Below are 115343 nucleotides of genomic sequence, written 5' to 3' on the forward strand. Positions count from 1 at the left end.
TAAACTTGCACTTTCCAAATTTGTGGCAACTGAAAGTGGAACTTCGCCAAAGCGTCGTTGTAATACTCGTATTAATTGCCGTCGCGCACCTTGTTCCAAGCCTTGTTCTAAGCCTTGTTCCAAGCCTTGTTCTAAGCCTTGTTCCAAGCCTTGCTGAAGACCCAATTCTTTACCTTCAGTCAGAATTTCTTGATACCAAGGTGATTCTCTTAATACTGTCATATCCCACCTCATAATTTGCTGTACTAAAGGTGTCTCTAACACAAAACTAGCAAAAAAAGCCAGCAATGATTCTAACTGATTTAACTGGTCATCTGCTCGTAGTACCTGTAGTGCGCGTTGTACAACAGATGTCTCTCCTCCGCCTCGCAATATCGGCACAAATGGTAATAAAGATGGAATTGGTTGTTGAAACACTATCTCAGCATCCACTTCCCACAAATTAATTACACGATAGTCTTGGATAGCGCGTAATCCTAAAAATTCTTGCTCGTAACTCCTGATAACTGTTACTGTCGTTGGCGGTGGCAAAATATTGATTAAGACTGGATAAGTTGGCAGTTGATAACGTTCCTGTGCCAGAGCCGCATAAGCTCTCATTCGTAAAGGCATTTTTGTGGTGTACCGTAACTGCAATTCGTTGAGTATCAAAAAATCTCCATGAGTGTCGCTGTATGCTTTTACTAACACATCTGTTTCGCGGCTAATCCACTGAAACTCAGAACCCAAAATTTCTTTTGCTACAACTTCTGGGCGTTGAGTTACCCATTTGACCCAGGCATCGGGAGCGAGACTAATTAATCGTTTGCCACCTGTATCTGCTGCTTTCGGCACAGAATTTTTTGTAACAGTACTAATATCTAATAATACATCAATCGCAAATTTTCAGGGCAGTCAATTTGATAAAATCCAAGCAATATTTTTATTGACTAGATGTTATTGAAAATACAATCCAGGGCTAAAAATTCATGATGACAGAAACAAAATCAATCATTATTGCTGAAAATGTTCATAAGTGGTATGGAAAATTTCATGTTCTCCAAGGTGTAAGTCTAAGTGTTAATCGGGGAGAAGTTGTTGTGATTATGGGGCCTTCCGGTTCAGGCAAATCCACATTTATCCGCACATTTAATGCTTTAGAAGAATATCAAAAAGGGTCAATTATTATTGACGGTATTACTCTCAGCCATGACTTGCGGAATATTGATGCAATTCGGCAAGAAGTTGGGATGGTTTTTCAACAATTTAATTTGTTTCCCCATCTCACAGTACTGCAAAATATTACGTTAGCGCCAATTTGGGTACGTCGTTGGTCAAAAGCAAAAGCTGAAGAATTGGCAATGCAACTGTTAGAAAGAGTAGGAATTTTAGAACAGGCTCAGAAATATCCTGGACAGTTATCTGGTGGACAACAACAACGGGTGGCGATCGCCCGTGCATTGGCTATGCAGCCTAAAATTATGCTATTCGACGAACCTACATCAGCTTTAGACCCAGAAATGGTACGCGAAGTGTTAGATGTGATGCGCAGTCTGGCACGTGATGGTATGACAATGGTTGTAGTTACTCACGAAGTCGGATTTGCTCGTGAGGTTGCTGACCGAGTAATTCTCATGGATAGTGGTTCTCTCGTAGAGTCAGCAACACCTGATATATTTTTTACCAACCCTCAAGAAGACAGAACTCGCCAATTTTTATCTCAAATTCTCTAGCCTAGAATTCTTATCTATTGTTTATTTTCTTTGCGTTCGCTGTTTATCCAAAATCAGAAAGTAACGACTAACTACGCAGCTGCACAGGCATGGCTAAATAAGTCATCTTCAAGCCACCAAGGGGGGTAAAAATTACTGGCGTGAGGTTTTGATTAATGTGCATTTGAATTTCTGAAGATGGCAAAGCTTTTAAGCCTTCCATTAAATATTTCACATTAAAGGCAATTTCGATATCTTCGCCGGATATTTCCGCAGGCATTGATTCTCTACCACTGCCCATTTCTTGAGCTTCACAAGATAATGTCAATTCTTGGGAGGCATGATCAATAGTGAGTTTAACTATATTATTTTTCTGATCTGCTAATACCGCAATACGTTCGAGAGTGCTTAAAAATTGTTTGCGGTCAACAGTAATTTGTCGCTCAAATTGTCGGGGAATGAGTTGTCGATATGCGGGATATTGCCCTTCTAAAGTGCGGCTAGTCAAGCGTTGATTTTGCCACTCGAAGATAACTTGACCTTGATCTAAATATAAGGCGATCGCATCATCAGCAGCATGATGCGCCAACATCCGTTCCAGTTCTCGTAGGGCTTTGCTGGGTACTGTCACCTCCAATTCACCACTTCCACCCAAAGGACTCTCGTTGGTAGTTTCTACCACTGCAAGCCGATGTCCGTCAGTCGCACCAAATTCTAGGGTGTCTTGTTTTACACTCAAATGTACGCCTGTGAGAACTTGCTTAGTTTCATCAGCACTAGTAGCAAATAATGAACCTCGCAATCCTTCAATTAAGGCGGCGGCGGTTAAATGAATTGGTTCTGCATCTTCAATGATTGGGAGTTCGGGAAAGTCTTCCGCACTCATAGCGCGTAATTGGTAACATCCGCTTTTGGGTGTAAGAGTGACAATTAAACCTTCCCCTGTAGATGCAACTGATGCTTCATCATCTAAGGTGATTTCGCCTTCTGGCAAACGCGATGTAATATCTACCAAGAGTTTAGCAGGTAGGGCGATCGCTCCTCCTTGCCAAACTTCTGCACTAAAGCTAGTACGAATACCTAAACTCAAATCAAAGGCGGTTAAACTGACTTGGTTAGTTTCTGCATCCGCTTGTAAAAGTATATTTGCCAACACCGGATGATTTGGTCGTGAAGGTACAGCACGACTAACAAGGGAGAGGTTAGTACTGAGGTCGCTTTGAGAGCAAAGTAATTTCATAAGTTAGGAAATAGAAGCTAGGGGTTAGGGTTAGAGATTAAAGGTAGGGATTAGTATTTTTTACTTTAGTCAATACTCACATTTTCCAGCTATTCCCCCACAGGGAATAATGCCCAGAATAAGACTCTGAAAATTTCTTTAGCTCTTAACCTCTTAATTAACAGTGTTAATACCTGTGGAAAACTTGTGGAAAACATCATGGGTTTTTCCACAAGGTAATTATACTTGATGAAGTTTTCCACAGATTTGTGGGTTTTTTTCCACAGAGAGATTTAATTTTAATCATTTTTTATACTTAACTTAATATTTTAAATTGATTTCTGAAGCATTTATATCAATGATTAGTTTGCAGGCTGTGGAAAACTCCAGATTAATTCCTTAATGATTTTTGAGAACGGCTAGTCATGTTAATGCGATCGCTCAGTTGGCGGAGGGTATTTCCTAAATTGCGATCGCTTTCTTTGAGTTGAGTAATTTTCTCACAACTATACATCACAGTTGTATGGTCTTTGCCACCAAACTCTTCCCCAATTCTCGGCAGACTCAAATCAGTGTGTTGACGCATTAAATACATGGCGATTTGACGCGCCCAGCTAATTTCCCGCCGTCGTGAGTTACTTTTGAGGTCTTCAATTGAGACATCAAAATTCTCAGCAATAGTCGCTAAAATTACCTCTGGAGTAGCAGCTAATTTTTCGCTAGGTGTTTCTAAAACAGGGGCAATATTTTCTACCGTCATTGGCAAACCCCAAATTGAAATATAGGCTAAAGCCCTGATCAATGCTCCTTCCAATTCCCGAATATTCGATTTGTAGTTAGTTGCTATATACTCAATCACATCCCTAGGCAAGCAGATATTTTCATACTCAGCTTTTTTTTGTAAAATTGCCATTCTCGTTTCTAAATCAGGTGATTGAATATCAGCAATTAACCCCATAGAAAACCGGGAAGACAACCTCTCTTGCAGTTGAGGAATTTGGTTGGGTGGACGGTCAGAAGCAATGACAACTTGCTTGCCAGCTTCATGTAATGTATTAAAAGTATGGAAAAACTCTTCTTGAGTGTATTCTTTACCTTCAAGAAACTGAATATCATCAACTAACAGCACATCAGCCGCCCGATAATGTTCTCGGAAGCTTTGCATACTATCATTACGGATGGCTGTAATTAAGTCATTTGTAAATTGCTCTGTCGAAACGTAAAATATTTTAGAATTTGGGCAAATTTCCCAGCGATAATGACCGATCGCCTGCATCAGGTGAGTTTTTCCTAAACCAACACCACCACACAAAAATAAAGGATTAAACTCCTTACCTGGGGATTCTGCAACGGCTAAGGATGCTGCGTGCGCCATTCGGTTATTTGCGCCCACCACAAACCGCGAAAACACGTATTTTGAGTTTAATTCTGCATTCATCTGAGTTTTTTGCGTCTGGCTTTCAGACACAAAACTGGAATTAGGGAATTTTTCAGCAGTTTCGCGCTTGTCTATTGGCGTAACTTCACCACCTTGAGCAACGGTAATATAAATCTCAACCGGATAACCCAAAATATTCTGTACGACATTGGCAATAGTATTAATGTAATACTTCTGCAACCAATTGCGGGCAAAGGGGTTCGGCGTAATAATGACTAAACAATTATTTTCTAATCGCTCCGCATTAGCAGTTTTAATCCAAGTTTCAAAGGTTGGACGGGATAATTCTAGCTGTAGGCGCTCTAGCACCTGAGACCACAGACTGTCAAGGGAAACTTCCATCACATATCACCTTTGCTGCTAATCGCCAAAATAGAAGATATGAGCAAGCACCAATTTAGCATTCAGATGATCTAGACCTAAGCTAAACTTTGAGTTCTAATCATTTTGGGACTACCCAGTAGGCTATATCCTACCACCCACTGACCAACACGGAGAAGCAAAGACACATGAAGACAACAGTGCAGAATATTGATGGCTGGAGTTCGCTCTTGAACAAGAGAGCTAACATTGTGAAGTTAACGCTGCTAAGTGGGATGGCCATTGTGTCTTTAGGCGGTTGTGGTTTTTTACCTGCTAAAACTTTTGAAAATTCGACAGATAAGCCTTTTGTTTCCGAACCCAAAACATCTAACCCCGAATCAGCGATCGCACTTCCACCTATTATCTCCGCATCTGGCGATCCCAACTTTGTTGTAGGTGTGGTGAAAAATGTTGGTGGTGCAGTGGTGCGAATCGACTCATCTAGAACAATTACATCTCGTGTCCCCGAACAATTTAATGATCCCTTTTTTCGACGGTATTTTCGGGATACCCAACCTAGACAACGAGTTGAACGGGGTAGTGGTTCAGGATTTATCATTAGTTCCTCTGGACAAATTTTAACCAATTCTCATGTCGTCGATGGTGCGGATACTGTAACAGTGACTCTCAAGGATGGGAGAACCTTTGATGGCAAAGTATTGGGGGAAGATCCTGTAACAGACGTAGCTGTGATTAAAATAGATGCCAATAACTTGCCAACTATATCTTTAGGCAATTCTGAAGTTTTACAACCAGGGGAAGCGGTAATTGCTATTGGTAATCCCTTGGGTTTGAATAATACTGTGACATCGGGGATTATTAGTGCTACTGGTCGATCTAGTAGTGATATTGGTGCTAGTGACAAGCGTGTTGATTATCTGCAAACAGATGCAGCCATTAACCCTGGTAATTCTGGTGGGCCATTGCTCAATGCACGAGGTCAAGTTATTGGGATGAACACAGCTATTCTGCGGAATGCTCAAGGTTTGGGATTTGCCATTCCCATCAACACTGTACAGAAAATTGCTCAAGAATTAATTACTAAAGGTCGAGTTGATCATCCTTATTTGGGTGTGCAGATGGTGACGCTGACACCAGAGATTAAAGAAAGGATAAATCAGAGATTTGGCGATCGCATTAATCTGACGACAGATAAAGGTGTGCTATTGGTAAGTATTGTCCCACGCTCTCCAGCTGCGGCAGCAGGATTGAGACCAGGGGATGTAATTCAAAAAATTAATAACCAGTCTGTTACTAAGGTAGAAGAAGTACAAAGGCTCCTAGAAAGTAGCCAAATTGGCAATCCTTTACCAGTACAAGTAGAGCGCAACGGACAAACTACGCAAATTACCGTTCGTCCCGCACCTCTACCAGTGCAAGGAGAAAGCTAATGAAAGTATGAAGTGTGAAGTGGGTATACGCTTTTAGCACCTGGCCGCTGGCTTGTATAAAGGGTTAAACCAATATCTGAGTATTTGAGGTTAAAAAATTGTATGTAAATCATTAAAAAATATTATGTTTGCAAAAGTTGACAATTGTACATTGTCAACTTTTATTTAAAATCGCTTTATTTTTATTTATTATCTATTACTCACCAAAGGAGTTTTTGTATGGCTGACTTACTACCAATTGTGCAGTTAGGCGACCCGGTAATTCGCCAAAAAGCAACTTGGGTTGACAACATTCATGATGAGAAAATTCAAAAATTAATTGATGATTTAATTGCCACAGTTTCCGAAGCTAATGGAGTGGGGATTGCTGCACCACAAGTTGCCGAACAACAGCGTTTATTTATTGTCGCTTCCCGCCCAAACCCCAGGTATCCCAACGCTCCTACAATGGAACCTACCGCCATGATCAACCCCAGGATAGTGTCACATTCTCCAGAAATTGTTAAGGGATGGGAAGGTTGTTTATGTATTCCTGGTATTAGAGGATTTGTTCCTAGATATCAGACTATTGAAGTTGAATATTATGACCGATACGGGCAATTACAAAAGCAAGAATTCTCTGACTTTGTAGCACGGATTTTTCAGCATGAGTACGATCATCTCGATGGGATTGTATTTATAGATCGCGTCGAAAGTACTCACGATATAATCACTGAGCAAGAATACCAAAAACGGGTAATTAACATTACTTAATCTAAAATAAATCTTGAGGACGATTTCACATACGGAAATAATAGGTTATATTTAACCTATTGTTAACCTTTGAGCCTTGGTGCAACTATCGAGTAAATGACAAATACTCTCAGTAGTCGCGGATTAAGTCCGAAAGAGGCTTTGTCTCCTGACTTAATTTCTGTTCAGCGTCACAGTAATCCAGTAAAAGTGCATAGACATCCCAGTTTAGCAACTGCTAACTTAGAAACGCATTTGCCAGCTGGTGGTCTAGAAATTGTCCATGCAACCCACGATCGCATCCGTATCCGCGCTACTGATGGTAGTTTAAACTCAAAACTAGAATTACTATCCCAATATTTAAAGCAGTACAAAGGAGTCAAGGAAGTTACCGTCAACGAGCAGTTGGGTAGTTTGGTTGTTAACTTTGACAAAAATTATTTGACATTACATCAGATATTGGGAATACTGAAAAAACTAAATATTCACCCTTACCCAATTTCGCCGCAATCAATGACCAGTAAAGATCCCTTTGCGGTGTGGAAATCTCCTGACTTTTGGATGGAGCAAACTATTTCCTTTATTCCCTTAGTGACTGGTTTAGCAGTCACAGGAGGTTTAGGCATTAGTGGATTAGCATCGATCCCGGTCTATATGATTACCGCAGATGCAACTCGTCGGGTAATTGACTATTTAGAACCGCAAATTGCCAAATCAGACAGCAATAGCCAATCTGCAAAACCAAATAACACAACTAATCAACCGAAATTGCCACAAGCATTAACTAAACCTGTTGTTGCACCAGTGAGGCAAGACGTAAAACCGTCAGCAAATATTGCCTATACTGTAGTTCATCATATTCCGGGTAGGATTAGGTTCCATGTACCCCACATTGCCCAAGATAAAGCATACACAAGACGGCTGGAAAGGTTATTGAAAACAGACGCTCATGTAACTAGCGTGCGGATGAATTGTGATGCAGCATCAATAGCGATCGCATTTCATCCAGGTGATGTAACTGTCAACCATTGGGTAAAACTGATGGAATTGGCATTGGAGATAAATCCGCCTACACCTAGCGTCCAAATCGTAGAGCCACAACAGCCTGTAGAACAAATTACTCAGCCTGTTGTATCGGTTGATACAACAAAAGCATCAGCAGAAAGTAACAATCTAAACATATCCAGCTTATGGGCTGATATGAAGCCCGCAGCTATGTCTTTTTCTTTAGCCTACATGGCGAACTTTCCGTTGTAGATCGTTCCGTTAAGGAACACAGGAGGATGAAAATGGAGGGTTCTGTATCCTCATCGGCATCGCAGCCTCCTGGGGAAAGCCCCTGGAAAATAGCAGCCAGTCATAAGCAGCAGAGGAGACAAGGATCAGGGAGCAGAGGGGAGAGGGCTTTCCCCATATCCCCTTTCCCCTGTACTGTTTCCTCTTCCAACTCAAAACTCAGCAACAGCAAATATGTGCAATGCTTAGAGAACTTGCTCAAAGCAGATCCAGTGGTGAACAAAGAGCAAATCAAGATCACCGATAAAGCTGGGACACTGCGAGACTCTCAAGAGCGAATGCACTGCGTTGATGCAGCAGCAATCACAAATTTAATTAGTTTGACTCGATCTGCCAACGAAGCAACGGCAGGTATCGCCGCCAACCCAATTAGCAGAATTTAACAAAATATCAGCAAATCTTGTTTGCAGTTGCTCACCAGTCTTGCATGATTGGGGGAATAATTTGCTCTCGAAAATTGAGAGGTTGCTGCGAGATCAATTTAAGTTTTTAGTACTTTCAGCGAGATCAGGAATGACACCATTGACAGCACAACTAGTATCGCCAGCAGTTAAAAAATCTTCGGAGACTGAGGCAAAAGAAGAAGTACCTCTAGGTGCGAAGGTTTACGAAACCGTAAGTACAGTGGTTTTAGCTCCACAAAGTTATCAGAGTGAGAATGGCAAAGCGTCTCTTGCTAAAAACTATAAACGCTCTCATCAGCCAATTTCTCAAGTTGTTTACAGCGTTGTTCATACAGTTCCCGGCAGAATGCGGTTGCGTATACCCAAGTTGCGTGATAACAACGCATATATGCAGCGCCTACAAACTTTGTTGGAAGTTGATCCCCTCGTTACCAGCGTCAGAATTAAACCGACGGCGGCCTCATTAGTTGTTACTTATAAATCTAGTCAAGTTAGCGATGCCAAAATGCGATCGCGTCTTAGTTGTCTGATTATGACGGCTAATGATGGCAATGTTGTGCTGTTGGATCAGAAAAAGTCTATTGATATCAAACCTAAAGAAGATGCAGCAGAAAGCGCTTGGCCAGGATTGCAACTTTCGGCTGTAGCCACTGGGTTAGCGGTGTTAGGTGGGCCGTTAGGATTTGCTGTTCCACCAATTATGGTAGCGGGAACCATTGCTTTAGCCACATTGCCAGTCTTCCAAAGAGCGATCGCGGGGATCGTCATACAGCGTAAACTGACTATTGATGTGTTGGATTTGTTGGCAATTGTGATTACCACAGTCCAAGGTCAGTTTCTCACACCAGCATTGATGCTGAGTTTAATTGAAATTGGGGAAAATATCCGCGATCGCACTGCCCGTTCTTCCAAAATGCAGACATTAGATCTGCTCAATTCTCTAGGACAATTTGTTTGGGTAGAACGTGATGGTGAGAAGGTACAAATCTCGATCAAAGAAGTCAGCAGTGGCGATACAGTCATTGTCTATCCCGGCGAACAAGTCCCAGTCGATGGCAGTATTATCCGCGGTAAAGCCTTACTAGATGAGCAGAAACTCACAGGTGAATCAGTCCCCGTCTTAAAGTCCAAAGGACAACCTGTGTTTGCTTCCACATTGGTACGGGAAGGCAGCATCTACATCTTGGCGGAACGCATAGGTAACGACACCCGCGCCGGACAGAGTATCAAGCTGATGGAAGAAGCTCCAGTCCATGATACGCGAATGGAAAACTGCGCCATCAAAATCGCCGAAAAAGCAGTTATACCCACCTTGTTGTTAGGCGCAGGCGTGTTTGCTGTCACTCGCAACGCCGCTAGAGCCGCCAGCGTTCTTACCCTCGACTTTGCCACGGGGATCAGGGTATCAGTCCCGACAACAGTTTTAGCAGCTTTGACTTATGCCGCCCGCCACGGTATTCTCATCCGCAGTGGTCGCGCCTTAGAACAATTGGCAGAAGTTGACACTATCGTTTTTGATAAGACTGGTACTTTAACTAAGGGTGAGGTTGCCGTCATTGGTGTTGATAGTTTCCATCCAGAAGTCTCCAGCGATAAAGTATTAGCTATAGCCGCCGCCGCCGAACAGCGTCTCACCCACCCAGTCGCCGAGGCTGTCATCCGTTATGCCGAAGCACAACAAACCGTGATTCCTAGCCGCAGCAAGTGGAACTATAAACTTGGTTTGGGTGTGGAAGCAGAGATTTATGGCGAACCTGTTTATGTCGGTAGCGAGCGCTTCTTGCGTCAGCAAGGCGTAGATATGGAAGTTCTCAACGATAGCAATCGGATAAATTCTGTTATTTATGTCGCCAGTAATGGGCAACTTCTCGGTAGAATAAGATATAGTGATGTTCTACGTCCAGAAACGCGGGAAGTAATTAACCATCTATTGACGGTCGAAGGTGTAGAAGTTCATATCCTCACCGGCGACAACCAACGCACAGCCAAAGCTGTAGCGGCAGAACTGGGAATTACCCCAGCCAATACCCACGCAGAAGCATTCCCCGAACAAAAAGCCGCAGTTGTCCGCGAACTGCACGAACAAGGTAAGACAGTTGCCTTTGTAGGAGATGGAATCAACGACTCCCCAGCCTTAGCCTACGCTGATGTTTCGGTATCCTTCGCTCACGGTTCAGAAATTGCTCGTGAGACCGCAGATGTCGTGCTGATGGAAAATGACTTACATGGAATTTTAGAGGCGATCGCCCTGGCACGCAACGCCAAAAAATTGATTCGTCAAAATACAAGTATTGTTGCTATTCCTAATATTGCAGCAATGGCGATCGCTGTGCTATTTGGGCTAAACCCCCTAGGCGCAACGGTAGTTAACAATGGTTCAACAATCGTTGCAGGTGTTAACGGTTTACGTCCAATTCTTAAAAATTCCCCCAAAAAAGCTCTATCATCAGCAAGATGAGGTCAGACCTTGGGTAGATTAAGCTGGATAGCTTTCTGACAATTTTTCAATTCAACTGGAGATACTTGATTATGCCGAAAATTACTGATTTTGTTGAAGATGCTGGCGCTCCTGGGATTATCGCTGGTATCGGTGCAGTTTTACTTGCACCCGTCCTGATTCCTGTTGTGGCGGGAATTGGTAAACCCATTGCTAAGTCCATCATCAAAGGCGGAATTGTCGCTTATGAAAAAAGCAAAGGAGCTTTTGCAGAACTAGGCGAAACCTGGGAAGACATCGTAGCTGAAGCCAAAGCCGAACTCGCAGAAGACAGAGAAACCCCATTATTTGAAGCTGCTACTCCGGTAGAAAGTTCATCAGATAATGGTGTGTAAGTTTTAGACTGTTGTTGGGAAAGGATGAAATATCAAGTTTCATACTGAATACTTCAAACTTTCCTATTACCCATATATGAGACTTGTGGTTAAGCCAGCAAATGAAGAGATGGGTATTATTTTACCCGTCTCTGTCAGTTGTGGTGATTCAAATTAACTAAAAAATACCAGCAAAAATTTATCGCTGAAAAACAAAATTAGCAGACTGGTAGGTCAACAAAACTCAAAAGCATTCAAAGATTATTCAGGAGGGTGGATGTGTTTACAAATAATCATGGTAATGTCACTATGATGCCTAAAGTTGTGGAGGCAGATACCTTGAACACGCCATCCCAGCCTATCTCTACAAAAATTATTAGCGATACTCCAGGCAGACTACGCTTAAGAATTGCACCATCTCATCGTCAAACTTGGGAAATCCAACGCATTGTCAAAATGTTGGATGCTCAACCCAATATTATCCAGGTAAATACTAACATCCAAAATGGCAGTATTGTGATTCACCACGATCGCAATGATGAAAGCTGGCAAAATGTACTAGCTACACTCAAAGATATCGGCATAATTTTCGCCGACGTTACTAACGAAAGCCACTCTGATACAGCAGCTACTATCGCTAATGCTGTTTATGACTTAAACGACAGAGTAGAAAGAGCCACAAATAATGTAGTTGATTTACGCTTGATATTTCCCTTAGCACTGGGATGTTTATCTGTACGACAGTTGCTAGTAAGAGGTTTGCAATTAGAAATCATTCCTTGGTATGTTTTGGCATGGTATGCCTTTGATAGTTTTATCAAACTGCATGGAACTACCAAACCGCAGCCTAGTAGTGCGGCTGAGAAATAGTCACAAGATGATCTTTTGACTAAATACTAATTTGGCGTGTAAAGGACTTAAATCAACATAACCTTTACACCTATCTCAATCACTAACCTTTAATTAAGGTTATCTATTCCTACGTGCTGCTTGCAGAGCATCAATAGCTAAACTGACACTTCCTTTTTCATTATTATAAAAATGGTTTTGTGGGTTTTGGAAAATTCTTTGAATCGTTTGTAATTCATCTATAGCATTAATATCAGATGCAGTGATAAAATTTCCCCTAGCTTTTTCTTGCAGATTAGTAACTATTCTCACAATTGCTCTAGCTGCTTTGCTACGCACCGTCCAATCTGGATCTTGCAAACCTTGAATTAAATAAGGCATAGTTGCACTAGTATCTGTGCCAATGCTACCAATAGTTTCTAAAGCGAGTCCTCGCACTGATGGTTCGGTGTGTTTTAGAGCTTTACCAATATTTGGCAAAATAGGTGTAGCTTCATTACTAATTGTTTTCAGGTTTTCCGCATTAGCCAGGCGAGTTTGTGGATCGTCAGTATTACTAAGGTTGGAAATTAAGCGAGATACAATAAATGACGATTTAGTATTTAACTTGACTAAAGCTGTAGCCGCACTAAAACGTACCGAAAAGTCAGAATCTTGCAGTGCATTAACCAAGTAACTAGAAAACTTAGCAGCTTCAATCACAGTATTTGCGCCATTGGCATCACCAGTATCTTCAGCAATAATATTGCCAATAGCTCTAGCTGCACTACTGCGAACAAACCAATTCTCGTCTTGAAGATTTTTAACTAATGCAGGTAAAGCATTTTTAACTATTACACCACCTTTTTGCGACAAAACTAAGGCTGCACCACTACGCACGCGCCAATCTGGGTTGACTAATGCTTGTTGGAGTTTATCTAATGCTTCGCTACTAAACTCTCTATCATTGAGGTTGCCTAAAGTTGTTGCTGTATTAAGTTGTTCTAATAAATCTTCGTTGCTGAAACTTTTGATTAACTGATCAACTCTCTGTCCATTGGGAGTTTGTGCCAAAGTTTTATAACTGATACCGCTAACTACAAAAGGTGATACAAAAGTCAACACAGTTACAGCCATACGATGTGCTAATAACCAATTAGGAACTCTAGCCCAGAAGCTGACGTAAATGTGTTTTGCCATAAGATGTACTTCTGTATATAAGAATGCTATTTTGTATCCTCAGTGCTTTATATTACCATTCAAAATCTTTATGTACAAATACATTTAGGATTTACGCACCAAGTTTGTTTGTGGTGAATGGGTGTATGGGTGGGTGTGCAAAAACTATAAACCCTTCTCCAGTCCTAAACATTGATGGGATTTCACCTATAACCTGTAACCTATCACCTGCTCTCACTTTTGTGCGGAAGACCTAAAATAGTTATCACAACTGCTTTGAGTCATACCTACCAGTGAAAGCCTCTACTAACAATTTTGCACAAACTCAGTCGCGTAAAGCAGATCATATCCGTATCTGTTTAGAAGAAGACGTTCAGTGCCGTGAAATAACCAGTGGGTTAGAAGGTTATCGTTTTAGCCATTGTTGTTTACCAGAAATAGACCGCAACGATATTAATATCAGCACAAATTTTTTAGGTAAATACCTAGCAGCACCATTATTAATTTCTTCGATGACTGGAGGAACTGAAGAAGCCGGAACTATTAATCGCCGTTTAGCTGAAGTTGCTCAACAATATAAACTAGCGATGGGTGTCGGTTCTCAACGGGTGGCGGTAGAAAAACCCCAGGTAGTTGACACTTTCGCTATCCGCAAGTATGCACCGGATGTATTGTTATTTGCCAATGTGGGTGCTGTGCAACTTAACTATAAATATGGTCTAGATGAATGTCTGCGGATCATCGATATGCTAGAAGCTGATGCGTTGATTCTGCACATCAACCCTCTGCAAGAGTGTATTCAACCTAGAGGCGATGTGAATTTCCGTGGATTGCTTGATAATATCACTAATTTATGCAGTAAGTTGAGTGTGCCTGTGATTGCCAAGGAAGTAGGCAATGGGATTTCTGGTGCAATGGCGGAAAAACTACTTGCGGCTGGGGTGTCAGCCATTGATGTTGCAGGTGCGGGGGGAACTTCTTGGGCGAAAGTGGAAGGTGAACGGGCAGAAAATGCTTTGCAACGTAGGTTAGGCGCAACATTTGCAGATTGGGGTATCCCAACGGCAGAGTGTATTACAAGTGTGCGGGCGATCGCACCGAATATTCCTTTAATTGCCTCTGGTGGCTTGCGTCACGGCTTAGATGTAGCCAAAGCGATCACTTTAGGTGCAGATATCGTCGGTTTAGCCATGCCTTTTCTGCAAGCAGCCGTAGTCTCAGAAGCCGCCATTGCTGAGTTAGTTGAAGTTTTAATTGCAGAAATCATCACAGTGTTATTTTGTACTGGTAACGCAAACTTACAGCAGTTACAACATTCTGGAAGTTTACACCGCATACAATAAAACAGTAGTAACTTGTCTTTGTAGCAAATTACTCATAACCACTCATTATTGACTAATGAATAATTTTCTTAAACAAACTGTTGCCAGTTTAATCGGCAGCTTACTAGGTCTATTTATTTTCTGTGGAATTAGTACTACTGGACTATTACTACTACTGTTTGCGATCGCAGCTTCTCAAGATGTTAGTCCAATAGTCAAAGATAAGTCTGTAGTAGTGTTTGACTTATCCTTAAATATTACCGATCGAGAACCCAGTGCAGGGGAAGAGTTACAAAAAACATTATCAGGTAATCCAGAAGACCGGATCACACTCCGCAAAGTTCTAGATGCTATAGAGAAAGCCCGAAAAGATCCGAAAATTGTCGGCATATATTTAGATGGAACACATGGAGCAGGTAGCAACCTGGGCTTCGCTTCCCTCAAAGAAATTCGCAAAGCCTTAGAAGAATTTCGCGCCGCAGGGAAAAAAGTAGTTGCGTATGGACAAGATTGGGGCAAAAAAGAATATTACCTCAGTTCCGTAGCTGATACCTTAGTTCTGAATCCCTTGGGAGCAATCGAAGTCAATGGTTTGAGCAGCCAACAGATGTTCTTAGCAGGAGCATTACAGAAATTTGGTATTGGAGTTCAGGTTGTCAGGGTTGGTAAATTTAAAGGTGCTGTCGAACCCTTAATTCTCAACAAACTGAGTCCCGAAAATCGTGAACAAACACAGAAATTACTAGACGATGTGTGGAGTGAGTGGCGGACTACAGTTGGTGCAAGTCGGAAAATCACCCCGCAAAAATTGCAGGCGATCGCCGATAATCAAGCCATAGTCGAAGCACCTGTAGCTAAAACTAATGGTTTGGTTGATAAAGTGGCATACCATGATCAAGTAGTTGCCGATTTAAAACAACTCACAGGTAGTGATCAAAACGATAAAACTTTCCGTCAAGTAGACCTTTCAGAATACGCTCAATTTATTCATAAATCCCAAAGTGTCGAAAGAGAATCTAACAATAAAATTGCCGTAGTTTATGCCGAAGGCGAAATTGTTGATGGTAAAGGTGATGATGAACAAGTAGGAGGCGATCGCTTTGCTAAAATATTCAACAAAATCCGCCAAGATAAAAATATCAAAGCCGTTGTCTTAAGAATTAACAGTCCCGGCGGTAGTGCAACAGCAGCCGAAGTTATGCAGCGAGAAATCCGGTTAACCCATGAAATCAAACCTGTAGTAGTATCAATGGGTGATGTTGCTGCCTCTGGAGGTTACTGGATAGCCAGTGATTCTAGCCGCATTTTTGCCGAACCAAATACAATCACTGGTTCAATAGGTGTATTTGGTATCCTGTTCAACGGAGAAAAATTGGCGAATGATAACGGCATCACTTGGGATGTTGTCAAAACAGCACGCTATGCTGATAATCAAACTGTCTCTCGTCCAAAATCCCCCCAAGAACTAGCACTTTATCAGCGCAGTGTGAACCGTATTTACAGTCTATTTCTCAATAAAGTTTCCCAAGGGCGCAAACTACCAGCACAAAAAGTCGCAGAAATTGCCCAAGGACGGATTTGGTCTGGTGTAGCAGCTAAACAAATTGGTTTAGTAGACGAAATCGGTGGACTGAATGCAGCTTTACAATACGCCGCCAAAAAAGCAAATTTAGGTAACAATTGGCAGTTAAAAGAATACCCCAGAGAAAGCAGTTTAAACGAAATTTTGTTTGGCAAAGCCGTTGAAGAGGCTAGTGCAAAGTTCAAAATTCAGGGACAACAAATCAAAGCATCTGCGCCTCTGACTGCGGAATTTCAAAAGCTGCAACAAGAATTAGAGTCATTCCAAAGTATGAATGACCCTAATGGAATTTATGCGCGTTTGCCGTTTAATTTAAAAATCGAGTAAGTAATTACTATACGGATAAACTAAGTATCTTTGATGTTAAACTGCCCTTGGTTGAAGATTCCAATATCAATTAACCTAGAAAGTTTTTGATGTCTAGCCACAAGCTTTTCGGGTGAAATATCTGCGTCATTCTCAACGAAGCTATACAAAAAGCTTCTGCATTCGCCAGGAAATGACTCATTCTTTCGCAGCGCGGCTTTACAGCTACGCATCTACCCCCAACTATACTCTATGAAAAATCTAGCTCTACTATCTACTACAGCTTTGACAGTTGCATCGGGATTGATTTTTGGAACGATGCAAGCAGTCTCTGCTGCTAGTTTAAATTGGCAATGGAGTTATTTTGGTTCTGGTATTACAGCAAGCGGTAATCTCATTACTAATGACACTCCTGACAATTCTGGTTTGTACCAGATTTTGGGAATTAGTGGCACACGTAATAATGAAACAATTACTGGTTTGCAACCTACGGGGACTCCAATTCCTGGTAACGAACCTTTTAACGTGGACAATTTAATTAGTCTGAATAGCCAGCAGTTAACAGGTGACGGTTTTGGTTATTCCACATCATCAGGAAGCTATGCTAGTCCGTTTTTCGCTAGTTTTCTGGCGACACCAGGTTATTTAGAGGTTTTTTCAGCACCGCCAATTTTGTCAGGGTTTGGAAATTTAGGGACAGAAGATAGTGAATTACCCATTGTTTTTTCAGCCAGGATTATCTCTATTCCCGAACCTACATCCATCTTGAGCTTACTGGCTGTCTGCACTCTTGGCTTCGTGTCAGCACTTAAACGCCAGCAATCACTACAATTGACTAAACAGAAACACACACAAGCTTCGTAATATCGAAATAGGGACGTGGCATGGCAACGTCTCTCAAAAGATTTATGGTGATGGAAGCTAGTTATTGCTCCTATGAGGTTCGTAGCAAAATGCCGTGGTTTGTCAAGATCGAGTCAGGTGTAGTCAATAAAACCATCTTTGACCAGTATGTACCTGCCCACAAAGCCTTCGTACAAGATTTAATTGCCAAAGGGCATCAAGCCAAAACAGGCTATTGGGCAAAAATGGGAGGCGGAATGTTGCTGTTTGAAGCGGATTCTATGGAAGAAGCACAAGTCATAATTGCACTTGACCCCTTGGTAAAAAACGGTTGTGTCAACTACCAGCTTTACGAATGGAAAATTGTAGTTGAGTAGATCACACTTATGGACTTTTACTGTAAGATTTAACTAGACCTGGATCTATGCAGCTGCAACACCTAAATCTTGTCAGAACGTGAAAGTAGCAGCAATACAGAATGCTTGTGGTAGGCGTAGTCTCCGGGTCGCCCTATTTTTAGATAGAAACCATCAATAGTAGCAATCTCTGGTTTTCGATATCCGGCTGGAAAATTGTAGTTGAGTAGATCACACTTACGAGTTTTCGTGTTATTATTTTATTAGACCTGGATCTATGCGACTGCAACGCCTAAACCTTGTCAGAACCGGAAGGTGGCAGCAACACGGGATGCTTGTAGTAGGCGTAGTCTCCGGGTTCCCCTATTTTTAGGAGCGATCAGCAGCAATGCCTGGTTTTGGAGATATTGTACAAAAGGCTTTTTACCTCGGTGTTGGGTTAGCTTCTTACGCAGGTGAGAAAGCGGGAGGTAAATTATCCGAACTGCGATCGCAAGTCCAAAAACTGGCAGATGAAATGGTAGCGCGGGGAGAAATGAACACAGAAGAAGCCCGCCGCTTCGTGGAAGATATGATGACGCAAGCGCAACAGCCACCAACTCCTGCTGATAATGCTGAAAAAACAACACCTTCTGAACCTCGTCGCATCGAAATCCTAGAGGAAGATGAAGCGCCAACCGTAAAAGAGACCTCAACTGAAAATGTGGATGACTTGCGTGACCAAGTGCTAAAACTCCAAGAAGAGTTAAAAAAACTGCAACGCGATTGATAAATAGTAGTTTTGGCCTTCAGCATCAGCAGTAAATAGTACAATAACTCGCTGCCCCACCCAGGAAGTTGACAACATACATTGCCTAGAATGTATTTATATACTTCAAGTTGGGTGGTTATTAGCATCCTAATTTTATAGCCAGCAGAGCGTCAAATTTATGGAACAATGGCAAAAAGATTTAATGGGAATCGTTGAAACAGTGGCAGAGGAAGTAGAACGCTTCTTTCAAGGAATGAATGATATGGTTGATAGCTTTTTTGACCTCACAGAAGAATTAACTGAGGAAGTACAAAATAATATTGCCGCTGAAGTAGAACAATACTTACAGGAAATATCTGCACCCTTCCTAGAAATGTATTGGGAACTGGAAGATATAGTTACAGATGCAGATCCAGGTTTTCCCTACTCAGTGGAAGCTACACCAGAACAAAATTCTGCCTGCGTAGGTTGTACAAACTACCACGGTCAAGTTTATGGTGGTAACTTATTAGTCTGTGCTATGCACCCCCACGGTTGGGATGATCAGAACTGTCCCGATTGGGAACAAGAGTAGTACAACAAGGCAAAAGGTCAAAGAATTTTTATCTTAATCAGCTTTTCGCCTATTATGGCTGAGGTAACAAATGAAAGAAGACTAAGGACAAATGACTAATGACCAATGACACATCAGAAGTTAAGTATGGCGAACGCAACATTGCGGAAGGTAATTTAATTACCTTTCCCAATCCGCGAGTAGGTAGGCGATATGATATCAACATTACTTTGCCGGAATTTACCTGTAAATGTCCGTTTTCCGGCTATCCTGACTTTGCCACCATTTATATTACATACATACCAGATGAACGGGTAGTAGAATTAAAAGCCCTCAAGCTTTACATTAACAGTTACCGCGATCGCTATATCTCCCACGAAGAATCTGCCAATCAAATTTTAGATGACATAGTAGCAGCTTGTGATCCGCTAGAAATTACTGTAAAAGCAGATTTTTCTCCGCGTGGTAACGTACATACAGTTATTGAAGTACGCCATCAAAAAGCATCAGCGAATTAACCGCTAATGCTTAAATAACAAAATTAGCACTTACCCAGTGAGACGAAAAATCAAGGGTTGAGGGGTAGGGTAAAGAGGTATAAGCATTCAAAACCTCTACACCCTTAAACCCATTCTCTACAGACAACCTTTATGCGTAATTCCTGAACTATTAACGACGACGGCGACGCAGCTTCAGCATTCCTAAAGCACCTAAACCTAAAATTGGGAGTGTAGCGGAAGGTTCTGGTACAGCAGAGGCTTTGAGATTATCTTTACCAAAGTCAACAACAAACATTGTATCGTTGTAGTCTTTATCGCCACCGTTGCGTAAATCTTCAAAACCCATCATCAGATAATTGCCAATCTTCCAACCCATTAAGTGTTGTAATCCATCAGGGTTAAGAGTTGGATCTGCACCATAAATATCGCCATTTTGTGGTTTCGCGCTATAACCATCAGCTTTGAGTAAGAAATTCAGCTGTGTACCAGATTTAAAACTACCCAAATCTACAAAATCACCGATATCTAAAACACCATCTTTCTCGCCTTTTTCGCACTTATTCTTGGTGCTGTTGCAAGAGACATTTTCAAATATCATACCGTTACCGTATTTGTCACCCCGAATGGATTCATAGGCTAACTGGTTTTTATAAGCAGCGCCTTCATTCAGGAACCAAACACGTACATTGTGCTTTTGCGCCAAAAATAAGTGAGAGAAGTCTACTTTCTGTGCTTTGACTTGATCTGCGGGAATCGCCACACCTTCTTTCTGTACTAAAGCTTGAAACTGGGGCAGTATAGATAAGAAATTTTTGTCTTCTGATCTATCTTTGACAGTGGGTCGCTTCATTGTACTCCAGTCACTAGCCTTTTTGGCGGCTTCTTGTGCCTCTACGGAATACTTAGCTGCATTGTCTGCTTCTAATTTGGCTTGATTTCTCGCATCTTCAGCATCTTTAACTGATTTGTCCGCATTTGCAGTGACAGTTTGCGCTTGTTGACTAGCTTGATTTCTTGCTTGTTCAGCTGTAGTGCGCTTACTTGTGGCATCATTCAACTTACCAGTTGCAGTGTTACATTTATTTGTTGCATCATTCAGCTTGGTAGTTGCAGTACTAAACTGAGTTTTTGCATCATTCAACTTGGTATTTGCAGTATTAAAGACTGTAGTAGCGTTAGTAACAGTTTGTTGTGCTGCACTTTTTTGCGCTTGAGTTTTAGCCGCTGCGAGGGCAGCTTTCGCATCAATCAAGGTTTTATTAGCCGCATCATAGACTGTTTTGGTATCAGTCAAGGTTTTATTAGCCGCATCATAGACTGTTTTGGTATCAGTTAAAGTTTTATTGGCCGCATCATACGCTGCTTTAGCTGCAATAAAATCTGCATCTGTTTTTTGAAATGTCTGTTCAGCAGAATTTAAAACCTTGATGGCATCTTGTTTAGCTTTGGTTGCCGTTTGGGTAGTTTTTGTCAGTGTATCTTCTGTTTTTTTCAGTGTATCTACGCTTTCTTTCGCCTTTTTGGCAGCTATTGAAGCTTCCTTAATGGTTTCTTGAATGGTAGTTACTTTTGTAGATGTAGTGTTGGTAGTTGTTGCACCTGCTGAACCCATACCAGAAAGTGAATAAGTCAAAGTAGCAGCAGCAATCAGTACAAAGCGGATTCTGTTCATGTCTGTCATAGATATTGATACGCAATTAACTAAGTTTTGATTTCTTTTAATTAACTAGTGAAGATTCAATCATTTACTTGATTGCCGTTGGAAAACACTGGTTGTATTAGAGCTACTTTTTTTCGGGTAACTACTTTGTATCCCATTAAGATTTTTAATGTCTATAGTTAAAAGTTGTTTTTGCCAAGTCTTTATAACGAAATACCAACCGAGCGAACAGATATGAGAATTTGGGGCTGATTGTTATCTAGCAACAAATTTTAGTTATCGAAAACTGGTAAAAATACAGATAATATGAGAGGACAGTCTTGAGGAAAGTATCTGCATCTCAGTAGTGATAAAATACTATATTAATTAATCGATATCATAATAAATAAAAGTCTATAAATCTAATTGCTGCAATACTGTATTTATAAAGTAGACTTAAAGTTCATACCTAACTTAGTTTCTCTAACAATGATTTTTGAAAAGATTCTAGAGTAAAAATCTCTAATAATTTAGATGATAAAACTAATTACAATATATTTTGATTATATGAAAGTCTGAAAAAAACAGCATTATCTAGATTTCTCAGTAGAGAATATATTTATCTGCACACTAAAAAATATAAAAGCTGAATAATTACAGTGAAGATACAGAGAAAATCACTATGTTTATTCAGCCTTCATAATTTATGTACGTGTTGATTTTAGTGGAGAGATAATGAAGAGGCTAAAGATTTCAAATCTATCCCACTGCTGCTGTTGACTGTGTATTTAGTCCATTCAAAATCTCTAAGACTTCTTTTTCAAAAGCCACTTGAGCGCGATTGGTTTTACCACCTACATACAAGCGATCGCCTTTTTGTAATGCCCAAATTTGCGAATGGGAGAAGTAACTCATGACTACACCCGCCATCAAAATGGCAAAACCACCATAAACTATTGGTATCCCAGGATCAGATTTGATTTGTAAGCCAGTACTACCAATAATTTCTAATATTTTCAAGTTTGTACCGTTGATTTCGGTAGCCATACCAGCACGCACGGTATTAATTAACTGACCTTTGGAGTCATAAATTAATATCATGCCTTGCAAATCTTTGACAATCAAAGACACGCCCTCACTCAAATCTGGTTTAGTAGGAAGCCAAGTTCCCCAGAGTCTTCCTTGTTGAGGGCCTGTATTCAAGGCCGCCATCGGTAGTTGAAACACAGGACTGTTATTAAATTGAAACCGGACACCGGAGATGCCCCAATCTGCTTGATAGAAAGTTACGCCTCGATAACGCAGAGGTTGGTTCACAAAAATCGTCTTACGGTCAATCTCTTTACCGTCATGATCTAAAACCGACATATCCGAATAAAATTGATCAATACTCCCAGAGGGTGTGTAGTCAATCCAAAAACGATTAACATGCAATGACCAATCTTTTAAGTGTTTGGTGTTTGCCCAAGGGCCAGCATTAATAATGTTTTCTACCTGAAATCTATCGCCACTAGCAATTTTTTCTTGGGCGGTAAATCCAGTCATAGACCCCCAAATTCCCCCCACCAGAATCGTGACTATGCCAATATGCACGATAATCGGGCCAATACGTCCGACTATACCTTTACGGGCGTAGAGGATATTATCTTTGTCTTGAAAAATTTTATAACGACGATTTTGTAATAATGGAGTCAGAGAATTTAAAGCAACTGTATCTAATTCTGCACTTAAAGCTAATTTTTGAAATTGTCGGGGTTCTTCATAATATTTCCAGCGTTGAGCAGCTTTTAAGGCTGGTAATTGACGTGTGAATGTACAAGCGCTCAAACTACTACCAAACAAGATAAGTAATGCGGTAAACCACCAAGTATGATATACGCGGTTTAAGCCAATTATTAAGATGACCTTCCACGTCAGAAAACCAAATAAAGCCGGATGTTCTGGGTAGTTAGTGCGATAGAAACTGACTGACTGGTCTTGTTCAATCACAGTACCGCTAATACTAAACAGGGCGATGATTAAGAATAAGGCGATCGCCAATCGTAAGTCTGTCAGTACAGGCAAAACCTCCTTTCGCATAAAGCGCCAAGGTGCTGACAACCAACTTGATTCTGTAGACGCTGAATTATCTAAAGTCATGGGTTACAAACTGCCAAAGGGAATGCGAGAAATCAAAGAAAAAACACCAAATCCTACCAATAGCGCCCCGCTGACTGGGTTAATCCAACCAGACCAACGACGCAACTCCAGCAGTTTTTTGATCGCAGCGGTAAAAGTACCTGCCAAAATTAATGGTGCAACATACCCTGCTGTATAAGAAAGTAACAAAACTGCGCCTAAAATTAAGTCTTGTGTGCTGGCTACCCAAGTTAGTAAACTCGCTAAAACAGGTGTGCTGCAAGGAGAAGCCACTAAGCCAAAAGTTAAGCCGATAAAATAAGAACGCACTCCCGGAGGTAAATCTGGGGAAATCCAGTTCGTCTCGCCCAAAGAAGGAAATTGTATGGGTAATGCCTCAAGTAAGTTCAACCCCATAATAATGGCGATGACACTCACAATAATTGGTAAACCAACTCCGATTTGTCCGTAGACTTTGCCTACTACACCAGCTATGATGCCCATACCAGCCAGGGTAGTTGCTAACCCTAATGCAAACCAAGTTGACTGGGCTGCTGCTTGTAAGCGGCTTTTTGCTTCATAGCCCCCGATATACCCGATGGTAATGGGTAGCATCGACAACATACAGGGAGTTAGGCTAGTGAGTAAGCCAGCCATAAAAATTATGCCAACACTCAATAAACTCAGGTGTGTGAGTTGGTTAGCAACTAGGTTGTTGGCAAATTGTTCGAGTTCATAAATTCGAGTTTGTAAAGTCTCCAACATAAGGTGTTTTAATGGGGAAATGCTTGATATGCTTGAATTTTAGCTTACTTCCCTTTTAAAGATATTGTTTATGTAGAAATTGCCCGTACTAAAATTACTGTCTGTTGACTATGACGGGAAATAGTTGCAGGAATATTACCGTGTACCACCTGCTGCAACAAGCCTTCACGAGAAGCACCTAAAACAATCACATCACTTTGGTTGTGCTTGGCATACTCTAGCACCGCGTCTGGAACCGAAGTAGCATGAACTGGAGTTGTTATCACTGCGCCATGCAGGTGTTGTTGGAGAAAGTTAGCCGCTTTTGTTAAAGATGTGGTGTCTGGTTTGGTGGCTTCTAGCTCAAATACCTGACATAAGTTGACTGTTGGTGTTTTACTGAGAGAAGTTAATGCTGGTATTAGGGCGATCGCCTGCTGGGAATTAGGGCCACCAGCCATCGGCACAAGCCAGCGCTCAAAATGACTTTGGTCGTTAAGCTTAACTAAAACTACTTCACAAGCCGCTTGCCGAATCATTGTATCAACAACACGGCTAAAAACCCTTCCTGGTGTGGTTGTGCCACCTTTCCAACCCATCAATACCATATTGATATGACGGTCTTGAATAGTTTGCAAAATGGCTGACGACAAATTATGCGCTATTCGGATTTGAGTATGTACAGGTACATCCCAAGCTTGTCCTAGACGCATTGCCTGACGTAGTAAGCGTTGACCAACTCTCATACTTACTTTAGCTTCAGTAAGCGGTTGGTGACGGGGTACAACAATGACATGCAGACATTCAATTTCATAATGGCGATCGCGGGCAATTGCTATAGCCATCTGCAACAGTTTGTCTGCTGTTTTAGGATTGCACAAAGGGACAAGTAATCTTCCTTGTCCTGTTTCTGGCACACGGATACAGTAAATGATTTGCGATGGTTCTGCGTTTGGAACTGCCAAGTCTTCTTGGGTGTTGAGATAGGCTGCTTCTGTGCGAATAATATCACTGCGGGTAATAATCCCTACCAAACGCCGTCCTTCAACAACTGGTAAACTGCTCAAGTTGTAGTGATTTAGCAAATGTAAAACATGCGCCAGAGTATCTTTTGAATAAGTAGTGATCGGCGCTGGGGTCATTACTTCTGCTACCAAGCGATCGCCATTCAAGCCTCTCTGAGAAAGATTAGCTACATCTTTTTGCGTCAAAATACCCACTAGTTTACCATCTGCCAATACCGGAAAGCCCCGGTGAGAAGATTGGGAAAACGCCTGCAATGCTTCATCCAATCTCATCCGGCTAGACAGAGTTTCTACATGACGCTGCATTACATCAGCAGCTTTTAGCTCTAGCCAAGGCCCTTGGTTTGTGCCTTGTTTAGCCAGATGAATGCCTTTAAATTCCAGTAATTTATCGTATAGTGACCCCGCATCAAACAGTTCTGCTACTAGATAAGCCGTGACGGAGACAATCATTAGTGGCAACACCAAATTAAAATCAGTAGTCATCTCAAAGACAATGATGACTGCTGTAATCGGTACTCTGGCAACTCCAGAGAAAAATGCCCCCATTCCCACCCGCGCGTACGTTGTCGCCAAACTCAATCCCAGCCAGTGATGTTCCCAAATTCCTACTAAATAACCTAATGCTGCTCCCAAGGCTAAAGTCGGTACTAGCAAGCCTGCCGGCGCACCAGAACCATAAGTGAAAAGGATCAGCAAAAATTGAATACAGAATACCAGCGCTACCATTTGCCAGTTAGCATCACCCGCTAACAACAGTTCTCGCAATCCAGCGTTGTCCCGAAAAACAGGTGGAAGTGCGACCAAGGCAAAACCCGTGACCAGCCCAGCTAGGCCAATGCGCCAAGATAAGCTAATTTGCCCAAACCGACTATAAAAACCCAGGCTGGCAAGCACACCACGATTAAATAATATGCCTCCCAACCCAGCTAAAATCCCCAAGAGTAAATAGAAAGGAATCTCCGGGGCAAAAAAACTGGTGTTAGGCGTAATTAAATGCAAGTCTAAATCTAGACTATGAGTACCTAGAATTCGAGAAACTACAGCGGCGATAAATGAAGCGAGAATTGCTGTTCCTAATGTGATGCCAGAGACATCTTGCAGTAGTTCTTCGACTACAAACAACACCCCGGCGATCGGGGCATCAAAAGCTGCGGCTAATCCGGCACCGGCTCCGGCAGCAATCAACTGACGGCGGTGATCAGGTGAAGTCGGAAACCAGCGACTGAACTGATTGGCTATGGCCGCTCCAATTTGCACTGTCGGGCCTTCCCTCCCCAAGGGTATGCCTGTAGCCAAAACTAATGTTGCACCGAGCAATTTCACCACAGCAATTCGCAGGTTGAGGGGCATGGGTACTCTTGCCAACACTGCCTTCACTTCTGACATCCCACTACCAGCCGCCGCGGGGGCGATATGTTCTACTAACCAACCTGCTGTGAATCCACCCACCAACCCAATGATTGGTAGCACATAAAAGGCTGGAAACAAATTAGATATGTGCTGTCGCCATCCGCCCAGCCATCCCACGCCTTGCCCTAATAAAACAGCTGCTAGTCCAGAAACCAGACCAATCAGGCAAGCTTCAAAAATAGCAAGGCGTTTTGGTCTGAACAACTTGTGAGATAAGCGGTTCCAAAGACTTTTGCCGAGGCTTACCATTGTCAGTTGCAACCTGAAAACTAATTAGTGATTCTATTAAACCACGGTCAACCACGGACAAAAGTTAGAGTTAGTATTTGATGGATGATGCGGGCAACTGAATGTTTAGGGTGTTGTGTCTTCAAAGTTTTATTATTAACACCCCACAATGACTAAATTACAGAACTGTGCCGCGTGTGGTTTCTGTATCAATTGGTTTGATGAGATATAGCTGCAACATATTCCAAGCAATGGCGAGAATGGGCGGGATTTTTTGGAAGAATTTAACCAAACTTGGCTGATTACTTTTGTTAATTGCAACGATTTTCAAGTTGTTCTCAGAACACTGTTCTAAGCGCCAGAAAAATTCCGGGTGATTTGTATTGAGGATGAGGGGAAATGCTCGTGCAGAAGTATTGTTTGTTTCTTGAATAACTCGGTTGTTGTATTTACGGGGATGAATACCAATTGCTTCGTAGAATGAGGCGCGTTCAAATACTGTCATTGTATGGGTAGCAAACACAGTCAGGAGAAAGAACCGCACCCACAATTTTGCTTGCCAACTTTTCCAGAGTTTGGTTTGCGATCGCAGCAATGCTTTAAAGAAATCCCCATGTCGATTTTCGTCTTGACACCAACTCTCAAATTTGCGAAACAGTGGATAAAATTGGTATTCTGGATGCTCCTGCATGTGCTGATTAACCAAGATATAACGCCAGTAACCAATCTTCTCCGATAGGTAAACTGTGTAAATAATCCACTCTGGCGGGAAGAAAGTATATGTGCGGGACTTAGTTAAAAAGTTTAAGTCTAGAGATAGTTTTAAGTCTGCCATTGATTTGTTGAGAAATCCTGCATGGCGAGCTTCATCTCTAGCCATATATTCAAAGGCTTCTGATAACAGCGGGTTATTCTTTTTCAGGCGGCGAGATAATTCTTTAAATAACAGAAAGCCAGAAAACTCTGAGGTACAAGAGCGTTCTAAAAAATCAATAAAGGCGCGGCGTTTTTCCCCTGTAATGTGATCCCATGATTGTTTAAATTCATCATCACGCACAAAGTGATGGCGGTTATAGTCAGCACGCAGTTCATCAACGATCGCCCGGATTTCTGCCTCATTAGCCGATATGTCCAATTTCGCCACTGCATCAAAGTCAGTGGTGTAAAACCTAGGTGTTAATAATGTTTCTGCAACAGGTGCTTTAACACCCGGCTTCAGCAATTGAGGCTCTGGAGTTGCCACTGAATCGACCATGAGACTCCTTTACTTGTTTTATCTTTTAATAGTTATATAAGCATAAAATGTTGTTATTCCACATCAGTTAAATTATTGAAAAGCAGATTTCACGAGATAACCTTAATGCTTCGGTTTCTCAGGGTTTTAGCATCTATTTTTTAGCTAATTTTGCCGCTTTCTAGAGATGTAGCAATGCAGCATCTCCATTTTGTCCAAACATATAGGAATATAAAGAAATATTAATAGCTGTATAGTTATACAAGTATTGATAGTTAAATGATTTTGGGAGAACAAAAATCCCTAAGAACAGTATCGGCAGTGGTATTTGCTGGTTGAAGTGATGCCGATGCTTTTCCCCTCTACATCTAGAATAACAATTCTCTATCTCTGACGTAAATTCTTGTAAAAGTGCTGTTAGCGGTAGCGAGGCGTTCAGCCTGTGCTGAGTAAGAATACTAGCGCCTAGCCTCTTAATTAATGTAAGTCGGTGATGAAGGAACCAAAAATGAGTAGCAATCTAGCCATAAAACTGCGTTCTGGTACGCAAAAAGCTCATACAGCAGCAGAAAATGTCGGATTCATGAAATGTTTTCTCAAAGGTGTTGTAGATAAAGACTGCTTTGCGAAGTTTCTTGGCAACTTGTATTTTGTGTACACCGAACTAGAAACAGCCTTAGCCAGTCACCAAAACAATCCTGTGATTGGTGGGATGTACTTTCCTGAACTGAATCGCCGGGCAGCTTTAGAAACAGACATGGTATTTTACTATGGCAACGACTGGCGAAATTTAATCACACCTTCCAACAATGCCAAAAAGTACATCGCCCGTATTCAAGAATTATCTGCATCTGCACCTGCTTTATTAATCGGTCATGCCTACACCCGCTACATGGGCGACCTTTCTGGTGGTCAGATGTTACAAAAAATTGCCCAGTCAACCCTCAAGCTGTCTAGCTACGAAGGTACATCTTTTTATAACTTTGACCAAATTCCCGACAAAAAAGCCTTTAAAGACAAATACCGGGATGCTTTAAACGCTGTACCTGTTGATGATGCCACAGCCGAAAGCATTGTAGCTGAAGCCAATTATGCCTTTAGTTTGAATATGCAAATGGCGGAGGAACTAGAAGGAAGTTTAATTAGAGCGATCGGTCAAGTACTATTTAATAACCTGACTGGTTCTCATAACCCAGGTAGCACTGAAGCCGCCGCCACTAATTAATTTTCGAGAAATTAGCTGTTTGGTTGGAGTCAACACATCATGCACTGCAACTGATATCTAAACTAGACAGCAGCTAGACGGAAAAGCTAGAAGAGTAGAGGCGCAGGGTGAGAATATCTGACTCAGTATGAATATTTCTGCTGCTTTGCATTAGCAAATAGAAAATCTATGGGCAATTTGTTGGCTGTGAACAAAATCAACAAGTTGCCACTTCTCATCACGATACAAGATTGCTATTTGATTTTTGCAAAGCTGAGGTAGATTCTTCTTTCTTCTTGCTGTTTCCCGTTCCCCATCTCTACAAGTAATTCAGCAATTAAATCAGATTGCTATACAACCAACTACTCAGACTGGTTTTCAGCCTCGTTGTGATTTGAGAGTTTGAAAATACAGCCTACCCAATACATTGGAGGTTTTGATGGTATTCATATCACCTGGTGTCAAATTTGATTTGGATTTGGTCAAAAAATATGACACAGCAGCACCAAGATACACCAGTTATCCACCTGCGACAGAGTTAAATGAAGCATTTACGACAGCTGATTTTCATGCGGCGATCGCCGCTTCCAATCAAAGAAAATCTCCGCTATCATTTTATTTCCACATCCCTTTTTGCCAAAGTGCTTGTTATTTCTGTGGCTGTAATACAGTAATTTCCAACAACAAGAATATTGCCAAACCTTATCTAGAACATTTAGCTCAAGAAATCAGGAATATGTCTACCTTGATTTCTCCAGATAGAAAAGTATTGCAAATGCACTGGGGTGGTGGTACACCCAATTACTTAGACCTTGACCAAGTAGAATTTCTCTGGAAAAAGATTACACAACATTTTGAGTTTGACCCCCAAGCAGAAATTTCCATTGAAATTAGTCCCCGCTATGTGGATAAAGAATATATTTTCTTTCTGCGGGAACTAGGATTTAATCGTGTTAGTTTTGGCATTCAAGACTTTAATAACGAAGTACAAGTAGCAGTCAATCGCATCCAGCCAGAAGAATTATTATTCAATGTCATGGACTGGATTAAAGCAGCCAAGTTTGACAGCGTAAATGTCGATTTAATTTATGGTTTACCTTATCAAACTCTCCAGACATTTCGAGAGACAATCAAAAAGACAGTTGCTCTAGATCCTGATCGAATTGTGGTGTTTAACTTTGCTTATGTGCCTTGGTTAAAACCAGCGCAAAAAAATATCCCGCAAGAGGCTTTACCTAAACCCCAAGAAAAGTTAGAAATTTTGGAAATGACCATTGAAGAATTAACCAATAGCGAGTATTTATTTATTGGTATGGATCATTTTGCCAAACCTAACGATGAATTAGCGATCGCCCAACGAAATCGCACCCTCCAGCGCAACTTTCAAGGCTACACTACCCACGCAGGTACAGATTTATTTGGGTTTGGTGCAACATCAATTAGTATGTTAAACGATGCCTATGTCCAAAACCACAAACAATTGAAAGATTATTATCAGGCAGTTGCTAACAATGTTTTACCTGTTAGTAAAGGTATCAAACTAACTCAAGATGATATTATCCGCCGAGATGTGATCATGTGCATTATGTCGCACTTTCAGTTGTATAAACAAGATATTGCCGAGAAATATCACATCAATTTTGATCAATATTTCTCTCAAGAACTAGAAGCATTGCAACCATTAGCAGCAGATGGACTGATTAAATTATCTGCCCATTACATTCAAATTACAGATATAGGCAGATTATTAGTGAGAAACATTGCTGTTGTTTTTGATGCTCATAATCAAAAGCAAGACAAGCAATTCTCCCGGACAATTTAACAAATAATTGTAATGATTTCAGCAAAAGTTTAGGAGTCAGGGTGTCAAGGTTGGGCTGAATATTATCCCAGACCCATCTATATAGCTTCAGCCTAATATATTAGGAAATTGTTGATTGCTCAAAGCCATAATAACGGCTAGATTTATACTCAGCATTCAGCACTTTGCTAAAATTTTAGTTTTGGTATCCTGTGTAAGTCCTAAGAATAAAACAGTACTATCTTATATTCTCTGCATATAGCTAAGATTTAAAAACTAAAATTTATCTAAAATATATGAATACTCAATTAGATTTAATCAAAATACTGATGTTGCATATATCAGGATATTTTTATCTATAAATCGGTAGATCAACTCCTATCTATCTTTTGACTTTACAAGTTACCTCATCTGGGAGAAACGCCAAGAAATCAATGTTGTTAATCTGGTTACAGATGAGATTTTGAGGTCGTTATGAATATTATTGCTTGGATAATATTAGGTCTTTTAGCTGGTGCGATCGCCAAAGCCATTTACCCAGGTTATCAAGGTGGTGGAATTCTTTCCACAATGATTTTAGGTATTGTTGGTGCTTTCCTTGGTGGAAGTTTATATACTTTGTTACAAACGGGTACTTTGCAGTTGACAGCCACAAGTTTTAGTCTACCCGGTTTATTTATTGCAGTCATTGGTGCAATCATTGCTATTTACTTGTGGGGACTGCTGCGAAGAAGCAGTAATGCGTAAATTACTGTGCATATCCCATTATTAAATATAGAGTGTATTTGGTAATTATGCCAATAACACTCTTTACAAATATGAAGCACGGTTACTCATTAGTTGAAACCATAATGTACCTACTGTAGAAAGCTAGTTTTCCGTAAACGCCACACTAATCATATTATTGGCAGTACCAGAAATTATCTAGAAGAGCAGTGCAGAACTATAAACTGCCACGGCAATAGATGTATTTATTGTCCACTATTTTTTGTTGAAAATAATCAAAGAGGCATTGCATGTTTTTTCATAAAAAAGAGCCAATTCATTCTGTCAATATTAGTGAACCCAATCCTCGATTTGCTCAGTTGCTTCTTGAGCAATTTGGTGGTGCAACTGGAGAACTAACTGCTGCTCTCCAATATTGGGTGCAATCTTTTCATGTGGAAAATGCTGGAATTAAAGATATGTTGCAAGATATTGCCATTGAAGAATTCGGGCATTTAGAGATGGTTGGTAAACTTATCGAGTCTCATACTAAAAATACAGATCAAACAGAGGTTTATAAAAGTACTCTGTTTGCTATTCGTGGTATTGGGCCTCACTTTTTAGATAGCCAAGGAAATTCTTGGACAGCCAGCTATATCAATGAAGGTGGCGATGTAGTTCGTGATTTGAGAGCTAATATTGCAGCTGAAGCTGGCGCTCGCCAAACTTACGAAGAGCTAATTAAATTAGCAACAGATCAAGGTACAAAAAATACTTTGGTACATCTATTAACGCGAGAAATTTCGCATACCCAGATGTTTATGAAAGCTCTCGATTCACTGGGTAAATTGACAGATCCATTTTTTGGTAATATACAACCCGATGAAACGGTGAATATTTACTACAATCTGTCAAGTAATGGCAATGGTCACGATGAGCGCGGCCCTTGGAATTCTGAACCTGCTTTCAAATACATTGCTAACCCTTTAGAAAGCAAAACTAACTAACTTTTCTCTCCTCTTAATTCCTAATTAAACCTCAATGATCATAACTTGAGTCAGTTGGAGTTGCTTCCCTGGCTCAATTTATTGTCAAAAGAAATAAGTTATTATTTCTGCTTTTGTAACTCAGTACTATTCAAGGAAGATTAATTTGTGATTGTTAAGTCTACACAAAATGGTTGGGAAGTGATTTATCACCGCGCCCATGCTTTACTTGCAGCACAACTAGCAGGACAATGGCGACGGAAGAATGCACCACCGCGATTATATGAAACACTCGCCGCAATTTCTCATCATGATGACTTAGAAAAAGAGTGGGAAGAAGATAATCTTACCGCAGCGGGCGCACCAATGGATTTTATGTTGAATCCAGAAATTAATGTTGATAAGTTGGCGAATCTGATTAAAAATGCTCACTATCGCGGACGCTGGGTAACTCTACTAATTTCTAAACATCTGTGTCGGATAAATGAGTCTAAACGAGGTAAATCTCCAGAATTAGACAAATTTTTAGACGAACAAGTAAAAAACCAGAAACATTGGCGGAAAGATTTGGGGATTGAAGAAGATGAAGTGGATGCAGCTTACGCATTTATGCAATGGTGCGATCGCTTATCATTAATTCTCTGTCAGCAAGAACTCCCGGCTGATGAACGATTTTTAGAAATTAGCCAGGGGCCTGATGGTCAACGTTATGACATTATGCAACGCAGTGATTCTTTAGTGACTGTCCAACCTTGGCCATTTGAAGATGAAAAATTTACAGTCAATATCGAAGCTTGTGACTTGTCCCAAGTCACATTTGAAAGTCCATCTCAATTAATTCAAGCACTGCAAAAAGCTCCTATTAAGGTGCTGGAGTGGACTTTTGTGACCGATTAAAACATCCATAAAAATGAAAAAGCGCCTGGGAGTGTTGCCGTGTTTCCACCCCATGCGCTCTTTCTTTTCAACTTGCTCCTCACACACAACTATAAAATAGCATTTGTTTTTTGAATTAGTAAATCTGTTGTGTGACAGTTTTACTTATTGCACAAAGTATGGTATAGTTTTATCCCAAATTAAAAAGCACCTAAGAGTGTTGCCGTGTTTCCACTCTCGGTGCTTTTTAGTTTCAACTTGCTCCTCACACACAACTAGAAGTTATCACTTGTTTTTTCAAATGGCAAGTATATTATGTAACACTTTATGAAGTCTTGATATTAAGACCTACTTTATTGGGCTGCAAAGCATTCAAATTAGATATTTAGATAAGATATAACTCAGGGTGGTTACCCACCATAACCAAAATTCTATGTCTTTAAGACATATTACTGCCAAGGATTAATGCAGTATGTCAAAAATCCAGCGCTCCTATTTGCTGCGTTACTGTGTTTCTGTTTTGTCCGTGTTAATTGCGCTGCTACTAGGCTTAACGCTGGATAGCCTGTTTAAACTAGAAGTCTCGCCACTTTTTTTTGGGGCTGTAGTTTTGAGTAGCTGGTATGGGGGATTAAAGCCTGGTTTATTGGCTACAGTCTTGGCGGTTTTAGTCAATAATTACTTCTTCATTCCGCCCATCTACTCTCTTATACCCAACACCTGGACTAATGTACTCCAGCTAATTGTTTTTAGCTTGATATCGCTATTAATTAGTTCTTTAAATTCAGAATTGCATATTGCTAAACAAAAGTCCCAGGCCAAGCTGGCAAAGCTCACAGTGAGCTATCGCAGTCTATTGGAGACAGCCTACGAAGGTATCTGGATATTTGACCAAGACGGACAAACAGAATATGTGAATTCTCAGTTAGCCCAAATGCTTGGTTATAGTGTAGAGCAGATGCGCGATCGCTCGATTTTTGACTTTCTCGAAAATGATGCTCAAAGCGAAATTCAGCAATGGGTAGAGCAAAATCAGCAACATCATCAGGAGGCTAAACGGCAGTTTGAAGTGCGTTTACACCGCCAAGACGCATCTGAACTATGGGTAATTGTTTCTATTAGCTCCATTCTGAATGAGCAAGGCAAATTTTCTGGGATGGTGGCTATGCTGACTGATATTAGTGAGCGTCAGCATTCCGAGACAATTCTGGCTCAAGAACAAGCAAAGCGCGATCGCGAAAGTCAACTGCTGCGTGCCATGCTAGATATTCTGCCTGTAGGAGTAGTCATCTCTGATGCTAAGGGCAAATTTATCGAAATTAATCCCGCCGTTAAAGCAATATGGGGCGAAAACGCACCATTTTTGGACGATCCCAGTCAATACCATGAATATAAAGGATGGTGGGCAGATACAGGTAAACCGATTGCAGCAGAAGAATGGACACTCGCCAGGGTTTTAGCTACAGGTGAGACAATTATTGGTGAAGAAATTGATATTGAAAGCTTTGATGGTCAGCGCAAAACCATTCTCAATTCTGTTGTACCGATCCGAGATGAAACCGGAGCCATTATTAATGCAGTAGCTGTCAATGTAGATATTACAGAACGCAAGCAGGCTGAAGCAAAATTGCGTCAAAGTGAAGCAACGGCCAAAGCGCGGGCTGAAGAACTTGAAACCATCATGGAAACTGTACCCGCCGCAGTTTGGATTGCTCACGATCCCCAATGTCATCAGATGACAGTCAACCGTAGTGCTTATAAATTGATGCGCCTACAACCAGGCTCAATCATGACAGCAACTCCCGCTAGTGGAGAATATACTTTCCCATTTAAAATTCAAAAAAATGGTCAAGATGTTCCCCTCAACGAATTACCAATGCAGCAAGCTGGTTTGACTGGTCAGGAGATGGAGGGAGAATTTGAATTTGTTTTTGATGAAGGTGATGTGCAATATATTTACGGTAAAGCCGCACCTTTGCGCGATCAGTCTGGGACTATCAGGGGTGTACTTGGAGCCTTCCTAGATATAACTGAGCGCAAGCAAGCCGAAGAAGTATTACGACAAAAGCAAGAATGGTTAGATTTAGCCCAAGCAGTTGGTAAAATTGGCAGCTTTGAGTGGAACATTCCCACTAACGATAATATTTGGTCAAAGGAATTAGAAGCAATCTATGGTTTACAGCCCGGTGAGTTTGGTGGAACTTACGAAGATTGGAAAAAATGGGTTCATCCCGATGATTTAGCTAAAGCACATACAGATATTGTCAATTCCTTAAAATCAGGCGAGTTTTTCACCGACTTTCGCGTAATTTGGCGAGATGGTAGCATTCATTGGCTTCATGCTAGAGCCAAAGTTTACTACGATCGCGAAGGTAAACCTTTACGTATGGTGGGCGTGAATGTTGATATTAGCGATCGCAAACAAGCTGAAGAAGCATTACGGCAAAGTGAGTCGAGGCTGCGACAGTTATTAGAGTCAAGTATCATCGGCATTATTGAAGCCGAGCCAGACAAAATTACCTTTGCCAATGATGCCTTTTTACAGATGCTCGGTTACACCCAAGCAGATTTATTAGCAGGTAACTTGGGTTGGCAAGATATGACTCCACCAGAATATAGTGAATTGGATCAAGCTAAAGTAGAAGAAGTATTTGTATCTGGTGTCTGTACTCCATTTGAGAAAGAATATATCCGCAAAGATGGCTCCCGTGTACCAATTTTATTAGGTGCAACTTTATTAACGCGCAATCCATTTAAATGGGTTTGCTTTGTGCTGGATTTAAGCCAACGTAAGCAAGCAGAAACAGCGTTGCAAGAAAGTCAGAATCGTCTGAATTTGGCTTTAGAAGCCGCTGATATGGGTACTTGGGACTGGAACATCGTTACTGGAGAAATTCACTGGTCTACTAATTTAGAACGCATCTTTGGCATAATGCCTAGGACTTTTGATGGCAGATATGAAACATTTGCTGCCATGCTTCATCCAGATGATGTGACTTTAGTAGAACAGGCAATTCATCGTGCTATTTACGAAAGAGAAGAATACAATCTTGAATGTCGATTTATTAAACCTGATGGTCAAATTCGGTGGGCAATTGTCAGAGGTTGTGTATTTTATGACCAAACAGGCAAGCCAATCCGCATGGTGGGTGTTGATTTAGATATTACCAATCGTAAACAAGCCGAAGCCGCATTACGGCAAAGCGAATTGATGTTTCGTACCTTAGCGGACACAATGGCACAAATGTTTTGGATTACCAAACCAGATGGCTACCATGAATATTTTAATCGCCGCTGGTATGACTACACAGGTAAAACCCTCAAACAAGCCCAAGGAGAAGGCTGGTTGGATATTTTACATCCCGATGATGTGCAGAATACGATCAACACCTGGCAAGATTGCTTGCAGACTGGGAAAAAGTATGAAATTGAATTTCGTCTGCGTCGTGCTGTTGATGGCGAATATCGCTGGCATTTAGGATTAGCATTTCCATTACGAAATCAAGATGGGCAGATCATCAAATGGTTTGGTTCATGTACGGATATTCATGAACAGAAGTTGGTGGTTGAAGAACGGGCGCAAGCATTAGAAAGAGAGCGTACAGCCCGAATAGAACTCGAAAGAGCTAATCGGATGAAAGACGACTTTTTAGCAATTGTCTCCCATGAATTGCGATCGCCCCTTAATCCCATTCTCGGTTGGGCAAAACTACTCAAGAGTCGCAGATTAGATGCAGCCAAGACAACCCAAGCTCTAGAAACTATTGAGCGCAATGCCAAATTACAAGCGCGGTTAATCGAAGATTTACTGGATGTGTCGCGGATTCTGCGGGGTAAGCTCAGTTTAAATCTCTGTACAGTTGACTTAGTAACTACGATTGAATCTGCATTAGAAACTGTACGTCTAGCCGCTGAAACCAAATCAATTCACCTGCACACTGAGTTTGCTGTTGGTGAAGTGAAAGTTGAAGGCGACCCCAACCGCTTACAGCAAATTATTTGGAACTTACTCACAAATGCCGTCAAGTTTACACCAGAAGGCGGACGGGTACAACTACAACTAGAAAAAGTTGGCAATTTTGCCCAAATTCAAGTTACTGATACAGGTAAAGGTATTAGTGCAGAGTTTCTCCCATTCGTTTTTGACCGCTTCCGCCAAGCCGATGAGGTTACAACTAGGAAGTTTGGTGGACTAGGACTAGGATTAGCAATTGTGCGTCATCTTGTAGAACTCCACGGTGGTTCTGTGCAAGTCACCAGTCCCGGAGAGAATTTAGGTGCAACCTTTACCGTAAAGTTACCTTTGATGGCTGCGACTACGGAAATATTGACAGAATATCCTTTAATTGAAAATACACCTAATCTTCAAGGTGTCCAAATAGTTATTGTTGATGATGATGTTGATACTTTAAATTTACTAACTTTTATTTTGGAACAGTATGGTGCTAGAGTCCAAGCGGTAAACTCAGCCCAAGAAGCACTGCAAGCGATCGCTCAAACCCAACCAAATTTACTACTAAGCGATATTGGTATGCCCACAATGGATGGCTATATGCTAATTGAGCAGGTGAGAAGTACAACTTCAGCTAGTACTTTACCTGCGATCGCTTTAACTGCTTTTGCTGGTGAAGCTAACTCCCAAAAGATTATTTCCGCAGGCTTTCAGCAACATCTTACCAAGCCTATCGAACCCGCAGAATTAGCAGCAGTAATTGCTAATATCATTCGCATAAGCAAGAATGATAAATAATAAAAAACGCCTGGGAGTGTTGCCGTGTTTCCACCCCAGACGCTTTTTAGTTTCAACTTGCTCCTCACACAACTAGAGAATAACACTATAGTTAAAGAAGGGCAAGTGTTATTAGTGACAGTTTTACAACTGCACTATCTAGATTCAATTAGCACCCAAAATTTTGGGTTGTGGCTGGGTGTGGCGCTATATTCCAAAACTCTTACATCCAATCTCCACCCTTGTACGTCAATCCCAATTAGTGTAAAAAGTGACGTACTCCTGTCAACACCATCACCAAACCTAATTCGTTAGCAGCTTTGATGGAATCTTGATCACGCAAACTACCACCCGGTTGGACAATGGCGGTTATCCCGGCGGCGGCGGCGGCTCTGATAGTATCATCAAAGGGGAAAAATCCATCACTGGCGAGTATTGCGCCTTGAGCTTTATCACCAGCTTGTTCTAGAGCGATTTTCGCGGAACCAACACGGTTCATTTGCCCAGCACCAACACCTAGAGTAGTGCGATCGCTTGTGACTACAATGGCATTAGATTTAACATGTTTGCAGACTTTCCACGCAAACAGTAATTCTGCTAACTCATCAGCAGTAGGTTGGCGTTCTGTCACCACTTGCCATTTACTCGTATCAGCCACAATATCATCCGCAGCTTGCACTAAGAAACCACCTGCAATTTGTTTGACTAAAGTTTTCGGGCCACTACTTAGATCGGCTAATGTCAAAACTCGCACGTTAGTTTTCTTCGAGAGAATTTTTTGCGCTTCTGCATCACAGTCAGGCGCAACCACACATTCTAAGAAAGTTTTAGTTAATTCGCTGGCTGTCGCTGCATCAATGGGACGGTTTAAAGCCACAATTCCCCCAAAAGCCGAAGTCGAATCGGCATTAAAAGCTTTTTGGTAAGCTTCAACAATGGTATTTCCCAAAGCTGTACCGCAGGGATTGGTATGTTTAATAATTGTCGCGGCTGGCGTGTCGGTAAACTCGGCAATAATGCGGCGGGCGGCTTCTAAGTCAACTAAGTTATTGTAACTGAGTTCCTTACCTTGCAATTTCTTGGCGGCTGCCCATCCTGTGGGTGTAGCGCCAGTTTGATACCAAGCGGCGGGTTGATGGGGATTCTCGCCATAACGCAGAGATTGTAACTCAGTACCGCTGACTGTATGCTGTTGTGTACCTGCGAGGTAAGAGGCGATCGCGCTATCATAACTCGCTGTGTGTAAAAATCCTTTCAAGGCTGCTTGTTGGCGAAATTCTAAGGAAGCTACTCCGTTATTGTGCCGTAACTCTTGCAGATATTCATCATACTGCGCTGGGTCACATAATACCGTCAAATGAGCGAAATTTTTCGATGATGCCCTTAACATAGCCGGGCCACCAATATCAATTTGTTCCACAGCTTCCGCTAAAGTCACCCCTGGTTTAGCAATAGTCTCCTCAAACGGATAAAGATTCACCACTACCAAATCAATCGGGCGAATTTGGTTATTTTCTAAATCTGTAATATCTTGAGGTACATCCCGCCGTGCCAAAATTCCACCATGAATGCGTGGATGTAGCGTTTTCACCCGTCCACCTAAAATCTCCGGTGAACCTGTGTAATCAGAAACCTTAGTCACGGGTATTCCTGCATCCTTGAGGGCTTTGGCTGTTCCGCCACTGCTGATGATATCAAAGCCAAATTCTTCTACCAAGCTACGGGCTAGGTCAATTAAACCAGTTTTATTAGATACACTCAGCAGTGCTAGACGCGCCATGTCTCAATTCCTCAGATGCGGATGCCAAAGACCCCAATTTTTGCATAACCCTTGGTTCACTTCAAGACCATGAGGAAGAATTCAATATCCTTTGTGCGACTCTAGCAATAATGCCTAGCAAGATGATATCTAGGAGTTACGCATTGACAAAGTGGCAAAAGAGTGGATTGATCAAAAGTATCATCCACTGACTAGGTATCGGACAATCAGAGAAATCAGCAAACCCTCCACAGCACAATGCAATCTGGAACATTACACGCTGTTTTTGCTATCATATCTAGCAGATGAAGAATCTCTACAGAAAATAACTAGAAGCGAATTTGTGGCAATTCATGATACCCATTGGGGAATTGAAAGTTTTCACAGAGCTATCAAACAAGTATGCGGGATTTGTCGATTCATGGTGAGAGATAGCCAAGCGATTAAAACACACATATTCTGTTCACTTCAAGCATTTGTTCGTTTAGAAAAAATGCGCTCTGAAAACATAATTTCTCATTGGTATGAACTGCAAAGGAACTTATTCACTTTAGTTTTGCGTGATTACATTGTAGAAAATCTTACGAATAATTGTGTTGCTTATTACACATGAATGAGATTTTTTGTCAATGCGTAACTCCTAATATCTATCTCCTGCTACTCTTTTATGGGATATCCAAAATACTAAACCTTTTTGAGATAGCTAATTCTCTATTTATTCATGACTAGTTTAAGCGATAGCGCTGATTTCGATAGCCCGTGGAAAGAAATTCTCGCAGCATACTTTCCCCAAGCTATGCAGTTCTTTTTTCCAGAAACGGCTGCATTAATTGACTGGGAACGCCCCTATGAATTTCTTAATAAAGAATTTCAACAAATTACCCGTGAAGCCGAACAAGGCAAACGTTTCGCTGATCAATTAGTGAAAGTTTGGCAACTTCAAGGTGAAGAACTATGGTTATTAATTCATGTAGAAATTCAAGCACAAAAAGAAGATAACTTTAGTAAGCGGATGTTTACTTACAATTTTCGCATATTTGATCGCTTTGATAAACCAGCCATCAGCTTGGCAATTCTATGTGATCCCAATTACGAATGGCGACCGAGTAACTACAGTTACGATTATCCCAATACTCGCTTAAATTTTGAATTTGGCATGGTTAAACTTTTAGATTATGAAAATAGTTGGTACGAGTTAGAAAATAACAGTAATCCATTTGCGACAGTAGTCATGGCGCATTTGAAAACTCAGCAGACTCGCTCATCACCCACAGAACGCAAAGTTTGGAAATTTAACTTGATTCGGAGGTTATACGATTTAGGTTTAGAACAGCAAGATATTCGCAACCTATATCGATTCATAGATTGGGTTATGATTTTACCAAAACCATTGGAAAATCAGTTTTGGGAAGAGTTTAAACAATTTGAGCAGGAACGGACTATGAGATACATAACTACAGGTGAGCGCATCGGTTATGAACGAGGAGTAATAGAAGGAGAACAAGCCATTATTTTGAAAATGCTCAAAAGAAAAGTAGGTGAGTTATCATCAGATATTCAACAGCGCATCCACTCTCTTTCGGTCAATCAATTAGAATCTCTTAGCGAAGCTTTGTTAGATTTCGATACTATAGCAGATTTATTGAACTGGTTAGAAACAAACTAAGTAGCTTTATAAACTGCTAACACCAATGTGGGATATCATACCCGTTTGAATACTTAATATAACTCTAGGTGTTGTTAATAGGTAATTGTGTTGTACCCATTACCTATTAGTGCTGACCTTCAACCTCTTTTCTAACATTTCCTGTTCACGTTTTGCTTCTTCTTCAGCCTTTCTGACCTCATAGGCATCATCAGAAATATTTAGTTGTTTATTAACTTCCAACCAAAATCCGATATCTTTCGCATATATACCTTTTTTCGTCAGGCTATCAATAAATTCTTGACCACAAACTTGAATAGCACTTTTCTTCAATGCTAGTAAGTTAGTTGAGGCTTCAAAATTTCTTTTGTGCATTTTAGTTTATATAAAAATTAAAACCCAAATTAACGGATAACTAACAAGGATTAATTTCCTTGAATACAGAACTTCATATTTTGCTTAATAGTTCTTAAATAAAGTATTATAAACGTAAAATTTTAATGACTTGACAGATAAGACACATATAAGATATTAAAAATATTGAGTCCATTTGCTGAAACTGTAAGTTTCTAGCAGATGAAGCAGTTGTAAGACTGATAATTACAAAGGAAATAATTATGCCTTCACAAGGTACTGGCGCTCACGTTGAACCGCGTTCACTTAAGCCTTCTATTGACCTCGCTACAGTCATAGAGTTACTGGCTCAGGCTATTTCTCCCAGCAGTAATCAGGCAAATACTAACCAGCTAAGTCCTAAAGGGATGCAGTTGTTTGAATTTGATGACAAACAAAATACACGCCTGAGAATACGTACTTCAGCCGTAATGTATCGCTTATTTACACAAGCTAAGTTTAAAGAGGCTTTTAACCCTGCTAACGGTGGAGGGTTTATTCAAAATTTATCGATGCCTGCAAATGGTAATAGGTCGCGTGTTGGCGGGTGTTTGAGTGATGGCAATGCTACAAAGTTACCGGGTGCAATAGACAGATTAATGGCTGCCATTGATGAGGCACTAAATCATGCCGTAACTTCTGACAGCTTATTATCAACATTGCTGTTAGATGAACCTGATAAGCAACTCAAAAAACTGGCTGAAAAAGCAGGTACGTCTTTCCAGAATATGCCTAACGCTGGCAACCTCGTCCACATAGCATTTAAAGCAGGAGACACTAAAGATAGCAAGTCTGTGGCGACAGTTATTTCTGCACGCGAAAGAGTTGAAAATACTGATTATTTTGAGCAAATGTGCAGTGCTGCCGCACAATCTTTGAAAGATGAACGCGACAATGATGAAGATGATGTTGATTCATCGATCGCAACTTTAGAAGAGGAGAAAAATCGATACGATAGCCAAATTCAGCGTTTTTTAAACTTTATAGACGATGAAGCATTGTCACGAGTCCGATTAACGATTAGTTTTCGGATTATGGAGGCGATCGCAGAAAATTCCCAATCAATCAATCAACTAGATTACCAACTTTTAGCAGAATATGTCAATCGAATACTCATTTTAGTGACATCTGCTCAAGAAGAAGACTATACGTTTGATTTAACGGCTCATTTTGGTAGTGCGGCTGAATTCGACTTGGCTGATGAACTCAGTAAAGCAACCTTTTATTATTGTCTAGCTGTTTGGCCTGAGTGGAAAACTCAAATTTTTGAGAAAAAGACTGACAATCAAGTTGAGCGTGAAGTATGTTACCGTTTCCGGGTCAATGGAGACAACCCAGAATCAGGTAAACCAGCTTTTGAAGTACGAATTGAGAAAATCAAAGAATATTTATTTAGTGATGATGAATCTTCCTTACAGAAGCCTTGGGAACTTCGTCGTCGTTTAGCTCAACTCATTTTTTTGGCAGTCGTTATTCCTAAAAAAGATGAACTCTCGCTAACTAAAGAATCACTAATCAATGTAGTGAATGAACTCCGAGTAAATTTTCAATCGCAGGGTAAAGACGCTATTCGCCAGACTTTAGAAGAATTACAAGAACGCTCAGAGTCAATGAAGTTGATTGCTAAAGCACTGACGAAAGTATTGCGAGACAAAAGCCAAAAAGTCATATCCCAAGTTAAAAATCGCTCCTCACAACAATTCATCTGTGTTAAAAACAGCATTATTAATTGGGATCGGCTAGAAGGAGCAACACCAGGTGTGAGAAAGTTGCTTGTCGAGCCACAACAAAATTCCAGCGAACAGGTTGAATGGTTTAAACACATTCAAATTTGTGAGCAACCAGCACAATCTCTATTTTCGGTTAAGGTTACTACCGAGCTTTCGGAATATGACTTAATAGCTAAAGGCGAACACAGTCAAATACGAGCCAAGCGTTTATTGTCGCAGAAACTCCTCCAAGTTTGTTGGGTTCCTCGTTCTTGGCAGAAGGGACAAGATGGGAAACTAACCTATGAGCTTTCTACAAATGCTTCTCAATTTGCTGGGTGGGCATTACCAGCAGCAATCATAGTGGAATACGATGTTGAAACTGTGAAGCGGCGAGCAAATACAAAAAACGCTGAGGAAAATAAGCAGTATCATGCAGCCGCAGTCACCGCCTTTGCTGTGCTAGTTTACTGCTGTTTATGGCAGATCATTACACGATTGCAAAAACGTGGTCAGAAGGAAAAGTTGGTTGACTTTACAACCTTAATGCTGCGGTTGCAAGAAACAGGAAAACAATTAGATGAAGATAAGGACAAGAGCGGTGATGCTTATGTTTATGCAGCCGCCCAAACCTTGGAAGCCATATTAGGCGAAGATACCCCTATCCGAATGCAGGGGCTTATTCTAGAAAATCTGGCGAAACAATCCAAAAAAAACCAAGATTTTATTAAATCAGGGACTTTTAAAGCCTTATTAAGTGCATTTCCACTTTGTATTAGTTGCCCAAATTCCCATTCTGTCCCCAAGATTGGTTTAATTTCTTACGCGAGTCGTCCTTGTAATGAGGGTAATTTTCCCAATGATGAAGAAAAGGCATATCTTTTTCTGACTCAGAGTTATATTGCTACATCAGTTAATGAACCGTTTATAGGTTATGAACTCAAAAGAGAACGGATGCAGTCTGATGTGCTAGATTCTCCAGAACAACTGAAAACACAACGCCTAGTTCAAGAAGAAATTCGTCACCTCAAAACCCAAGGATGTCAGCACATTATTTTATTAGCTCATGCCTATGGCGATCGCCGCATTAATCGAGCCGCAGATTATAATTCTTCTTTAATCCCTACAGAGTTTTTAGAAGAAGTCTTTCAAACATTTCCTAATCTCAACATTTACCCAATGGTAAGGGATGTATTTCCTGCTACACGTCTGCGCGATCGCCTGCCCAATGAAGCAGCATTTGAAATTTTGCAAGCTGAAGACCATACAAGTTTCTGGAGTTCTGTTGCGACTTCTGAAGATTTTCGTGATTTTATTCCGGTTTATACCTTTGCGACACTTTATGCTATTCAAGCAGATGAGCGCATACAATCTGGTTTCTGCATTTATTTTCTGGTTTCGGATACAAAAGTTCGCAGCCTTAACTCGATTCAACGCGCTCGTCAGCATTTGATCGATCCTGATTTAGACTCTCCTATTCATCCCTGCTTACTAAGTGTATTGCGGGGTTTGCATTTTATTGAAGCTGAACGAGGTGCGAACAAAAAAGGTCAACTTATCCCAGTTCTAGACCCATTTAGTTGGATATCGCCTAATACAGTTGAAGAGGCTGGTGAAGTCAAAGTTCTTCATACCCGCCGCAAAGGACAGGTATTACTTAATTATCGCGCTGTACTCACCCACGTTTCTCAAGTTCTGCACAGAAAATAATGGAATTATCTTTTTTAGAACAAGCCTCTATTTGGGGGCAGGTATTTGAAATCGCTGTCAAACGCGGTGTTTTACAACAGTTAATTCACCAAAAATTACTCTTGCAAGATAATAAGGTTTTCCAGCTTTGGCAATCTCACAAAAATAAAGATATCTCCCAACAATTGGTAAAAGCATTCAAACTGACAGATGCTAATACTAAAGAATGGGTAGAGACAATGCTGCGTCATCTGCTGGTACTCGGCTATGGTTTAGGTTGGACAGCAATGCGTGAGTGTCTCAACCACAGTCAAATTAGAAAACCTGAACTCAAAGCAATTTGGTGTCCGTTGACATTTCCAGGACAGCAGATGCAACGGGATGAAGAAAAAGAAGCGACAGCAAAAGCATTTCAAGAAACTTTCAACATACCAGGAAAACCAGATGAGAATTTAGTTAATCGAGGACAACCAGCCAGAGCCGATTTTATTTTATGGTTGTCTAATGAATATATCCCCCAAAGAAATACCGAGCAAGAGAAAGTAATATCCTCTAAAGACTTTAAAACTGATTTCTCTCAGCCAAAAGATTTAAAACGCAAAAAAATTGAGAACTTAATTATCTGCTTGGAATTTTCGTATAACGCACCCATCAAATTTGCAGATTTTCAACATGAAACGCCTCACAGCGAAGAAATGAGTCGCTATGCACGTTACATGGAATCACGAGGGGTTTTCTCTAGAGTTTGTGCAGAGGTTAAGGGTGAAGAATTTTCGCTTTCTAAACGGTTGGAAAGTTTTCTTTCTGCATTTAGTGGTCAAGATAAACCATTATTTAAGCTTTGTCAGGCATCATCTTATACAGATCGTCTGATTCATGAGTTACGCAAGCATCAACTATTAGAAGGAAGTTGTCATGCTAGAGCAATGGCTGTTACATCCAATGGTATTGAAAGTCTTGCTGCTCATTTCTGGGGTGTAGAACCAGATACTAGAGCCGAGTTAATGAAATCATTGGGACAAGCATATCGTCAGGCTAAACATTCAAAAGATGATGTGCCACTCGATCTATATGCAGAAATTGGTTTAGTGTTCAGAAAGCTAGTGCGATCGCTACCGTCTGCTTTTAAAGAACAAGCACAACATCTAGCTGAAAACCAAACTCTAGGTCAATACTCTCACTTTCTATTTCAGGAGAATGTGACAGACTTCTACAACCCAATGGATGAAATTAGCAAGGCTGAGGCGATCGCATCTATTGAAGACCACGACGCATTACATGAGTTTTTTGGCAGCAACCCAATTACACAAATTGCTAATTTTGTCAATGAAATCAATCCTGACCAGGAAACAATTCGTCTACGAGAAGTACATGAGGCAGCAGTTTTTGCTGGTATCACTGCTGCTCAAGTTGGTAAGATTAACGTTCTAGCTTTGGAAGGAAATCCCGGTATTGGTAAAACTACTGCTGTGATGAAATTTCTCAAACAGCAAAAGCAGCAGGATCGAGGTTTCTTGTTTTTGTATCTCAGTCCGCGAGTTGTCATTAATCGAGATGTCACCGACAAACTTGCTAGAGAAAACAAGCAACCCACTGGGATATTAACCATCACTAGTAATAAAAATTTGATTGATGCAGCTCCCGAATGGTATAAGAAACAGGTTCAGCAAAACAATTTTCCACCTCACAATATTGATAGTGCTGTTGTTGTTGATGGTATTGAAAACCTCATACCTCCTCCTAGCAATATCTTCTTCCTCACTCCAGAACAAGAACTTGATATTGATTGCAATATAGTCGGTTCGACTCGGTTTAAACGCCGTCTCAACGAAAGAGATTACAGCATAGAATCTCTTTACAGTCCTGGTGTATTGGGTACGATAGCAAAGTCAGCCCAAGTATTGCTCAAAGCTAACTCCCAATTGAATCAGCTGGTAATGACTGCCGCCATTCAAGGTTATCGAACACTCAACGATCAATCAACCACAGTTAATGCCTTCAACAATTTGTTTGTACACAAAGATATCAGTAAGAAGCTTGCAAAGAAGGAACGTTCAGATTTTGCAGCCCGGATTCCTACCATAGTTGTCATGGTGGATGAACTCGCTGGTGATGGTGCAGGAGCGCCCTTTGTCCGTAAGTTAGCAGAATGGTTGGAACAGCAATTTATTAAACCGTTTGATACAAATTCATCTCCATTTAAAATTGTGCTGATTCTGGCTGATGCTTCACTCAGCAATGAAGTTGTGTTGGATAGCTTTTTGAACTCAGGCGATCGCGCTCCTGATAAAGTTTTAATTAGTCAAAGTCGAAGGGAAGCACCTTTTCGGGTGACAGGGAGTGATAGAAGAACTGGCTTAAAATACCCAACGCTACACGTTATGACAAATAGCTACCCCGCCAGTAAACTCAGCATTGATTACAGTATTAGACTTTCTCCCATTAAACCAGGTCAAAATAGCGACGGTACAGAGCAGACAATTAGACAAGCAATTCGAGAAAAATCAGAAGAAGAAACGCTAACAAATGCCTACTTAGAAATTAAGGATGGGTTACACAAGGGAGCAGAGCAGTTGATTTTCTTTGCTCAGGATAAAGCTTTTCTACGTCAATTGCTGGAAAAATTGACCAGTGGTAAAGAAGCTCTCCTAAACAGGGAAGATGTGGAGGTTTTGGATCAAAGTGTATCACCTGATCAACGATTGAAATTAGTCAAGCCGCCACGACGCGATGAAGTCCGAGTTTTATTGATGACTTCTTCAGGTGCAAGAGGTGTTTCTTTCCCGAAAACAGATTGCATTATAGCTGCAATTCCCCGATTTAATATCGAAGCCGCTTTGATGGAAGTCGCGCAATTAATTTATCGAGGTCGAGGAATGTATACACACCCAGAAACCGGAATGCCAGTTTCTGGAGATAACAAAGCAAGACGCTTAGTTATGCTCATCAATGATTTCATCATTGAAAGAGAGGATATTGACCCTAAAAGACTATGGTTGCGTCAGTCAAGTGATTTATTAACTTTGCTGGTAATGTTACGCTCTACAATTCATACTCGCATTAAAGGCGATGCAGGACTTAATAAAAATAGAATTGCATTTGTACCTGTTGGCTCTGTTGGGGATGAAGAATTGTTGCGCTTAATGTCTGATGATTTATTAGATTTCTTGCGTGAAGCTAAAGTTTTTATCAGCGATAGTCATCCTCAAGAAGCAAAAGCAATTGTTAAAAGGGCGGAACAGTTATCTACAAGCATCTTTAAACATTTTGATTTGAGAGGTCAATCATCAGAAAAAAATGCTAAGTCCTATGCAAATTATCAAACTTTACAAGCTTTAGTTAAATCTGTCTCTAGGCCTCAGAGTTCTTTATTGCCATCTTTAGATAATGATGCCCTAGAGATACCTGATAGTCTAACTTGTATAGGCCCTTTTTGGATAGAAGATTGGAGCGATCGCAAAACTGAAGAAATATTTAGTTTTGAAGCGTGGAAATCTGACATTAAACACAATAGCAGTCGTCTTTTAGGCTCACTAAAAGAAATTGCTGAAAGTAAAAAAATCAAATTTCCCTCAAAACTCAAACGTCCTGCTAACGAATTATATAAACTGTTGAGTCGGGAACAAGAAGGATTTGTGATTGAATCTTCCACAATTCAAGCGTTGAAAACCAGAAATATAGTTATTGGCTTACCTCTAGACTATCCCCATTTCTGGAATGAACAATCAGAAGATGACATCCGCCAACAAGTATTACAAGATCCGCAAGCTTGGAGAAGTGCGCTAGGACGTTCTCTAACTCCTCAAGGCTTAGTCATACCCGTCATACCTTACTATCGAACATTTCCTTGGGTAGCTGTGGCAGGTAGACGGATTTTTACACAATTAGAAACAGTTTTTAGTGATCGCTATTTTATGGCATCCAATGAATTAAATCTTCTTAATACAATCTTGCTAGAAGATGAAGCAGAGTAAAATTTTTAGAAAAATGGGGAATTTGCTAGGACGTGTCATCAATTAAGCCAAATAACAGAAGCAGCAAGATAAATTGCCCCAAGAAAATTGTGAGCGCGTTTATCGTAACGAGTGGCAATGCCTCGATATTGCTTGAGTTTGGCAAAAAAGTTTTCAATGAGATGACGGGCTTTGTACAAGTGCTGATCATAGTCACGAGGACAATGACGGTTGCGTCTGGGAGGAATGACTGCGGTTTTGCCCAAGGTCTGGAGCCGTTCAACTACTCGTTGGTCAGCATCGTAGCCTTTATCGGCTATAACTGTATCAGCCAGAATATCAGGTAGCAATTGGTCGGCTCCATCAAGGTCGCAAGCTTGACCTGGTGTCAGATGAAATGCAAGTGGGTTTCCTAAAGCATCAACTACAGCATGGATCTTGGTACTGAGTCCGCCTTTGCTGCGACCGATGGCTTCAGTCGTTGCCTCCCCCCTTTTGCGCCCGCACTGTGCTGATGGGCGCGGACAATTGTCGAGTCTATCATCGCATATTCGTTGTCGGCATCATCTGCCAAATGCTGAAACACTTTCTCCCACACACCTGTTTTTGACCATCTACTAAAGCGAGTGTGAATCACCCGACAATCTCTAAATCTTCCTGGTAAGTCACGCCAGGGTATGCCGGCTCGGTAGCGATATAACACTGCTTCGACAAACAATCGATTATCTTTAGCTGTTACTCCCACATACCCCTCTCGTCCTGGTAGTAGGTCTTTGATTCTTTCCCACTGGTCATCCCGCAGTGCATATCGGCGCGTCATCGTTTTTTAGAGTGTTTATTCTTTCAGCAGTTCTCATTCCACTTTACCTAATTGATGACACGCCCTAGTGTTTATTTAATAATTAATTTGACTAGCTGATCAACCAGGCGATCGCGTTCCATTGGGACAATATCGCCACTGTGCAGAACATCTCGCAGGATGACAAAATGAATGAGGGTTCCCATAAAGGCTCGTGCTGCAACTTCCGGATCTGGTAGTTCTAGTTCAGGGTGAGAAGCTAGATATTGTGTCATTGCTTCCAGTATCGGTTTTTCAATATTTTGCACAAATGCGCGTGCTAATTCTGGAAAACGCCCTGACTCACCAATAATAATCCGCAAAAATGTCAGAACTTGTGGATCATCGGCAACATTATTCAGCATCTTGTTTGCCAAGGATTTTAAGAAAGCAGTGACATCGCCTTGTGCAGATTGAAGTTGAGTTGAATTAAAAAGCTCTTTTTTGCAAGCTAATTGCTGCATGAGTCCTGTAAATAAGCTTTCTTTATCAGGAAAGCGCCGATAAATTGTCGCTTTAGAAACGCCCGCCGCTACAGCAATTTTATCGATTCTGGCAGCCGCATAGCCGTGTTCTAAAAACTCTTGCATTGCTCCATCTAAAATAGCTTCCGTCTTTTCTGGAGATAAATCGCGCTCAACACTTTTGGATTTCATTGCTTAATGGCTGCAAACAGACTAGCGAATACCTGATAAGACTCACGCAGCGAGAAAAATCTAGGGGTTTGTAGATGGGCAAAACTTATACACCCTTATACCAATTCATAATTCATAATTTGTAATTAAGAAAGTCAGATATGGCATGGTTTTCGGCGTTTGAATGTGTTGCCTCATTTTAGAGAATTGGTATTATACCCCTACACTCAGTCTTAACAGAGTGTTTTTCTGCGTGAGTTTTTTTAGTAATTCACCTAATTTCCAGTATACCCTTGACAAGACGAAACTGTTTCGTTTAATTTCAAATAGACGAAACAAAACAGTTTAGTTTTACAAGTTAATATCAAGAGATTAGGGGCTTGCGAAATGCTGCAAAACTTACCAGCCAAAGCTTCTTCAGCTACAGTTCGTCAATGGATGGGGTTAGGTGCAACGGCGTTGATTGTTGCGGGTGGGGTTTCTGCCTATCTACTATCCCAATCGCCATCAAAGCCACAGATAGAGAATCAAAACGCCGTCATCATTTCACCGCAAATTACCACAGTGACAGCCTTGGGGCGGTTAGAACCTCAAGGAGAAATTATTAAGTTGTCAGCGCCGACAGCAAATAACGGCAATCGGGTAGACCAATTGCTAGTGAAACAAGGCGATCGCGTCAAGATAGGACAAGTAATTGCAATTTTGGATAGCCGCGATCGCCTGTTTGCAGCCTATCAGCAAGCTCAGGAAGATGTGAAAGTTGCCCAAGCCAAAATGGCAATTACCAAAGCCGGAGCGAAAACTGGAGAAATCAATGCTCAACGTGCAGAAATAGCGCGTCTGGAAGCACAGCGCTTAGGTGATATTGATGCTCAAGCTGCAACCGTCGCGCGGTTAACCTCAGAGCAAACAAATGCCTTGAGACAGTACAACCGCTATCAATCTTTGTATGAACAGGGCGCACTTTCAGCGTCAGATCGAGACAGCAGACAATTAGCTTTAGATACCGCACAAAAAAGTTTGCAAGAAGCACAAGCCGTACTAGAACGGATTCAATCAACTAGTCCCGCGCAACTCAATCAAGCCAGAGCGAATTTAGAGCGAATAGCAGAAGTCCGTCCGGTGGATGTGAAACAAAACCAAGCCGAAATTGATCGGGCGATCGCGGCGATGAAGCAAGCCAAAGCCGAACTCGATCAAGCTTATGTGCGATCGCCCATGAATGGGGAGATTTTAGAAATTCATACCCATGCAGGCGAAGTAGTTGGCAATGATGGCATTGTGGAAATTGGGCAGACTCAGCAGATGTATGCAGTTGCCGAAGTTTATCAAAGCGACATTAGTAAAGTTAAAGTCGGGCAAAAAGTGCGCATCAGTAGTGATTCTATCTCCGGTGAACTACTCGGAAAAGTAGAACGTATTGATTCTCAAGTCAAACGGCAAAATGTTGTCAACACCGACCCCAGCACCAATATTGATGGCCGGGTAGTAGAAGTGCATATCGCCTTAGATGGTGCATCCAGTAAAAAAGCCGCTAAATTTACCAACTTGCAAATTACAGCCGAAATCGAACAATGATTGCATTTATCGAGCAATTTCAACGGCGGACACCCCTAGGATGGCTACAACTCAGCAAAGAAACAGGCCGTCTTCTCGTGGCATTATCAGGCATTGCTTTTGCTGATGTGTTGATGTTTATGCAGATGGGTTTTCAAAGCGCTTTGTATGATAGCAACACAAAACTCAGCCGCAGCTTGAATGCAGATATTATATTAGTTAGTCCCCAAGCGCGAAATACTCAAAATTTGGGTACATTTTCCCGCCGACGTTTGTATCAAGCCAAAGATATTCCCGGAGTCAAAATCACACAAGCGTTTTATTCCAACACAATTACTTGGAAACATCCAGAAACGCGCAAAGATACATCCATGCAAGTGATCGGTTTTTCTCCCGAACAACCTGCATTAAACTTGCCAGAAGTGAATGAGCAATTAAATAAAGTTAAGCTCCCAGATAGAGTTTTATTCGATCGCAATTCTAGAGGAAATTATCAACAGGCGATCGCGCAAGTTGAGCAAGGAAAAACTGTCACCACGGAAATTGAGCGTCGGACAGTGACCATTAGTGGATTATTTACATTAGGCGCATCTTTTGGCGCTGATGGAATTTTAATTGGTAGTGACCAAACCTTCTTGCATTTTTTCCCCCGCAGAGAAGCAGCCAGCGTCAACTTAGGATTAATCAAGCTCAAACCTGGATATGATTCCCAGCAGGTAGCTAAGGAATTAGCCGCTTATCTTCCCAATGATGTGAGAGTTTTCACACATCAAGAATATATCACCTTTGAAGAAAGTTATTGGCAAAAAGAAAGTCCTATTGGATTTATTTTTGGCTTGGGAACAGGGATGGCATTTGTCGTAGGTGTGGTGATTGTTTATCAAGTTCTTTCTACTGATGTTAACAGTCACTTAAAAGAATATGCCACCTTCAAAGCAATGGGATATCGTAATCAATATTTACTCACGGTAGTTTTTGAAGAAGCAATTATTTTGGCATTTTTAGGCTTTATCCCCGGTTTTATTTTACCCATTGGACTTTATCAATTAGCAGCCAATGCCACTGCTTTACCCATTGCCATGAACCTTTCTAGAGCAACAATGGTGTTGATTTTAACGATTATTATGTGTGGCATTTCTGGAGCGATCGCAACTCGTAAACTCCAATCTGCTGACCCTGCTGATATGTTTTAAGCAAACAAACTGCTGAGTAAAAATATTACTTTCTATCCAGCCTCATTTTTATCAATCTTTGTGTAACCAATTCTTGACCGCTATTTAATATGATGACTAAAGAAGCTGTCATTTCTATTCAGAATCTCAACCATTACTTTGGTAAAGGTCAATTACAAAAACAAGTTTTGTTTGATGTTAACTTAGAAATAAATACTGGCGAAATTGTGATTATGACAGGGCCTTCTGGTTCTGGTAAAACTACCTTACTCACCTTAATTGGGGGACTGCGTTCTGCTCAAGTTGGTGGAAGTTTGAAAGTTTTACAACAAGAACTTTGTGGTGCTAATGCAGCAGAATTGACTTTAGCCCGTAGACACAACGGCTATATATTTCAAGCACATAATTTGCATAATAGTTTGACAGCTATCCAAAACGTCAGGATGGCTTTAGAATTACATAATAATTTGTCAGTGAAGCAGATGCTAGAGCGTTCAGCACAAATGCTGGACTTAGTTGGCTTAGGTCATCGTCTGAACTATTATCCTGATGATTTGTCTGGAGGACAAAAACAAAGAGTAGCGATCGCGCGGGCTTTAGTCAACAATCCACAAATCGTTCTGGCTGACGAACCAACCGCCGCCTTAGATAGTAAATCTGGACGAGATGTTGTCAACTTGATGCAGACATTAGCCAAAGAACAAGGCTGCACTATCTTACTGGTAACTCACGATAATCGAATTCTGGATATTGCCGATCGCATTGTCTATATGGAAGATGGCAAATTAACTAATAATTCTGTTATGAGTTTAGCTTCGTGAATTAATTGTTTCATGCAGAGTCGCTCCAGGTGCAGAGAGGATCAGAAGTTTGAGATTTCCATCAATCAAATGACAAAGCTTTTATTTCTACCGACATACTTAAATCTCTCTCTATATTGAAGATTTTTATATAAATAGTGAATTACTCTTCTTGAAGAGATACAAACCTCAAGGATTTTTCCTATGTCTAAAGATGTATTTGAGTTATCAGCACCGCCAGTTAATTCTATTGTTGGTCATCTCCAGCAACTGGGGCAAGATCCGTTAGGATTTCTCAGCCGTTGTCGTGATTATGGTGATATTGTGCCTTTGCAGTTGGGGTTAACATCTGCTTGTTTAGTCACTAACCCCGACTACATAGAAGAAGTTCTCAAAAATCGCACTGATTTTATTAAAAGTCGAGGCTTACGTAGTTTAAAAACTCTCTTAGGAGAAGGTTTATTAACAGCAGAAGGCGAATCTTGGTTTTGGCAGCGTCGCCTTGCTCAACCAGTATTTCATCAAAAGCGAATTAATGCCTATAGCCAAATCATGGTGGATTACACCAACCAAATGTTGCAACGTTGGGGCGATGGGGAAACTCATGATATTCATGCAGATATGATGCGGTTGACTTTAGAAATTGTCATGAAGTGCATATTTAGCGCTGAGGTGGATGGAGGCGAAGCCAAGGTAGTTGCTCATGCACTGGATGTAGCAATGAACTGGTTTGAAAGTAAGCGCAAGCAAAATTTTCTGGTGTGGGAGTGGTTCCCTAGACCAGAAAACATCAGTTATCGTCAGGCTATTGCTCAAATGAATGAAGCTATCTACAAACTGATTCAACAACGTCGCAATAGCAAAGAAAAAAATAATGATTTGTTGACGATGTTAATGGAAGCGAAAGACGAACAAACAGGTCAGCAGATGGATGATAAATTGCTGCGGGATGAAGTCGCTACCTTAATGTTGGCAGGTCATGAAACTACTGCCAATACTTTATCTTGGACGTGGATGCTTTTATCACAAAATCCCGAAGTGCGGGAGAAATTACAATCCGAACTTTGTCAAGTCCTGCAAGGAAAGTTACCAACTCTAGAAGACCTAGGAAAGTTGGTGTATACACAGCGAGTAATCAAAGAATCAATGCGCTTATATCCTCCCGTATCTCTGATGGGACGAGAAGCCGCAGTAGATACACAAATTGGCGATTACGAAATTCCCCAAGGTACATCAATCATGATTAGCCAATGGGTAATGCATCGTCATCCCAAATATTTTGAGAACCCCGAAGTTTTTCAGCCAGAACGCTGGACAGAAGAGTTAGAAAAACAACTACCTAAAGGAGTATATATTCCTTTTGGTGATGGGCCAAGAATTTGCATAGGTAAAGGTTTCGCTCAGATGGAAGCGGCTTTATTACTAGCGACGATTGCTCAAAGCTTCCAAATAGATTTAGTGCCAGGATATCCAATTGTACCGCAGCCTTCAATTACGTTACGTCCAGAAAATGGGCTGAAAGTGGAAATCAAGCGAATCCAGTTGAACGCTGCTGAAGATGAGAAAAAACCAGTATCTGGTGCAAACATTGTCTAGTACAGGCAAAAACATTTTTGCCTATTTCCTCTGGACATAAGTAATTTAGCATGGCTCAACTACAACGAATTGCGATCGCACTTTCTCAATTTCAACAAGACCAAATTTTACTTACACCCCAACAAATACATTATCTCGGACGTGTCTTGCGTTTGCGTGAGGACGATCGCTTTATTGCGATGGATGGTATGGGTAAATGGTGGTTGGCGCAGCTAACAGGGGAACAAGCTCAGGTTTTAGAAACACTTTCCGTAGAGACAGAATTACCTGTATCAATTACCTTGATAATAGCCTTACCCAAAGGCAATGGCTTTGATGAAGTTGTCCGCATCTGTACGGAAATTGGTGTAACTTGTATTGCTCCGGTGATGAGCGATCGCACTCTCCTTCATCCTAGTCCCCAAAAACTCGAACGTTGGCGACGCATCGCCGCGGAAGCCGCTGAACAATCGGAACGAGCGTTTGTCCCGACAATTTTAGAACCAGTGGCTTTTATGTCAAGGGTCAATAGTCAAGAGTCAATAGTCAAGAGTAAGTATATCTGTGAGGCGCGTGGTAATTATCCTCACTTACTTAATTGCTTACCCAAGAACGGAAAAAGGACAAATGACCAAGAACTAATTATTGCTACAGGCCCCGAAGGTGGATGGACGGAACCAGAAATTGAAAATGCGATCGCATCTGGCTTTCAAGCCGTATCCCTCGGTCGTCGTGTCCTCCGCGCTGTTACTGCACCTATTGTGGCTTTATCCATAGTTACCGCAGCTTATGAAGTATAAATGATATATCTCGCGTCAATCCAAGCAAACGCGGGGATGCAGGGAAATAAACTATGATTGAGCGTGTTGCGATCGCTTTTGACCGTAAAGATTATCACACAGCTGCGAAATTACTCCAACAACTGTTAAAAGAATCACCTGATAATCCTTGGGTGCAATTTTATCTTGGCAGACTTTACGAAGTATCTCATAAACGACAGGATGCCGAGAAAATTTATCGCCAGTTGTTGCGGAGTACCACCAATACCAAAATCGTTACCCAAACACGTCAAGGTTTACAACGTCTCCAAGAAGTTGAACAAGAAGAAAGACAACGTGCTATTGCTAAAGCTACAGCCGAGCCTAACAGTAGTGAACCAGGAGTACTCGTACTAGAACCTTTGAATCAGGAGCAAAAGTCTACAGTTATCGCTAAATTTGCTCAAATTATGCAGCTAGACGCTTATACAGCGAGGCTCGTTATACCCAGTCGGAGTTGGAAAGTCTATCGCTCTGGACAAGTGGGAGTGTTGAAATTTTATGGTGAACAGCTAAAAGCAGCGGGAATTCCTTGTTTTTGGACAACAATCGCCGCAGTTCAACAAATACAAGTTTATCAAGTCGAATATTTTTCGGAATCTGCTCAACAAGCTACTGTTGCTTGTCGCAACCAAACTAATCAACTTGGTTCTTTAACTTTTAATTGGTCAGAAGTACAAGCTAGAGTAGTTGGACTATTACCGATTTTTGAGGAAGTTGTCGATATTGATGCGCGTCACAAGTTAGAACGGAAAACTCAAACTCAAGACTATGCTCAGTTTTGTGACTTACACATACCTGGGCGGCGCTGCATTCTGCGATTGTCTGATCATAGTTATGATTTCCAACAAGGTGTAGAAATTGCTGCCCAACCTAGTCAAAATACTATCAGAATTAACTGGAATCAAGTACTCAAATGGTTAGAGCAGCATTTACCACAAGTGAAGCTTTGGTCAGATTTCACACCTTTTGCGGAGACGATTTTAGATCAAACAGAAATGTTAAACAATATCACACCCCATATACATCTGTTTCGCCGAGAACCGACAAATTGGGATGCTGCTTTTCAGTTGTACAGCGGATTAGTATTTCATAAATGCTCGGCGATCGCTCACAATGAAAATTGAATCACTAAGCTTGGTTAGGAGTTTTAACTTGACTGGCCATGTCTAAGAAAGAACTCATATTAGCGCCTGGACGGCGGCGACCATTGGTAGCAGTAGGCGTTAAATATTTGGGTGCAAATGTTGTTTCGGTTGGTTCTTTCTTCACAGCTACCGCCGCGGGAGCCTTTGCTGGTTCAGCTGGTGCAGCTTTGCCATTTTTAGATGCTTCTACTTTGGCTGCTTTTGGAGCAGCGGCGGGTTTTTTCGCTGGCTCAGGCGCTTTTGCTGTAGCTTTTGTACCATTAGAGGTTGTTGCTGGTGCAGCTTTAGGTGCTGGTGCGGCTTTAGGTGCTGGTGCTGGAGTTACTTCTGCACCACTCTCATCTAATTGTAAGTAGTAGCCCCCATTTTTTTTCTTTTTGCCACCTAACAACCCTGTGAAGAAGCCTAAAATCCCAGCAATTAAATTTTTGATAAAACCGAACATTAGAATTTCTCCTGCCTTCTATAATTCTGTAAATCTGACCGTAATGTTAAAAATTGCAGCTTAATGCTACATTTTTTTGCGCTGTACTATTACTTTGACTAGCTTTATAGTTTAGTGTTTGAGCAACACTGGAGTAAGACTACAGAGCAAATGTCTTTGATTTTTTAGGCACTTGCCGCCCGTATATATCAAGACTCATTATTAAATTTTACTGTAACTATAAGCAAGATTATGAAAGTTAGCTTAATAAAAATTAACATTTCAGCTTGAGTAAATATATAAATAACTGTGAAGCAAATATCAGATCAAACCAGTGATGTGAGTGTCATAGCTCATTCACAGATAGCAAGATAACTCAGCTAGATTTTTGACAGACTCATGCAAGTGAATCAGGCAATGAACAAAATTAATCAAACGCACAACCCAGTCTTATTAATACACGGTATTGGGGATACAGAAGCAGTATTCCGCAAAATGCAAAATTATTTACAAGATAAGGGTTGGTCTGTGTATGCTCTAAATTTAGTACCTAATAACGGTGATGTGGGTCTGGATGTGTTAGCGCAGCAAGTAGCTGATTATATTAATGTGACCTTTGAACCAGAACAAAAACTAGATATAGTTGGTTTCAGTATGGGCGGAATTGTCAGTCGTTATTATGTCCAACGACTGCAAGGAATTGAGCGCGTACAGCGGTTTATCACCATTTCATCCCCTCATTATGGAACTGTAATGGCTTATGGTTCTTGGCGGCCAGGTTGTGAACAAATGCGTCCTCACAGTAACTTCCTCAAGGATTTAAACTCTGACGCTGTAATGCTCAAGCAATTGAACTTTACCTCAATTTGGACACCTTATGATTTGATGATTGTGCCAGCAAAAAGTTCGCAAATGCCCATAGGTACAGAAGTAATTATCCCCGCAGCATCGCACCCTTGGATGTTAACCGACTCTAGGAGTTTAGCCGCAGTCGCCACAGCCTTAGCCGAACCAATGCGGAATATTAACCGGAATGACGCACAAAGATTGTCGATGGAGACTGGGCTTAGGGGTGAAAGAGTGTAAGGAGTTTTTGGATACTTACACTCCTACATCCTTACCCAAAACTTGATTTTGCGTTTTTATATGTAAGTGCTAATTTTAAGAGCGATCGCCAATTTGGGTATACTCATAACTACCAAATATTGCCTCTGGATAGCGGTAATATTTAAACTCCAGCAAATTATAAAAAGGATCTTCTAAAAAGAAAGTACGATGCTCTAAAGGAGAACCAACAAAGCGATCCTTCGCTTCTTCCCGAAACAAAAGTTGGTGCAGTTGTGCTTTATTTAACAAGTTTTCCCAGTCACTTTCCTGAGTAAAAATTAACCCAAAGTGTCTGGGGTATATAGTACGTTGTCTAGTTAAAATTTCTTTGGTAGTGTGTGCTACTAGTTGGTGTCCATAAAGATTGAGAATCAGCGCGTGAGGGTTTTCCCTCCCAGGAATACAGCCCAAACCATCGACATAATAAGCTTTTGTCTGTTGGATATCACTAACCGGAAAAGCCAGATGGAATATAGGTTGACTCATAACTAATGTTTACTAGATTTGTACTATATGTATAGCCAAGGTAAGCTAAAACACGTCTAAATTACAGAATCATCCGTAAAGGTCGTCCTTGATTATTAGTCATTGGTCATTTGTATTGACAAGAGACAAATGATTAATGAAAGTCTCTAATGCTTTAACTCTGTAACTTGTAACCTGCTATATCTACAATTTATGCGCTAAAAACTTGTTTGTGGTTAAGTGCAACACAGTTTTATATTGCTGTCACTTATATGCTGATAGCGATATTTACAGCAGCTTCTAAGGTTATGAGCTACATAACTAAAAATTAACAACAGAAATTATGCTTCTGACTCCTGACTTGTTCTAGCTAAAAAATTTGTTCTTTGTCTTGCCTGTTTTTTCTCTCACCACTAGTAAAAGTAAGAGAATCTATGCACTTTTAAAATTAAAGAATGAGAGGTAACATCTAAGGTCGAAAATTGGTTATTCTGTTGATATGCTGCCAATGACAACATTACTTGTGATTCACTGCTAATGTTACCTTTAATTGACTCTGCGAATCCCTGGTTAGTGGGAGTAGGATTAAACGCCATTTTATTGGGTTTAGTCTGGATTGCTCCGAAAAAGCTGCTCACCCCAGCGGGGTTATTCCACGCCTGGATACTGGGTGTACTAGTTTGGGGAACTGTAGGTTGGCAAGGATATCTAGTAGTGGCGTTTTATTTCCTGGTGGGTTCAGGAGTGACGCGCATTGGTATGGCAGAGAAAGAAGCGCAAGGTATAGCCGAAAAACGTTCTGGTGCAAGAGGCCCGGAAAATGTTTGGGGTTCAGCATTAACCGCAGCATTATGCGCTTTGGGTGTAGGAATCATCAATTCGGGATTTATAGTAGCTAATTCCCAGTCTCTAGTTCCCCATCCTGTGTCCCTGCTATTGTTGGGCTATGTAGCGAGTTTTAGCACCAAGCTATCTGACACATCAGCCAGCGAAGTTGGGAAAGCCTATGGTAAAAGTACATTTTTAATTACCACACTGCAACCAGTACCACGAGGTACAGAAGGCGCAGTTAGTTTAGAAGGAACATTAGCTGGTGTGGTAGCATCGATCGCGATCGCCTGCGTTGGTTGGACGGTAGGATTGATCGACTCATTGGGGATTTTGTGGTGTATCTTAGCGGCTTTTATTGCGACCAATTTAGAAAGTGTCATTGGAGCCACACTGCAAACTAAATATACTTGGCTGACGAATGAATTAGTCAATATTTTAAATACGTTAATTGGTGCGATCGCCGCCATCCTCTTTGCTTGGTTGTGGACAATTGCGATCGGCTAGTTAACTAGTGGAATTTAAACATATTTTTAGGTAACACATTAACAGTGTAGTTGCCATAATTTCCTATGCTGACTCCTGACACAGTTCAGGTAGCCGTCAATTATGAAATTTTAGCTGTTTTTCTTGAGTTAATTCATGGAATCTTTATCATTTCTGTCAATAAATGATCATCCACTCTCAATCACACAGGCAGTAAAATATCTGCAAGCTTCTGGCAAATTATCACAGTTTATTGGCGATATTCTCCGTCAGTATGTGATTGAGCAAGAAATCCAAACTAGAGATGATTTAGATATCAACCCAGCTTTAACAGAACAAGCAGTTATTGACTTTCGGTTAAAAAATCAACTAACTCAACCACAAACTTTTCAAGAATGGTTACAAACAAATGGTACAGATTATGAAACATTTCATTCATCAATTACCTTGGGTTTTAAATTAGAAAAACTCAAAACAGTAGTCACTCAAACCAGCATTCCTGAGTACTTTATTGAAAGAAAAATTTTTTTAGATCGGGTTGTTATCTCTCGCATTATTGTTGAAAGCCAAGAACTTTGTGAAGAACTTAGAACCCAAATCGAAGAAGGAGGCAGTTTTGAACAACTAGCCAGAGAATATTCCCTCACAGAAGATCGCATCATGAACGGCATGATGGGAGCAATCAGCCGTGGCACAATGCCAGACACATTACGGGCGGCAATTGATGTTGCCAGTTCTGGGCAATTAGTAGGGCCAGTAGAACTAGAAGGACGTTATGGTTTGTTTCGCGTAGAACAATTTCTGCCAGCGTCTTTAGAAGATACTCAACTACAACAAGCATTACAAAATGAGTTATTTGAAAAATGGCTAGCAGAGAAAATTCAAAAGCTAACAGTGAAATTACAAATGGGTTAACACCCCTGGATAATGAATCTTTAGAAATCAACGCTATAGCAGAAATACCGTGGAATCAAGGGCCATTATGCTGGCTAAGTAGCGAACAACAAGCAAGATTGCGTCATCAGGTAATTATCCATCGCTACCAACTAGGAGAAAAAATCTGGTCAACGCAAAAACGCGGCTACCAATACTATATAGTCTCAGGGAAAGTTAGACTGAGACAAGAACAAGATAGTCTTGCCCTTGCAGCCTTGCAAACTGGCGACTGGTTCGGCGACCTTTACACAATAGCAGTAGATTGCAAAGCCGTAGCCGCCAGTAAAGAAGTCATTGTCGCCTGTTGGGACAGCGCCCTGTGGAAAGAATTTAGCACTCCCGAAATTGCACAATTCTTCTCCGGTTCCACCGCAGAACCAGCACAAATTAATACTCAATCTCAACCCAGCCCAGAACCACAACAGCCTCTACCAGCCGCCACCGTTAGTCCTCCAGAAACTCAGCAGCCAACTCTACAAGAATTACTCAACCGCACTCCAGACACATCAAATTATCCTTTCATTGCCCACAGCAACACCGCCGCCGCCTGCCTAACAATGGTGGCGCAACAACTAGACAACCCCGTGCAACTCGAATGGGTACAACGACAACTGCGGGGACAAAACTCTAAACAAATTGTTGAAGCTGCGGAAAAACTTGGACTAGTATTGCGGCGACTCCAAGTTAGTTGGGACGAATTACCCAAACTTTCATTTCCGGCACTGATGTTATGGCAAAGCGAAACTCAACCCCAACCCAGTTGGGTAGTTGTTTATGCCGTTAAAGGTTCACGTTTAATTATTGCCAACCCCCTAAATTTAGGACAAATATGTGAGACTCTACCACAATCAATTGTCGAAGCTGCCTGGGATGGACAACTTTGGCAAGTAGAACTGATTAACAAACAAGAAAAATTTAACCTCAGTTGGTTTATTCCGGCTGTTTGGAAATATAAGGGATTATTAGGGGAAGTTCTGCTGGCATCCTTTACACTACAACTATTTGGCTTAGGTACGCCCCTCATTACCCAGGTCGTGATCGATAAGGTAATGGTGCAGGAAAGTTTGCCTACCCTGGATGTAATGGCGATCGCCTTATTATTAATTGCTTGCTTTGAGGCGATACTTGGCACTTTGCGCCTATTTATCTTTACCCATACTGCTCGACGCTTAGATTTAAGTTTATCGGCACAGCTATTCCGCCATCTTATGCGCTTGCCTTTAGCTTATTTTGAATCTCGGCGAGTGGGTGATACTGTCGCCCGTGTTCAAGAACTGGAACAAATCAGGCAATTTCTCACAGGTACAGCTTTAACTGTCATCCTGGACAGCATCTTTGCCGTTGTCTATCTGGCATTGATGTTTTACTACAACATCCCTTTAACTTTTGTGGCCTTGGCGGTGTTGCCGTTGTTTGCCATTTTAACGATTTTTGCCACACCAATTTTACGCAACTGGCTGAACGAAACCTTTAACCGCAGTGCCGACAGTCAATCATTTTTGGTAGAAACAATTACAGGCATTCATTCTGTAAAAGCCCATGCAGCTGAACCCGTAGCGCGGGAACGTTGGGAAGGTTTATTTGCTCGATTTATCCGCACTGGTTTCAAAGCCTCAACTACATCTAATATCAGCAGTAATATTGGTGACTTTCTCACCAATTTTTCTACCTTACTGATTCTCTGGGTGGGTGCAAAGTTGGTAATTGGTCAACAACTTACCATTGGTCAGTTAGTTGCTTTTCAGATGTTGTCTGGACGAGTGACAGAACCACTATTACGTTTGGTACAACTCTGGCAAAATCTGCAACAAGTATTACTATCAGTCGATAGAATTGGTGATATTCTCAACACTGCCCCAGAAGCGGAACTAGGTACAGGATTAGTCTTACCAAGATTAAAAGGGCAAGTGAATTTTGAACAGGTATTTTTCCGTTACCAAGCCCATACTGAACCTGTGTTACGAGGGATTACTTTTGATGTGCAACCAGGACAGTTTGTTGGGATAGTCGGACGTAGTGGCTCAGGTAAAAGTACACTGTCAAAGTTGTTGCAACGGTTGTATCAAATTGAATCGGGACGCATCTTAATTGATGGTTTTGATATTAAGAGTGCAGATTTAGCATCACTGCGGCAACAAATTGGGGTGGTGTTACAAGAGGACTTTTTGTTTAATGGTTCAATTTTAGAAAATATTACTTTGGGCAATCCCAATATTACGGCTGAACAGGTAGTAGAAGCCGCGAGATTGGCTGTAGCCCATGATTTTATCAGTCAATTGCCCTTCGGTTACGAGACAAATGTCGGTGAGCGAGGTACGGCTTTGTCTGGAGGACAGCGACAACGAATTGCTTTGGCACGGTTGTTTTTGTCTGATGCTCCGATTTTAATTTTGGATGAGGCGACGAGTGCTTTGGATAGCGAAACTGAACAGCAGGTACTACAAAATCTGCAACGAGTTTCGGCAAATCGCACAGTATTTCTGATTGCTCACCGCTTTGCACCACTCAAGCGGGCTGATTTAATTGTAGTGATGGAGAAGGGCGTAATTGCTGAACGCGGTACTCACACTCAACTTTTACAGCAGAAAGGTTTGTATTGGTCTCTTTATCAGCGTCAACAGGCTAATGTTTAGTTTTGGGAATAAAGGCTAGAGGATAGTGCTATAACTACCAACCTTGTTCTGCTTGTTGAAAAACATAAGCAGCTACAGCCAAAATTTCGTCAGAAGTTAATTTATTTTTGAAGGGGGGCATGGCATTTTTACCATTCTGCACTTGATGAATAATTGCCTGAATGGAGTCAGTGTTATAATCTGCCAAGTATTTTGATAATGCTTCTTTGGCTAAAGTTTTTTCGGCAACCAGAATGTTACCGCCGCCTATGTGACAGGAAGAACAATTGGCGCTGAAGATTTTGGCACCGTTGGATGTTTCGGCAGCTAGTGCTGGATAAGTAAATGTTAATTTGAAGAGGGCGATCGCTAGAAATAACATTAACAAAAATATTCTCAAGTGATTCTCCAGGCTCCAGCGACTAAATAAATATAGTTCTAATCTATACTTGGACTGCTATAGCAGAAGGCAGCAGGCAGCTATGCTGGAGGAAAAATCTGATTATTCCTGGCATTCAAGCTTTCAAATTGTCCTAACATATCTGACTACAGCTATACATTTTATCAGTTTTACATTTCAATAAAATTAGCGGTGACGAGTTAATCTCTGACATCGCTATGCGCTGTTGAGCATTCTTAGCGGAAATAAGACTCGTCACCGCCATTGTTAGATTTTTTGTATTTGCCAGACTCTGGCATTTGTCAGTTTGTGAATTGTACTGAAGAGCCTAGAAAATATCTAGGTCAACAGTGCTACTTCTATTCAACGGTGATTTTACCAACCATACCAGCACCACGGTGGGGTTCACAGTAGAAGGTGTATTCACCCGCAGGTGCATCGGCTGGGAAAGTGGTTGTGTCTTTTTGACCAGGACTCATCAACAACTGTTTATGAGACAGAGATTTAGCTAAATCTGCACTCTTAGCAGGGTTGAGAGCTGCATCAAAGACAATGTTATGGGGAGGAACTTTGTTGTTGATCCATTCAATTGTATCGCCGGGTTTGATGGAAAGCTTTTTGGGTTCAAATACTAGCAACCCTTTATCGCTACCCAGCTTGATTTGGTGGGTTTCAGCAGCAGCTGAAGGTGTAAAAACAGCAAAGCTGCTCACCACCAAAAGAATTGTCAAAACAGCCAAGCTCAAGCGTCGCAGGCTTGCCGTAATCATTTTCATGACTTTCTCCTAACAGAAGGTTTTATTTTCCCTATTTCATTTTAAATAAAATCAACGCCAAAGTTTGACAATATGTCGTAGATCCATTTTTTTTTATTAATTGGGTTATAAATTAATATTCAGCAACTTGGCAATAAGCAATAATTCATCAACTAAGTAAGTCGGTGGAAAAAAGCAAACTACCTTAAGAAAGGTTAATAAAACTAAAACCCTCTTCCCTCCTGCCTTTTCCCAACTACAAATATTTACGTTGCTCTACTTACATTGCACCCAAAAATTTATGGCTCAACTTACAGGAAGTTGGGTATGACATCTTCACTTGCCCAAAAATATAGGGATTAGGGGCTGGGAATCTTAGATTTGAGATTTTAGATTGCAGACCAATCCAAAATTTTTTCTCAAACCTCAATTCCTAGCATCTAATCCCTCAAAGTTCAGCAATTAGTACTGAAGTTTAGTAATAAATTTTGCCACCGCCCCACTTGGTACCGACAACTTTAGGTTGTAGGAGGATGTGACCAGCGATCGCTACTAAATCATCTTCGGTCAGATTACGCATTTCTGTGAAAATATCTGCACTCTTGAGGCTGGGGTGTAATTCAGAGATTTCCTCTTCCCCATCATAAGTAGTAGGATTTTTCATGTAATCTACCAAACCTTCAATGTTGTTCCGGTTGGGTGTAGCCAGTGATAGCGCTTCTGGTTCAAGTCCTACGTTTTGGTTGGTTTTGGTAACACCACCAACATGACATTGAGCGCAAGCGTACTGAAATAAGCGTTTGCCTTCTTTAACTTGTTTGAGGCTAAGAACGACTGTATCACCCTGTTTATTTAATGGCACTGTTCTGATCGCTTCGTCTAGTTCCACAGCTGTAGCATTACCAACCATCAACTGAAATGTCAGTAAAACAGTAACCACAACAACGCCAATTAATCTTCTAAACATTGTTTCCCCTTAAAAATTTTGACGCTCAACACAGCTAAATAATGCGATGCTCAATCTCCATATCGCTAACAGCGGTTCTATGTTATTAAAAATTCGCTCCAGTCCGAAATCGCCCACCAAGTGACTCTGGTATCACTCACCGAGTCGCTAGTACCTTGGTGGTAAATTTCTGACGATGTTTGCGCCATAATTGCTTTTGCATTTTCCAACGCCCAATGAGCCTTTTGGCATTTATAGGCAATTCCCAATTGCTTATACAGAGAAAACACCTTTGCTACAGTCTTACTGTAGTTTATTGCTATCTCTGCGATCGGTAGATCTGCAAAACCCATAATGTTTGTTAACAGACAAATAGAGATTAAGTCGCTGTAATACCAATATCACGTTAGGAGTGCAATTTGTTGCCCAAAATTTGGATGAGGGATCAGGGGATTAGGGGAAGTAACAAATGACAAATGACCATTGACAAATGACCATTGACTAATAACTACCCTTTCCCGCCTGTAAAGGTGGCGCTTTGGATAAAATAGCGGTTGAAGAAAGCATATATACCTAAAGCAGGCAGAGTAAAAACCATAGAAGCCGCCATGATGTAGTTCCAATAGCTAATGTATACACCTTTGAAGGTGTTCAAGCCCAAGGGTAAGGTGAACATTTCGGGGTCAAATAAGATGACAACAGGTAGCAAAAAATTATTCCAACTACCCATAAAGACGAAAACGGCTTGGGCTGCTAGGGCTGGTTTTGCTAAAGGTAAGACAATATATCTAAAAATCCCAAAGGTAGTTAAGCCATCTAGTTGTCCTGCTTCTTCTAGTTCTCTGGGGAAGTTGATGAAAAACTGCCGCATCATAAAGATAAATGTAGCGTTAACCATCCCCGGCACAATCATGCCTTGATAAGAATTTAGCCAACCGATCGCCTTTAAAATCAAAAAGGTGGGAATCAAAGTAATTTGCGCTGGGACTGCCAAGATTGCCAAAATTAGGAAAAACCAGAAGCTTTTACCAACAAAGCGCAGTCTAGCTAAGGCATAACCCGCCATTGAGTTAAATATTAAGTTTAATAGTGTCACACTGAGGGCGATCGCTACACTGTTAAATAACCAGCGCCAAAATAGTGGTTCTTGTAAAAAGATTTGTTTGTAATTATCTAGGGTAAAATTTTGCGGGATGAAATTACTGCCGCTGTTGACAATCTCTGACAATGGTTTAAATGATGCCGACAATGCCCAGAGAAATGGTATTAAGGTAATCACGGCATAAAGCGTCAGCACCAGATATAACAATACTTTGAGCCAAGGAATGCGAGAAATTGTAGTCACATTTTTTCACCTCCAAATAACCGCCGCTGAATTAAAGTCATCGTAATGATGACTACGGCTAATAAAAATGCGATCGCTGCTGCATAACCCATCTGTAAATTGCGAAATACCGCTTGGTAAATCAGCAACACCAAAGTCAGCGTCGCATTATTCGGCCCGCCAGTCCCACCAGAAAAAATATAAGATTGGTCAAATAATTGAAAAGTCCCGATAATTCCGATAGCGACAACAAAAAAAGTGACAGGCTTGAGTAAAGGAATCGTCACGTAAATCAACTGCTGCCAAGTATTTGCCCCATCCAGTTCCGCCGCCTCGTACAATTTTTGGGGGATATCTTGCAACGCCGCTAGATAAATCACCATATAAAACGGCGCAGTTGACCAAATATTCATGATCATGATGCCTTTGAGTGCCACAGATGGATCACCCAACCAGTTATAAGTAGGTAAACCCACAAAAGCTAAACCATCGTTCAGTAGCCCATCTGTGTTGTATATCCACATAAAAATCAGCGTCAGGACGGCGGAAGAAGTGACTGTGGGCAAAAAATAAAGGATGCGCCACCAATTTTTCCCGCGAATCCCCGAATTGAGCGTTACCGCCAAAACTAAAGCCAAAATAGTTTGGCAAGGTACGACAATGGCGACGTATTCCGCCGTATTTTTCAAAGCAATCCAAACGCGTTCATCTTCAACTAAGCGGCTGAAATTGCGAAAGCCGATAAACTCATACTTAATTCCGCCGAGAAGCTGTACTTTGTGTAACGACAGAAAAACGGCGTAGAGAATAGGTAATACAACAAAAGTTCCCAAAATCAGAATAGTGGGTGCGAGAAACAGATATCCAGCCAAATTTTCTGTCAGATTTTGCCGCCTGCTAATTTGGAACATAACTTAACCTCTGCCTAATTCTGCACAACCTAATTGAAGCGATAGGTAGTGCATGATTATTTATGTTACATCGGAGATTGTGGCGATCGCTTATGTAAGTTAACTGCATATCTCAGTTTGGGAATAATAGATTTGGTTATTGTCAGGAGACAAAATGTCATATACAGCCTACTTAAGCTCTATCAAAAATGAACTGCAAAGAACAGGTAAAGCCAAAAAAAGCTTGCGAGTTAAAACCATCATGGAACAGTTTAGTTATCAACGCAGAAGCCAAGCATTCATAGATGATTTTAATACCATTCTTGATAACTTAGGGCTATGTGCTAATCCAGCTTTTGATTTATATGTTCCCTTAGACACCAAAATAGCTATTTCTCTCAAAGGTGTAGAAATTTCTGAAGAATTTTTATCATCTGAAGTAATTTCTCAAAAGCTTAAAGAAACAATTCAAGTCAAACATGATTTCTTTTACTATTTATTTGACTTTGGTTCTGATCAAGAATACGAACGCTTCCAATCTTGTTTAGATTCAAATCAACCTATGGGGATTTTTCTCATTCCCCAAGATGTAGATTTCTTTTCAGATATTGTCGTCAAAATCTTTAATTACGAGTTGATTAGGAAATTTCAATATCAAGGGTTAACTGAAGTGGCAAGTTCTTCTGTCCGCCAATTCGCCACTAATATCATTGACTCTGATGATGATTGCGAAAATGATAAGGAAAGTTCTATTAAAGGCGCTAATATATTTCATTTCTATCGTTCAACCATGACAAGTGTCATACTTGGAGGTACGGGCTTAGAATTACTAGATTCAGAAAAATTTGATGAGCAATTTGAACATATATCTTTGTCTTTAAACAAATATAACTCTACACAGTCTTTTCTTTTATTTCATTGTCCATCATTATTAGAAATTCAAGCCCAACAAAAAGAAGATAGTTTAGGACATTTAGTCGATACAGTTGCCAGTAAAATCCCTTTTACTTTTACACTGAGATGTAAATATTCTCAGGAAGCTGCTATTGAACAAAAAGAAGAAATCTTAGCTCACTTCCGGCTATTATTAGAACTTCCTTATTACCAAACAGATGAAGATGATGTCTCTCTACTCAATTATTTTTTAGAACTTCAAAAAGCTCAAATCCAAGCTGAATCACAACTACTACTGAAAATCAAACCTGAACATCTATATCATCTGAAGTGGCAGCAAGAAAGCAGTGAATACATATATCTGAAATATTTTGCCATCAAAACTTTAGAAAGTTTAGGATATGAATTATCTCATATCGGTTGTGAGGTAGAGTTAACTTCTCAAGAAGATGATAATACAGATGAGGATGAATATGAAGAATATCAAACTGAAAAAGTAGAAGTATATGTCAAAAATAAAATTGTTGTGGAAATAGAAACTCTCAAATATCAAGAGTTTGCTGATAACAATCTGTTTTTTGATATGATTAAGAGAATTTTACGAAAATCTCAGGTATGGCCAAATAATTTAGAAAGTGTCTGGTTAGTAGTACCAGGATTTGAAATTGCTCGCAACTACTATCAACTGAAAAAGACTAAAGAAATTTTAGAATATAAACTAGCAGAATATTATGGTGCTAACTTTAAAATTATAGTTATGACACCAGATTATGAAAAACATCAACTAGTACCTGTATCATTTGAAAAAATTGAATATCCGACTTTTGAATATAGGGTTAAAAGAAATGTCACCAGACACCTCACACCAGTTGTCAAACAAGTAAAGCTGGACTTTAGCCAAGTCAAAGGATTAAATGAGGAAAAAGAAAAATTAAATAAACTGCTCAAATTACAATCTAAAGGACATAAAGGTGCAATTAGTGGCATTCTGTTTTATGGATTACCTGGATGTGGTAAAACATTACTAGCTAATGCTTTTGCCAATGAATCAGGGCGATATTTCTTTAAGTTTTCTCCAGCTGATATTATCAGTGTATGGATAGGTCAAAGCCAAAAAAATATTCGAGATATTTTTGTCCAAGCTAAGAAAAAAGCCCCTTCTGTATTATTTATCGATGAGTTAGATAGCATTGGGTTTAACCGTAATGATGAAAACTCTCATACTGACCAAAGAGCCACAATTAATCAATTATTGATTGAACTGAATAATATCAAAAATAGTGATGTCATAGTTATTGCTGCTACTAATTATTTAAGTGGTATTGATAGTGCCTTGAAACGTTCTGGCAGATTAGATTGGAAAGTTCCTATTTTTCCACCGAACCAAGCAGAAAGAGTCGATATATTTAAGCATTATTTATCACAATTGAATGTGGAACAATCAGTTAATTTTGAGATGTTAGCAGAGAAAAGTAGTAGATTTACTTCATCTGATATTGAGTTAGTGTGTCGAGAAGTCAACAATGCTATTTTGCTGGAAGAAATAAATTCATATCTCACAACTTCAGATGTGATTACTTATATTCATAATCTCCAAGATGGCGGCTTAAGTTTGACCCAAGAACAGGTGAAAGAATTTTTGGAAGAATGTAAGCAACTGAGTGTCAAAAATCCTAAGTTGGAGACATTAAAATTAGAGTGGGAGCTTGATTAGAAACATCCAAAAAATTTACATAATATATTGGATTAAATAAAATTTAATCCAATATATTATGTTACTACTATAACTAGCCTGAACAAACCACTGAGACGCAGAGAACACAGAGAGAGAATTTTTATTTAGAAGTTTCTTAATCCATCAGTTTAATTTGCTGATTTGCTGCATTTTGCGCCCGTAACATTGCTTGCTGTAATGTTTGTTGTCCTAATAAAGCACTGACAAACTGATTATCAAAATTATTCATAATTGCTGCGGGATATTGACCAACTTGCCACGGTGTTGCATAATTCACACCTGCAACCAATGGTTTTCTGAGAGGATCTTTGTCATAGCCTAATTGCTGTGCTACAGATTTCCTGGTTGGTAGTGCAAATCCTGTGGCTGTCCATTTTTGCATTCCCGCTTTACCAGTCAGGTAAGAAATCAACTCCCAAGCGGCGGCTTTATGTTGAGATTGCTTATTCATTACATAGGCGACAGTAAACACCATTGTGCCTTTTTGATGATTAATTGTGGGTAATTCTGCGGTAGCAAATTCGAGTTGAGGAAAGGTTTCTTGTAGGTAAGGAATCGCCCAGTTTCCTTCAATCACCATCGCTACTTTACCCTGTCCAAACATTTCGCTACCTGAGTTTGTACCGACATCAGATTTTTGAGCAGAGGATTTATCTTGTTGATACTGGTCGATAACTAATTGCAATCCTTGTAAACTAGTTTTACTAGCAAAGGTAGCATAACCGTTCTCATCGATAATTTGTCCGTCGAATGCTTTAATTTTATATACCTGACGTGCTAATTCAGGCAATTCACCAAAACCATATTTGTTGAGCTTGCTTGTTAATTTTTGGGAATAAGAACGTAGTTCTGACCAATTACTTGGCGGAGTATTTAAGCCTGCCGCAGCAAAAGATTTTGTGTTATAAAACAGAGCTAATGTAGAATAGTCTTTCGGTAGCCCATAAATATGGTTTTGGTATTTAAAACTATCTAAAAGGGTAACTTCAAAGTCTTCTATCTCAAATTCTGGCTGAATGTAATTATCTAAGGGTTCCAAAACATTTTGACTCATCAAAAAAGGCGCTTCCAACGCATCAAGATAGAATACATCAGGAGCCGCATCTCCCACCAAACGAGTTTTAATTACGTCCATATATTGGTCGGAAATAACTTCGTATTTAACTTTGATGTTGGGACGCTGGGCTTCAAAGTCTTGCAGAACTTGTCTTAATAGCTTTTGCTCAACCTGGGAACCAGCCCAGCCACTAAGTTTGACGGTGACGGCGTTGGCGGTTGGTTGTTGTAGGCTGTGACAGCCAATAATAGCGATCGCGATCGCTATGACTACACCCAAAAATCTCCACAAGCTAATTCTTTTCACGGATGGATGACAGTAGCTTTCACTTCACTTATATCGTCTGTAGCTGAGGACAGATGTTTAACAAATCTGAATTTTTGTTGAGATTAAGCAAGATAAAATAACGAAAAATTATAACCAAGGCTGATGAGGCAATTTCGATTCCTCAATATTTCACTCAAACTGCGCCCAGATGCGTTACTTCAAACATAACTATGGATTCTGTTCAGGTCGAAACAGCGGCTTCTCTGACTCTGGAAATATCCCAGATTGTTACACCAACAACTACACTTGTTCCTAGCAAAAAACCTGTCTTCCGTATTTCTAAGGATACCATTCGTACTAGTTTACGAGCCTCTACGGTGGATGCTGTTTTAGCAACGGTATTTGGTATCACTACTGGCGGTATTTTACTCAGTAATTTCCTGGTGGAATTAGATGCTAGTCCAGTGGTATTTGGAATGTTATCTTCTATACCCATGCTGGTAAATCTCATTCAGCCTTTGGGTGCTTATTTATCAGAACGCACTACTAGCCGTTTTCGGTATGCGCTGAGAATATATGGAACTGCGCGGTTACTGTGGCTAATTTTAGCGATCGCTATTGCTATCTTTAGTTGGGGTGGTATCAGTTCACAACAGTTAGTTGTGATGACGCTGTTGATTGTTTTAGCCACTCATCTTTTAGGAGGTTTGGGTTGTGCATCGTGGATGAGTTGGTTAGCGATGATTGTTCCCCGACGATTGCGCGGTAGATATTTCGGGATTCGCAACAGTGCGGTTAGCTTGACTAATTTAATTTGTCTGCCTTTAACTGGTTTAGTGGTATCCCATTGGTATGGGGGAAATATCCAAGGTTATGGGGTTGTGTTGCTAATTGGGGTTGTGTTTGGCATTGTTAGCATCGGCTGTCAATATTTCAAGGTAGATATTAATCCCCAATTGCAAAATTCTCTGGGTTCTACACCTATAAATAATACAGATGAATTAGTTGTTGCACCTACTATTAGTATTTGGAAAAACTCTAACTTTTTAATATTTTTGATTTATATATCTTTATGGATGTTTGCTGTTCACTTGAGCGCACCTTTTTTTAATCTCTATATGCTGGATACTCTGGGTATAAATGTTAGTTGGGTGACGCTTTACGGCAGTTTGCAAGCTGGGGCTAACTTGTTGATGATGATTTGGTGGGGCAAATTAGCAGATAGAGTTGGGAATCTGCCTATTTTAATTTTTGTGGGAATTATGGTAGGACTGACACCAATTTTTTGGTTGGGAATTAGTGCTAGTCAAATGGATATTTGGCTATGGTTGCCACTTTTACATATTTTGGCTGGTGTGACTTGGGCAGCCATTGACTTGTGTAATAACAATTTGCAATTAGCGATCGCACCAATTAAAAATCAGTCAATTTATTTTGCGATCGCGGCGGCTGTGGCTGGTGGTAGTGGCGCTTTAGGCACCACCATCGGCAGTTTCATCGCCCAATTTGCTATTTGGGATGGCTTACTGGGATTATTCGCTATTTCTGGCTTGTTGCGCCTAGCTGCACTTGTACCACTGTTTTTTGTGCAAGAACCAGGAAGATAAAAGGCAAAAGGTAAAAGGCAAAACAAATTTCAACTTTTGCCTTTTTACTTTTACCTTTTTACTTTTACTCAACTGCGGTAGAACTCAATGTCATTGACTCCCACAACATCATTGAAGGGGCGGTTGCAACTGGTTGGTGTAAAGCAATTAGCTGGGACAAAGTATTCTTTAACTGAGTCCGGGGTACGATATCGTCCACAAAGCCATGCTTGAGTAAATCTTCAGCAGTCTGAAAATCATCTGGCAGTTTTTCCCGGAGGGTTTGCTCAATCACTCGCCGACCAGCGAAACCAATGGTTGATTTAGGTTCTGCCAAAATGATATCGCCTAACATGGCAAAACTCGCAGTTACACCACCAGTGGTGGGGTTAGTCAAGACAGGAATATACAATAATCTTGCATCACGATGGCGGTCTAAAGCTGCGGAGATTTTCGCCATCTGCATCAGGGAAAGCATACCTTCCTGCATTCTTGCACCACCAGAGGTGCAGACAATAACTACAGGGTAACGTCGCCCAGTTGCTTGTTCAATTAAGCGGGTGATTTTTTCGCCAACAACGGAACCCATACTACCACCCATAAAGCGGAAGTCCATCACGCCCAAGGCTACGGGCATTCCGTTGATTTGTCCTAAACCGGTTTTTACCGCGTCTATGAGGCCGATTTTGCTTTCCGTTTCCCGGAGGCGATCGCTATAAAGTTTGCGATCGCGAAATTGTAAGGGATCAGTCGGACGCAAATGCTCATCTATCGGTTGCCAAGTATTGTTATCTATCAATTGGCGGATGCGTTCATCACTGTCTACCCGATTATGATGTCCACATTCAACGCAGACCATTTGATTAGCTCTCAAATCTTTTGTATAGGTTAAAACACCACACTTAGAACACTTGTGCCATAACCCATCAGCAATTTCCCGTTCTTGCCGTTCCAGGTTGGTAGAGCCTGATTTTCTTCGATTTGCAAACCAATCAAACAGAGACTTTAAACCGCGTGATTCTTCGTTGTTTGCCATTTTTATCTTATTCAAGTGGGTATGGGTCGAAAACAGTCTTTTGTCATTAGGAACCAGTGCTTTGGGGAAACAATGCTTTACGGAGGTTTCCTCCGTTGTCGCAACTGTCGTCGGTTCTGCCGACTTGGCGCAACTGGTGTTCATTTGTGATTAATCAAAACAAATGCCTGATGACTACATAGCCAAAATTACGCTTATAAGCAATTCAGACCTTATTTTGTATCTTTGGTTGCCAGCTTAACGAAAATGCTTATACCAATACAAGTCTCTCGCGGATATCATTTTGTAAATGTATTAGCCAAGTCATCTCCATTGGAATACCAACTCCCCCAAAAAGATGCTGTTACCCAACCCTAGCGGCAAGCGGCTGTCCCCATATTTTGTAAATATCGTGCTAGTTTCTGAGCAGTTAGCATCTGTGGCTTTAGTTTTGCCAACGGGTCTCTTTCGTTAAGAGGGTAATACAAGTCACAGGCTGATATTATCAAAAGGTGAAGCGGCGATGGCGTAATGACTGTTACAGTCGTTAGGAATTGTAAGTGCTTTCTTAAGCTATAAACAGAAAGCCGATAAACAATATTATTATAGTAGATCACGCGATCGCCTGGCCTGATTTATCGGGTGTGTAAAGTTTACCTACTTTAAATTTAGTTAATTGGACTGCAAGGCAAATTGCAAATAAGCCGATAATATTGCCTGTCCAGTAAAGACAGTGATGATTGCGCCTAGTGCTAAAAAAGGGCCGAAGGGGATTTTTACTCCAGTTTTTTGAGGCGATCGCACAAGTACTAATCCACCTATTAATACTCCCACGGCACAGGCAATTAAACTAGCCAAAAGTAAATACCGCCAACCTAGCCAAGCGCCCATCATGGCGGCTAATTTGGCATCTCCCGCACCCATTGCCGTTTTACCTAACACAATTGAACCACCAAGGGCGATGCCATCAAATAGCCATAAGCCAATAACTGCACCGACTATTCCCATCATCAGGTGTCTGATTATTCCTACCCCGCTGGCTTCTGGGACAAAACCGCTAATTATTTGAAATCCTAAACCTACGACTAATCCCGATTGCGTGAGGACGTTGGGGAGAGTCATGGTATCTAAGTCAATTAAGGCTAAGGCTAATAACCAACTACAAAAAGTCCAATATCCTAATGTAGCGATCGAAACTTGAAATACTAAAAAAATTGCCAAAAAAATTATACCCGTTATTGCTTCTACCACCGGGTAACGAACAGCAATTTTGCTTTTACAATAACGGCATTTTCCGCGTAACCACAACCATCCCAGCACAGGTACATTGTCATAAGCTTTTAGCTGGTTTAAGCAATGGGGGCAACGGGAAGGTGGCCAAAGAATCGATAACCCCCCAGGGATTCGATAAACGACAACGTTGATAAAGCTACCTATAGATGCACCCAAGGCGAAAACAACAATCATCGCCGGAACAGCCATTAAAAAGTCCATATAGTCATTTGTCAAATGTTCTGTGTCATTTGTGCTTTGTCATTTGTCATTTGTCAAATGACCACTGACCATTGACTATTAACTAATACATGTGGGACTCAATTTGATTTAAAGGCACAAAACATTCTTGTGGTAATAGAACTGGTTGGTGAGTAAAAATCACCTTACCCCGATGGGTAACACGATTAATTGCTACCCCGGAAGGCTGCCCGGCGATTTCTGGATGTACTTCACAATATGTGTAGTAAATCTGGCCAGCTGCTCTGATGATTGCGGGATCAACCAGAGGTGGCTGGATTCTAGAGGCGGTGAAATTAGATGTATCTTGTCGTAAAGCGTACACTATGTTACTGCTATCTACTTACTAGATTTTGTCTATAGTGTACCCGAAACTTCTTGTAAAGATTGCCAATTTGGCGAGTTTCTCTTCAAAGAATTATTTCTCTAATGCTTGAATGAGCGACTTACCCATTGCTTGGCAACCCAAAAGATTCATTCCTGGTGACATGATATCGCCTGTGCGATCGCCTTGTTCTAAAACTTGCAATACAGCTTTTTCTATGCTATCTGCTGCTTGTGGCTGATTTAACCCGTAACGTAACATCATCGCCGCACTCAAAACCTGTGCTAGAGGATTGGCTTTATCTTGTCCTGCAATATCAGGCGCAGAACCGTGGACTGGTTCATATACGCCAGGGCCAGAAGCACCCAAACTAGCCGAAGGTAACATCCCAATACTGCCAGTCAACATCGCCGCAGCATCAGAGAGAATATCGCCAAATAAGTTACCTGTGACAATCGTATCGAATTGTTTGGGAGCGCGGACTAATTGCATGGCGGCATTATCGACGTAGAGGTGAGACAGTTCCACATCAGGATATTCGGCAGACAGTTTCGTGATGCGATCGCGCCACAACTGCGATACTTCTAATACGTTGGCTTTATCCACCGAACAGAGTTTACCGCTTCTTTTTCTGGCAGTTTCAAAGGCAACTCTACCGATGCGTTCAATTTCTGATTCGCTGTAAACCATTGTATTTACACCGCGTTTCTCACCAGTCTCAGTTTCAAAAATTCCTTTGGGTTTACCAAAGTAAATTCCCCCAGTGAGTTCCCGCACCACCATGATATCTACGCCTTCGACAACTTCCCGTTTCAAAGTCGAAGCGTCAATTAACTGGGGCAAAATTTGGGCTGGACGTAAGTTGGCAAATAGTCCCAAACCTGCCCGTAGTCCCAACAAACCAGCTTCCGGGCGTTGGTGAGATGGTAGATTATCCCACTTATAACCACCAATAGCGGCGAGTAAAACAGCATCACTGTTACGGCAAGTATCTAAGGTTGCAGTAGGCAAAGGTTCGCCCGTTGCGTCAATGGCTGCACCACCAATCAAAGCTTCTTGAAAGGCAAACTCAATATCAAATTTTGTCCCTACGACTTTCAGCACATCTACCGCCACTGCCATAATTTCAGGGCCAATGCCATCGCCGGGAAGTAAGGTAATGCGGTAGTTTTGAGTCATAGCTAGTTTCTATTAGGTAAATGCTTGCAGATTAAATATCATACCGAGCAAGATGTACCTATGGAAGCTTTAATTTTTGCAGTGAGTATTAGCGGTAATAAATGCTAAATGTGACTAAGCTCACTCAAGCTGAAATTACAAGGTTAAGAATAGAAGCCTTGACAAAAGCTCTTAGCCCTGCCGGAATGGCAGAATTTATGCAGCAATTTGAAAAAGGTAGTAGAGATTACACAAAAAATAGAGATCAAATTTTAGGAAATCCAACAATCGATGACATCTTTGGCAGAATTGGAGAGCATCGAAAAACACAGGAGGAGGGCGAATAATAAACTAATTTTGACTAAGTTTAATAAAGTGACAGTTTTTAGTATTTACCCAAAGATTAAAAAAAAACTGTTCATCAAGATTTTTTACTCAGTTTCTTGTAATGTTTTTGATAAAAGTAGCAAGAAATAAAAAAGGGTATGAATTTTAATCAAATTGGCCAAGTTGCCGTTGCACTTTTAACAGGGTTTGGCTTGAAAATCCTAGGTGCGATCGCTCTGTGGATTGTCGCACAGAAATTGATTGATTTTGCGCTCAAGTTGATCAGACGTGGTTTCCGCAGTCAACACGTTGATCCAACTCTAGTTAACTACCTGCTGAATATCATTGCCGTAACTTTAAGAATTGTTTTAGTTGTGGCAATTCTCGGCTTTTTCGGCATTGAAACCACTTCTTTTGCCGCATTGTTAGCCGCCGCAGGTATAGCCATTGGTGCAGCTTGGGGTGGATTGTTGGCTAACTTCGCGGCTGGGGCTTTTTTAATTGTGTTTAGTCCCTTTAAAGTTGGGGACTTTATCACAGCCGCAGGTGTCACAGGCACAGTTACAGAAATTGGACTGTTTACCACTAATATCACCACACCAGATAATGTCTTAACAATTGTCGCCAATAATAAGATTTTTTCTGATAATATCCAAAATTTTTCCGCTAATCCCTACCGTCGGGTTGATTTGCTGGCTCAACTGCATCATGATGTGAATCATAATGATGCGATCGCTCGTTTAAAAGCGAAAATCAGCGAAATTCCTAACGTGATCAACAACCCTGCACCAGATGTTGAAATTATCACCTTTAATTTAGCCGGGCCAGTCTTAGCAGTACGCCCCTACTGCAATAACGAACACTACTGGCAAGTTTATTTTGACACTAATAAAGCCATCCGGGAAGCCTTTGGTGAAGCTGGTTATCCCATACCCGAACAACGTTATGCCTTTAGCAGTCAATCCACAAATGGTACACCAAATGATGGAAACTCTGCGATTTCATCTGCATCTATGATGAGTTAAGTTTGCCCTATCCATATCAAATTTAATTTGTCAAACTCTTTCAAAAAATAGAATATTTGTGAACAAGTAGGTAAGTTATTTGCTTTACCTACTTTTTTAAAAGCCTAAAATGTTATTAGCTGTATATTTAAACACTGAAGGTTAATTGGACATTAACTCAGTTTCAATTTCGGAAACGAGCCTGACAACAATGCTAGAGAGAGGCTAGGTTAGTGTGTAATTAACCGCCGTACTCTAGCAGCTATGGTAAAAGAATTAGCAATTCGCACCTGTGGACTCACTAAGCAATTTGAACGGTATATAGCCGTCAATGATGTTGATTTAGAAATCCAAGCGGGTGAAGTATACGGACTGATAGGGCCGAATGGCGCGGGTAAAACAACTCTCATCCGGATGTTAGCAACGGCTGAAGAGCCAACAACGGGTGAGATTTATATTAATGGCGATCGCATGGTACGGGATAAGAGTAACCCCACTATCAAGCGTCGTCTTGGCTACTTACCCGATGACTATCCGCTGTATGAAGATTTAACAGTCTGGGATTACTTAGATTACTTTGCGCGGTTGTATCGTTTACGCGAACCACGGCGCACTCAACGTCTCCATGAAGTTTTAGAACTTATCCAATTAGGTAATAAACGCAACAGTTTAATTTCTACACTGTCGCGGGGAATGAAGCAGCGGCTAAGTTTAGCACGCACTATCATTCATGAACCAATTTTATTACTCCTAGATGAACCTGTATCTGGACTTGACCCCATCGCCAGGATGCAGTTCCGCGAAATTATCAAAGCCTTGCAAGAAGCAGGGATGACAATATTAATTTCTTCCCACGTTCTCAGCGACTTAGCGGAACTGTGTACTTCGGTAGGAATTATGGAACTAGGTTTTTTAGTAGAAAGCTCTTCACTCAAACAACTTTATCAGCGCCTTTCACGCCAACAGATTATGTTATCAACATTGGGAAAAATAGACGCTGTAATTAGTGAATTGAAAAATCATCCTTTGGTAGAAGAGTGGGAGATCTTACCGGGAAATCACAACATTAGAGTAAATTTTTCTGGTGATCAAGCAGCTTGTGCAGAATTACTGCGATCGCTGATTCAAGCTGGTATTCCCATTACTGATTTTCATTGCACTCAAGAAGACTTAGAAACCATTTTTCTCAAGCTTGGTCATAAACAAGCATCCTGACATATTATTCCTCAAAATCATCATCACTTCTACTATGTATCTGAATCTACTAGATAAAATCGGCAACTGGAATCCTCAGCTTCTCAGGGAAATTAAAGGTCGTCTCAAACCTTTTAACTTGATATTTGCCTTCGCTATCTCCCTAATTGGTCAAATAGGCCTACTTATTTATCATTTTGGTCAATATCCTAATAATAAGTATCCTATGAATGGATCGTATTGTAATCTGAGTAAGGTTTATCAAAAGCAATCTGAATCATTTTATAAACTCATAGATCAAGCTCAAAAACAAATCAACTTTTATAATAGTAAGAAAAACTACGATTTTACAAAACTTCAGGAGTTTAAAGAGCAATTAAAATCTTTAGAAGTACAAAAAAAACAAGTAGAATATAATTTATACCAGCAACCATGTCCTATTTCAGAAATTAACTTTCAAGGGTGGTGGCGCGACCACTGGGAATTCATATTTCTCACACTCTGTGTCGTCTTTATTTATACACTTTTAGTTGCAGGTACATATTTAATAGTCAATAATTTAGCACAAGAAGAACGCCGTGGTACGCTGAATTTTCTCCGCCTCAGTCCCCAGTCAGAAACTAGCATTTTAACTGGCAAAATACTAGGAGTACCAATTGTCATTTATTTGATGATTTTAGTGGCAATTCCCCTACACATCTGGTCAGGAATTTCTGCCAAAATTGCCACAAGTTATATTTTCAGCTTTTATATAGTGTTAGCTACTAGTTGCTTCTTTTTTTACAGTGCCACATTATTATTTGGCTTGATGAGTAATCGATTTAGCAGCTTTCAACCTTGGTTAGCTAGTGGTGCAGTAATCATGTTTTTGCTAACTACAATGCAATTTGCATTTAATACCGAAAACCTGCACAACACAGCAGCATGGCTGAGATTATTAAGTCCTTTTGATATGACGAAATATCTGTTTCCAAATCTATTTAATAGAGGTAATTCATCACTTTTATCAGAGACTCAATTTTTCTATATACCGTTAGGAAAAAATGTTTTGACATTTATAGGATTACATCTATTTAATTATGGTGTTAGCTGCTATTGGATTTGGCAAGCACTCGGACGGAGGTTTCGCAATCCTAATGCTACCTTGCTAAGTAAAAGACAAAGTTACTTACTAGTAGCTTGCTCTCAAGTAATTTTTTGGGGTTTTACTCTGCAATATACCAAGAATTACTGTCCCTCTTACCGAGAATATAAACCAGTGAACTGTTACTACGATTTGAATTATCAAATCGGTCAAAATTTCTTCTGGATTGTATTATTTAACTTAGTTTTACTAACTTGTTTGTTAGCAATCTTGTCTCCTCATAGACACCAAATACAAGATTGGGCAAGATATCGTCATCAACAAACAATGAGCCACAATACTATATGGCAAGATTTAGTTTGGCATGATAAAAGTCCTGCAATAGTTTCAATTGGGTTTAGTTTGATAATAATTACTATCCCATTACTAGTGTGGATTGTACTTGCACCAGCTTTGAATACTCACGATAACAATGCCATTGACTGGGTGAACAAAATTGGCAGAATGAAAGCTATCTTAGGAATAGCTATGTTTATTACTCTAGCTATGGTTTATGCAACCATAGCGCAGAGAATGTTATTACTCAAAACTCCACGGCGGACTTTATTTGCGATCGCAACTACAGGTACAGTGATGTTTGTGCCACCAATAATTTTTGGGCTGTTGAACATTACACCTGAAGCAAATTCTGTCTTTTGGTTATTTTCTAATTTTCCTTGGGTAGGACTAGAACACTCAGCAACAGTCACTGTTTTTATGTCACTTCTAGCTGAATTTACTGTTTTAGCGTTGTTAAATTTACATTTGACAAATCAGGTGAAGTTAGCTGGAGAATCTGCAACAAAAGCACTGTTAGCAGGACGCTAATTTATCAAAAAGAAGAACTAGATATTCAACTAGTTCTTTTTTAGCTATTTATTCAGTATTGTTTGGGAGAATATAGTAATGATAGAAGATTTGATAGGTCGCTTAGGAAATTGGAATCCGCAGTTGTTTCGGGAAATTAAAGGGCGACTGAAACCACGCAATATTGTATTAGCATCTGCCATATCTTTTCTGGGACAATTTATATTATTCATGTCATTTCAAGTCCAGTTACCTACGCGCCTGAGTGTATTACAAGGTAGTCCCAATAAATATTGTACAGGTATCACAAAATACGACTATGCAGAATGCCTAACTGATGGGTTAGGTCAAGTTATAATTAATTGGCAATTATGGTCGTTTGATATTTTCAGTTGGCTGAGTATTATTGTTAACTTTGGATTATTAGCAGCAGGGAGCTATCTCCTGATTAATGATTTAGCTACAGAAGAAAGACGTGATACGCTCAATTTTATTCGCCTTAGTCCCCAATCACCAAAAAGTATTTTATGGGGGAAAATCTTAGGTGTTCCAGCCTTACTTTATGTTTTTGTAGTGTTAGCCTTACCTTTACATTTATGGTCAGGGTTGAATGCGAAAATTCCTTTAATAGAAATTATCAGTTTTTATGCAGTAGTCATAGCTGCTAGTTTTGTCTACTACAGCGCTGCATTATTATTTGGCTTAGTTGGTTCTTGGTTAGGCAGTTTTCAAGCTTGGTTAGGTAGTGGGGCATTATTAGGTTATCTCATATTTAGCAAGCAAACCATAGCATCTAATTTTTCTGCTAATAATCCAGTAAGCTTTTTTGGGCTAATTAACCCATGTTTCTTAATTCCATATCCTGAGATTAATTCTGAATTAACCAAAAATATTCCCCAATTTACCGACTTTCATTGGTTTGTTCTGCCTATAGGAGAAAGTTTCATTACTACAGCTTGCTTTGCTATAGCAGTTTATCTTGTAGGTGCGTACTTCATTTGGCAATCTTTACAGCGTTGTTTTCGTGATCCTAATGCAACTATGTTGACCAAAAAGCAGAGTTATTTGCTCACAGTTTGCTTTACAGTCATCATTTTAGGATGTGCTGATTGGCAAGATTTAATATTTAATAGCTCATCTAGAAGTTATGCACTTCAAGAAAATATTGGCCTTTTAATGGTCTTGAATTTAGGGCTGTTTTTATATTTAATTGCAGCCATCAGTCCTGGTCGTCTCACACTGCAAGATTGGGCAAGATATAAACATGTTTCTCATGCCAAAGGTTTAGGGAAAAATAGTTTAATTAATGATTTAATCTGGGGTGAAAAAAGTCCGGGAATTTTAGCGATCGCTATTAATGTGATAATGTCTGTTAGTGCCTTAAGTTGCTTTGTTTTAATCTCGCAAGCAAATATCGAAAATAAAACTAATGCTTGCCTAGCGCTGCTTTTTGCTGGCAGTTTAGCTATCATTTATGCAGTTTTAACCCAATTAATTCTATTCATAAAAAATGAACAGCGTCAATTGTGGGCAACAGGGGTGTTAATGTCTGTAATTATACTCCCACCTATTTTCTTAGGAATATTTTTCTCTAAACCTGACAACTATGCTGTAGTTTGGCTATTTTCCATTGCTGCGCCAGTCATTGCTTTATCTCCGCCAACAAGCGACGGATTAACATTTTCTTATTTCCTGGCAATTTTAGGACATTTTGCGCTCACAGGACTTTTGGTATCTCAACTAACGCGTAAGTTGAAAAAAGCAGGAGAGTCTGCAACTAAAGCATTGTTGACAGGAACTGAGTCTGCTATTTAAAGTAGCTGTTGTGAATTTTCAAAATTGCTAGTTTTAGATACCCGACTTCTTAAAGAAGTCGGGTATCTGTTTGTTCACGCATGATTTATAAATACTATGTCGATTCTGGTAACTGGATGCTTTTTTGTCGAGTACCATATAGTTCTATAAACCGTTTAAACAGTAACATGGTTTCGTGTTTAGAAGCTAAATTCACATTAAATAAACGTTCAACATTTTTTTCTGCTAAAGCTTGTAAATATGGCAAATCTTCAAACAGTGTCAAACAAGCAGCACAATGCAAAATAAATTGCAAGATTGGCTTAGGCCATTCTAAATCACTATATATATCTATAAATAATTGATGTTCTCTCTCACTTAAAGGAAAAGCATGAAATATCACAACTATTCGTTTGTCATTATATGCCGGAATACTCAGTTCAATAGTATAGGGAGTATGTAAAATTAAATCTACCTCGACAATTGGTTGCCGCCAAAATCTTAACAGATTAATATTTGGTTGCAACATAGTAGTAAATTTGATCACTCCACCAATATTAGTTGGTTGGAATTGACTGATACTCAAAATTTTTAAACTATTAAGGCTAAATTTATGCACTGTTTCTAAGTGTTTTAAGTTTAGCAAGTGATAAATTTGGCAATAATAAGGAAAAGGTAAAACATAATCTTGGCTAATCATGTGTCGCTTCTTCAGCCTGAACTTGTGAGCTTGAGAGCGACTGAGGTATTCTGCATATTCATTAGGCTCTACATCATTGCTATTTAAACTTTCTTCTGGTTTTAAATAAAGCCAACTGACAAAAAATAAGCAAGTCATTAATAGCTGTAATATGTCTATTGGTGATAAATTTCCATCATAAAAAATAGCAAAGCTTCTATCAGTTATGGCAAATAACCATGAGGGAATTCCAATTAGCCAAACACAATTTTTAATTTGATCTAATACTAGAGCAAATTCTACTTTTATTGATTGTTGAGTATGCTGATCTGCATCAGAATCATTATTCTTATTTAGCTGTGTCAAGCAGTTAACAGGCATAATATTTAAAATACAGCTTTCAGTGAATGAATTAATATTTGTAACTACTTTGATGCTAAATATTGAAAATCTGAATGCACTCTATCATTAGCTGTAGATATCAGTTAAATCTGTCTGGATTCAGTCAAAAATAATATTTATATCCAGTGAGAATCCTGTTTTCTTCTAACTAAAGTCTTATGATGGTGCGATCGCACTACTGCCAGCAATAAGTTGACTTTCAATTTCCTTGTGCTACATTAAGTTACAAGGTAATAATACATCGGCTCAACTATGGTTCGGGTTCTCTATACCCGACTGGTGCGCCAACCTCTAGATTGTGCGTATACCGTAGAGCAATAGGTTGTTACTCCGTCGCTTGATTAGCTCAGTGGTAGAGCATCCGAAGCCCTCGGCTGGTCGTAGGTTCGACTCCTACATCAAAGACCCGAAAGTTAGCTCACTGGTAGAGCAATCGACTGTTAATCGATGTGTTGCAGGTTCGATTCCTGTACTTTCTCCCACCCTGTCCGGGTTAAAAGACACTACCCTGTCACGGTAGCCAATTGAAATTTAGTAAAACTCTGCATTGTAGGTTGACTACTAATATCACATGGTGGTGTTGGTAGTCACAGTTAAGGAGCCTGTGCAAATGTTTTCTTTTCAACTTGAGTATGTCCTTCGTTTATCTCCAGTGTTCTGCAATGAGCAAACCGAACGGCATATTTGAGCGTTGCTGTCTTTTTTGAGATTATCTTTGGGTAGTTTCAAGAAAGTAGCAACAATCTTAATCCAGTTTTGGAGATACATTTGCCCGCAACTGAACTGTAAACACCTACATTTGCAGAGTTTTAAAATGAATTTTCAAAATCATAATCAAAACAATATTGAACAGTTAAAAAAATACAATTTAGATGTATATAATAATGCCGAACAGATTGCAGCATCTATAGAAATTAGTATTGCTCGACTTCATTTTTTAGCATTTAATTCTCAAACTTCCCATATTTCACATTACATTCATTTCAAAACTGCGAAAAAAATTGCAGGAACGCGAATTATTTCTGCACCATTGCCCGACTTAAAACGCGCTCAATACTGGATTTTGCATAATATCTTACAAAAAATTGCCATTCATAATGCAGCACATGGTTTTTGTGGCGATCGCTCCATCATTACTAATGCTACCCCTCATATTGGCGCGGAAGTCATTATTAACATTGATTTACAAGATTTTTTCTCGGCTATTACATATCCGCGGGTTAAAGGATTATTTCAATCTTTCGGTTATTCTTCATACGTTGCTACAATCTTTGGGCTATTGTGTACTGCGCCTGTAGTTGAAGAACGCAACGTAGACGGTGAGATAAACTTTGTTGAACTTAAACAACGTCATCTTCCCCAAGGTTCCCCAGCCAGCCCTGCAATTACAAACATTATTTGTCGGAGTTTAGATGAGCGCTTAAGTGCGATCGCCACACAATTTGGTTTTACCTACACCCGTTATGTTGATGATTTAACATTTTCAGCATCAGGTGAGCAAATTAAACATACCAGCAGTTTCATTAAACAAGCTCAATCAATTATCTCTGATGAAGGATTTGCCATCAACCCAGACAAAACCCGCATTCTGCGAAACTCTCAACAGCAAAAAGTGACGGGTATTATCGTTAATCAAAAAATTAATATTTCTCGGAAAAAATTAAAAAGCTTCCGTGCAACTCTACATCAAATAGAAAATGAAGGGTTAGAAGGTAAATATTGGGGTAAATCATCTAATCTTGTCGCCTCAATCACCGGATTCGCCAATTTTGTCGCAATGGTAAACCCCGAAAAAGGTGCTGAGTTCCAACAACAAATTCAGCGTATTCAGAAAAAATATGGTAAGAAAAATTGAGAACTGTTGCCTTAAGTAATTACCGTCTGTTTCTGGATATCTGCTTGAGTTAAATTGAGTATCGATTAGGAATACATGATGCAAAGCTTAAGTTTGGGTTCTGGATGCTCAACTGGTACGCCAACCATTGGCTTGAACGTATACCTCCGCTTGATATGTAACTAGTCATGAGAAAGTTAGCTCATTAAGTGAGCGATCGGTGTATCGCCGATTGATAACAGGTAAAAATCCTGGACTTTCTCACACAAAACCTCGCCTTGGATAAAGGCACCTTGTTAGGGACAAGGCTATTTCGCACTCACAGAATCGGGAAAAACCAAGAAAGAAAAAATCTATTTTGGTTAGTAAACTCTGCGGTGTTAGTGTTCTACTAGCGTTGATTACTCATAATCTTCGTTAGTAACAGCAAGGAAGCTAGTGCAATTGTTTCCTCCTTAATTTTGAGTATGTCCCTTCGTTAGTCACATCCAGTTTTCTGGAACTGACAAACTGAACGGCATATCTAAGGGCTGCCGTATTTTTTGAGATTACCCTTGGGGAGCTTCAAGAAAGTAGTAGCACTTTTAATCCAGTTTTGGAGAGATTTTTGCCCGCAACTAAACTGTTAACATTGACATTTGCAGAGTTTAAAATTAGATATGTTGTATTTTCGCAATAGCTGTAGATATAACCTGATGATCAAATTAATCATCATAAAATTACAGCAACCCGATTTGATGCTGAAATGATTTGTGTACCAAGAAAAACGATAACAGCAAAAATTTTGTAAAATTAGCTATTTTTTTCAAAAAACTATAAATTTTTTAGACCAATTATTGAAATATTAAAGATACTTTAAAGTTAGTATATTCGTTACGTAATTGCACTCAATTAGTGGGATTTGTGGTGATTTTTAAGGCCTATTAAATACATAATAGAATTTGAGCCTAGTCAAAAATTGAGAAATCATATCTACGGAGCTTCAATGAATCAACGGATCACCAGTGCGGTCAATTCAATAGTGACAAAATTCTCACGGCGAAATGCTCTTTTGTGGCTAGGAGGTAGTGGATTAGGTACCGCTTTAGTTGCAGGAACACAAAAGGAAGTAATTGCTCAGGGTAATGCAAATAGAGATGTAACTTTGCTGAATCCGCCAACTTTATATAATGCCCCTCAAAATGGCTATAGTCATATAGCGATTACACCTCCAAGAACAAGAACTGTATATATTTCTGGCCAATTTGGTTCAGATTTACAAGGTAATCTTGTTTCCAATGACTATGAAGCGCAGTTAGTACGAGCTTTTCAGAATCTGCGGTTTGCCTTAAATGCTGCTGGTGCAAGACCTAAAGATGTAGTCAAAACAACTGTTCTGATAGTCAATCACACTCAAGAGAAATTGATTCCATTAGGGCGCGAAATTGGTAATTTATGGGGTAACACACCACCCGCAAACACATTGATTCCTGTTCCGAGATTGGCTCTGGACGGTATGTTGTTTGAAATTGATGCTTATGCGGTGATTCCAGAATCATCGAATAATGGCTGGTATTAATTTCCAGATAGTTTTCGTTTGCTACAACTGATCTAAGGTATGAGGGTGTAGATTCATGGTGTGTTACGGCTTAAAGCCTAACGCACCTTAATTTTTGTGTTTCCTCTCTTGGCTGGACTTCTGGTTATGCTGTAGAGCGATCGCTAACTCTCTTTGTAGTACAGATGAGTAGTACATAAATTCCCACATTTGCAGAGTCTGAAGTTACAATGTATTATATATATTACAGATGTTAAAAACTTATTAGCTCAATTACAGGGTATGTCAGGCAATTTGTGATACATCAAGTTTTACCTACTTGCCAAAAAACATCCAGGTAAATTCTTCAAGCAAAACTGATAAATGTTTTTATCAAATCTTCTTTCTAGGCTAAAACAGCCTAAGTTATCTATGAGAATTACTATGTGGAAAACGTTCTATATCAAACCTAACGAAATTGGTATCTTGTATCACCGCAGTGATTTTAAGAAAATTTTGCAGCCTGGTACTTACACTTATTTTGGCAAGCATTGGCAAGTCACAACCTACGACCTCAACCAACCAGAAGCTAAGATTGAAAACTTGGAACTATTGCTGCGAAATCACAGTTCAGAGTTACAGGAATATCTTGTAGTAGTGAGAACTGGATTCAATCAAGCTGCTTTAGTCCGCTGGGGGCAAAATTGGGTTAGCGTTCCCCCAAATCAACTCCGAGCTTTTTGGCGTGGTTTTATTGAAGTAGAAACTCATCTTTTTAACGTGACTGAAAGTTTGGCATTACCTGGTGAGTTTGTGCAACAATTACGGGGAATTGCCTTGAATGGAATTAAAAAATTCCAAATTTCTGAGTATGAGATTGGTTTGTTGTATGTGCAGAACAACTTTGTACAGCCGCTAGAATCTGGTGAGTATGCTTTTTGGGCTATTGATAGAGATGTGACAGTGCGGACTCTTAGCCGAATTGTGCCGAATCCTGATTTTCCCTTAGAAGAGGTGCTGATTGAACGACATCCTGAGTTTGTTGCGGCTTATTGTGAGATAGTGCAGTTACAAAATCAACAAGTAGCGATCGCTCGCTATCAAGGTAAAGTCATTGCTATCCTCAAGCCATGTAGTCGCAAACTATTTTGGCGGGGTGTAGAAGTAGAAGTGATTGACATCAACACTGATGCAACATTACCACCACGTTTAATTGCTGAGTTAGTTTCAGGCTTACCAGAAACTCTCGCTTTAAGCCGCAATTGTTTGCATATCTGCGAAGTTCCAGCACAGTACCTTGGGCTACTCTACATCAATCAAGAATTTCAAACACAACTGCAACCAGGAATGCACGTCTGGTGGCTATTCGGGCGTTCTTTGCAAACACAAGTTTTTGATCTGCGTCAGCAAACGTTAGAAGTATCTGGTCAAGATATCCTGTCTAAAGACAAAGTACCGTTACGCTTAAATTTAACTGCTGGGTATCGCATCATTGACCCTTTGAGAGCCAAAAATGGGTTAGTAGATATTGTTGGCTACTTATACAAAGAGCTACAATTTGCTTTGCGTGGCGCAGTCGGAGAAAGAACTCTAGATGCGTTGCTAGAGGATAAAGGCGCAATCGATAACAGTATTTTTGAATATATTCGCCAAAAAACCGCCGACTATGGAATTGAAGTTGATTCGGTTGGGGTAAAAGATATTATCCTTCCCGGTGAAATTAAAACTATTTTGAGCAAAGTAGTAGAAGCGGAAAAAGCAGCCCAAGCCAACGTAGTTCGTCGTCGTGAAGAAACCGCTGCAACTCGCAGTATGTTAAATACTGCCAGAGTTATGGAGGATAATCCTGTCGCATTGCGGTTAAAAGAACTGGAAGTACTAGAACGAATTGCCGAGAAGATTGAAAAAATTCAAGTTAATGGTAGCTTAGATAATATTTTGACAGAGTTGATTCGGATTAATCGGTAATAAAATTACGATGCACGAATTACCGTCCCCAAAGTCGGCTGTCCCAAAACAGCCTTGACTAAATTTCCCGAAATATTGCCGTCAATTATCCAACAATCGATTCCTAAACTAGAAATAGCTAAAAACTCTTCTACTTTCTGGTTCATACCACCAGTCACATCTACCGATGCGCTTTTGCCTATAACAGCTTTGATTTGAGAATAGTTTGCTGGTGTAATATGAGGTATTACTTGCCTATTTTGGTCGTACACACCAGGATAATTACCTGCGTTGATGAGTCGTACTTGGTAGTTACCTTGACTATGAAAGTATTTAGCTAATTCTGCTAACAATGTATCAGTAGAAAGAATAGTCCCACCAATAGCTTTGTCGAAAACCACATCCCCAAAAACTAAAGGCATTAAGCCAGATTGTAAACAATTTTCGATCACAGAGAAGTCAGCTTTAATTAGTTTTTTATTGTGAGTGATTGCCATAGTTAGAGGTGGTAAACTAACTACTGGCAAACCTGCTTGTAAAAAATACTTAGCTAGTAATACATTTAAATCTAAAACATCTTGGTGGACTAGACAAAATCCTAGTTTTTCAGCATCACAGATAACACCATTAATAGTATTATATTTATGTGCTGACTGATGACCAAAAGAACCAGCCCCATTGCCAATAATCATTTTTAAACTAGGATTTTGCTGGCGTACTAGACTAATTTCCTCAACTAGTTGCTGCATAGTTTCTAGTCGAGCAGTGTATGGTTGGTTCTTATCAGTAATTAAGGAACCCCCCAGCTTGATTAATACTAGCTCTAGCATTGCGATATCAAGATATTGTGATAACTAGCAAAAAGCTTATCACAAAGCATTTAAAATAAATAAGCGAGTCTTTGCCTGCTCTTATTCAAGAACATACCCGAATTCTGTTAGAAATCGGGTATGTGAATCTATCGGTTTTCAGCTAATAATTTATCAATCATAGAAAGTATCTACTCTGATATCTCGGAGGATTTCCGAAACCTGCCATCCAGAATTGGCGATAGATAAAACTACAGGATTATCTCGCAATGGAATATAGTCATCCTCTCTATTTTCTACTACATTGATTGCTTGTTTTTCCTCAACTGTAGCTTCTTGGCTCTCAAAATCATCTATTGAAAGATTTTCTTCTTCTATCTGTTTTATTTTTTTCAGGATTAATTTTTCGGATTTTTTGATGAGTCGTATATCCATGATGATTTGTTAAGCCTTAAAGTGTGACAAAGTAATAAGCAACAAAAGGTAGATTCTTAGAGAGTTCAAGAACTTCTTCAAGAACCTTGAGCAAAATCCGCAAAAAAGTTTTATGAACTTGGGTGTTGAAAAAATTACCTAAGAAAATCTAGGATACATCAAAATCGATTTAAAATTCCCAGATTAAATTGGAAAGTTTATGGAATTGCAGATGCAGAATTAAAATCAGCCTAACTACCAGCCATCAAGCACAATACGGTTTATGCAATCAACTCGATAGCTTTTTTCTATGTTTGTAGGAAAGTATATACTGACCAATATGTGCTTATCTAAGAGGATGCGAAAGGATACACACAAGACCAAGTTTGTAGATTTTATCAATAATTGAGTGCGATCGCCCGAATCTTCCACACAGAAAAAACAGCATAACTGTTCCCCCTTCCCTAGGAGGGAAGGGGGTTAGGGGGTTAGGTCTCTTCAAAACAAGCTTGAGAAATCCGCATTAAAATCCGATCAAGTTCCTGTTTCACTTCCTCATTTTTAATCCTTAACAAACGCAATCCTCTAGCTAACAAAACTTTGTCACGTTCTGCATCATATTCAGCTTGTTGTTCATGAATTTTGCCATCTACTTCTATCACTAATCTAGCTGCGTGACAGTAGAAATCTGCAATAAAACCATCAATGATTTGCTGACGACGAAAGTGTAATCCATTAAGACGATTACCACGAAGATGTTGCCAAAGAATTTTTTCTTCTGGTGTCATTTGGCGACGAAGTTCTTTAGCACGTTGCATTTTAGCAGGGTTGATTGTTTGTCCGATGACTATGTTATGAGTTCTATCTTCTTGACGTGGTGATCTGTGCGGTGGTGTTGGATTATTCATGTATAAATCGTAGATGCTTGTGTTGATTCATACATTATGGCTGACCTCTCCCCCAACCCCTCTCCGCGTCGGAGAGGGGAGCATGATTTCTATCCCTTCCCTACAAGGGAAGGGGGCTGGGGGGTTAGGTTGATGTGGAATATGGGAAGGTGCAATCGCCTTAATTACCGAAGCAGGTTAAAATCTTCTTCTGTAATACCCAACTGTTTAAGAATTTCATGAAATAACCAACTACCAATTTCAGTATTGCCATGAATTGGAATGGTAGTTGCTCGTCCATCTGGATGTTTCCAACGAGCATGACTACCCTTTTGGCGAACTTTTTCAAATCCCAGCTTTTTGGCAACCCTTTCTAATTCACTAGCTTTAGCTGGCATTTGCAATCACCAGTTCGACATTTTCAGGTAGAGAACGACCTTGTTCTTTGTACTCTTCTTGAATCATTTCAAACACATATATAAGTTCAGTGCGTGCCTCATCTGGTGTTTGTCCCCAGGCGTGACAACCAGTAATTGCTGGTACATAAGCAACAAATGTACCATTGTCATCGGGACGGATAACTGTGGTGTAGTCTTGTAGGGACTTCATGAACTTTACCTTACAGGTTTTATCAATAATTTAGCGCGATCTCACTGGGGAATTGAAGGAGTAAACTTAATGTAATTGCAGATATAATTATTAGCCTGCTGGAATGCTTCGAGTTAAAATTTTCATCTCTTTAGCTGGTTAATCAGCACGTAATATGAGTAAGTATAATTTATTAGTTTTATAGTCATCCATTTTCAGAAATTTCAAAAACAATCCGACACAAGGGAGCAAAATTAATATGAAAGATTTTCTTTTTAACATATTCTATATCTTCTTGAGAAACTTCTTCTAAATTAGCTAATTTACAATATCTTTTGCCTAATGCATCTAGAAAAAGTTTCTTTTGCTCATTTGGTTTTCTTCTATCCTGTTTTGTCCATTCAAGTAATCCTAAATTATACATTTCATATAGCTGTTGTAAAAAACATTGTTTTTCGTCAGAAAAACCATTTTTAATTGGATTTTTTTCAAGCCATCCATAGTAAAAATAATCTTTTACATCTAATGTTTTTTCTTGATTAATTAATGCTAATATACATATTTGACTATATGTTAAAATATCCGTAATTTTTAATATATAGTTGCTTTCTGTTAAAGAAATTTCTGAAAAAGCTATGTTAGCAAATATATTACCTAGTATTTTTAATTTTTTCTCTTCATGTTCATCTCTACTCTTTAGTAAAACTCCTTCAAGTATTTCTTCTGAATATGGTCTTTTGTGATCATTTGCTTCAAAAAATCCATCACTTCTTGGTACACGTCCACAATTAAGATATATTTCTATTTTCTCTAATGCAAAGTAAACAGTAGTCCCTATTCTGTCTTTTTCTTTTTTAGATAAACTTCTGTCTGCAAAGTCAGACAGCAATTTTCCTAAACCTTTAGAAATCACTACTCCTAATGCTCCTGCTAAAGCACCTCCTACTGGCCCTGCTGTTAAAAATCCCATACTTCCGCCTATTGCAGCACCAGTGATTTCACTGCCAATAGAAATCCAATATCTTACTGCATCTTTTTCATTACTTTGTTTTTCAAGCATAGAAAAATATTTTTTTTATTGATATTAAGTTTAAGCTAATGTTATCAGAGTGGGCATTGCCCACCCTACTTTAACTATCTACTCAAAGAACTAGCCGGCATACCTAAAATATCCTCAAGCTTAGGCATCTGTTCCAACGGAATCACGCGCCCTTCATCCTCAAAACCAGCAATTTGATCAAAGTTCAAATACTGATACAAATTATCAGCAAAAGGATGAATCTTATTCGCCACAATATCAAGATATTCCTGAACTGTGGGAATACGTCCTAACAACGCGCAAACTGCGGCTAATTCTGCTGAACCTAGATAAACTCTGGCATCTTTACCCATGCGGTTATTAAAGTTACGGGTAGAGGTAGAAAATACAGTTGTGCCATCAGCAACTCGCGCCTGATTTCCCATACACAAACTGCATCCTGGCATTTCTGTTCTTCCGCCAGCCGCACCAAAAACGCTGTATACACCTTCTTCTTTTAACTGGTGTTCATCCATGCGGGTTGGTGGTGCTATCCACAGGCGAGTTTTGACTTCTCCTGCACCTTCTAAAACTTTCGCAGTTGCTCGATAATGACCAATGTTTGTCATACAAGAACCAACAAATACTTCTTGTACTGGATCATTAGCAACTTCCGATAATAACTTAACATTATCAGGGTCATTAGGAGCAGCGACAATTGGTTCTTTGATTTCGTTCAAATCAATTTCAATTATTTCTGCATACTCTGCATCTGCATCGGCTTCTAGTAACACGGGGTTGGCTAACCATTCTTCCATTTTGGCGACGCGGCGCATGATGGTACGCTCATCGTGATAGCCTCTGGCTACCATGTTCTTTAACAGTGCGATATTAGAACGCAGATATTCTGAAACTGTCTCGACACTCAGCTTAATTGTGCAACCTGCACAAGAACGTTCGGCGGAAGCATCGGTAAGTTCAAAGGCTTGTTCTACTTTTAAATCTGGCAAGCCTTCCATTTCTAAAATTTTGCCAGAGAAGACGTTTTTCTTGTTCTGCTTCTCTACTGTCAGCAAGCCTTTTTGCATGGCGACGTAGGGAATGGCGTTGACGATATCCCGTAAGGTGATACCGGGTTGCAATTCACCTTTGAAGCGTACTAAAACTGACTCTGGCATATCCAAAGGCATGACACCCAACGCACCCGCAAAGGCTACTAACCCAGAACCAGCCGGGAAGGAAATACCTAAGGGGAAGCGAGTGTGAGAGTCGCCGCCTGTGCCTACGGTGTCGGGTAACAGCATCCGGTTTAGCCAAGAGTGGATGATACCATCGCCAGGACGCAAGGCAACACCGCCACGTTGTGCAAAGAAGTTGGGGAGGTCGTGGTGAGTTTTGATGTCTACGGGTTTGGGATATGCAGCAGTGTGACAGAAACTCTGCATTACTAAGTCTGCACTGAAGCCGAGACAAGCAAGTTCTTTTAACTCGTCGCGGGTCATTGGCCCTGTAGTATCTTGAGAACCAACGGTAGTCATGATGGGTTCACAAGATGTACCAGGACGGACACCGGGTAAACCGCAAGCTTTACCGACCATTTTTTGGGCGAGGGTGTAACCTTTACCTGTGTCGGCTGGTTGTTGGGGACGGATAAATAAGGTGCTGGGTTCTAAACCTAGTGCTTGGCGAGTTTTGTCGGTGAGGGTACGCCCAATTAATAAGGGGATGCGTCCACCAGCGCGGACTTCATCGAGGATGGTGTCGGGTTTGAGGGTGAAGGTGGAAATTACTTCGCCAGCTTCGTTGGTAATGGTGCCTTTGTAAGGATAGATGGTAATTACCATGCCAGTTTCTAGCTTGGTGACATCGCATTGAATTGGCAAAGCACCAGCATCTTCGGCTGTATTAAAGAAGATAGGCGCGATCGCCCCACCTAAAATGTATCCGCCAGCACGTTTGTTTGGCACGAAGGGAATATCTTGTCCCATGTGCCACAACACGGAGTTAATAGCAGACTTGCGGGAAGAACCTGTTCCTACTACATCGCCAACATAAGCCACGGGATGTCCGATTTTTTTTAACTCCGCAATGGTTTCCAAGCTTCCCGGTTGGCGGGTTTCTAACATCGCCAAAGCGTGGAGGGGAATATCTGGGCGAGTTGTGGCGTGGGTAGCTGGTGATAAGTCGTCGGTGTTGGTTTCGCCAGGGACTTTAAATACTGTGACAGTGATAAATTCTGGTAGTTTGGGACGCGCAGTAAACCATTCCGCCTCAGCCCATGAGTTAATTACTTGCTTGGCATAAGGATTAGTTTTAGCTAACTCCAAAACATCATGAAAGGCATCATACACCAGCAAGGTTTTGCTGAGGGCGGCGGCGGCATAGCCAGCAATTGGTTCTTTACCTTCTCCTCCCATTACCAAAGGTGTTTCGGAAGAGTCGGAGACAGATGTGGTGGCAAATTGCAGCAATTCAATTAAAGATTGTACGTTATAGCCGCCAATCATTGTTCCCAACAATTCCACAGCTTCAATAGGGGAAATTATTGAACTTTTCACTTCCTTTTTCGCAATGGCGGTAAGAAACCCAGCTTTCACATAAGCTGCGGGGTCAACTCCAGGAGGTACGCGATCGCGCAATAAATGTAATAATGTTTGTTCTTCACCCTTGGGCGGATTCTTCAGTAATTCACATAATTCTGAGGTTTGCTTCGCATCCAACGGTAAGGGGGGAATTCCTAATGCTGCTCTTTCTGCAACGTGTTGACGATATGACTCTAGCATTTTTGTATTCTCCGTTGGGATGTTCTTCCCTTAATTATGAAATATTTTTAGATAAGACTTAGCTATAAAAGTTTACTTTATTTTATGGCTGAAAGCCTTACTGGTAATTGCTTATCATTATTTCTGTTTTATACTTAAAGTATAGTTTTCACTACCAATTCCAACTAAAGATATTTTAATTGCTGCGATCGCTATTGTTGTGTAATTAATTATTTTCCCACAGTCTCTTATGTAAATTCAATCGCCAATAAAAATGCTTTTTCAGTAAAAATAATGCTAAATTAAGTAGCTAAACCTAATTTAATCAGCCTCTGGCTCCGAAGTTTTCCCACCAGATTCCTACAGTTATATTTAGTTATAAATATTGGCAATAGTTTTTATAATTTATATAAATCCTCATCACTGCTTATAATTCTTCCGGATATAGTCAGTTTTATATGTAAACACAAATAGTAGTAGATGCACCCTTATTAAGTGATAGCCTTCAGCAAATGACTGAGGGCTTTTTTCTCGATAATTCAGCAACTCATTATTTAAAAATAGCTGGTAGTAACCCAGGTGCTAACCATACGGCATAGCCTATAAAGGCAAAGAATGAAGTAATGACAGCAGTGATAATATAACCAATACAAATCAGCAAACCATCTGCTTCAATTGTGGCAACTGCTAATAATAAAATCCCTACAGTGGGAATCGGATTGGTGAAAGGAATTGGTAACATTAATAATATTGTTAACCAAGAGATACATAGCCCATTGAGCCGCCAAGTTATAGGGTTTTTTGCTATTTTTTTTAAGCGAGGGCGAGTAATTTTTTCGACTATTTTGGTGAGATGTTGCAGATTTTTTAAGAGAAGTTGGGCAAACGGGCGCGGAAATTTATACCTAGCGATTTGTTTAGGTAGCCAAGGCGATCGCCTGCCAAAAATCATCTGTACAGAAACCAGCAAACAGGCAGCACCAAAAGGCCCAGCCAATCCAGGAGGCATAGGAAACAAAAAAGGCAAAACTAATAAAGCTATTACTAGGCTGAAACCTCGTTCCGCAGTCTCTGTCAAAATATCACCTAAAGTTAAGTGATGATTAGATAAGCGTTGCAGCAAGGATTTAATTTCTTGAGAAAATCTCAGATCCATTTGGCGTGAGTTAGAGTGAATTGCCACAAGACCCAGCTTTATTCAGTATATCAAGGTGAATATGGAGACTAATGCACCCAAATGAAAATTAGGGCAGTAGAGAACTCAGAAATGCTATTCCCAATTTTCTAAATTGGCGGGACTAAAACAGTTATGGCTTTGGGTATAACTTGAAATGTTGCCGGAGTATAAGTCGTGATTTCCCCATCAGTATTAATTGGGCGTGGTTTACGAGTGGAAATTTCAAATTTTTGTCCTTGAAGCGCTCGGACACTACGCCAACGAATATGTCTGCCTTGACGCATGGCGGGTAGCAAAGGTATGATTTGCCACCAGTGTTCTATCTCCAAACTGTAGAGATCTAATCTTTGATCATCAATAGTGGCATCGTGAACCACTGCCATCCCACCACCATAATAACGACCATTACCTACAGCAATTTGCACAGTTTTGACACGAAATGATTGATCCTTCATTTTTATTTCGGCACTAAAAGGGCGAGACTCCCAAATCACTTGTAACGCAGTCGCAATATAAGCAAATATTCCCCAACGACGTTTCATTTCTTTAGTAAGTTTTTGAGTAATTTTGACACTCAGTCCCATACTAGCAACATTAAAAAAGTGCTTACCGTTTACCCAGCCTAAATCAACGCGACGTAATTCCCCGTAGGCAATAATTTGGCAAGCTTCTGCTAAGGAATTAGGAATTGCTAAAGTTCTGGCTAAATCATTTGCCGTTCCTAAAGGTAAAATTCCTAAAGGTAATTGAGTTTCAACTAAGCCATCTACTGCTGCGTTCAACGTCCCATCACCACCACCGACAATTACTAAATCAACTTTATGTTGGTAACGGCGAATAATGTCTGAAAGATGTTTGGGATTTTCTGTAGATTCTTCTGTTAATTTAAATCCAAGTTTCTCCAGATAATAAGTTGCTTCTATTAATCGCTTCTCCCCTTGGCGGGCATGACGATTAACTAACAGCAATGCACGGGAATTTACTGGTAGTGACCTTTGCTGTGTTTGTGTCCAATTATCTTCTTCCATATAATTTGGTTAATTTAGCTAAGAAAAATTGTGTTAGCTTTGATAAGTTTTACTTGATGAGTTTAATGTTATATTTGTAACTTTTTGATTGATTTTGTCTAACTCGACCTTTATTGTATATTAAATATATTGATGACAATGTAATAAAATGAATATTAATGGCAATATTTTGGGCTGATAGGAATCATAGTTGATGTTTTCAACAGTCAGTATATTGCTACCTGAATTCTTTACTTTTGCCTGTTTCCTTCCTACACAAATAATTTAAGTAATCCAAACAGATTTTTCACCAATAATTATGTTCTGGATTTAGTGTAGATGTTTATGGAAAAATTTCATTAACTCAGAATAAATTTTAGTTATATTTACGAAGTTTTAATACTTTTGTATTTATATTTTCTAACATACTAATGCTACCAATACTAAAGTTGTCACAAAAATTACGATGATATCCGTACAAACTTTTGATGTATTGCTTTTGCAAATATATGAAATTGACAAAGAAAGTAATATTTATTTTAAAGTCAAATTGAATAAATACCAAATAGTATTTAAAATTAAGAATAATACTTACTAATTGTTAAAAAATAATAATTTTATTAAGAGGAATATTTAATCTAAATATTAATTAATTTTAAAACTAAATCTATTGGGTTATATTAAATAGCCGGATGTACTGACATTGGATTTTTTATTGATTAGTAAAATTAGTTTGATATTACTGGCAAAAAATAATTATTACCTGAGATTTATCCTATAAAGGGGATATTTTTATCGAGAAACATCTATCTTTAGCATGAATTAGCGAGGTTTTTAAGAAAGAATTAATACTCATTCCAGTAATATGTTAAAAAAACATAAAAGTTAGAGAAAAATCCTCTAAGAGGGGATTGTATTAGCTAGAAGCAAAAATATTTACTAGTGAATAAATAACACCCAAAAAATTACTACTATCGAAGTAATGAAAACATCTGCATTGTTATTAATATTTGGTTTATTCCTCACAGCTTGTAATGCGCCTCAAAATGCAGCAGTAGCTCCTAGCCCCACGGAAAATGATGCGACTGCACAACCTGTACAGAACCAAACCAAAAGCAAACTAATAGTTGTGACAACAGTTGCACCCATAACCAATATTGTGAGTAACATTGCAGGCGATCGCACTGAAGTCAAAGGCATAATTCCTGAAGGGACTGATTCTCACACCTTTGAACCCCGTCCTAGCGATGCCGATTTGCTGTCTAAGGCTAACTTAATTATCGTTAATGGACTGCGCTTAGAAGCCCCAACCGAAAAACTGGCAAAAACTTCTAAACCCAAAGAAACAAACGTTTATGAGCTAGGTAACAATACCATAAATGAAGCTCAGTGGATTTTTGACTTTAGCTTTCCCAAAGAAAAAGGAGACCCTAATCCCCATTTATGGGTAAACCCCAAATACGCAGAAGCTTACGCTAAATTAGCCGCCAAACAGCTAACACAGTTAGACCCCGAAGGTAAAGAATACTACGCTCAAAATTTAAATAACTACTTACAACGCTTGGACGCATTAGACAAAGTTAGCCGTGAAGTCGTAGCGAGTATTCCGGCTAAAAATCGCAAACTTTTGACATACCACGACTCTTGGGCTTACTGGGCTAGAGAATATGGCTTTGAGGTCATTGGCGCAATCCAACCTTCAGATTTTAAAGAACCTTCAGCGCAAGATGTAGCCAAACTCATCGACCAGATTCGCAAAACTGGTGTACCCGCAATTTTTGGTTCGGAAGTCTACCCCAGCAAAGTTGAAGAACAAATTGCTAGAGAAGCGAAAGTCAAAATAGCAAACACGGCTGATGATGAATTACCTGGAACAGGATCAGCTAATGCCATAGAAAATACCAATCCTCAACATACTTACATTGGCATGATGGCAAACAATCTGCGAATCATTGCCGAAAATCTGGGGGGAAATCCCCAGTTAGTGGACAAGCTAAACACCACCAATGTTGTTGGCCCAGCTACCACGGCTACTAAATAACAAAGTGCGGAGTGTGGAGTGCTGAGTTGTAAGTTTTTAGTCGCATATTCTACCTTGTCCCCCTCGTCCCGCACTTCACACTTCACACTTCATACTTCATACTTTTTACTTCTTGTGTGCATGGAAACAATATTAGAAATTAGAAACCTTACCTGTGGTTTCCAAAACCAACCAGTATTGACTAACGTCAATTTGTCCTTATATCCTGGGCAACTGTCTGGTTTAGTGGGGCCTTCCGGTAGTGGGAAAACAACCCTAATCAAAGCAATATTAGGGTTGGTTCCACTTTGGGCTGGGGAAATTTGGTTTCGAGGAAAGCGCTTAAAACCGGGAACTGCACCACCAAAGGTCGGTTATGTACCGCAGGTAGAAACGGTAGATTGGAATTTTCCAGTAACAGCATTAGAAGTAGTCATGATGGGGCGTTACCGCAAGCAGCAATTTTTACCTTGGTCATCACGACGCGATCGCATCATGGCCAAGGCACTATTAGAACGGGTGGGAGTAGCGCACATCGCTCATCGACCCATTGGTGAGTTATCTGGCGGACAACAGCAACGAGTGTTTATCGCTAGGGCGCTAGTGGGTGAACCAGAAATTGTGCTTTTAGATGAACCAACTAGTAGTTCAGATTTGCGTGTGCAGCATGAACTGTTACATCTGTTAGCAGAACTTAATCAACAAGGTTTGACAATTCTCCTATCAACCCATGACCTCAACTCGGTGGCGACGCATCTGCCTTGGGTAGTGTGTTTTAATCACAGCATTATTGCCCAAGGTGAACCGAGTGATGTGTTTACTCCTGCAATTTTAAAAGAGACTTTTGGTGCAGAAATGGTGGTTTTTCATCAAAGCGATCGCATTTTGATTGCTAACGCAGGCACTTCGTTACGCCATCAAATGCAAGATAATTTGCCGCAAATTTTGCGAAAAGTCCATTTAAACCACAACGGACACAAGCCTTAATCCTCAATTCAAAATTAAACACATGGAGTTTCTGCTCAAACCTTTTCAGTATGAATTTTTCAGTCGCGCCGTTATTGTTGGGATGATGGCGGGGCTATTGTGCGGGGTGATGGGTGTATATATCATCACTCGCCGTATGAGTTATATTGCTCATGGCCTTTCCCATGCAATTTTGGGCGGAGCCGTACTGAGCTATGTTTTAGGACTCAATTTTTACATTGGCTCTGGGATTTGGGGATTTGCCGCCGCCTTGCTCATTCAATATTTAACTGGGCGTAAAGTCTACTCGGATGCAGCCATTGGAATTGTCACAACTGCAAGTTTTGCTTTGGGTGTAGCCGTAATTAGCACCTATCGCAAATTTAGCCAAAACTTTGAAGCGGCTTTATTTGGTAATGTATTGGGCGTTTCCCCTACGGATTTGTGGTGTGTAATTGGGGTAACGTTTGTGATTTTGAGCTTAGTGTTTTTGTTTTATCGCCCTTTACTGTTTTGGTGTTTTGACAGAGAAGTAGCACAGGTGCATGGCGTACCTGTAGTAGCTATGGATACATTATTTGCCCTCATGCTGGCAACCTTGCTAGTAGCCACACTTAACGTTTTAGGCGTGACATTAATTATCTCTGCGGTCGTAATTCCTGCGTCTATTGCCCGACTTTTGAGCGATCGCTTTGGCTATATTATGATCATTTCCGGCATTTTAGGCGCAGCGATCGCCTTTGCTGGAATTTACCTCAGTTACTACTTAGATATTGCTTCTGGTGCAAGTGTGGTTCTGCTGTCAACCTTCATTTTTGGCTGCGTACTAGTTTGCAAAAGTATTCAAAGTCGGCGTAAACGCTACATCCCACCTCTTTCCACCCAACATTATCAAGGCTAATAGTCTTGTAATATCGCCTTCAGTGAAAGATGGATGATTAAGACAGTAATGAAGCAGGTTTCCATCTTTCTAGAAGTCTGAGTATGAGTTTTGGGAAAAATTGATTATTACCTCATAAACTTCCCATACATTCATGTCGCGATCGCAACTTAGAAAGCTGTTGATTGGTGAACTCAGTTGGAAACGGCTAGTTCGCTCATTGTTGTTTATTTACGGCTTTTTCGCATTTTATGTCTTTTTTAGAGCAGATAGCATGATTTTTCTGCCTCAGCCTGCTACTTATCAAGACAATGCCAGTATTTTGAAAGTACCCGTTACTGACAAACAGAAGATTTCGGCGGTGTATTTACCTAATCCCAGAGCAGAGTATACAATGCTCTACATCCACGGTAACGCCGAAGATATTGGTGATGTTCAGCCGTTTTTAGAACGTTTACATCAATGGGGATTTAGCGTTTTTGCTTATGACTATCGCGGTTATGGCACTAGCGATGGCAAACCTGGCGAATCTAATGCTTACCAAGATGCTGAAGCTGCATACACTTACCTCACACAGCAGCTAAAAGTCCCAACGACGAAAATTATCGTCTATGGACGTTCTGTTGGCGGAGGATCAGCTGTTGATTTAGCAACACGTCATCCTGTGGCTGGCTTGATATTGGAGAGTACATTTACATCTGCTTTTCGAGTTGTTGTACCTTTTCCCTTACTTCCCTTCGATAAGTTTTCTAACCTGAAAAAACTTCCGCAAGTCAATTGTCCAATCTTAGTTATGCACGGTCAAGCCGACCAAACTATTCCGATTCAACATGGATATACACTATACTCAGCCGCACCTGATCCTAAAATGTCATTGTGGGTAGATGGTGCAGGTCATGATGATTTTACTTGGATTGCAAATGAGAAACATCGAAAAAGTTTAGCAGCATTTGAGCAACTAATTAAGAATCGTAATGTTAAATGAGGCGATCGCACTCAACTACCCCAATCAGCTAGTATTACATAACTACTCAAAGTAGCTGTAGATGATAGATTGAGTGTAATTGAATATTTAATAAACTCACCTTGATTAAACAAGAGAGTAAAAGCTAATGGGTAAAGTAGAAATCTATGATCAAGACTTCTTAGAATGGACGCAACAACAAGCTGAATATTTAAAAAAGGGACGTTGGGCAGAATTAGACGTTGAACATTTGGTAGAGGAATTAGAAGCATTGGGGCGCAGTGAACAAAGGGAACTTGGTAGCTACTTACAAGTGCTAATGATGCACTTACTTCAATGCCAGCACCAACCTGAAAAAAGAACGCAAAGTTGGAATAATACACTTTCTAACTGTCGAGATAAAATTCAAGATTGTTTAGAAGATACACCAAGTTTGCAACGTTTTATTCAAGATATAGAGTGGATAGAGAAATACTATCGACGTGCGCGTAGAGATGCAGCCAAGGAAACACAAATACCAATAGAAATATTTCCAACTGAATGCCCTTACACAATAGCTCAGATTCTTGACCCGAATTTTCTTAGTTGTTAAGTTTCAAAAAATTCTCATAAAACACTTTCAAATGTCTATCCACATTACCTTTCACAAAACAGGCCAAGAGATTAAACAAGCCATAGCACAACGTCAACAGCAACTTCAATCACGGCTTGATAAACGAAATCAGGTGCTAAACACATTCCTGCAAGACATAAAAAAAGTTCGTTCCTACATGATTCGTAGTTCTCGATACGATTATGGTCATGGCGTTAGAAGCGGCTATACTCTCTTCTCGCAAGATGATATTTCTAGCGAGGAAAAACAAGAAATTCAGCAACTTTGTAACCGGATTTTTGAAATTGAACAAGAATTACATCGGCTGGCTTTGATAGCTGCTCACCTCAAGGATGAACAGGTTCTCGAACTCACGCTTGAGGATTTGATTGGTTACGGCTTCAATGCGGGTGGAGTTGAAGGCGAAGATTTATAAGGCTGTTCAATTTTAGTACAAATATACTAAAATTTGTAACAAAGCTTTTTATCTTCACTCAAATGTGCCACAATCTGATTTTCTAACCAGGTATAGATTTTATTGTGACACGGAATACACAAGGATTTTTAAGTTCACCTATACCTATGTTATCAAGTCATGAGTTGTTGCAGTAAGTAGGGACACATGATGGATTTCAAAAGTTTTTCTGAGTTACGTGAGTTTATTCGCCGCTACAATTCAATATCCGTTTTGGAGATAGGAACTCAAAAATGCTGGCAAAAGTGGGAAACTCAATACTCAGATCATATAGATAGGTCGCATAGTAACACCGAACGCAATTATGCTGTCCGGCTCATGTTAATTGCTAGTGCAGGTAATCCCCATCGGAGAGAGAAGATTAGTGTTCAGACGTTTGATAATTTAATTTATACTTACCACAATTGGGGTGGACACACTATTTCAGATCAGCGTATTCTTGAAGAAGAAGTCAACATTATATTAAGCTCAATCTTAGATTGGGAAAATAAAAATGAAAAACAAGTACGTAACTGGACATTAAGGCTAAGTAGTATTTTAAATAAAGAAGTAATTCGTACTCATATAGCTGGTTTATTCATACAACGTCTAGGAGCTTTTCAAAATGCTGGTTTTGGATATCCACTTTCTCGTATACACAGAACAATCAAGCTAATTGAGTTATTAGATCGTCGCTCAAATCAACAATTTTCAAATGATTTTTTTAATCATATAGGTCTAATTCCAACAAATTACTTCAGGCAATTTTTAGCTTGTTTATCTCTGTTTGGCTTCTTTGCCAAAATAAAAGGTTTTTTGGATTTTTCTCAGCTTCCTGTTATGGAAGATGAACTTGAACAATTAGGCATTAATTCAGAAAATTTAAAAGTATTTGTTAAACAAAATAGTACACTTTTCTCATCAAAAGCTGATACTTCATTTCGTAGTAAGATCAACAAAACTCTTAAGAGTGTTCCTGATTTTTATCAGCCGCTATTTTACAACTATTTACTAGAGATTCCTTTTATTGAATTGAATAATGAAAAATTCTGTTTGCCAGATCCTTTTTCTTTTACGGAATCATGCTGGAATCAGATAAAAAGTATTGTTGTTAATCATAACCGAAGCCGCGCGTTTGAAGATTATCTTGAAAATGTACTATTTCCTTTTATTTGCCCCAAATATTTTGAAAAAATACCTGAAGTCAAAAATTCTATCTCTTGTAAAGATAAGCGTGCTGATTTTCTTATTACAACCCAAAATTCATATATCGTAGTAGAGTGCAAAAGTAGTGTTATGTCTTCGGATACCAGTGCTTATTTTCAGGCTGATAAACTTGCTGATCTTTGGTGTCGGATTCACTCTGCGTTGGAGCAAATTGCAATAACAGTAGAGGCTCTTAATCTGAAGGATAAGCCTGTGATTCCTCTAATTATGACTTTTTATGACAGTATTGCTGCATCTACAGTTTTTGGAGAAATGGTAAAGCAAACTGATTATTGCTCTCTTATGGGGTTGAATATACCGCCAGTTGTCTATTCTCTACATGAATTTGAACATTGGATTTCTGATAGAAGTCTCAACAATTGGTCAGAATCAATCCTTGCAAAACAGAACGCTTTGTCTCCGGTATTACCTGACAATAAAGGACATAATTATGAACACTTAAATGATATTCATATTCTTTAACTCAACTGGGCAACGAGTTGATTTTCTAACAAGGTGTCATTTGTCAACAAATCTTCAACGGAGATTCGCAAAAATCTTTGCTCATCAACTTGAAAGAGGATTTTCACGCGATCGCTCCCCGGATACCCTGGCGGTGTGAGTTGAGCAATGGTTCTCGCGCCTGCGCTATCATTCAGAGGTTTAACGGTGGTTTCACCGCTATCGAGACGGCGAGTAATTAAGCGATCGCCATCAAAATAAACTTCGGTGTTGCCTGTGTCTGCGCCCAATTCCCCAATAATTAATTCGATGCTAGGTTGATTCTCCACAGATGCGCCTAAAAATAATTCCACCGCTTGATTCATTGGGTAAGCTTGCCCTGATTTAATAATCGGATGCCAACTGTGGCGTTGGTTGCGTCGATCCCAGTAACGAATACCATAACTGTGGTAGAGAAAGTCTTTGATTTCCACGCCTTGAGATAACTGCAATGCACCTTGGGCGATCGCTTCAAAAGGCTTTTCGCAACGGATTTTTTCTGGTGCAAAATACTGTTTTACCCATGTCTGCACTGCTGGTAGTTGCACAGTTCCCCCAACTAACAACACTGCATTAATATCTGCGAGTTCAATTCCCTGGCGGCGTGCTTGCTGCAAGAGATTGGTCATTGACTCGTCTAGGCGCTCAAAAAATCCGTGTTCTTTGAGGATATTTTCTAACTGATCACGGTCTAAATTTAATTCGTAACTGGTAAATGTTTCATCGTCAAAATAAACTTCACTGGCTTGGTTTTGAGTTGATAGCTGAATTTTGACTTTTTCGGCTAATCTTGTTGTCAACGGACTCACCGCCAATTCTTGAGTTTTGGCAAAGTAATCAACTACCCAATTATCAATATCTGTTCCGCCTAAATTTTGCCCAGCTTTTGCCAATACACGCGCGGTTTTGACTTTTTGCTTGGAATTTTCCGCTAGGGATTTATTACCAAATTTAAGCAAAAATCCGATGGGTTTAGTGTTTCCTTGTGCGCCTTTATCCAAGCTGACTAGAGATAAATCTAATGTACCGCCACCAAAATCAATCACCAAGAGATTTTCTTGATCAGCCAAACCGTAACCCAAGGCGGCGGCGGTGGGTTCATCTAACATCCGCACTTGTTCGACGGGGAGGCTTTGACAAACTGTACCTAACCAGTGGCGATAAGCTTCAAAACTATCGACGGGGACAGTTAATATGAGCGAGTCTAAGCCGCCTTCTAAGGGTGCTAGTTGGGCAATCACTTGATTGAGAAACCATTGTCCAACTTGTTCAAAGGTGAGAGTTTCTCCGTCTAATTCTGGTAAAAAGCCTTGAATTTCTGCACCAATACCGCGTTTGAAGCTGCGAAAAAATCGAGATTCGCCTTTGAGATCTAAACCGCGATCGCGTACTTGTTGCCCTACTAAAACTTTACTCTGGGCTGCGTCTTCTACATACACCAAGCTGGGAATCAGTGGGGGATTGAGACTCTGTTGAATTGATAAACCAGGTAAACTCAGAGTTTCCGCCTGCTGGGTGACAGGATTCCAACGGGCAATGACTGTGTTGCTAGTACCAAAATCGATTGCGATCGCCATAGTCTTTTTATTATTTCATGCCAAAGCGCAAAATTTTCTCAACAAAAATATTATTTTCCCATAAGCCAGCAACTACGCAAATGGGCGATCGCTTCTTCTTTTCGTTTGGCTTCAACTTCTATCCACGGTGCTTGATAATAAATATCAGGCATATCGGTAATTAAATCACTGTGTTTTCTATCTTTAAAGGCTGTTTCACCGTTAGAAATATGAACTAATTGCCAATCTGGATTTTTCCAAGTTGATCGCGCCGCTTCAAACATAGTAGCCACACTCGGATCATTGTAGCTATCTAAATTTTCGTGACAAATATGGTGATGAGCGTCAAATACCAGCGGAATTTCGGCTTCTTGGCAGACTGCTAAAATTTCACTAGCACTATAGGCGTATTCGTCGTTTTCTAAAGTTAAGCGACTTTTGATCGCTTCTGGTAATTGTAAAATCACTTTTACCAACTTTTCGGCGCGTTGCGATTTCCCACCATGAATATTCATCAACGACCAAGGCGAACGAGGTAAACCAAGTAAATCTAAGTCTCGCGCGTGTCTAGATAAAATATTAATACTGGTTTGTACAACTTCTGGTGAATCAGAACTCAACACTACAAATTGATCAGGATGCAGTACCATTCTGATACCAAGTGCAACTGCGCGTTGACCAATTTTGCCCAACTCATCAGCCATTTCTTCTAAGAGATTTTCGCCAATTTGGTCTTCTAAATCATTCATGGGGAATAAATTAGAAGTCATTCGATAGAGGCGAATTTGATTCTGTTCACAGAAAGTCAAAGCATCATGTAAACGCTGCAAGTTATGTTGATAAAGTTGCCGTAATGTGCTTTCCCGTTCCGCCAGGGAGAATTTTAAGTAACGCGTGCGTGTGATTGTTTTAAAGCGAACTTGCTGAGAAACTGTAATACAAACTAAGCCTAAGTTTGGCAGAATAGTTTGCGGCTGTTGCTGTTGATTCACTAGATTTTGGCACTGGATAATGGTCATTTTTGCAAATGCTGGAGTTTTCGCTACTTTATTGATTGAACTAATTTCTGCCTTCTCTGCTAAGTCTCTCTAGGATGAATTTTCCCGATATTAAATTTCAACAGCAAAAATTCATCCCAACGTTAATTTATCCAATGCGCTGTCGGGATGAATTGCGATCGCCAAGACAGTCAAGATATCAGGCAATATAAATAACAGCAAAAGACTGTAACCTGTAACCTGTCACCTATCACCTACTAAACTTTAGTGCGATCGGTCAAAATTTCATAACCAGTTTCTGTCACCAAAACTGTATGCTCAAACTGAGCCGATAGGGAATTATCTACTGTTACAGCTGTCCAACGGTCAGCTAATGTACGGGTGTGTTTAGAACCTGCGTTTAAAATTGGTTCAATTGCTAAAGTCATTCCCGCACGCAATTTCACATTCGGCATATCTCGTGTGCGAAAGTTAAATACTGAAGGTTCTTCGTGCAAGTTCCGACCTACACCATGTCCGGTGAATTCTTCTACCACGCTATAACCATTGGCTTTTACATGGTCTTCAATCGCTCCAGCCAAGTCAAGGAGATATGCACCAGCTTTAACTTGTTCTATACCTTTATATAAAGCTTCTTCAGCTACACGAATTAAGTTAGCCGCTTCTGGGGTAACTTCACCAACAGCAATTGTAATACAAGAATCGCCGTGGAAACCTTGATAATAAGCGCCTGTATCTACTTTTAATACATCCCCTGCACGGATGACTTTCTTGGGACTGGGGATACCATGTACTACTTCGTTGTTAATACTGGAACAAATAGAGCCAGTAAACCCGTGGTATCCTTTAAAACTTGGGGTTGCATCCATTTCCCGGATGCGTTTTTCTGCGTAAGCATCCAAGTCGGCTGTTGTCATTCCTGGTTTGACTAGTGCAGAAATTTCTTTCAATACCGTTGCAACTATTTTCGCCGATTGCCGCATAATATCAATTTCACGCGGCGATTTGATTTCGATTCCTCGGCGTTGTTTTTTTGCTGGTGTGACTTTAACTGGTTGAGAAAGCAAGTTGCTAAAAATGTTCATGTGCTGATAATAATTACTGATACTTTGTCGCTACGGAGCCTATGCTTTTTCTAGGATAATTGAGAAACTATATCTATATTTAATTTATAACAGTTCATAGGCTTGAAATTCAGTTGTTGTCTATGTTTGATGATTAGTTTATGTCCGCATCTCACAAATGACCTATAACTGATTTTTTCCAGGTAATTACAAATTACCGACAATAATTTCTCCTGTCATCCCAGCTTCAGTATGCCCTGGTATGGTACAGCGTAAACTATATTTTCCGGTTTTTAAAGGGACAAAAACCCATTCAGCTTCTGCACCTGGCTTTAATTCTAGTTCGTGAATAGCTCCTTTAATTTCTACTTTGCCGGCTTCTACTTTTTGTGTCCAAATGCCATCAGCAAAATCTTTAGCTGTAAAGTAGTGTTTTAATTGACTGGGATTTTTGAGTTGTAGTAGATAGCGTTTACCTGCGATGAACTCTAGGTGATTTGGTTCAAACTTGAGTTCGTTGGCAGAATTACCTAAGTTTACTGTAATTTCTGTAGCTGGTTGTTTTAGCAAATCACTAGGTAAATTAGCTGCAATTGCTGAGGGAATGAAATCGATAAAACTCAGGCTTAGTATCAAAGACAATTGAAATATAAATGCTTTCACTAAAAATTTTTTCATTACTTTTTTGTCCTCGCTAAAAAAATGACATTGACAATTCATCATTAATGATGATTTTTATCTGCAACAACAGCAGGCCCAGCTGTAACTACTACAATTTTATCTGGGTGGAGTAACTCACGGGCGGCTTGATTGACTTGGGCAAGGGTAACTTGTTTAATTTGATCAGCGAAGGAATTTAGTTCTGTTATGTCCATTCCCCGTACCTGATTCATGAGAATTGTATGTGCTAATTCTTCAGGGTCAGCGAGGGAAATTTTATAGTTGCTAATTAAGGTATTTTTAGCTGTTTCTACATCGTTTGCTGTGACACCTTGCTGATGAATTTCTTGTAAGAGTTTGCGGGTACTAGCGATCGCTTTGCTACTATCTTCAGGACTAGTTTGCATTTCAATCCAAAATGTCCCAGAATTTTTTTGCGCTTGCAGGTAGCTATATATACCATAAGTTAAGCCTTGGCGATCGCGCACTTCTGCTCCTAAGTAACTAGATAATGTATCGCCTCCCACAATTTGATTTAATACTACAGCTGCATAATATCGTGGGTCTTGACGGTTAATCCCTGTACTACCCATAAAAGTAATAGCTTGAGTTTTACCTGCAATCACAGGGTTTACACTTAACCCACTATCTGGTAAATTCACCTCTGGATATTGTTGCTGTGGTGGTTGACCACTAACTGGCCAGTCTCCTAATTCTTGTTGGATAAGCGATCGCACTTGAGTAGGTTCAAAATCTCCCACTATAACTAGCACTGTTGTATCTGGACGATAATATTTTGTCTTAAAAGCAATGGCATCCTCACGCTTAATTCTTTGTAGACTCTTTTGAGTAGGGAAGGTATGCAGGGGATGTTGTTTCGGGTAAATTGATTGGACAAAAATTCTTTTAGCTACTTCTGCGGGATCATCCAGTTCTTGTTTGAGGTCTGTTAAAGCTTGCTGACGATTTAATTCCAATTCTTTTTTGGGAAATGTACTGTTTTTCACCGCATCCGCGAAGGTTTGAATCAAGATGGGTAAGTCGGCGGCTAAACTATCAGCTTCAATCCTGACACCTTCACGATAAGCGGTAAAATCGAGCGATGCACCTCTTTCTTCTAAGGCTTTAGCCAAAGTTAAGGCATTTTTGCTTTTAGTCCCACTCATTAAGTTATCAGCGACGAGGGATGCTATTCCCGCTTGATTTTCTAAATCAAATTCTGTTCCCGCTTTGATGTGGCCGTTTAAAGTTATGGTAGGAGTACTTTTATCTGGTAATAGTAATACTTGCAGACCGTTAGCTAAGGTGAATTTCTCTGGTAGAGCAGGGTTAGAAGTGTTGTAACTGCCATTGTGAGAAACTTGCTTAATAGCATCCGTTGTTTCTTCTAATGATGGTAAATATTTATCCACCTCTGATGCGGGTACAGGTGTAGTAGCAGCTAAATTTTCTGTAGTTTGATTTAAGTTGATTTTTTTACCAGTTTCCGTGATTTTTTCCTCAGTTGGCTGGAATAAGCCGACTACACGCATTTCTGGTTTCAGGTATTTGTTAACTACATTAATAATATCCGCATCTGTAACTTGACTAACAGCCGTTAAATAACGTTCAGTATAACGATAGTCACCAGCGGTTGTTTCATCGTTAGCTAATTGCATTGCTTGGCTGGTAATATCACGATTACTTAAAATCACTCCAGCTTCTACCTGCATTTTAGCCCTAGTAATTTCCTCCGCCTTCACCCCTTTTTGCGCTAAATTAGCGATCGCACGATTTAATACTGTTTCAATCTTTTTCAGATCTTGATGATCATCTGCTGTCACTAACAATTCATACCAGCCAGCATCTCGCAAACTAGCGACAGAAGCTGTTACTTCACTCGCTAAACCAGATTCCACCAAAGCCTGATAAAGCCGTGAATTCCTTCCCTCTGTCAAAATGTAATCCATCACTTCTAAAGCAGGAATATCTGGGTGATTTAAATTAGGTAATGGATAAACTACTTGTAGCATCGCTGCTGCTCCCTGTTCTCTGAGTAAGATGGGAGTGTTGAGTTTTGTTAGCGGTAGCGGGGCGTTTAGCCCGTGCTGAGTAAAAAATTCTTCCCCTGTCCCCTGTCCCCTGCCCCCTGCCTCCTGCCTCTTCGGTAATTTACCAAATATCTCTTTGACTGTTTCTAGAGTTTTCGCTGTTTGGAAATCTCCGACAATCACTAAAACAGCATTATCAGGAGTATAAAATTTCCGATAATATTCTTGTACTTGTTCAACTTGGAACTTTTCTACATCTGCTTTGTTACCACCAACAGGTAAACCGTAAGCATGGTTAGGAAATACTGCGTGCATTACAGCACGATTGAGGCGATATTCTGGACTATTTTCATAGCCTTGTAATTCTGAAATTACTACCCGTTTTTCACTTGCTAGTTGCTCAGGCTCAATGAGAGAATTTTGCATTCTATCTGCTTCTAGAACTAACAATGCTTTAAGTTTGTCTCGTTCTATAGTGCTATAGTAAGCCGTTTGGTCGTAACTAGTAAAAGCATTTGAGTCGCTACCTAAAGCATTAAATAACCTACCAAATTGAACTGGACGGTCTTTTGTACCTTTGAACATCATGTGTTCTAGCTGATGTGCAATACCATTTACTCCTGGTGCTTCATGGAGTGAACCGACTTTGTACCACATTTGCACACTCACAACTGGTGCAGTATGTACTTCTTTTGTTAAAACAATCAGACCATTTTCTAATATGGTTTTACGCACGTTTGCTGTTATGGTTGAAGAATTTATATGAGTTGCAATCAAGTTGGTTTTAATATTTTGAGATTTTAATGTAGCTGTATACTTGCTGTTAGCTGGTTGATCAGCTATCAAAAATACTGTAATTATCCAGAGACTTAACAGTAATAATGACCAACGATATTTATACCCTATAAAAAACCGAAGCATTTTTTTGGTAGATGTATTTATTAAATCTAATTACACACTTATAAGCGTAATTAGTAATAGTCTATTCTTTTTTCGGGATCGCTGAAATCAGCGACACTACCAAAGAAAAATTAGTCTAACAACAAAAAGTATATAAAGAGGTAAGTTTATTTAACCGAGTTTATTTAAAGTCCGAATAAATTCTAAAGGTAAACCATCACTGTCTGCAATAAAAGCTACTTCCCAAATGCGATCGCCTATTTGCTGTTGTGTTGGTTCTAAAAGGACTTTGAGGGGTGATAATTGTTCTGGCTGGCTTTGTGCTGCCAATGCAAAGCGTGTTTTTAAGTCTATCAGCCAGCTAGGTAAATCTGGGGTGACTTCTGTTAAATCAAAGGATAAATGATAATACCCCACATAATGCTCATCTGCAAAAGCATCTGGTGCTGGTTTTGGTTCGGGAATTTGAATCAGTTCAATTCGTCCGCCTAATCCTTCCATCCAACAAGCCAGGGTATAGCCTGTAGTGAAGCGTTCACATACTGTAAACCCCAGCAACTCATAAAAAGCGATCGCTTGATGA

Annotated in this window: 93 protein-coding genes, 2 tRNA genes, 1 other RNA gene and 1 pseudogene (2 of these 97 cut by a window edge); 55 read left to right on the top strand and 42 right to left on the bottom strand. The window is 40.1% G+C overall.

Annotated features, from left to right (window positions below; genetic code table 11):
- Positions 1-834, bottom strand: partial view of a DUF4351 domain-containing protein gene (locus tag NCWK1_RS01445; protein WP_103123456.1) — the 5' portion only. Its footprint begins 93 nt before the window's first position; the window shows 834 of its 927 coding nt (coding positions 1-834); its start codon is at positions 832-834; the stop codon falls past the left edge of the window.
- 137 nt (positions 835-971) lie between these two features.
- Between NCWK1_RS01445 and NCWK1_RS01450 the strand changes: the two genes are divergently transcribed.
- A complete protein-coding gene (locus tag NCWK1_RS01450) occupies positions 972-1712 on the top strand; it encodes an amino acid ABC transporter ATP-binding protein (protein WP_103123457.1) in 741 nt (246 codons plus the stop codon).
- A gap of 67 nt (positions 1713-1779) precedes the next feature.
- Here the strand turns inward: NCWK1_RS01450 and dnaN are convergent, their stop codons facing one another.
- Positions 1780-2931 carry a DNA polymerase III subunit beta gene (gene dnaN / locus NCWK1_RS01455; RefSeq protein WP_103123458.1) on the bottom strand — a complete coding sequence of 384 codons (1152 nt, stop codon included), beginning with the start codon at positions 2929-2931 and terminating at the stop codon, positions 1780-1782.
- Between the two features lie 370 nt (positions 2932-3301).
- Positions 3302-4690, bottom strand: a complete 1389-nt coding sequence (gene dnaA / locus NCWK1_RS01460; RefSeq protein ID WP_103123459.1) for a chromosomal replication initiator protein DnaA — start codon at positions 4688-4690, stop codon at positions 3302-3304.
- Positions 4691-4857: 167 nt separating this feature from the next.
- Here dnaA and NCWK1_RS01465 point away from each other — a divergent pair, with 167 nt between their 5' ends.
- The 7 genes from NCWK1_RS01465 (at position 4858) to NCWK1_RS01495 (ending at position 12215) form a co-directional block, all read left to right on the top strand.
- A complete protein-coding gene (locus NCWK1_RS01465) occupies positions 4858-6102 on the top strand; it encodes an HhoA/HhoB/HtrA family serine endopeptidase (RefSeq protein WP_103123460.1) in 1245 nt (414 codons plus the stop codon).
- A gap of 219 nt (positions 6103-6321) precedes the next feature.
- The gene (gene def, locus NCWK1_RS01470; protein WP_103123461.1) at positions 6322-6855 is read left to right on the top strand and encodes a peptide deformylase; all 534 of its coding nucleotides are present in this window, start codon (positions 6322-6324) and stop codon (positions 6853-6855) included.
- A 96-nt stretch (positions 6856-6951) separates the two neighbouring features.
- A complete protein-coding gene (locus tag NCWK1_RS01475; protein WP_103123462.1) occupies positions 6952-8091 on the top strand; it encodes an HMA2 domain-containing protein in 1140 nt (379 codons plus the stop codon).
- Between the two features lie 215 nt (positions 8092-8306).
- Positions 8307-8513, top strand: a complete 207-nt coding sequence (locus NCWK1_RS29830; RefSeq protein ID WP_103123463.1) for a hypothetical protein — start codon at positions 8307-8309, stop codon at positions 8511-8513.
- A gap of 130 nt (positions 8514-8643) precedes the next feature.
- The gene (locus NCWK1_RS01485) at positions 8644-10992 is read left to right on the top strand and encodes a heavy metal translocating P-type ATPase (protein ID WP_103123464.1); all 2349 of its coding nucleotides are present in this window, start codon (positions 8644-8646) and stop codon (positions 10990-10992) included.
- A gap of 71 nt (positions 10993-11063) precedes the next feature.
- Positions 11064-11366 (top strand): DUF5132 domain-containing protein, encoded by a 303-nt coding sequence (locus tag NCWK1_RS01490; RefSeq protein WP_187308023.1) that lies wholly within the window; start codon positions 11064-11066, stop codon positions 11364-11366.
- Positions 11367-11624: 258 nt separating this feature from the next.
- The gene (locus NCWK1_RS01495) at positions 11625-12215 is read left to right on the top strand and encodes an HMA2 domain-containing protein (protein ID WP_096585480.1); all 591 of its coding nucleotides are present in this window, start codon (positions 11625-11627) and stop codon (positions 12213-12215) included.
- Positions 12216-12314: 99 nt separating this feature from the next.
- On the opposite strand, the gene NCWK1_RS01500 is transcribed toward NCWK1_RS01495, so the two are convergent.
- Positions 12315-13373 (bottom strand): HEAT repeat domain-containing protein, encoded by a 1059-nt coding sequence (locus tag NCWK1_RS01500; RefSeq protein WP_103123465.1) that lies wholly within the window; start codon positions 13371-13373, stop codon positions 12315-12317.
- Between the two features lie 272 nt (positions 13374-13645).
- Between NCWK1_RS01500 and fni the strand changes: the two genes are divergently transcribed.
- The 8 genes from fni (at position 13646) to queF (ending at position 19583) form a co-directional block, all read left to right on the top strand.
- Complete coding sequence (gene fni / locus NCWK1_RS01505) at positions 13646-14695, top strand: type 2 isopentenyl-diphosphate Delta-isomerase (protein ID WP_103123466.1); 1050 nt, start codon at positions 13646-13648, stop codon at positions 14693-14695.
- A 55-nt stretch (positions 14696-14750) separates the two neighbouring features.
- Entirely contained in the window at positions 14751-16583 is a 1833-nt protein-coding gene (gene sppA, locus NCWK1_RS01510; RefSeq protein WP_103123467.1) for a signal peptide peptidase SppA, read from the top strand.
- Positions 16584-16814: 231 nt separating this feature from the next.
- Positions 16815-17426 carry a PEP-CTERM sorting domain-containing protein gene (locus NCWK1_RS01520; RefSeq protein ID WP_103123469.1) on the top strand — a complete coding sequence of 204 codons (612 nt, stop codon included), beginning with the start codon at positions 16815-16817 and terminating at the stop codon, positions 17424-17426.
- Between the two features lie 89 nt (positions 17427-17515).
- The gene (locus tag NCWK1_RS01525; RefSeq protein ID WP_103123555.1) at positions 17516-17782 is read left to right on the top strand and encodes a YciI family protein; all 267 of its coding nucleotides are present in this window, start codon (positions 17516-17518) and stop codon (positions 17780-17782) included.
- Positions 17783-18027: 245 nt separating this feature from the next.
- Positions 18028-18124, top strand: an RNA gene (gene ffs / locus NCWK1_RS01530) — signal recognition particle sRNA small type.
- Positions 18125-18149: 25 nt separating this feature from the next.
- Complete coding sequence (locus tag NCWK1_RS01535; protein WP_015116099.1) at positions 18150-18530, top strand: phasin family protein; 381 nt, start codon at positions 18150-18152, stop codon at positions 18528-18530.
- A gap of 160 nt (positions 18531-18690) precedes the next feature.
- On the top strand, positions 18691-19086 hold the full coding sequence (locus tag NCWK1_RS01540; RefSeq protein ID WP_103123470.1) for a hypothetical protein: 396 nt from the start codon (positions 18691-18693) through the stop codon (positions 19084-19086).
- A 98-nt stretch (positions 19087-19184) separates the two neighbouring features.
- Positions 19185-19583, top strand: a complete 399-nt coding sequence (queF, locus tag NCWK1_RS01545; RefSeq protein ID WP_096581973.1) for a preQ(1) synthase — start codon at positions 19185-19187, stop codon at positions 19581-19583.
- A 151-nt stretch (positions 19584-19734) separates the two neighbouring features.
- Here the strand turns inward: queF and NCWK1_RS01550 are convergent, their stop codons facing one another.
- The 5 genes from NCWK1_RS01550 to acsF all read right to left on the bottom strand — a co-directional run bounded on the left by NCWK1_RS01550 (position 19735) and on the right by acsF (position 27987).
- On the bottom strand, positions 19735-21246 hold the full coding sequence (locus tag NCWK1_RS01550) for a DUF4114 domain-containing protein (protein ID WP_103123471.1): 1512 nt from the start codon (positions 21244-21246) through the stop codon (positions 19735-19737).
- A 717-nt stretch (positions 21247-21963) separates the two neighbouring features.
- Positions 21964-23343: a cytochrome c biogenesis protein gene (locus NCWK1_RS01555; protein ID WP_096581969.1), complete on the bottom strand. Its 1380-nt coding sequence runs from the start codon at positions 23341-23343 to the stop codon at positions 21964-21966.
- A 3-nt stretch (positions 23344-23346) separates the two neighbouring features.
- Positions 23347-24087: a cytochrome c biogenesis protein CcdA gene (locus tag NCWK1_RS01560; protein WP_096581967.1), complete on the bottom strand. Its 741-nt coding sequence runs from the start codon at positions 24085-24087 to the stop codon at positions 23347-23349.
- A gap of 68 nt (positions 24088-24155) precedes the next feature.
- Entirely contained in the window at positions 24156-26753 is a 2598-nt protein-coding gene (locus tag NCWK1_RS01565) for a chloride channel protein (protein ID WP_103123472.1), read from the bottom strand.
- A gap of 157 nt (positions 26754-26910) precedes the next feature.
- Positions 26911-27987: a magnesium-protoporphyrin IX monomethyl ester (oxidative) cyclase gene (acsF, locus tag NCWK1_RS01570; protein WP_103123473.1), complete on the bottom strand. Its 1077-nt coding sequence runs from the start codon at positions 27985-27987 to the stop codon at positions 26911-26913.
- A gap of 487 nt (positions 27988-28474) precedes the next feature.
- Here acsF and NCWK1_RS01575 point away from each other — a divergent pair, with 487 nt between their 5' ends.
- From NCWK1_RS01575 to NCWK1_RS01600, 6 genes are all read left to right on the top strand, one after another.
- Positions 28475-29191 (top strand): biliverdin-producing heme oxygenase, encoded by a 717-nt coding sequence (locus tag NCWK1_RS01575; protein ID WP_103123556.1) that lies wholly within the window; start codon positions 28475-28477, stop codon positions 29189-29191.
- Between the two features lie 418 nt (positions 29192-29609).
- Positions 29610-30992, top strand: a complete 1383-nt coding sequence (hemN, locus tag NCWK1_RS01580; RefSeq protein ID WP_096581961.1) for an oxygen-independent coproporphyrinogen III oxidase — start codon at positions 29610-29612, stop codon at positions 30990-30992.
- A 453-nt stretch (positions 30993-31445) separates the two neighbouring features.
- Positions 31446-31718 carry a GlsB/YeaQ/YmgE family stress response membrane protein gene (locus NCWK1_RS01585; protein WP_015116091.1) on the top strand — a complete coding sequence of 91 codons (273 nt, stop codon included), beginning with the start codon at positions 31446-31448 and terminating at the stop codon, positions 31716-31718.
- A 269-nt stretch (positions 31719-31987) separates the two neighbouring features.
- Positions 31988-32683, top strand: a complete 696-nt coding sequence (locus NCWK1_RS01590) for a manganese catalase family protein (RefSeq protein WP_096581959.1) — start codon at positions 31988-31990, stop codon at positions 32681-32683.
- 147 nt (positions 32684-32830) lie between these two features.
- Entirely contained in the window at positions 32831-33559 is a 729-nt protein-coding gene (locus NCWK1_RS01595; protein WP_096581957.1) for a DUF3891 family protein, read from the top strand.
- Between the two features lie 451 nt (positions 33560-34010).
- Positions 34011-38288: a PAS domain S-box protein gene (locus NCWK1_RS01600; protein WP_103123474.1), complete on the top strand. Its 4278-nt coding sequence runs from the start codon at positions 34011-34013 to the stop codon at positions 38286-38288.
- A gap of 238 nt (positions 38289-38526) precedes the next feature.
- On the opposite strand, the gene purH is transcribed toward NCWK1_RS01600, so the two are convergent.
- Positions 38527-40047, bottom strand: a complete 1521-nt coding sequence (purH, locus tag NCWK1_RS01605) for a bifunctional phosphoribosylaminoimidazolecarboxamide formyltransferase/IMP cyclohydrolase (RefSeq protein WP_103123475.1) — start codon at positions 40045-40047, stop codon at positions 38527-38529.
- Positions 40048-40297: 250 nt separating this feature from the next.
- Between purH and NCWK1_RS01610 the strand changes: the two are divergent.
- Together NCWK1_RS01610 and NCWK1_RS01615 are read left to right on the top strand one after the other, a co-directional pair.
- Positions 40298-40639 (top strand): annotated as a pseudogene (locus tag NCWK1_RS01610) (IS701 family transposase); the annotation flags it as partial.
- 108 nt (positions 40640-40747) lie between these two features.
- Positions 40748-41692 (top strand): DUF4351 domain-containing protein, encoded by a 945-nt coding sequence (locus NCWK1_RS01615; RefSeq protein ID WP_103123476.1) that lies wholly within the window; start codon positions 40748-40750, stop codon positions 41690-41692.
- 99 nt (positions 41693-41791) lie between these two features.
- Here the strand turns inward: NCWK1_RS01615 and NCWK1_RS01620 are convergent, their stop codons facing one another.
- The gene (locus NCWK1_RS01620; RefSeq protein ID WP_096581949.1) at positions 41792-42046 is read right to left on the bottom strand and encodes a hypothetical protein; all 255 of its coding nucleotides are present in this window, start codon (positions 42044-42046) and stop codon (positions 41792-41794) included.
- 242 nt (positions 42047-42288) lie between these two features.
- On the opposite strand from NCWK1_RS01620, the gene NCWK1_RS01625 reads away from it, so the two are divergent.
- Together NCWK1_RS01625 and NCWK1_RS01630 are read left to right on the top strand one after the other, a co-directional pair.
- Positions 42289-45483 carry a hypothetical protein gene (locus tag NCWK1_RS01625; RefSeq protein ID WP_103123477.1) on the top strand — a complete coding sequence of 1065 codons (3195 nt, stop codon included), beginning with the start codon at positions 42289-42291 and terminating at the stop codon, positions 45481-45483.
- Positions 45483-49436, top strand: coding sequence for a helicase C-terminal domain-containing protein (locus NCWK1_RS01630; protein ID WP_103123478.1), 3954 nt, complete (start codon positions 45483-45485; stop codon positions 49434-49436). Before NCWK1_RS01625 ends, NCWK1_RS01630 begins: the two co-directional genes overlap by 1 nt.
- Before the next feature lie 38 nt (positions 49437-49474).
- Here NCWK1_RS01630 and NCWK1_RS01635 read toward each other — a convergent pair.
- Positions 49475-50235, bottom strand: a protein-coding gene (locus NCWK1_RS01635) for an IS5 family transposase (RefSeq protein WP_422730829.1) whose coding sequence is annotated in 2 segments (ribosomal slippage) — positions 49475-49911 and positions 49911-50235 — 762 coding nt in all. Because the reading frame shifts where the segments join, the coding sequence is not laid out codon by codon here.
- Between the two features lie 71 nt (positions 50236-50306).
- Positions 50307-50909, bottom strand: coding sequence for a TetR/AcrR family transcriptional regulator (locus tag NCWK1_RS01640; protein ID WP_096581943.1), 603 nt, complete (start codon positions 50907-50909; stop codon positions 50307-50309).
- Positions 50910-51275: 366 nt separating this feature from the next.
- Between NCWK1_RS01640 and NCWK1_RS01645 the strand changes: the two genes are divergently transcribed.
- The 6 genes from NCWK1_RS01645 (at position 51276) to NCWK1_RS01670 (ending at position 57937) form a co-directional block, all read left to right on the top strand.
- Positions 51276-52466 (top strand): ABC exporter membrane fusion protein, encoded by a 1191-nt coding sequence (locus NCWK1_RS01645; protein ID WP_103123479.1) that lies wholly within the window; start codon positions 51276-51278, stop codon positions 52464-52466.
- Positions 52463-53638: an ABC transporter permease DevC gene (gene devC / locus NCWK1_RS01650; protein WP_103123480.1), complete on the top strand. Its 1176-nt coding sequence runs from the start codon at positions 52463-52465 to the stop codon at positions 53636-53638. Before NCWK1_RS01645 ends, devC begins: the two co-directional genes overlap by 4 nt.
- A gap of 92 nt (positions 53639-53730) precedes the next feature.
- Positions 53731-54438: a DevA family ABC transporter ATP-binding protein gene (locus tag NCWK1_RS01655; protein WP_096581937.1), complete on the top strand. Its 708-nt coding sequence runs from the start codon at positions 53731-53733 to the stop codon at positions 54436-54438.
- Positions 54439-54621: 183 nt separating this feature from the next.
- Entirely contained in the window at positions 54622-56013 is a 1392-nt protein-coding gene (locus NCWK1_RS01660) for a cytochrome P450 (RefSeq protein WP_103123481.1), read from the top strand.
- A gap of 50 nt (positions 56014-56063) precedes the next feature.
- Complete coding sequence (locus tag NCWK1_RS01665; protein ID WP_103123482.1) at positions 56064-56792, top strand: 16S rRNA (uracil(1498)-N(3))-methyltransferase; 729 nt, start codon at positions 56064-56066, stop codon at positions 56790-56792.
- A gap of 53 nt (positions 56793-56845) precedes the next feature.
- Complete coding sequence (locus NCWK1_RS01670; RefSeq protein WP_103123483.1) at positions 56846-57937, top strand: tetratricopeptide repeat protein; 1092 nt, start codon at positions 56846-56848, stop codon at positions 57935-57937.
- 4 nt (positions 57938-57941) lie between these two features.
- On the opposite strand, the gene NCWK1_RS01675 is transcribed toward NCWK1_RS01670, so the two are convergent.
- A complete protein-coding gene (locus tag NCWK1_RS01675) occupies positions 57942-58403 on the bottom strand; it encodes a hypothetical protein (protein WP_103123484.1) in 462 nt (153 codons plus the stop codon).
- Between the two features lie 396 nt (positions 58404-58799).
- Here NCWK1_RS01675 and NCWK1_RS01680 point away from each other — a divergent pair, with 396 nt between their 5' ends.
- Positions 58800-59468, top strand: a complete 669-nt coding sequence (locus tag NCWK1_RS01680; RefSeq protein WP_103123557.1) for an esterase/lipase family protein — start codon at positions 58800-58802, stop codon at positions 59466-59468.
- Between the two features lie 75 nt (positions 59469-59543).
- Here NCWK1_RS01680 and NCWK1_RS01685 read toward each other — a convergent pair whose 3' ends face one another.
- Positions 59544-59975, bottom strand: coding sequence for a VOC family protein (locus NCWK1_RS01685; protein ID WP_096581927.1), 432 nt, complete (start codon positions 59973-59975; stop codon positions 59544-59546).
- Between the two features lie 516 nt (positions 59976-60491).
- Between NCWK1_RS01685 and NCWK1_RS01690 the strand changes: the two genes are divergently transcribed.
- From NCWK1_RS01690 to NCWK1_RS01700, 3 genes are all read left to right on the top strand, one after another.
- Complete coding sequence (locus NCWK1_RS01690; protein ID WP_096581925.1) at positions 60492-61289, top strand: TIGR00297 family protein; 798 nt, start codon at positions 60492-60494, stop codon at positions 61287-61289.
- A 135-nt stretch (positions 61290-61424) separates the two neighbouring features.
- Entirely contained in the window at positions 61425-62183 is a 759-nt protein-coding gene (locus NCWK1_RS01695) for a peptidylprolyl isomerase (protein WP_096581923.1), read from the top strand.
- A complete protein-coding gene (locus NCWK1_RS01700; RefSeq protein WP_103123485.1) occupies positions 62132-64837 on the top strand; it encodes a peptidase domain-containing ABC transporter in 2706 nt (901 codons plus the stop codon). The genes NCWK1_RS01695 and NCWK1_RS01700 overlap by 52 nt, the downstream gene beginning before the upstream one ends.
- Positions 64838-64871: 34 nt before the next feature.
- Here the strand turns inward: NCWK1_RS01700 and petJ are convergent, their stop codons facing one another.
- The 6 genes from petJ to NCWK1_RS01730 form a co-directional block, all read right to left on the bottom strand.
- Positions 64872-65198, bottom strand: a complete 327-nt coding sequence (gene petJ, locus NCWK1_RS01705) for a cytochrome c6 PetJ (RefSeq protein WP_245894803.1) — start codon at positions 65196-65198, stop codon at positions 64872-64874.
- Between the two features lie 377 nt (positions 65199-65575).
- Complete coding sequence (gene petE, locus NCWK1_RS01710) at positions 65576-65992, bottom strand: plastocyanin (RefSeq protein ID WP_103123486.1); 417 nt, start codon at positions 65990-65992, stop codon at positions 65576-65578.
- 454 nt (positions 65993-66446) lie between these two features.
- On the bottom strand, positions 66447-66938 hold the full coding sequence (psbV, locus tag NCWK1_RS01715) for a photosystem II cytochrome c-550 (RefSeq protein WP_096581914.1): 492 nt from the start codon (positions 66936-66938) through the stop codon (positions 66447-66449).
- Between the two features lie 77 nt (positions 66939-67015).
- On the bottom strand, positions 67016-67270 hold the full coding sequence (locus NCWK1_RS01720) for a hypothetical protein (protein ID WP_096581912.1): 255 nt from the start codon (positions 67268-67270) through the stop codon (positions 67016-67018).
- Positions 67271-67425: 155 nt separating this feature from the next.
- Complete coding sequence (locus NCWK1_RS01725; protein WP_103123487.1) at positions 67426-68262, bottom strand: carbohydrate ABC transporter permease; 837 nt, start codon at positions 68260-68262, stop codon at positions 67426-67428.
- On the bottom strand, positions 68259-69152 hold the full coding sequence (locus tag NCWK1_RS01730) for a carbohydrate ABC transporter permease (RefSeq protein ID WP_096581908.1): 894 nt from the start codon (positions 69150-69152) through the stop codon (positions 68259-68261). The genes NCWK1_RS01725 and NCWK1_RS01730 overlap by 4 nt, the downstream gene beginning before the upstream one ends.
- Positions 69153-69306: 154 nt before the next feature.
- Between NCWK1_RS01730 and NCWK1_RS01735 the strand changes: the two genes are divergently transcribed.
- Positions 69307-71739, top strand: coding sequence for an ATP-binding protein (locus NCWK1_RS01735; protein ID WP_103123488.1), 2433 nt, complete (start codon positions 69307-69309; stop codon positions 71737-71739).
- A gap of 136 nt (positions 71740-71875) precedes the next feature.
- Here the strand turns inward: NCWK1_RS01735 and NCWK1_RS01740 are convergent, their stop codons facing one another.
- Positions 71876-73123, bottom strand: a complete 1248-nt coding sequence (locus NCWK1_RS01740) for an ABC transporter substrate-binding protein (protein ID WP_103123489.1) — start codon at positions 73121-73123, stop codon at positions 71876-71878.
- Positions 73124-73314: 191 nt separating this feature from the next.
- Here NCWK1_RS01740 and NCWK1_RS01745 point away from each other — a divergent pair, with 191 nt between their 5' ends.
- On the top strand, positions 73315-74691 hold the full coding sequence (locus NCWK1_RS01745; protein WP_103123490.1) for an MFS transporter: 1377 nt from the start codon (positions 73315-73317) through the stop codon (positions 74689-74691).
- A 64-nt stretch (positions 74692-74755) separates the two neighbouring features.
- Here the strand turns inward: NCWK1_RS01745 and accD are convergent, their stop codons facing one another.
- The 4 genes from accD to leuB all read right to left on the bottom strand — a co-directional run bounded on the left by accD (position 74756) and on the right by leuB (position 78701).
- Positions 74756-75706, bottom strand: coding sequence for an acetyl-CoA carboxylase, carboxyltransferase subunit beta (gene accD, locus NCWK1_RS01750; protein ID WP_096581900.1), 951 nt, complete (start codon positions 75704-75706; stop codon positions 74756-74758).
- A gap of 651 nt (positions 75707-76357) precedes the next feature.
- A complete protein-coding gene (locus NCWK1_RS01755; RefSeq protein ID WP_103123491.1) occupies positions 76358-77179 on the bottom strand; it encodes a prepilin peptidase in 822 nt (273 codons plus the stop codon).
- An 82-nt stretch (positions 77180-77261) separates the two neighbouring features.
- Positions 77262-77522: a hypothetical protein gene (locus NCWK1_RS01760; protein ID WP_096581896.1), complete on the bottom strand. Its 261-nt coding sequence runs from the start codon at positions 77520-77522 to the stop codon at positions 77262-77264.
- A gap of 93 nt (positions 77523-77615) precedes the next feature.
- Positions 77616-78701, bottom strand: coding sequence for a 3-isopropylmalate dehydrogenase (gene leuB, locus NCWK1_RS01765; protein ID WP_103123492.1), 1086 nt, complete (start codon positions 78699-78701; stop codon positions 77616-77618).
- Between the two features lie 101 nt (positions 78702-78802).
- Between leuB and NCWK1_RS01770 the strand changes: the two genes are divergently transcribed.
- The 5 genes from NCWK1_RS01770 to NCWK1_RS01790 all read left to right on the top strand — a co-directional run bounded on the left by NCWK1_RS01770 (position 78803) and on the right by NCWK1_RS01790 (position 84950).
- Entirely contained in the window at positions 78803-79027 is a 225-nt protein-coding gene (locus NCWK1_RS01770; RefSeq protein ID WP_103123493.1) for a hypothetical protein, read from the top strand.
- 138 nt (positions 79028-79165) lie between these two features.
- On the top strand, positions 79166-80032 hold the full coding sequence (locus NCWK1_RS01775; protein WP_103123494.1) for a mechanosensitive ion channel family protein: 867 nt from the start codon (positions 79166-79168) through the stop codon (positions 80030-80032).
- Between the two features lie 243 nt (positions 80033-80275).
- The gene (locus tag NCWK1_RS01780) at positions 80276-81226 is read left to right on the top strand and encodes an ABC transporter ATP-binding protein (RefSeq protein WP_103123495.1); all 951 of its coding nucleotides are present in this window, start codon (positions 80276-80278) and stop codon (positions 81224-81226) included.
- Between the two features lie 34 nt (positions 81227-81260).
- A complete protein-coding gene (locus NCWK1_RS01785) occupies positions 81261-83156 on the top strand; it encodes an ABC transporter permease subunit (RefSeq protein WP_103123496.1) in 1896 nt (631 codons plus the stop codon).
- 78 nt (positions 83157-83234) lie between these two features.
- Complete coding sequence (locus tag NCWK1_RS01790; RefSeq protein WP_103123497.1) at positions 83235-84950, top strand: hypothetical protein; 1716 nt, start codon at positions 83235-83237, stop codon at positions 84948-84950.
- Positions 84951-85044: 94 nt separating this feature from the next.
- Here NCWK1_RS01790 and NCWK1_RS01795 read toward each other — a convergent pair whose 3' ends face one another.
- Complete coding sequence (locus NCWK1_RS01795; protein ID WP_245894800.1) at positions 85045-85989, bottom strand: hypothetical protein; 945 nt, start codon at positions 85987-85989, stop codon at positions 85045-85047.
- A gap of 356 nt (positions 85990-86345) precedes the next feature.
- Between NCWK1_RS01795 and NCWK1_RS01800 the strand changes: the two genes are divergently transcribed.
- The 5 genes from NCWK1_RS01800 (at position 86346) to NCWK1_RS01820 (ending at position 91328) form a co-directional block, all read left to right on the top strand.
- Positions 86346-86415 (top strand) — tRNA-Gly (locus NCWK1_RS01800).
- Between the two features lie 2 nt (positions 86416-86417).
- Positions 86418-86492, top strand: a tRNA-Asn gene (locus NCWK1_RS01805).
- A 332-nt stretch (positions 86493-86824) separates the two neighbouring features.
- Entirely contained in the window at positions 86825-87865 is a 1041-nt protein-coding gene (locus NCWK1_RS01810) for a reverse transcriptase family protein (RefSeq protein ID WP_103123498.1), read from the top strand.
- Between the two features lie 964 nt (positions 87866-88829).
- The gene (locus NCWK1_RS01815) at positions 88830-89402 is read left to right on the top strand and encodes a Rid family hydrolase (protein WP_096581882.1); all 573 of its coding nucleotides are present in this window, start codon (positions 88830-88832) and stop codon (positions 89400-89402) included.
- Positions 89403-89804: 402 nt separating this feature from the next.
- A complete protein-coding gene (locus tag NCWK1_RS01820; RefSeq protein ID WP_103123499.1) occupies positions 89805-91328 on the top strand; it encodes a slipin family protein in 1524 nt (507 codons plus the stop codon).
- 5 nt (positions 91329-91333) lie between these two features.
- Here NCWK1_RS01820 and NCWK1_RS01825 read toward each other — a convergent pair whose 3' ends face one another.
- From NCWK1_RS01825 to NCWK1_RS01870, 9 genes are all read right to left on the bottom strand, one after another.
- Entirely contained in the window at positions 91334-92137 is an 804-nt protein-coding gene (locus tag NCWK1_RS01825) for an isopentenyl phosphate kinase (RefSeq protein WP_103123500.1), read from the bottom strand.
- A 153-nt stretch (positions 92138-92290) separates the two neighbouring features.
- The gene (locus tag NCWK1_RS01830) at positions 92291-92551 is read right to left on the bottom strand and encodes a hypothetical protein (protein ID WP_096581876.1); all 261 of its coding nucleotides are present in this window, start codon (positions 92549-92551) and stop codon (positions 92291-92293) included.
- A 467-nt stretch (positions 92552-93018) separates the two neighbouring features.
- Positions 93019-93438 (bottom strand): endonuclease domain-containing protein, encoded by a 420-nt coding sequence (locus NCWK1_RS01835; protein WP_103123501.1) that lies wholly within the window; start codon positions 93436-93438, stop codon positions 93019-93021.
- 164 nt (positions 93439-93602) lie between these two features.
- Entirely contained in the window at positions 93603-93815 is a 213-nt protein-coding gene (locus NCWK1_RS01845) for a type II toxin-antitoxin system HicA family toxin (RefSeq protein WP_103123503.1), read from the bottom strand.
- Positions 93805-94026: a type II toxin-antitoxin system HicB family antitoxin gene (locus NCWK1_RS01850; protein ID WP_103123504.1), complete on the bottom strand. Its 222-nt coding sequence runs from the start codon at positions 94024-94026 to the stop codon at positions 93805-93807. Before NCWK1_RS01850 ends, NCWK1_RS01845 begins: the two co-directional genes overlap by 11 nt.
- A gap of 184 nt (positions 94027-94210) precedes the next feature.
- The gene (locus NCWK1_RS01855) at positions 94211-95065 is read right to left on the bottom strand and encodes a glycine zipper 2TM domain-containing protein (protein WP_103123505.1); all 855 of its coding nucleotides are present in this window, start codon (positions 95063-95065) and stop codon (positions 94211-94213) included.
- 74 nt (positions 95066-95139) lie between these two features.
- On the bottom strand, positions 95140-97806 hold the full coding sequence (acnB, locus tag NCWK1_RS01860; RefSeq protein WP_103123506.1) for a bifunctional aconitate hydratase 2/2-methylisocitrate dehydratase: 2667 nt from the start codon (positions 97804-97806) through the stop codon (positions 95140-95142).
- A gap of 529 nt (positions 97807-98335) precedes the next feature.
- Entirely contained in the window at positions 98336-98941 is a 606-nt protein-coding gene (locus NCWK1_RS01865; RefSeq protein WP_187308024.1) for an exopolysaccharide biosynthesis protein, read from the bottom strand.
- 128 nt (positions 98942-99069) lie between these two features.
- A complete protein-coding gene (locus tag NCWK1_RS01870) occupies positions 99070-99990 on the bottom strand; it encodes a lipid kinase (protein WP_103123507.1) in 921 nt (306 codons plus the stop codon).
- 961 nt (positions 99991-100951) lie between these two features.
- Between NCWK1_RS01870 and NCWK1_RS01875 the strand changes: the two genes are divergently transcribed.
- From NCWK1_RS01875 to NCWK1_RS01910, 7 genes are all read left to right on the top strand, one after another.
- Entirely contained in the window at positions 100952-102010 is a 1059-nt protein-coding gene (locus NCWK1_RS01875) for a metal ABC transporter substrate-binding protein (RefSeq protein WP_103123508.1), read from the top strand.
- Between the two features lie 120 nt (positions 102011-102130).
- Positions 102131-102976, top strand: a complete 846-nt coding sequence (locus NCWK1_RS01880; protein WP_103123509.1) for a metal ABC transporter ATP-binding protein — start codon at positions 102131-102133, stop codon at positions 102974-102976.
- Between the two features lie 22 nt (positions 102977-102998).
- Entirely contained in the window at positions 102999-103856 is an 858-nt protein-coding gene (locus NCWK1_RS01885) for a metal ABC transporter permease (protein WP_096581858.1), read from the top strand.
- A gap of 133 nt (positions 103857-103989) precedes the next feature.
- A complete protein-coding gene (locus tag NCWK1_RS01890) occupies positions 103990-104820 on the top strand; it encodes an alpha/beta hydrolase (protein WP_103123510.1) in 831 nt (276 codons plus the stop codon).
- 127 nt (positions 104821-104947) lie between these two features.
- Positions 104948-105391 (top strand): DUF29 domain-containing protein, encoded by a 444-nt coding sequence (locus tag NCWK1_RS01895; protein WP_103123511.1) that lies wholly within the window; start codon positions 104948-104950, stop codon positions 105389-105391.
- A gap of 31 nt (positions 105392-105422) precedes the next feature.
- Complete coding sequence (locus tag NCWK1_RS01900; RefSeq protein WP_103123512.1) at positions 105423-105827, top strand: hypothetical protein; 405 nt, start codon at positions 105423-105425, stop codon at positions 105825-105827.
- Positions 105828-106013: 186 nt separating this feature from the next.
- On the top strand, positions 106014-107534 hold the full coding sequence (locus tag NCWK1_RS01910; RefSeq protein WP_222838758.1) for a hypothetical protein: 1521 nt from the start codon (positions 106014-106016) through the stop codon (positions 107532-107534).
- On the opposite strand, the gene NCWK1_RS01915 is transcribed toward NCWK1_RS01910, so the two are convergent.
- From NCWK1_RS01915 to NCWK1_RS01940, 6 genes are all read right to left on the bottom strand, one after another.
- Positions 107531-109129, bottom strand: a complete 1599-nt coding sequence (locus NCWK1_RS01915; protein WP_103123514.1) for an Hsp70 family protein — start codon at positions 109127-109129, stop codon at positions 107531-107533. The genes NCWK1_RS01910 and NCWK1_RS01915 overlap by 4 nt on opposite strands.
- Positions 109130-109179: 50 nt before the next feature.
- The gene (gene uvsE / locus NCWK1_RS01920) at positions 109180-110127 is read right to left on the bottom strand and encodes a UV DNA damage repair endonuclease UvsE (protein ID WP_103123515.1); all 948 of its coding nucleotides are present in this window, start codon (positions 110125-110127) and stop codon (positions 109180-109182) included.
- Positions 110128-110363: 236 nt separating this feature from the next.
- The gene (gene map / locus NCWK1_RS01925; protein ID WP_096581846.1) at positions 110364-111191 is read right to left on the bottom strand and encodes a type I methionyl aminopeptidase; all 828 of its coding nucleotides are present in this window, start codon (positions 111189-111191) and stop codon (positions 110364-110366) included.
- Positions 111192-111377: 186 nt separating this feature from the next.
- Complete coding sequence (locus tag NCWK1_RS01930) at positions 111378-111848, bottom strand: cupredoxin domain-containing protein (protein WP_096585468.1); 471 nt, start codon at positions 111846-111848, stop codon at positions 111378-111380.
- A gap of 44 nt (positions 111849-111892) precedes the next feature.
- Complete coding sequence (locus tag NCWK1_RS01935; protein ID WP_103123516.1) at positions 111893-114781, bottom strand: M16 family metallopeptidase; 2889 nt, start codon at positions 114779-114781, stop codon at positions 111893-111895.
- 150 nt (positions 114782-114931) lie between these two features.
- Positions 114932-115343: the 3' portion of a VOC family protein gene (locus NCWK1_RS01940; RefSeq protein ID WP_103123517.1), read on the bottom strand. Its footprint extends 32 nt past the window's final position; only the last 412 of its 444 coding nucleotides appear in the window; the start codon falls outside the window, past its right edge; it ends in the stop codon at positions 114932-114934.

Origin of the sequence: Nostoc cycadae WK-1, assembly GCF_002897135.1 — a bacterium.
Classification (GTDB): domain Bacteria; phylum Cyanobacteriota; class Cyanobacteriia; order Cyanobacteriales; family Nostocaceae; genus Nostoc_B.

Excerpts from the sequence above, each read along its gene's own strand:
- NCWK1_RS01450 (WP_103123457.1), top strand. The coding sequence starts at position 972 with ATGACAGAAACAAAATCAATCATTATTGCTGAAAATGTTCATAAGTGG.
- dnaN (WP_103123458.1), bottom strand. The coding sequence starts at position 2,931 with ATGAAATTACTTTGCTCTCAAAGCGACCTCAGTACTAACCTCTCCCTT.
- dnaA (WP_103123459.1), bottom strand. The coding sequence starts at position 4,690 with ATGGAAGTTTCCCTTGACAGTCTGTGGTCTCAGGTGCTAGAGCGCCTA.
- NCWK1_RS01465 (WP_103123460.1), top strand. The coding sequence starts at position 4,858 with ATGAAGACAACAGTGCAGAATATTGATGGCTGGAGTTCGCTCTTGAAC.
- def (WP_103123461.1), top strand. The coding sequence starts at position 6,322 with ATGGCTGACTTACTACCAATTGTGCAGTTAGGCGACCCGGTAATTCGC.
- NCWK1_RS01475 (WP_103123462.1), top strand. The coding sequence starts at position 6,952 with ATGACAAATACTCTCAGTAGTCGCGGATTAAGTCCGAAAGAGGCTTTG.
- NCWK1_RS01485 (WP_103123464.1), top strand. The coding sequence starts at position 8,644 with ATGACACCATTGACAGCACAACTAGTATCGCCAGCAGTTAAAAAATCT.
- NCWK1_RS01490 (WP_187308023.1), top strand. The coding sequence starts at position 11,064 with ATGCCGAAAATTACTGATTTTGTTGAAGATGCTGGCGCTCCTGGGATT.
- NCWK1_RS01500 (WP_103123465.1), bottom strand. The coding sequence starts at position 13,373 with ATGGCAAAACACATTTACGTCAGCTTCTGGGCTAGAGTTCCTAATTGG.
- sppA (WP_103123467.1), top strand. The coding sequence starts at position 14,751 with ATGAATAATTTTCTTAAACAAACTGTTGCCAGTTTAATCGGCAGCTTA.
- NCWK1_RS01520 (WP_103123469.1), top strand. The coding sequence starts at position 16,815 with ATGAAAAATCTAGCTCTACTATCTACTACAGCTTTGACAGTTGCATCG.
- NCWK1_RS01525 (WP_103123555.1), top strand. The coding sequence starts at position 17,516 with ATGCCGTGGTTTGTCAAGATCGAGTCAGGTGTAGTCAATAAAACCATC.
- NCWK1_RS01535 (WP_015116099.1), top strand. The coding sequence starts at position 18,150 with ATGCCTGGTTTTGGAGATATTGTACAAAAGGCTTTTTACCTCGGTGTT.
- NCWK1_RS01540 (WP_103123470.1), top strand. The coding sequence starts at position 18,691 with ATGGAACAATGGCAAAAAGATTTAATGGGAATCGTTGAAACAGTGGCA.
- queF (WP_096581973.1), top strand. The coding sequence starts at position 19,185 with ATGACCAATGACACATCAGAAGTTAAGTATGGCGAACGCAACATTGCG.
- NCWK1_RS01550 (WP_103123471.1), bottom strand. The coding sequence starts at position 21,246 with ATGACAGACATGAACAGAATCCGCTTTGTACTGATTGCTGCTGCTACT.
- NCWK1_RS01555 (WP_096581969.1), bottom strand. The coding sequence starts at position 23,343 with ATGACTTTAGATAATTCAGCGTCTACAGAATCAAGTTGGTTGTCAGCA.
- NCWK1_RS01560 (WP_096581967.1), bottom strand. The coding sequence starts at position 24,087 with ATGTTGGAGACTTTACAAACTCGAATTTATGAACTCGAACAATTTGCC.
- NCWK1_RS01565 (WP_103123472.1), bottom strand. The coding sequence starts at position 26,753 with ATGGTAAGCCTCGGCAAAAGTCTTTGGAACCGCTTATCTCACAAGTTG.
- acsF (WP_103123473.1), bottom strand. The coding sequence starts at position 27,987 with ATGGTCGATTCAGTGGCAACTCCAGAGCCTCAATTGCTGAAGCCGGGT.
- NCWK1_RS01575 (WP_103123556.1), top strand. The coding sequence starts at position 28,475 with ATGAGTAGCAATCTAGCCATAAAACTGCGTTCTGGTACGCAAAAAGCT.
- hemN (WP_096581961.1), top strand. The coding sequence starts at position 29,610 with ATGGTATTCATATCACCTGGTGTCAAATTTGATTTGGATTTGGTCAAA.
- NCWK1_RS01585 (WP_015116091.1), top strand. The coding sequence starts at position 31,446 with ATGAATATTATTGCTTGGATAATATTAGGTCTTTTAGCTGGTGCGATC.
- NCWK1_RS01590 (WP_096581959.1), top strand. The coding sequence starts at position 31,988 with ATGTTTTTTCATAAAAAAGAGCCAATTCATTCTGTCAATATTAGTGAA.
- NCWK1_RS01600 (WP_103123474.1), top strand. The coding sequence starts at position 34,011 with ATGTCAAAAATCCAGCGCTCCTATTTGCTGCGTTACTGTGTTTCTGTT.
- purH (WP_103123475.1), bottom strand. The coding sequence starts at position 40,047 with ATGGCGCGTCTAGCACTGCTGAGTGTATCTAATAAAACTGGTTTAATT.
- NCWK1_RS01615 (WP_103123476.1), top strand. The coding sequence starts at position 40,748 with ATGACTAGTTTAAGCGATAGCGCTGATTTCGATAGCCCGTGGAAAGAA.
- NCWK1_RS01620 (WP_096581949.1), bottom strand. The coding sequence starts at position 42,046 with ATGCACAAAAGAAATTTTGAAGCCTCAACTAACTTACTAGCATTGAAG.
- NCWK1_RS01625 (WP_103123477.1), top strand. The coding sequence starts at position 42,289 with ATGCCTTCACAAGGTACTGGCGCTCACGTTGAACCGCGTTCACTTAAG.
- NCWK1_RS01630 (WP_103123478.1), top strand. The coding sequence starts at position 45,483 with ATGGAATTATCTTTTTTAGAACAAGCCTCTATTTGGGGGCAGGTATTT.
- NCWK1_RS01640 (WP_096581943.1), bottom strand. The coding sequence starts at position 50,909 with ATGAAATCCAAAAGTGTTGAGCGCGATTTATCTCCAGAAAAGACGGAA.
- NCWK1_RS01645 (WP_103123479.1), top strand. The coding sequence starts at position 51,276 with ATGCTGCAAAACTTACCAGCCAAAGCTTCTTCAGCTACAGTTCGTCAA.
- devC (WP_103123480.1), top strand. The coding sequence starts at position 52,463 with ATGATTGCATTTATCGAGCAATTTCAACGGCGGACACCCCTAGGATGG.
- NCWK1_RS01655 (WP_096581937.1), top strand. The coding sequence starts at position 53,731 with ATGACTAAAGAAGCTGTCATTTCTATTCAGAATCTCAACCATTACTTT.
- NCWK1_RS01660 (WP_103123481.1), top strand. The coding sequence starts at position 54,622 with ATGTCTAAAGATGTATTTGAGTTATCAGCACCGCCAGTTAATTCTATT.
- NCWK1_RS01665 (WP_103123482.1), top strand. The coding sequence starts at position 56,064 with ATGGCTCAACTACAACGAATTGCGATCGCACTTTCTCAATTTCAACAA.
- NCWK1_RS01670 (WP_103123483.1), top strand. The coding sequence starts at position 56,846 with ATGATTGAGCGTGTTGCGATCGCTTTTGACCGTAAAGATTATCACACA.
- NCWK1_RS01675 (WP_103123484.1), bottom strand. The coding sequence starts at position 58,403 with ATGTTCGGTTTTATCAAAAATTTAATTGCTGGGATTTTAGGCTTCTTC.
- NCWK1_RS01680 (WP_103123557.1), top strand. The coding sequence starts at position 58,800 with ATGAACAAAATTAATCAAACGCACAACCCAGTCTTATTAATACACGGT.
- NCWK1_RS01685 (WP_096581927.1), bottom strand. The coding sequence starts at position 59,975 with ATGAGTCAACCTATATTCCATCTGGCTTTTCCGGTTAGTGATATCCAA.
- NCWK1_RS01690 (WP_096581925.1), top strand. The coding sequence starts at position 60,492 with ATGTTACCTTTAATTGACTCTGCGAATCCCTGGTTAGTGGGAGTAGGA.
- NCWK1_RS01695 (WP_096581923.1), top strand. The coding sequence starts at position 61,425 with ATGGAATCTTTATCATTTCTGTCAATAAATGATCATCCACTCTCAATC.
- NCWK1_RS01700 (WP_103123485.1), top strand. The coding sequence starts at position 62,132 with ATGGCTAGCAGAGAAAATTCAAAAGCTAACAGTGAAATTACAAATGGG.
- petJ (WP_245894803.1), bottom strand. The coding sequence starts at position 65,198 with ATGTTATTTCTAGCGATCGCCCTCTTCAAATTAACATTTACTTATCCA.
- petE (WP_103123486.1), bottom strand. The coding sequence starts at position 65,992 with ATGAAAATGATTACGGCAAGCCTGCGACGCTTGAGCTTGGCTGTTTTG.
- psbV (WP_096581914.1), bottom strand. The coding sequence starts at position 66,938 with ATGTTTAGAAGATTAATTGGCGTTGTTGTGGTTACTGTTTTACTGACA.
- NCWK1_RS01720 (WP_096581912.1), bottom strand. The coding sequence starts at position 67,270 with ATGGGTTTTGCAGATCTACCGATCGCAGAGATAGCAATAAACTACAGT.
- NCWK1_RS01730 (WP_096581908.1), bottom strand. The coding sequence starts at position 69,152 with ATGTTCCAAATTAGCAGGCGGCAAAATCTGACAGAAAATTTGGCTGGA.
- NCWK1_RS01735 (WP_103123488.1), top strand. The coding sequence starts at position 69,307 with ATGTCATATACAGCCTACTTAAGCTCTATCAAAAATGAACTGCAAAGA.
- NCWK1_RS01745 (WP_103123490.1), top strand. The coding sequence starts at position 73,315 with ATGGATTCTGTTCAGGTCGAAACAGCGGCTTCTCTGACTCTGGAAATA.
- accD (WP_096581900.1), bottom strand. The coding sequence starts at position 75,706 with ATGGCAAACAACGAAGAATCACGCGGTTTAAAGTCTCTGTTTGATTGG.
- NCWK1_RS01755 (WP_103123491.1), bottom strand. The coding sequence starts at position 77,179 with ATGGACTTTTTAATGGCTGTTCCGGCGATGATTGTTGTTTTCGCCTTG.
- leuB (WP_103123492.1), bottom strand. The coding sequence starts at position 78,701 with ATGACTCAAAACTACCGCATTACCTTACTTCCCGGCGATGGCATTGGC.
- NCWK1_RS01770 (WP_103123493.1), top strand. The coding sequence starts at position 78,803 with ATGCTAAATGTGACTAAGCTCACTCAAGCTGAAATTACAAGGTTAAGA.
- NCWK1_RS01775 (WP_103123494.1), top strand. The coding sequence starts at position 79,166 with ATGAATTTTAATCAAATTGGCCAAGTTGCCGTTGCACTTTTAACAGGG.
- NCWK1_RS01780 (WP_103123495.1), top strand. The coding sequence starts at position 80,276 with ATGGTAAAAGAATTAGCAATTCGCACCTGTGGACTCACTAAGCAATTT.
- NCWK1_RS01785 (WP_103123496.1), top strand. The coding sequence starts at position 81,261 with ATGTATCTGAATCTACTAGATAAAATCGGCAACTGGAATCCTCAGCTT.
- NCWK1_RS01790 (WP_103123497.1), top strand. The coding sequence starts at position 83,235 with ATGATAGAAGATTTGATAGGTCGCTTAGGAAATTGGAATCCGCAGTTG.
- NCWK1_RS01795 (WP_245894800.1), bottom strand. The coding sequence starts at position 85,989 with ATGCCTGTTAACTGCTTGACACAGCTAAATAAGAATAATGATTCTGAT.
- NCWK1_RS01810 (WP_103123498.1), top strand. The coding sequence starts at position 86,825 with ATGAATTTTCAAAATCATAATCAAAACAATATTGAACAGTTAAAAAAA.
- NCWK1_RS01815 (WP_096581882.1), top strand. The coding sequence starts at position 88,830 with ATGAATCAACGGATCACCAGTGCGGTCAATTCAATAGTGACAAAATTC.
- NCWK1_RS01820 (WP_103123499.1), top strand. The coding sequence starts at position 89,805 with ATGTGGAAAACGTTCTATATCAAACCTAACGAAATTGGTATCTTGTAT.
- NCWK1_RS01825 (WP_103123500.1), bottom strand. The coding sequence starts at position 92,137 with ATGCTAGAGCTAGTATTAATCAAGCTGGGGGGTTCCTTAATTACTGAT.
- NCWK1_RS01830 (WP_096581876.1), bottom strand. The coding sequence starts at position 92,551 with ATGGATATACGACTCATCAAAAAATCCGAAAAATTAATCCTGAAAAAA.
- NCWK1_RS01835 (WP_103123501.1), bottom strand. The coding sequence starts at position 93,438 with ATGAATAATCCAACACCACCGCACAGATCACCACGTCAAGAAGATAGA.
- NCWK1_RS01845 (WP_103123503.1), bottom strand. The coding sequence starts at position 93,815 with ATGCCAGCTAAAGCTAGTGAATTAGAAAGGGTTGCCAAAAAGCTGGGA.
- NCWK1_RS01850 (WP_103123504.1), bottom strand. The coding sequence starts at position 94,026 with ATGAAGTCCCTACAAGACTACACCACAGTTATCCGTCCCGATGACAAT.
- NCWK1_RS01855 (WP_103123505.1), bottom strand. The coding sequence starts at position 95,065 with ATGCTTGAAAAACAAAGTAATGAAAAAGATGCAGTAAGATATTGGATT.
- acnB (WP_103123506.1), bottom strand. The coding sequence starts at position 97,806 with ATGCTAGAGTCATATCGTCAACACGTTGCAGAAAGAGCAGCATTAGGA.
- NCWK1_RS01865 (WP_187308024.1), bottom strand. The coding sequence starts at position 98,941 with ATGGATCTGAGATTTTCTCAAGAAATTAAATCCTTGCTGCAACGCTTA.
- NCWK1_RS01870 (WP_103123507.1), bottom strand. The coding sequence starts at position 99,990 with ATGGAAGAAGATAATTGGACACAAACACAGCAAAGGTCACTACCAGTA.
- NCWK1_RS01875 (WP_103123508.1), top strand. The coding sequence starts at position 100,952 with ATGAAAACATCTGCATTGTTATTAATATTTGGTTTATTCCTCACAGCT.
- NCWK1_RS01880 (WP_103123509.1), top strand. The coding sequence starts at position 102,131 with ATGGAAACAATATTAGAAATTAGAAACCTTACCTGTGGTTTCCAAAAC.
- NCWK1_RS01885 (WP_096581858.1), top strand. The coding sequence starts at position 102,999 with ATGGAGTTTCTGCTCAAACCTTTTCAGTATGAATTTTTCAGTCGCGCC.
- NCWK1_RS01890 (WP_103123510.1), top strand. The coding sequence starts at position 103,990 with ATGTCGCGATCGCAACTTAGAAAGCTGTTGATTGGTGAACTCAGTTGG.
- NCWK1_RS01895 (WP_103123511.1), top strand. The coding sequence starts at position 104,948 with ATGGGTAAAGTAGAAATCTATGATCAAGACTTCTTAGAATGGACGCAA.
- NCWK1_RS01900 (WP_103123512.1), top strand. The coding sequence starts at position 105,423 with ATGTCTATCCACATTACCTTTCACAAAACAGGCCAAGAGATTAAACAA.
- NCWK1_RS01910 (WP_222838758.1), top strand. The coding sequence starts at position 106,014 with ATGATGGATTTCAAAAGTTTTTCTGAGTTACGTGAGTTTATTCGCCGC.
- NCWK1_RS01915 (WP_103123514.1), bottom strand. The coding sequence starts at position 109,129 with ATGGCGATCGCAATCGATTTTGGTACTAGCAACACAGTCATTGCCCGT.
- uvsE (WP_103123515.1), bottom strand. The coding sequence starts at position 110,127 with ATGACCATTATCCAGTGCCAAAATCTAGTGAATCAACAGCAACAGCCG.
- map (WP_096581846.1), bottom strand. The coding sequence starts at position 111,191 with ATGAACATTTTTAGCAACTTGCTTTCTCAACCAGTTAAAGTCACACCA.
- NCWK1_RS01930 (WP_096585468.1), bottom strand. The coding sequence starts at position 111,848 with ATGAAAAAATTTTTAGTGAAAGCATTTATATTTCAATTGTCTTTGATA.
- NCWK1_RS01935 (WP_103123516.1), bottom strand. The coding sequence starts at position 114,781 with ATGCTTCGGTTTTTTATAGGGTATAAATATCGTTGGTCATTATTACTG.